Source organism: Acinetobacter sp. S54, from assembly GCF_016624945.1.
GTDB lineage: Bacteria > Pseudomonadota > Gammaproteobacteria > Pseudomonadales > Moraxellaceae > Acinetobacter.
The window spans coordinates 57672-142548 of record NZ_JACVUI010000007.1 but is presented as its reverse complement, the minus strand read 5'-3'; the positions used below and the strand labels follow the sequence as shown (position 1 = coordinate 142548).

Sequence of the window (84877 nt, the reverse complement as noted above, 5' to 3'; positions counted from 1 at the left end):
GTCAGTGCCAGCGATGCCGCGGGCAACGTGGGCGTGGTGACACAGGACAAAGTTTATACATTAGAAACAGTTGATGCTGTTAATGACACAGTTAATCTAGATATTGTCAGTCAGACTTCGATTACTTATGCACCAGTAGTGGATAGTGATACACAGGTCTTGGGGCTATTGGAATCAACTTATAACACAGACAATAGTGCATCAGTTACCGTTGCTCCTGATCAATCTGGTTCATTGAAAATTGAGATTAGTCAAACTGCCCTTGTTGCAGTAGCAGATGCATTTCGTCTAGATGTTATAGATAGTAATGGAAATATTGTTTATTCAGCTGTGACGCAAAACTCTTTGTTAGGGGATGTGGTTGGTCTCCCAGTATTGGGTCTAACAGGTGATAACACTTTAACCGCAACGATCGATGGTTTATTACCTGGTAGTTATTATGTTGTGGTAAGAAATGATTCTAGCACGTTAACTAATTTACTTGATGCCGATGAGAATGGAATATCCTTACAAGATTTAGGAAATTCTGGCGTAATCATTGGAGCCGATAATCAAACAGTTATTTTAAATGCTCTATCAAATGCATTGGGTCCTGTACTTGGTACACTTGCGGTCGATTTACTTACTCCTATTTTAGGTACACTTAATGGGCTTGGTGTTGATCAACTTGTAAATCCTATAGTCAATGTATTAAGCGCTGTAGGTTTTACGGGTTTAGCAGATACAATTATTTCAGATGTTGCTCAAGCCCTTTTAAGCAATACCTTGACGCTGCTTCAAACCACGACTATCACTACAACACTCACTGAAACTGACTTTGCGGTAGAAAGTGCTTCTGGCAATGTGATCACAAATGATGTACCAAATCAGGGCGATTTTGTGACTGCAATCCAAAATAGTGATGGGATTCAGCAATCGGTTCCATCCACTAACACAGATGTTACGATTGCTGGAAAATATGGCACATTAACTATAAAAGCGGATGGTACTTATACTTATAATGCCTATGGAGATGCAACATCTGTAGGAAAAACCGATGTATTTACCTATACGTTATCTAATGGTATTAGCTCAGATCAAGCAACTTTAACCATAAATATTGATGACAAAACTGCAGCTAGTCTAACTTTAAATCTAGCTACAGATACTGGAACGAGTAATACGGATCATATTACAAATAATGGAACTATAAATGTCAGCGGTTTAGAGCAAAATGCGACATGGGAATACCGTGTAAATGGTGGCAGTTGGCAACAGGGTACTGGTTCAAGCTTTACGCTAAATGAAGGTGTTTATGCTAGCGTAGAGGTTCGCCAAACTGATAGTGCAGGTAATACCAGCGCAATAACCAATTTAGGTGCAGTTACAGTAGATACAACCCCTCCTTTACTCAGTATCTTGGGTGCACAGGACAATGTAGGTGTGTCGCAAAGTAATTTATATTCTGGGGCAACTACAGATGACTCAACACCAACACTTTATGGGAAAGGAGAGCCTAATACCACGATTAGCATTGTTCAGGATGGTGGAACACCAGTAACAGTAAATGTTGACGCGAGCGGAAATTGGAGTTACACGCCAACAAACGCATTGACCTCATCTGCGACAGGTATTCAACATACTTGGGCAATTAGCGCGAGTGATGTTGCAGGAAATCAGACAAATTCAACATTTACGCTTAACGTAACAGGACAAGCGGCACCTATTGCTGTAGCAAACTCAAACGCACTGTTAGGTTTAGTGGGAGCAGATGTTACGGGGCTGATAGATTTAAATAAACAAGTTTTTGTCGCTGCAGATGTGAATGATGATTTGGTTAAAGTTAAAATTAGTCAAACCGTATTTGTTGGATTGGTGGCCTTAAAATTTGATTTTTCACAGGAGCTTGCCAATGAACTGGGTCTAAAAATTTCCCATGTTGATGGTAACAGTGTCTTGAATGCAGGATTGTTACAAACAAGTCCTTCAAGTATTACGATTGAATCAACTGAAGCTGGACAAGCTGTTGATAATCAGAGCATGTTGGAGTTTCTGGGTACAGTGCATCTAGCACCACAGAGTTCAGTAAATATTACTCAATTATTGTCCTCATTATTAAATATAAATGTACTAAATGGACTTCAAATAGAAGCTACTGATCAGAAAGGAAATACAGGGACAGATAGTTTAGGAAGTTTATTAAATGTAAGTATTCTGGATAATCTATTGGGAGGACAAAATTCAACTTATATTCATGAAGGTAGTTCAAGTGATGATATTTTGAATTTTAGTACATCCACATTATCTCAACATATTTATGGATATGCGGGCAATGATACATTAACTGGAGGGTCTGCTAACGACATCCTTCGAGGCGGCGCTGGAAACGATATTTTGAATGGAGGTGCAGGAAATGATTATCTCAATGGCGGTGCTGGACACAATACATTCACTGGTGGTTTAGGTTCAGATACGGTTTTCTATGATTTACTCACAAATAGTCAAAATGATTCGTTATCTAAAGCTAATTTAGGCGGCCATAGCGGGTTAGATACGTGGACAGATTTCCATGTTGGAAATGTCACTACGGATCAAAATGCGGATAAAATTAATGTCTCAGAGTTGTTGGATTCTTCTGCCAACGCTGGAAATGTCAATGATTATTTAAGTTTGGTTAAAGTGAGCGATACTTCTTATAAGCTCAATGTTGATCGAGATGGTACAGCTGGATCATATCAATCTGAAACCTTACTTACACTTACTTTTCAGACCAATGAAACGCATGCCAATCTAACCATTGATGATTTATTACATAATCAACAAATTATTTTCTAAGTTATAGAGCAATGCAATAAAAGCGGATCATATATCCGCTTTTATTATGATGAATAAATATTAACTACTAAGCCATAAAAAAAGAGTTTTTGTATCTTACAAAAACTCTTTTAAATAGAAACTCTAATTTAGATTCGATGTAATTTTTTTCAAAATATTTAGAATCACATCAAACTCACTTTGTAGCGGTGTACTTTTACGAGTAATCAGGGCCAGTATTCGACTAGGAGCATCCTGAAGTGGTTTAATCACTAACTCATCATTCCCTTTTAACATGTGCGTTTCAATCGCGATAGCAGGTAATAAGGTAAACCCTAAGTTTGAAGATACCATTTCAATCAAAGTAGGTAGTGAGCTGGCTTTGAGGCGATTGTCATTTTTACGCTCCCCAATTGGGCAGGCACTTAAGGCATGATCACGTAAACAATGGCCTTCTTCCAGAAGCATTAAACGTGATAAATCCAGATCATCCAAGGATTGAGCATTTAATGAATGTTTATCATGTTTATTACAGACAAGATATAAATCTTCTTTGACCACCTCAGAAACTTTTAAACCACGGGTATCAAAGGGTAGCGCCAATACCACCATATCCAGATTACCGTGTTCAAGACGTTCTACAATCTTTTCACTCTGTGCTTCATGTAAATGTAGCTGAATTTTAGGAAGCTGCTTATGCACTTCTTCAAGCAGTGGTGTCAAAATGAATGGCGCAATGGTGGGAATAATCCCCAAATGAAGATCCCCAGTGAGAGGCTCGCTCATTTCACGGCTTAAGCGCATTAAATCCTGAGCATCTGCCAATAAGACACGCGCTCGCGCAACCACCTGTTCACCAAGCGGAGTTAAACGTACATTTTGACGATCACGTTCAACCAATACGCCACCTAGCAAACGCTCAAGTTCCATAATCCCGCCCGACAAAGTCGATTGAGTGACGAAAGAACGGCGTGCTGCTTCTGTAAAATGCAACGTTTCCGACAGCGTAACTAAGTAAGATAGCTGTCTTAATGATGGTAATGCAGCCATAGTGTCCTAATGTGATGATCTAAAGTGGTTTGCAAATAAACCGCTAAGTTGAGGAATAAAGTGAGCGGGGATATCATGCCCCATTCCTTCAATTAATTCAAACTTAGCACCGGGAATTGCTTTTGCAACAGCCTTGCCATGGCTGGGTGGAAGTAATCGATCTCTAGAACCATGTACCACAAAAGTAGGTTGTGAGATCTGTTTATCCAGTTGTAACAATGAACCTGTACATAATATTGCTAAAAACTGTTGAAGTACACCCGCTGGGTGATAATTCCGTTGATACAGTTTACGCGCAGTTTGCATGGCTTCCATCTGATTGACATAGCCGGGTGAGCCAATAATGTCATAGAGTTTTAAACTATGACTAATAATACCATCTTCATCATTGGATTTGGGCTTACCAATCAGACTAAAGAGTTGTTTGGGAAATGGGGGAGGAAGCAATGCCTGATTATTACTGGTAAAGAGTAATCCTAATTTTTCTACTTTTTCAGGATATTTTGCAGCAACAATCTGAGCAATCATACCGCCCATAGAGGCGCCAATAACATAGACCTTACCAAGCCCCAATTCATCAATCAGCATTGAAACGTCTTCGGCCATATCATAGAGGGTATAAGGAGCCCCCTGATTACCTAGCCCTAGTGCAAACCGTCCCATAAGCTTAATAGTATTCAAGCGTTTGCCTTTATGACGAACTTTTGAAGAAAGACCAATATCTCGGTTATCAAAACGAACAACATGAAAGCCTTGATCAATCAGGGATTTACAAAAGAAATCAGGCCAGAACAGCATTTGTGCCCCCAAACCCATAATGAGAACAATAGTGGGGTGTTCAGGATTTCCACCTACTTCGACATGCAGTTCAAGCCCATTAGTTAGCTTGACTTTGGTTTCATGCATAAATGACGTGTAAGGTGAAACTTTAAATTCCAATGCGTTATTCATTTTTCTTTTCATTCCCCCAAAGGCATTTAAGGAAATAAATGCCTAGGATTATTTAAACCTTAAACTTGAGCTGGAATCAAGTCTGGAACGAGTTTTGTCAGAGTTAAACGCTGTTTTGCTGCGGTAGGGCCAAGCAAGACGAAACCTCTTAAGGTACCCTCGCCATCAGCTGCTTTGGCAAGCATACCATCTTCAAGCTCTTCTGTTTCCCAACTGACTTCAACATCTACAGGCGCAGAAAGTACGGTGAGTGGTGCAGCAGGCGTTTTAACTGCAACAGGCATAGCAGGATAATGTACATGGGTGGTTTGGCCACTCAATGTTTTGGCCAACGCACGGGCTTGCTGCATAATGGGCATGACATAAGGTAAAAGAGTTCCATTTACCTCTGCACAGTCTCCAATTGCAAAAACATCAGTTTGATTTGTTTCCAATAAACTGTTGGTAATCACACCTCGACTGGTTTGAATATCTGCGGTTTTGGCCAATGAAATATTAGGCTGCAAACCAATCGCTGAAAGGACAATATCTGCGACCAAGGTCTGACCATTGGCAAGTGTGACAGCATAGTCTTGTCCGTTATTAATCTTGGTGACTTTTTCAACTGTTGTAGAAAGTACAAAATGAATGCCACTTTCTTCAAGATTCTGTTGAAAAGCCTCAGCAACATGTGCTGGTAGTAACCGACCTAAAGGACGAGGAGATAGATCAATGACGGTCACTTCATGACCTGTATTTTGCAGATCATTTGCAAATTCACAACCGATGAGTCCCGCACCCAAAATCACGACACGTTTGTCATTACATTGTGCTAGATTTTCACGAAAAGCACGATAATCAATCAGTGAATTAACCACATGGATATCATCACTACCATCACCTGCAATAGCTAAGCGAATCGGATTTGCTCCAACAGCTAAAACTAATTTTGAATAAGGTTGAATGTGTTGGTGTCCATCCTTTTCTGTGACCAATTCATGTCGATCCGTATGGATTTCTTTGACCCAAGTAAAGCTTTGAATTTTCATATTGAGCTGGGTCGACATTTTCTCAGCATCACCTAATGGAATTTGCTCGGGCGCTTTATTGCCTACAAGTGCATTTGATAATGTGGGTTTGGCATAATTTACTGCATCGTCAGCACAAATCATGAGAAGTTCATGCTCTGGGTTTAATTTCCTAAACTCTCGAGCCAAAGTATAACCTGCCATGCCTGATCCGATGATGACGATAGGATGCATTGCGTATTCTCCATTCACAGTAAATTATAGTGGTGGTTTAAGTATAAAAAAGACCATGAATGTAGCATGGTCTTGGTAAAACATCTTAGATTTCGATCATTTCAAAATCAGCTTTTGAAACGCCACAATCAGGGCAAGTCCAATCATCTGGGATATCTTCCCATTTTGTCCCCGGTGCAATGCCGTCTTGTGGCCAGCCTTCTGACTCGTCATAGATCCATCCACATACGATGCATTGATATTTTTTCATTTGATTCTCCAACCCGATAAGTTCGCTTCAGCGGCCTGTCGTAAAACTGATCCATTCTTTGATATAGATTCTGATAATAAACACAAAGGAGTCTATTCAGTTTCTGATTTTTACGCAGTTCTACTTCTAAGTAAAGCAAATAAAGGAGTTTAATCATTCAGAATAAAAGCGGAATGGCAGCTTGGGACAAAAGTGGGGTTATTTGGGCAATGCTGCCAATCCGTAGAGATTAAAAAAATAGATAATAATATTTTTTACAAAGACTTAAAGTCTCTTTATATAAGTAGAAAAACTCATTCAATATCCAATTTTTTTGCTTTGTAGCTCCGACTGGTCTTAAATAAAGGGAGGGAGTAGAATAAATATACAATCTGCTATGAATAGTTATTTCCATGATTTCAAGCCAGACTTTATGGGCGCATATCCGCACCGTGCCCAATTTTCCTAAACAAGGCGTTTGTTTTTATGATTTGACGCCTTTATTTATGAAGGAACTCGATCTACTCACGGATGCTTTGATTCAGGCCATTCCAGATGAACAATTACGACAAGTGGAAAGCTTTGTGGCAGTTGAAGCACGTGGATTTGTCTTGGCAACCTTATTGGCGCAACGTTTACAAAGAGGTCTGATTTTGGTTCGTAAGGCTGGAAAATTGCCACCACCAGTCGAGAGTGTCGTTTATAGCTTGGAATATGGGACAGATCAATTGGAAATGTCAGCTCAAATTGAAGCGCAAAAAGTTATCTTGGTCGATGATGTTCTGGCGACGGGTGGAACTTTAAAAGCAGTCAATCAATTAAGTCAAAAATGTGGACATCAGGTATTAGGTGCTGTGATTTTACTGGATTTACCCGATTTACATGCAGATTTAGATTTACTCGTTTGGCATGTCCTGAATAATAAATTTGTAAATTCTCTGTGAAAGTTAAACCTTTAAAAAAGAGAATGGAAAATCTAAGCTTTTCTGATTCTCTTTGAGTCAAAGTTTGAACCTATTTAAAATACTGTTTCTGAATATGTTCAATCAAATGATTAATCTTTTCAGGCTGCTCTAAACGATGATGACCACCTTCAACAGCATCAATCAGCATATAGTTTTCTAGCTGTGATTGAACTTCACGCATATCAATCACTTCATCGCCCAACTCAAGATAAGCCAGTCTTGGAATATCATGATCCAGATCTTCAGGCAAAATGGGTGGATAGTCATCACGGAAATGAGGATTTAAACTCGGGTTGGCGACAATCGTTGCCAATTGATATTGACTGGAAAGTTTAAGTGCCCAGTATCCACCTAAACTATGTCCAATGAGGATATTGGGCTGAATACTCTGAATAATATTCTGATAGAAATTTGCAACAGTATCATAGTTTAAATTACGATAATCGACATCAATACAAAACTTGTTTGTACTTTGAATGGCATGAAACTTGGTTGATTCACGAGAAGAGTCCAAGCCATGCAAAAATAATATTTTCAATTGATTTTGCAACATTTTTTATTTAAACCAGTAGCAAGAATAAACTGGTCACTCCTTGTCCTCAGCTATTCATTTTAAAAGCACGTCAATGTTTAAATATTTTACTGTGAAGTATAGAGATTGAATCTTAGATTTTGGTCTAAGGCGGCTTATCCAAAATTTTAAAATAAAGGATTCACATGAATTTCAACGATACAGGAGAAGAAATCATACGAAAATGTGATGACATCTGCTAAACTATACGACTTCATTTTTTTACTTAATCGAGGCAGAGATGACGCAACAAAACGCTCAATCGACTTCTGAACCCATTATTTCCGAAAACGATTTAATTGCGCAGCGTCATGCCAAGTTAAAACAAATTCAGGACAATGCCAAGGAAAACGGCCAAAGCCCTTGGCCTAATACTTTCAAGCGTGAACATTACGCAGCTGATTTACAAGAACAATTTAAAGAGCTGGATAAAGCACAGATCGAAGCAGCTGAACATGTTTATGTTAAAATTGCTGGTCGTGTCATGCTTAATCGCGGATCGTTCATGGTGATTCAGGACATGACGGGTCGTATCCAGCTTTATGTTGACCGTAAAGGTTTACCAGCGGAAACGCTTGAAACTATTAAAAGTTTAGACCTTGGCGATATTATTGCGGCTGAAGGCTATATTGGTCGTTCAGGCAAAGGCGATTTGTATGTCCACCTCGAAGCTTTTGAGTTACTGACCAAATCTTTGCGTCCGTTACCAGACAAATTTCATGGTTTAACCGATACTGAAGCCAAATATCGTAAACGTTATTTGGACTTGATCGTGAATGAAGAGACACGTAAAACTTTTGAAATTCGTGCCAAAGTCGTTGCAGGTATTCGTGCATTTTTGACCAATGAACGTTTCATGGAAGTGGAAACCCCAATGATGCATATCATTCCAGGTGGTGCTTCTGCGCGTCCATTTGAAACTCATCATAATGCGTTGGATATGCCTTTATTTTTGCGTATCGCGCCTGAGCTTTATTTAAAGCGTTTGGTCGTGGGTGGTTTTGAGCGTGTATTTGAGATCAATCGTAACTTCCGTAATGAAGGTGTATCTACACGTCATAACCCAGAATTTACCATGATCGAATTTTATCAGGCCTATGCAGATTATAAAGACCTGATGCAATTGACTGAAAATATGCTGGAAAAATTGGCACTGGATATTTTGGGAACAACTGATGTTCCGTATCAAGAGGAAGTGTTTAGCTTTAAAGGGCCTTTTAAAAAGATTTCCATGTTCGACGCGATTTTAGAACATAACCCAGAATTTACCCCTGAAAATGTAAATGATCGTGAATTTTTGGCTAAATTCACACGAGATGTGTTGAAAGAGCAGGTAAAACCTGGTTTTGGTCTGGGCAAATTGCAAACGATTGTATTTGAAGAAACTGTTGAAACTAAGCTACGTCAGCCAACATTTATTACGGAATACCCAGCAGAAACGTCTCCACTTGCTCGTCGTAATGATGACAATCCACATATTACCGATCGTTTTGAATTTTTTATCGGTGGTCGTGAACTTGCCAATGGCTTCTCGGAGTTGAATGATCCGATTGATCAAGCTGAACGTTTTCAGGCTCAGGTTGCAGAAAAAGATGCAGGGGATGACGAAGCCATGCATTATGATGCCGACTTTGTTGAAGCTCTGGAATATGGCTTACCTCCAACCGCAGGTGAAGGCATCGGAATTGACCGTTTGGTCATGTTATTTGCTAATGCACCAAGCATTCGCGATGTGATTTTATTCCCGCATATGCGTCGTAAAGATTAATAAGATTGAGTAAATTCAAATAAAACCACTTTCGAGTGGTTTTATTTTGCCTGTTAATATGTATGCAACGTAAATGTTACGTTTAAAGATTGCAAACTTTTGATAAAAAATTTATGGTGTGGCAGAGAAATAAACTTGAGAAAGACACACTAATGTTTTCGAGAAAAACACTTTTAATGGCAATGCTGGCTGTAAGCTCTTCTTCTTTATTTGCACAAGGTCTTGTGCTCAATGACCAAAATTTAAGAACGGATCTTAACTGGTTGAATCAACAGGGTGTTATTCAAATTAGCACTTCGACTTGGCCGTTAAGTGGTGATGAAATTGAGCGAGCGCTTTCTCAAGCTCGAATTTCCAATACGACTCAGGAAAAAGTTATCAATTCAGTGAGAGCTGCTCTAAAAGCAGATAATCATCCTATTAAGGTTGGTTTATTTGCTGAAACTGATCAAAAAAATATTCCTCAGGCATTCGGCGATAAACAAAAATCCCAATATCAGGGATCACTTGAGTTTAATGCGGGTGGTGAAAACTGGGATGCCAAAATTCGTGTAAACGCTGAAAAAGATCAACAGATTGACAATGGACATGATGTCAACGTCGAAGGCTCGTATTTAGCTGGAAAAATCTGGAACCAATGGGTGGTTGCGGGTCAAATTCCAACATGGTGGGGACCGGGTCATGATGGCAGTCTGATTCGTGGAGACGCAAGTCGTCCTGTGTATGGTGTTACTATGCAGCGGGCAGAACAAAATGCTTTCGAAACTAAATGGCTATCATGGATTGGACCTTGGCAGTATCAGGCCTTTGCTGGTCAGCTAGATGATTATAAAGCAGTGCCTCATGCAAAATTACTTGGACTGCGTATAACTGCTCAACCATTGCCATATTTGGAATTAGGCGCATCTCGAACCTTACAATGGGGGGGAGAAGGGCGTTCTGAAAGTTGGGATTCTTTATGGAATGCCATTAAAGGTAATGATAATGTTTATGATGGAGATGATGATCGTTCAAATCAGATTGCTGGATTCGATGGCCGTTTAAATTTACAACCACTTTTAGATGTACCTGTAGGTATTTATGGACAATACGTGGGTGAAGATGAAGCAGGTAAATTGCCATCAAAAAAAATGTATTTAGCAGGTGTCGATTATTCTTCTATTTATAAAAATATGCCTTACCAACTTTATGCAGAATGGGCGGATACTCGCACCAATGGCGATGTAAAGGGTATTTCCTACAACCACTATATTTATACCGATGGTTACTATCAACATGGCTACCCTCTAGCACATGCGATGGGTGGTGATGGTCAAATGGTATCGGTCGGCGGTGATATTCGTGTCGATATCATGAATCGGATTAGTGGGCGTATTTTATTTGCAAAAGTGAACCAGTCAAATCTGGATATAAATCAGGCATTCCCTGAAAAAGACGAAATTAAGGCATTGGATTTAACATGGTCGCATTATTTGAAACCTGATATTCCATTGAAAATTAATGGCTGGGTGAGTGACTCGGATGTTCATGGAAATGATGCAGGCGCATCAGTTGGTATTGAGTTTCCACTGGATCGGAAAAGCCTTGGTTTTTAAATCTATAAAATTGAAATAAGCCTGCAATCGCAGGCTTATTTTTTGAGTTATCCTGTTATTTTTTTAGTGCTTGTGCATAACGTTCATTGACTTTATTCCAGTTCACCACACTCCAAAATGCCTTGATGTAGTCAGCACGGCGGTTTTGGTATTTTAAATAATAAGCATGTTCCCAAACATCTAGTGCTAATAAAGGCGCACCTTTGGTCTCAGCGATATCCATAAGTGGATTATCCTGATTTGGGGTTGAGGTAATCGCTAGTTTTCCATCTGGTGTTACTATTAGCCATGCCCAGCCTGAACCAAAGCGGCCTGATGCAGCTTCATTAAACTTTTGCTTAAATGCATCTAAAGAGCCAAAATCCTGATTGATTTTTTTTAACAAGGTTGAACTTGGCTGTCCAGTTTTACTGGTCGGTGCTAAGCTGTCCCAAAAAAAGGTATGGTTAAAATGGCCCCCGCCATTATTACGAACGGCTGTATTGTATTTGGAAATCTGTGTTTGTAACTGAAGTAGATCTGTTTTATCTAATTCGGGATAGGTTTTGATTTGTGCATTAAGATTATCCACATACGCTTTATGGTGCTTGCCGTAGTGGATTTCCATGGTTTGTTGGTCAATGGCAGGTTCCAGAGCATTGCTGGCATAAGGTAAAGGAGCCTGTTTGAATTCGGCCAGAACAGATAGACTGAACATGGATGTGGTCAGAAGAATGAGTGTGGTTTTGAATGCTCGTGTCATTATGTGGTCCTACATCTATAAAACTTTTTTAGAACGACATAGTAGCTGTTTTGTCAAAGATAATGATTCTTGGTTACATTTATATAATAAAGTTTGGTATGAGAACAGTAAAAATAAATTTCATTTTAAGAATTTACAGATTCCAATTTTAGCGTCATTTGAAAATACAATAAGTCTTTTCGTTGATGAATTTGATATTCTGAAAGGACTCTTAATCAACTCATGTACAATATTTTGGTGGGGTTTTAAAATTAAAAGATTTCTAAAATCTAAATATTAAGATGCATTTTGATGTATTTGAGTGTTTGATGAACAGATGATAAATAAAGGTGTTGACGCAAATCGTAGATCTATAGATAATGCGCACACAGTTTATGGCTATGTAGCTCAGTTGGTTAGAGCACCGCACTCATAATGCGGGGGTCACAGGTTCAAGTCCCGTCATAGCCACCATTTTTAAAGATCATGTACCTTACATGATCTTTTTTTTATTTATAAATCTTATTAATGGCGCATAGAAGAGATGAGTAGCAAAGAATAATTGATTTAAAACAAGGTTTGAGTCTTTTATTAAGTCAAATGTTTAGAAATCATAGTCAATGTTTCAGAACGTATGTAAAAAGGTTTCAGCAGGTTAAAGATTAAAGGCTCTAACAAATTTTGCTCATCCAAAGCTAGAATTGCTTTAGGGTAAAAACGCAAAGCTTCAGTTTGAATATCTTGTTCAGTTAATCCAATACCAAACAGTAAATCTTGTAAGCTTTCATTTTCATAAAATCGATAAAATACTTCGACTCCATGTAAAATCAGGTTTTGTATCAGCGGTGACTGACGTAATTCTTTCCAGTATTCATAAATTAAAACAAAAAATTCTTCAATATCAATAGGTTTTAATTGTGAAATGTATTGATAAATGGTTTTTTCTTTGACATCATCCCAGATATTACGAATTAAAATTTCAAGATCTTCATTGGTCAGGATGCTTAATTCAGCCAATTGTTGCTGAATAAATTCTGCTAGATAGACTTCCAGTTTTTGCTCAAGACGTTGTTGTTGAAGGTTGGAAAATTTCAGCAGTTTACGTTTCCATGCGGGTTCATCTTGTTCATGTGAAGAGCTGTTGAAAACCGAAGGCGTAAATAATATGGGAAGCTTATTTTGTAAAACGGTTGTGGCAATAAAATGGCACAATTGACGAATGGCAGGACTACTTTTTAAAAACTGATTTAAGTATATCCGTACATTATCCAGCTCTAAAAATTTAGATAGCCAGATTTCAAATTGTTGATCTGAAACGAGATCATTAACACTAGCTGTTGAAGACAGAGCATATAAATATATTTTTTGAGCAATTTCACCAATAAATTCAAGTAAGCCTGCACCCAACTGCATTTCCAGTGCATAACGCTGAACGACTGCCTGTAGTTGATCCAGATCGACTACCTGACCCAGTTTTAGAGATTGTGCATTATTAAAAATGAGATGCGTAATGTGCTGAAGATATTGGGAAGAATGTTCCCCAGTAAGCTGTTGTTTAAAATAACCAACTTGCTCAAGCAAAAGTGCTTGGGCAAGTTGTTCACTCGGCGATAATGTCTGATCCGTGACAATTTGATCCTTAGATGTCATCTGGTCTCCAACCATTTACAATAGGGTAGCGGCGTTCGCGGCTAAAGGCACGCGAACTGATGCGAGGCCCAATCGCTCCCTGACGACGTTTATATTCATTCCGGTCTACAAGACGGACAACTTTCTCTACAACTGCTTTATCAAAGCCTTTGGCAATAATATCTTCTTGGCTTTGATCCTCTTCGATATAAGCATACAAGATTGCATCGAGAATATCATACGCAGGCAATGAGTCCTGATCTTTTTGATCGGGGCGTAATTCTGCTGATGGCGGTCGAGTAATAACACGCTCAGGAATCACAGGGGTATCACTTAAGCTATTACGATATTTCGCTAATTCAAAAACGATGGTTTTATAGACATCTTTGAGGACTGCAAAGCCACCGACCATATCACCATATAAAGTGCAGTAACCCACTGCTAATTCAGATTTATTGCCTGTAGACAACACCAGATTACCAAATTTATTGGAAAGTCCCATTAATAATGTACCACGCGCACGAGCTTGCAAGTTTTCTTCGGTTGCATCGGCTGGGCTATTGCCAAAAAATGGATATAGTGTTTGCATAAAGCTATTCACAATATTGTGAATCTCAGCGATACCAAAAGTGACACCCATACGTCGTGCTTGTTCAGAAGCATCTTCAACACTGATTTGTGCAGTATAAGTATAAGGCATCATGACTGCCTGCACTTTATCCGGACCAAGTGCATCTACCGCAATTGCAAGAGTCAATGCTGAATCGATCCCCCCTGATAAGCCTAAAATAACTCCTGGAAACCCAGAGCGCTGGACATAATCACGGGTTGCCATGACGAGACCCTGATAGATTTCCGCAATCGCATCCAGATTCGGGGAAGGATCCGCAACATTAAACTTTTTGTCTTCAGGATTAAAATCGGTGAAATAAAGAGCCTCTTTAAAACTCGGGGCCTTTAGCGCAAGACTGCTGTCATGGTTGATAATAAAACTACTACCATCAAAAATCAGATCATCCTGTCCGCCCACCTGATTGACATAGATCAGATTGACATTGAATTGTTTAGACAACTCAGTCAGGGTTTGTACACGATGTTGTGGCTTACCCACTTCATAAGGCGAAGCATTTAAAATCAAAATACTGTCAACATTTAATTGTGCGACTTGTTTTACAGTATTGAGTGACCAGATATCTTCACAAATTAGTACGCCAAATTTATGGCCTAAATATTCAAAAACAAGATGTTGATGACCCTCATTGAAATAGCGCTTTTCATCAAACACGCCGTAATTTGGTAAATTATGTTTATTAAAAATTCCGAGGACTTGACCATTCTTCATCACGGCAGCTGAATTGTAACGCTGACCTTCTTCAGTCAAATGTACAAAACCGAATACCATGACGATATCTTTGACTTCAGCAAGTTTTTGAAAGGCTTTCTCGATACGTTTGGCGAGTGCTGGACGTAACAATAAATCTTCCGATGGATAACCGATCACTGAAAGTTCTGGGAAAATAATTAAATCAGCATTTTGTTTTTTTGCTTCAAGAGTCTGCTCAATCATTTTTTGAGCATTTGCATCTATATTGCCAATATGCGGTGAAAATTGGGCAAGGGCAATTTTAAAACTTTTCATCCAAACCTAATCCTAGATTAAATATATAGATATACACAACATGTTGATTTATCATTTTTTTTGTTCAACTCTGTGTATGAGGTAACAAATAAAGTTAACGTATAACGTAAAAGCGCAAGGTGGATAATATATACCAATCCAATGTTTTTCGGCGTAAAAAATGACAAGTTTTTGCATATTATTATGGAATACTTACAAATTGACATTTTCTATGCACTAGATCATAGCATTATATTAAAGCAATGATGATGTGTTTAGAAATAATATGATATACGGTTTAAATAGACATTTGATTGTAAAAAAACGATTTTTGACTCAAGCTGAAAAGCAATTAGCAATCAGTGTATTTGGTACATCTCTCCAATTTGAACACATTCAGATTATTGCACATCGACTGGTTTTGAAACATTTTGCAATTAGTCCGAATGGAAATATCTATTTTCATCCAGCCGACTGGACTGATGATTTTTCACAAGAAACAATTTTGAAGCAATCATGGTTTATTCATGAACTGGTTCATGTCTGGCAAGTTCAACAGGGAATCAAATTAATTCGTCAAGGATTGTTTGATCGTAAATATCGTTATGCACTCGAGCAAGGCAAGCAGTTTCTTCATTATGGTATTGAACAACAAGCGCAGATGGTTCAGGATTATTTTATTCGATTACATACAGGACAAAGTTGTCGTGATCTAGCCGAATGTATTCCCTTTATTCCTCGTTCGCCAAATCATAATGATTGATGTCATTCACTATATTCTAAGATAATTTTTTAGAAAATAATCAATTTAAAACAAGACAGAGGCTAAATCGCAGCAATGATTTAACCTCTGTGGCTCGGTTTAAACTGGGAAATCTAAACCTAAATAAATGCTGTTAAGAGAGACAGTCCGTCAATTTACTGAGCGGGCTGTGCAGGTTGACCCTGTCCTTGAGCTTCAGCTGCATTTTCAGAACCTGGTTGTGCTGAAGTTGGTTGGCCAGCAGCAGATTCAGGAGATGCAGTTGCAGGAGATTCCTGAGTAGATACGACGACCTTTTCCTGTTCATTCGCGTGGTCTGCTTTAGCAGCAAAAGTTGTTGCAGCAGCTAAAGTAAATGTTGAAGCAAGTAAGATTTTAACTAATTTCATTGGAGGCATCCTTTTATTTAATTAAATAACTGATGTTTTGCATCAGAAGCAAAGTTGAATCATCTAACGTAGACAATTGCTTGTTTGCTTGGTAGTCATCCTAGAAGCTCTATTCTTAGTCGGCAATGAATGAAACAATGCTTAACGTAGAAGGTTACATAAAAAACACAATGCTGCATGGAGTGTACTTTTATTGTAAAAATCACATGATTTCATTCTCTATAAACTGTATGGATTTATTTCTTAATGGTTGAAAAATGATCAAAAAAATTACTTAGCTTTACATAGGCAAGTTGATGCATTCTTCATGCTTATTGGATATTTCGTTGGTTAAGGTTTTTAATGATGTTTTTCCAGATTATGAGTGTGCTGTTTATCACAATAATGAGTGTAAAAAGATTATGCAAGCATACTGTGGATATTTAAAATCCATAATAAGATAGAGGCAGTTGCTAGATTTTATCTACTAAATTTTTATTTGTTCTCGCGATTGATAAGTTGAGTTTAACGTGAAAATCATTAATTCTAAAAGTGTCCCTACGCATATCATTTCAGGATTTTTGGGTGCGGGAAAAACCACCCTATTGCAGTATTTACTTCAACAAAAGCCTGAACATGAGGTTTGGGCAATATTAATGAATGAGTTTGGTCAAATTGGAATTGACCAGCAACTATTGCCTCAAGAGCAGGGCTTTGAAATAAAAGAGTTACTGGGTGGATGCATGTGTTGCAGTAGCCAATTACCCTTACATATCGCATTGGCACGTTTGCTTTCAGAGTCAAAACCCGACCGTTTATTTATAGAACCGACAGGGTTAGGGCATCCAGCACAATTGATAGAACAATTAACAGAACCTCACTGGCAAAGCAGTCTGGATATGCGGGCGTTGGTTACAGTCGTCGATGGCAGCCGCTTACACGAAACGGAGTGGGTTAAACACAATTTGTATGAAGATCAGATCAAGGCTGCGGAAATTATCGTCATTTCCCATATAGATGTAATGACGTTTGAAGACGATCAGGCACTATTGCAACTTCAGCAAGAATACGAGGTTTACCAGCAACATTGGCTAAAGGTTGCGCATGGTGAGCTTGAATTAAAACAGATTGATCTGGCACACGTCATGCATGAGCGTAAAATCCAGCCTTTATTGATACAACAAAGACAGCATTCGATTTCAGAAGAAAGATCAGAAATCAAAGAGCTACCTTATCATTATGTAGAGCATGCACAAGGTTATATTGTAGCGGGTTGGAAATTGCCACGTCGTTGGACATTTAATTTTGAACAATTGCTGGATGTCTTATGTGAACAGCAAAATTGGTTGCGTATAAAAGCTATTTTTCATACCAATCAGGGCTGGATGTATTTCAACTGCAATCCGCATCAATTTAATTATAAAACTGGTGAAGAAAATATTGATAATAGAATTGAAATGATTAGCCAGCACGAACACAACTGGCTCAAGCTTGAAACGGATTTGTTGGCGGCAAGGATAGAAACCTGATTGGGTTCCTATCTTGTTATTTTAAATTATTTTTGATCTAAAACAGTTTTAGCCTGTGCATGGTCAATATCTTTTTCCCAGTGTGCTATGACCACAGTGGCTACGCAGTTTCCAATCAGGTTAGTACAAGCACGTACAATTCCGATAAACCAGTCTACGGAAAGCAAAAGAACTAGCCCAATCGCAGGTAAACTTGGGATAACGGATAAAGTTGCTGCTAAAATTACTAAAGCAGAACCTGGAATTCCGTGTGCTCCTTTAGATGTGACCAATGAAACCAGCAAAATAGCAAGTAAGTCATGGATGGAAAGATCAATATTGCAGGCTTGTGCGATAAAAATAACGCCTAAGGTTAAATAAATGGAAAATCCATCCAGATTAAAAGAATAACCGGTTGGAATGACCAAACCTACCGTTGAGTCTTTAATCCCCAGTGCTTTCAGTTTTTTCATGATTTGTGGCAAAACCGAATCAGAAGAAGCCGTGCCTAAAACAATAGATAATTCATCTTTGAAATAGTTTAAAAATTTGAAGATATTTAAACTTGTCAATTTAAGAATAAAACCTAAAATTCCCACGACAAAGACTATACAGGTGAGGTAAAACAAAATTACCAGATAGCCCAGTTGTATCAGGGAGTCTAGTCCAAATTTTGCTGTGGTATACGCTACTGAACCTAAAACGCCCAAAGGTGCAAGTCGAATAATGAGCCCCATCATCTTAAAAAGCACTTCAGAAAAAGCTTCGATAGATTGACAGACCAGAGTTGAAAATTGTTTTGGAATAAGCAATAGACTGACTCCAAATAAAATTGCAATCAATAAAACTTGAAGGATATCTCCATCTGTAAATGCACCAAATAAGGTCTTAGGGATAATATGTAAAATAAAATCTGAACCAGAACTAATGGCATGAGCGCGTTCAGTATAGGTGCTGAGGTCTTTGCTATCGAGTTGGCCGATGTCAATATTCATTCCTGTACCTGGTTTGAATATATAGGCGACAGCGATTCCCAGAATCAGCGCTAGAGTGGTGACAATTTCAAAATAAAGAATCGTTTTTGCACCAACTTTCCCCATTTTCTTAATATCACTTGCCCCATAAATCCCCAGTACCACTACACAAAATACGATCGGTGCAATCAGCATTTTTATCAGGGAAATAAATCCATCACCTAAAGGTTTTAAATTTAAAGAGAAATCATGAAAACTGATGCCAATCAGGATACCTAAAATTAAGGCGATAATGACCTGAATAAAGAGACTGGATTTGATTTTTTGCCACATCTTACATGTTCATCATTGAGAAATCCCCCGAACCTTGCAAAAAGCTCGCCAGTTTTGAAAACAACAATAGAAATCATCTGAGTGATAGAGAGAATAAAATGATAAGAAATATGAATAGACAGATACGATGACTTCAATCTGATCTAGAAAATCAGGTATGCTAGCGCCCATTGAAAATGGACAGTTTTATTATGGCGCTCAAAGCAACGATTTATAAAGCAGACTTGAACATTGCAGATATGGATCAACATCAATATGGGGATTATCAACTCACTTTAGCTTTGCATCCTTCTGAAACTTTAGAGCGTTTAATGGTTCGTATAGTTGCGTTTGCTCGTTATGCAGATGAACGGCTTGAATTTACCAAAGATTTATTTGAAAGTGATGAGCCTGCTTTATGGAAAAAGGATTTAACAGGACAGCTTCAGCAATGGATTGAAATTGGCTTACCTTCAGAAGACAAAGTGAAAAAAGCAGCCGCACGTTGTAAACATGTTGCAGTAATTGCTTATGGCTCGCAAGTAAATGATTGGTGGAAAAGAAATAGCAAAATTAAAACCCTTGAAAATGTTGAAGTCTGGCAAATTTCTGCAGATAGTTCTGCGCAACTTGAACCGCTATGCCAACGGACTATGCAACTCCAACTTAATGTGATGGATGGTGAATGGACACTTATTGGTGATCAGGCACAAGTCGTGATTCAGTGGACACCGTTACAAACGCTATAATTTTAGCAAGCAAAACAAACCTATTTTATCTGGAGAATTTGTCATGACTAAAGAACTGGAAATTATTGATTTAAAAGTGGGTGAGGGTAAAGAAGCAGTTAAAGGCGCCTTAATTACTACACATTATACAGGCTGGCTTGAAGATGGAACCAAGTTTGACGCTTCAATGGATCGCGGAAACTATTTTGAATGTGTGATTGGAACCGGCCGTGTCATTAAGGGTTGGGATCAGGGCATCATAGGAATGAAAGTGGGCGGAAAACGTAAATTAATCGTTCCTTCTCATTTGGCTTATGGTGAACGTAAAATGGGTAAACTTATTCCTGCAAACTCAAATCTGATTTTCGAGATTGAATTGTTTGATGTGAAAACACGTGATGACTGAGTGCTCAAGTCATGCCTCAAAGTAACATATTGAATCTTCATGCAAAGAACGATTTGGTATGCTGCTTTGATGCATATTCCAACTGATGATTACTTAGTAGCTGTATTGAATAAAGCCTGAACTAATATTGGTAAAGTTATTACAATAAAAAGATTATTTTTTATTATTTTAGACCTCAATTTTTTGTAGTGATCAACTTATTTTCATCACAAATGTCAATCTTATTTGCAGTGATACATTTAGCTCTTTGTTTAAATTAAAAGGTTCTACCCTGTTGGGTACACTAAATATAAAAATAAATTTTTCATAATGTACTTCTAAGCAGGTTTGAAAAGGCGGATTGAATATTTCAATAAATTTACAACAAATTTATGTGATTTAATTGGCCTTTATTTGTGTAAAATTAGATTAATAGGCAAAAGCCCTATTTTGAAACTAAGTGTGCCGACTTAGGATCATTTTAATACCAAGATAAAAGCAACAATAAGAGATGACGACTATGAATGATTATTCTGACTTAACCGCCACAGAGCTTTTAAAAGAGTTACATCATTTTTTTATGATCGATACTAATCAAGAAGAGTATTCAGGATTATGGGTACAGGAAAAAGTCAATTTTGATAAACATTATTGGCTAGATGAGGATCGTAAAGTTGAATTGATTAAAGAGACATTATCCATGCATCCGCATCAATCTGCTAATTATCGTATTACGTTATTACAAGATGCTGAGCGGATTACACTCCTGGATTATGATGGTGTTAATAAAAAAATCAAAATCTTCCGCCGTGGACAGTGGATTAATCGCTTATATAAATATTTGTACCAAAAAGAGCGTTATTATTTGGAGCAAATGGCTGAAAATCCTAATTTTGCAATGATTGAATATTAATTCAGCTATAAACTTAGATCGTATTATTGAGCAAAGTTGAGTTTACTTATTAGACTTTAATGTAATTTACTTATAAAAAAGATGGCTTTTTTGCCATCTTTTTTATGCAAGACTTACAAAATAATTTATCTTATTTTGAGTGAATTTTGTACAAAAACAAATGTTTGAATATTTATTTTAAAAATAATTATATCTTGAAATATGACTGTAAAGTTAAGAAAAACCTACAAAAAATTTTAAGTTTCTTTTCAGATTTGATTAGTATAACGGACACTGTTAAAAGCCTGATGGATTTCTGTCAAAAAGCAATGGATTGTGGTCAGTAGAAAAGACATTTTCGACGAGACAAAGCCTTCAGAAAATAACCCGAATTGAAAGATGATATTTCTATGCAAACACGCTTTCCCTTGCAAACTTTAACTTTGAGCATTTCATTATTGTTCAGTTCTATTGGAATAAGTTATGCCCATGCAGAATCGGTAACCACTGATCTTCCTACAGCATCGGAAATACCAGCTGTGACTGATCCTCATACAGGTGAAGCACCAGAAGAAGAACCACAAATTGATGTGTCAACTTTAACAATTATTGGTTATCACGAAATTACATCTAAAGAAGCTGTTATTCCAGATTATGCTGTGACTCCACAGCGTTTTGAAATGCATTTGGATTGGCTGATTAAAAATGGTTATCACTTTATAAGTGTAGATCAATTAATTAAAGCCAATGAAGGTAAACTTAAATTACCTCCAAAACCTGTTTTATTGACTGTGGATGATGGTTATCAATCTTTCTATCAATATGCATACCCAATTTTAAAAGCTCGAAAAATCCCTGCGGTTTTGGCGGTGGTGGGTAAATGGCTTGAAGTTAAGCCGAATAAAATGGTGCAGTTTGGTGATGAAAAGCTGGACCGTAGCAAATTATTAAGCTGGAAAGAAATTAAAGAAATGCAGGATAGTGGCCTGATTGAAATTGGCAGCCACAGTTATGATCTTCATCATGGAGTAAATGGTAATCCTCAGGGTAATTCTGAACCCGCGGCTACAACGCGTATTTATGATGCAAAAACTAAAACTTATGAGTCGGATCGTGCTTATGAAAAACGCATTAGTGACGATTTAAAGAAAAATATTGAAATATTTAAGGCAAATGGCATTCGTGCGCCACGCGTTATGGTTTGGCCGTATGGTCGCTATAATATGGAAACCGTGCGTATTGCCAAAAAATTAGGCATGCCAATTACTATTACCCTGGATGACGGCCCTGATCACGTAAGCAAATCTTTAGGTCATTTAAGTCGTATTCTGGTGATGAAAGGTGAGAGTACCGATGATTTGGCACAGGATATTTTAACTCGCCAAATGAACCTGACGGATAATAATCGTCCGCAAAAAATTATGCATATCGATCTAGATTATATTTATGATCCTGATCCAGCTCAGATTGAGCGTAATCTAGGTCATGTTCTAGATCGAATTCGTGAATCTGGGGTAAATACCGTGTATTTGCAGGCTTTTTCTGATCCAGATGCCAATGGTTCTGCGGATATGGTGTATTTCCCAAATCGCTATATTCCAATGCGCGCCGATTTATTTAACCGTGTAGCTTGGCAGATTTCGACTCGCACTGGTGTAAATCGTGTTTATGCATGGATGCCACTCATGGCGTGGGAACTACCTAAAAATAATCCTGCCTCTAAAAAACTAGTGGTAACTCAGCAGCCGAAAAATAGCGATCATCTCAATATGGGCTACATTCGTTTAAGTCCATATTCACCAGAAGCACGTAAAGTGATTGAAGGTATTTATACAGACTTGGCAAAATATTCCACATTTGATGGTATACTATTCCATGATGATACAACATTATCTGATTATGAAGATGCCAGTCCCGATGCATTAAAGGCATATGCAAAAGCTGGTTTGCCAACGGATCTTGAAAAAATCCGTAACGATGATGCTTTGTTATCAAAATGGACGGATTTCAAAATCAAGACGATTGATAACTTTGCAATGAAGTTGGCTTCAGATGTGCGTTATTATCAGCCCTATTTAATGACTGCGCGCAATCTGTATGCGCAAGTTGCTTTATCTCCGTATGCAGAGAACTGGTATTCCCAATCTCTGGAGCAGTCACTAAAACGCTATGATTTTACTGCGATTATGGCCATGCCTTATATGGAGCAAGCAGACAATCCAACCAAGTTTTATCAGGATATTGTTAAACGTGTAAAACAATATCCGAATGGAATTAAGAAAACCGTATTTGAATTACAGGCTACTAACTGGCGCACCAATCAACCTGTGCCATCGCAGGAGCTTGTCGATACGATTCGTTCCCTGTACAGCCAGGGTGCTATGCACGTGGGATATTATCCTGATGATCCATTCAAAGATCATCCTGATACCCAGATGTTGCATGATGTATTTGCGACTAAACCTTCAAAGTTAGTCCCGTAGCAGGAATTGACCATGTCAACAACCTTACAGCATTTATGGCATTCAGCACTGAACTTTGTGTTCTATTATCCGCTGTTTATGTCATATTTGTGGATGATGGGGGCGCTGATCTTTTATTGGAAAGAGCGTAAAGAGCCCCCATATCAGCAACCTGCTGAATTAGACGTTTATCCAATGGTTGCTGTACTTATTCCTTGCTTTAATGAAGGGGATAATGCAGAAGAAACCATTAGCCATGCTTTAGGTCTGGATTATCCTAACTTTGAAGTCATTGCCATCAATGACGGAAGTTCGGATAACACAGCTGAAGTGCTTGATCGGTTGGCCGAACAGCATGAAAAATTACGTGTGGTTCATTTGGCACAAAATCAGGGTAAGGCTGTTGCATTGCAGGCAGGCAGCTTGTTGACTCAGGCTGAGTTTCTGATTGGAATTGATGGGGATGCTTTATTAGATCCTCATGCAGCTAAATGGATGATTCGTCATTTTTTGCAAGATCGAACTGTGGCTGCGGTGACAGGTAATCCTCGTATTCGTACTCGTTCAACGTTATTGGGACGGATTCAGGTGGGTGAGTTTTCCTCAATTGTGGGAATGATCAAACGTGCGCAACGTAGTTTCGGGCGTTTATTTACGGTATCGGGTGTCATTACAGCCTTTCGTAAAAGTGCCGTACATGAGGTCGGGTATTGGTCACCTAATATGTTGACTGAAGATATTGATATTACTTGGAAATTGCAACGTGCGGGCTGGGATATTCGTTTTGAACCGAATGCACTGGTCTGGATCTTAATGCCAGAAACCTTAAATGGTCTATGGAAACAGCGTTTACGCTGGGCAATGGGCGGCGCACAGGTTTTAGTCAAAAATCTGGATGTGTTTCTTAAGCCAAAACTGAATTTTTTATGGCCACTTATGTTTGAATTATGTCTGACATTGGTCTGGTCATATTTGATGTTAATTATGGCTATTCTCTGGTTACTGCATTTTATAGTGCCGCTTGGAGAATTGTCTGGAATCAGCTCGCCATTTTTACCTTATGGCAGTGGAATATTATTAGGTGCGACCTGTTTACTTCAATTTGCACTGAGCAAATGGATGGACAGCCGCTATGAACCTAATCTTGGTAAAAACTACTACTGGATGATTTGGTACCCGTTTGTGTTTTGGTTAATCACCATTACTGCTACAATCGTGGCCTTTCCTAAAGTCCTCCTTCGTGGTGACGAAAAACGCGCGCGCTGGGTCAGTCCTGACCGTGGCATGCGCATGTAGATATTAAGCATGTTTTCGAGAAAATTTCATGAAATCTAACAATTTGATTATCGACGTGCGCCATCAATTGCCATGGCACAGACGCTATGTATCAAATACCTCAACCATGATGATGTGGGGCGCGTGGTTACTTTTGTGGCGTCCATTTATTTTGGTCTGGGCTTTAATTGAGCTGGAAAAAAGTCATCTGATTCATCAGATTTTCCATGCCTTAAGTCTTGGACTGGAACATGGCATTACTTCCCTGATTGCTTGTGCAGTGGCACTTTTGCTATGGAGTAATTATATTCCTGCAAAAAGTGTTAAACGACTGCATGAAAAAGATGTGACGGATTATGCACGTTATTTTGAACTGGATGAAACCCAAATTCATCATGGACGTGCACAAAAAATTAGTGTGGTGCATCATGATGAGACTGGTCGGATCACACATATCGATTAAATGATTGGGTCAATTAGATTAAAATGACAAATGCCAGTTTGTTGTATAACAAGCTGGCATTTACATTGGTCGCATGTATTTACATGGATACTGTATAAGTCAGTCGTAGTGAAACATAAGCTGTGAGTGGTTTATTTATAATACGTCAAATATCAATGATGGCCGATCATTAGTCAGCCTACCTCATGAAATGGAATTTATCAGGATCATGCAACTCAAAGATGAAGATATCTCGTAATGGATAAGTTTACCAAACTTAATGCAGTTGAAAGCATTCGCGGGTTGGCTTGTCTGGCGGTGTTATTTTCGCATCTCAGCTTAAGTTTTTATCCTTATTTACATCATTTTGATGAACATGATGTTGCTCGTAATACGTTAGTGCATTTTATTCATCATTCGCCTTTTGCATTTTGGTATTCTGGCACTGCTGCGGTTTATGTATTTTTTGTTTTAAGCGGCTTTATTTTGTCTTATGTGGTTTGTAATAGCCGCAACATGCAATCAAAGTTAAAATCTATGATGGTCAAACGCTATCCACGGTTAGCGATTCCAGCTTTGGGTTCTTGTATTTTACTCTGGGCGGCTTTACAGTTTAGTGATATTGATGGTTCTCAGGTACAGTATTGGTTGAAGGTTTTAGCCAGCCAAAATATTAGCTTTTCTCAAGCGATCTATGAAGGCACTATTGGCTCTTTTTTATTTGCAGAATCCAGTCTGAACTGGGTGTTATGGACGATGCAGGTCGAGTTACTGGGTTCATTTTTATTATTTGGTCTGCTGTATATTTATAGTCTGGAAAAGCGCTTATTTTTACCCCTCATATTACTGTTTCCGACCACTACTATTTTCTTTCAAAGCCAAGAACTGTATTTGGGATTACTGTGTTTTTTAATTGGTTCACTGATATTTCTGTATGGTCGTATCATTCGTTCATCAATACTCGCCATTTCCATATTAGCACTGGGTCTTTATTTTGCTGGGGCACATAATACAAGTTCTGCTTATCACTGGATTTATGCTTTGGTTGGAGAAAAAACTTATGAGTATTGTAATTTTCTCGCAGGGATTTTGATTGTTTATAGCATTTTAATGAATCCAATGTTATCGAAAAAGCTAGATAATCGTGTCTGTGTTTATCTCGGCAAACTGTCATTTTCTATTTATTTACTTCATTTACTTTTAATGTATTGCGTATGTTTACCTGTATTTAATTGTTTTATGGCTTTAGGCTGGGGCTACGACTCAGCTGCAATTTGCTCAATTTTAATATTCTTTATTGCATTGATCCTTTTTGCTGATTTATATAGCCGCTATGTCGATGCCTTGGCAATTAATATAAGTAATCGTTTATCCGAATGGGTCTTAAAATAATCCGTTTAGCGAATAGAAATCATTTGCGTAGACTCAGAAACATTTCATAATAGTGCTTTCCATTTTTTGACGTAAAGAGCATGTCTCCACTTGAGATTGTTGCAGTGATTATCAGCGTGATTGGTGTGGCTTTAACCATTAAACGTAATATGTGGTGCTGGTGGTTCAATTTTTTAGCTTTCGTTTTGTATGCTTATTTATTTTTTACGTTTAAGTTGTATGGCGAAACCATTTTGCAGTTTTTCTTTATGGTGGTGAACTTTTACGGGTTTTATCATTGGTTGAAAGGTAAACAAGTCGATCATGACATTCGGATTGAAGCTATTTCTGTTAAATTGGTGATTTTTCAGATGTCACTTGCCACAGTGGCAGGGATTGTTTTCGGACTCACATTAAAGCATTTTACCGATGCCGCCGTACCAATGCTAGATTCTCAGCTGGCCGCGTTTAGTTTGTTAGCGACCTATTGGACTAGTCGTAAACACATTGCGACATGGATTTTGTGGGTTTTTGTCGACATTGTTTATGTGGGCATGTTTATTTATAAAGATTTATATCTTACTGCGGGCTTATATGCAGCATTTGTGGGGATGGCTGCTTTTGGCTGGTGGCAATGGGAACAAGTAAAACGTAAGCAGCAGATTCAATTATCGATATGACGATTATTATTCTGGAACAGCATAAACAGCAATGTTTTGACCAATTAGCCGAAAAAATTTGCCAAACACCTGAGCATTATCTGGATTTTGATTCTGTGTCCGATGTATACAAAGCAAAATGGTTAAATGATTTTCCACAAGGTACAACTTGGGCAGTCTCGGGGTTAGATGATGGTGCGGAAGAATTTTGTATTATAATTCAATACAAATTAAAAAAATTAAACATCGAAATATATCATGGGTATTACAAGATTAATATGAATGTATGAAATATCAATGCCAATTGCGAATTAAACTAGAGAAAGTTGAATCATAAAGGTGAGATGAGATGGCAGAGAAACTGGTAATCATGTTTCATGGGGTTGGGAGTAATGGGCGAGACTTATTGCCGATTGCACAATATTGGCAACGCCAGATCGAAGGTTTAAGCATTGCTTCTCCAAATGCTCCTTTTCCCTTTATGCAGAGTCATGAAGTTTTTCAATGGTTCAGTCTAACCGGCATTACAGAAGAAAATCGTTTTGAGCGCATCGAACAGGCACGCGAGTATTTTGATCAGACAGTCCAGCGAATTTTGGATGAACACGATTTTAAAGATAAAATCGATCAGGTTGTATTCTGTGGTTTCTCACAAGGAACCATTATGTCTCTGGATGCAGTCGCTTCGGGTCGCTGGCCAATTGCAGGCGTAATTGGCTTTTCGGGTCGTTTGGCTTCACCGATTGAAGCGAATGCTAATCAGTCTGCTAAAATTACGCTAATGCATGGTGAAGCGGATGAAGTTATTCCTGTTTATGAAAGTCAGGATGCGTTTAAAGCACTACGTGAAGCAGGTTTTAATGTTGAACTAGAAATTTATCAAGGCTTGGGACATTCAGTGAATGAACTAGAGCTTAAGCGTGGTTTGGAGTTTCTCAAATCACTTTAAAGAATCAAAGCTCGTGGTTATTCACGAGCTTTTTGATAGGTTTGAATGATGAGGGTTTACGGTTTTTGAAGGCTCAAATTTCTTTTTAAATATTACTGCCGTTAGGCAAGCCATGATTGCCAATGTAAAAATATAGTACATGGCACCGATCTTACTGTATTGGCTTAATATCTGAATAAAGGGGAGGGTTAATCCACCCACAATCGCATAAGACACATTATATGAAAATGAAATACCTGAAAAACGAATAGGTGCAGGGAACATTTTGACCATACTGCATGACACCATGCCCACCGTTCCTGAGCACAAACCAAGTAGCATATATAATATGAAAATGGTGGTGTGGTTAGCATGTCCAAGACTGTTATAAAAAACCGCCGCCATAATAGCCAAGGCAGTTGCTCCAGCCATCATGACTTTGGCGCAGCCAAAACGATCTGCCAATGTTCCAGCCAGAATACAGCCCATCATTTGCATGATAATAGCCGCACTTTGCATTTTAAACGCACTAGCACGATCAAAGCCAAAAACGGTGGTAAGCAAATTAGGCATTGCCAGAATGATCACGACGACACAAGCCGTTAAAAACCATGTAAATAACATGCCAATAACAACTGCTTCTTTATGATTGACCAAGACTTGTTTGACAGGCAATTCCTTGGACAATTGTTTACGGGCTTGCATGGCTTTAAATACAGGTGTTTCTTTCAAGTAACTGCGTAAATATAAGGCAAATAATCCAAAAACTCCCCCTGCGATAAAGGCAATTCGCCATGCCCACTCATGTATGACCGTTTCAGTAAACTGCAATGAAATCCATAAAGACATCAGTGCACCAAGTAATATTCCTAAAGACAAACCTGCGGTTAATAAACCATTTGCGAGTCCAATGCGCTGTTCATGAACATGTTCAGAGACGAATGTCCATGCAGCAGGAATTTCACCCCCAATAGCGATACCTTGTATTACACGCATAAACAATAATAAGACGGGCGCTAAATAACCGATTGTTTCAAATGTAGGCAGAATGCCGATCACTAATGTGGGGAGTGCCATTAACAAAATAGACAGGGAAAAAAGCCGTTTACGTCCAACCAGATCACCAAAATGTGCCATGACCACGCCGCCTAATGGGCGGAAAAAATAGCCTGCTGCAAAAATACCATAGGTATTTAACATCGCCCAAAAAGGACTTAGAGTACTTGGAAAAAATAAATCCGAAATGATCTTTGCATAAAATACATAAATGACAAAATCATAAAATTCTAGTGCGCCACCCAATGAGGAAAGTGCAAGTGTACGTTTATCCTGACGGGAAAGATGGGGAGTAGCATCCATGCTGGAATGATTCAATGAATAAAATAAGTGAATTGATATTACTTGAAATTTAAATGAAAAGTAAATCATTCACGATCTGTAAAAGTAACAAGAACTTGGAAACTAAATGTAGATGAACTATTGCCCGTTATAAACGTACAAAATACGGGATAATAGATAAGAGGATTCCCATGATACTCAGCAGTGTTATATTTTCAACGAAATAAGGAAAAATCATGAGCACCAAGCCACATACGAAAGGCACAATCACTTTTTGCTTTTTTCCATATAAAAAATAGCCTAAGCCAATACAGCTAAAGATGAGTCCTAACAAAAGTTGCGTGGTATTCATGGCTTGGATTTCTATGTATTTTTCTATCATCCAGCTTAGAAGTTAAAGCTGAATACAAGATTAAGTGAATACTAATTTTTTAAAAATAGCCCATAATAAATCTCACATGGCTCGTTTTGAGAAGTGAATATTTCAACTGATTTTGGGATATTTTAAAAACAATAAATTTTTAGACAGTGATATTGCACTTTACTTGCTATGGTGAAGTTTCAGTCGCAAAATATCAATCAAATAACCATAGGTCTGTGAGATGAACACCATTTTACCTGTTGCTCAACGTGGCGAAGCAGTCTTAACTATTCAGGCGGCATCTGTAGCTGACTCAGAATTTAATAGTGAATGGTTGATGCAGCTCGCTGCTGCCATGCATAATACTATGCTGCAACGAAATGGTGTCGGTATTGCTGCACCACAAGTGTATATTTCCAAAAGAATTATTATCGTGGCTTCGCGGCCGAATCTCCGTTATCCAGATGCGCCTGAAATGGATGCTGTGGTGATGGTGAATCCTGAAATTTTAGAATTTTCTCATGAAACGTGTCTGGGTGAAGAAGGCTGTCTCAGTGTGCCAAATGCTCGTGGAGAAGTAGAACGTGCTTATTCAGTCAAAGTGCGTTATCAGTCTTTACAGGGAGAATGGTACGAAACTAACTATGCGGGGTTTCCTGCGCGTATTGTGCAACATGAAGTGGATCATTTGAATGGCATCTTATTTGTAGAACGGGTGATTTAGTCGTTTACATTTTTAAAATTCTATGATGAATGGAAAGATCCTTAAATTGCTATATATGTATTTTAAGAGTTTCTGATTGAAAATCATTACAAAAGATATAATTTTAATATTATCAATACCCTGTACGATAAAAATTAAATAACAAATGAAGAATAGTGCAGGTTAATTGTTATGAAAACGCCTCTTCCAGATTATTTGGCCCACGTTTTAGATGCTTGCGATATAGATAACAGCGGACATTTGGCTGATTATATTCCAGAGTTAGCAAATGCTAATCCAGATCGATTGGCTTTAGCCATGTCCACTGTCGATGGCGAGATTTATTCTGTCGGAGATGATGAAATTGAATTTACCATTCAGTCAATGTCTAAACCGTTTACCTATGCCTATGTATTGCAACAAATGGGAATTGATGCAGTGTTGGAAAAAGTGGGTGTTGAACCTTCAGGAGAGGCATTTAATGAAATTTCACTGGGGAAAGATAGTCGTCCAAAAAACCCGATGATTAACTCTGGTGCAATTACTACGCATTCTCTGATTCCAGTTAAAGAGGGTCTGCCAAGTGCAGAAATTTTACGTGAGTTTATGAGTGAGTTAGCAGGGCGTAAATTAAGTTTTGATGATTCCGTTTATTGCTCTGAAATTAAAACAGCTTACCGTAATTTGTCGATCGGTTATATGCTAAGAACAGTTGGCATTCTGGAAGCAGATCCTGTTGATATTGTGAATGGTTATATTCGCCAATGTTCAATTCTGGTCACAGTCAAAGATCTTGTTCGGATGGGAAGTGTTTTTGCAAATGGCGGGGTTGATCCTAAAACTGGGAAGCGCCTATTAAACCGTTCAGTGGTACGCCAAGTCCTCAGTGTAATGATGAGTTGTGGTATGTATGATGCCGCAGGTGACTGGTTAACAACCGTGGGTATTCCAGCCAAAAGTGGAGTGGCTGGTGGCATATTGGGTGTATTACCAGGGCAGGTTAGTATCGCCGTTTTTTCACCAAAACTGGATGTACATGGCAATAGTATACGCGGGATTGATATGATGGAACGGTTATCACGTGATATGGGATTACATTTGATGGAAGGTACGCCTTCGGCACAAACCATAGTACAAAGTCATTATCGAACTGGAAAAAATGCATCGCTGAGTGTATATGTGCTGCGTGGTGTGTTGAAGTTTACCGAAGCTGAAATGTTATTACGTACTTTTCAACACGAGCCTGTAGATAAAAGCACAATTATCATTGATCTGACCCAAATTTCACTCATCCATGAGGTGGGTAAACGAATGTTTCTGGAAGGCATGGATCGGTTAATTGATGACGGTCATAGCTTACTTTTGGTTGATCCTGAACAGCGTCTTGATCATGCTCGAACTCATAAAGACCGAGTGTTACATGTTTATCAGGACATGGATGATTTAATGCAAAATCAGGAAGATTTTTCTGATTAAATGAGGTCGCTTTATCGTATCTCAGTTCTAAATTGTTGTGGGGTCTTGCCTAAATGGCGTTTGAACATGGCACTGAATGCACTGGCATTGGCATATCCTAAAGACTCAGAAATCTGACTTACAGATAATCCATCTGCAATTTTGCTTAAAGCCAATGCGATATGCATTTGTTGAATCCATGCACGATAAGAAAGCCCTGTTTCTTTCTGAAACATACGCATTAGCGTGCGTGAACTAGTGCCAATTTCATCGGCCCATGTATTTAAATCTTTTAATTGATTTGGCGATTGCAAAAGTGTTTCACAAATCTTAATCAGGCGTTTTTCTTTAGGCCACGGGATTTGTACGGCTAAAGAATTAGCTCTTTGAATTTCATTAAAAATAATAATTTGTAGAGCATGGGAAATTTCCTGTGAAATAGAAGGATCACTTTTTCGAAGCTGATCGAGTTCATTAAAACGAATGAGTAATTCATGTAATAAATTACTCACTCGAATTAAAAAACAATTTTTTCCCATAGCTTTAGCTGCATTTTCTTCCACCAAAGCGGTGTTTAATTGAACATGACTTAAGGAAATAACACTATGTTCAACACGTGGAGGAATCCATAATGCACACATGGGTGGCATAATCCAGACTTGATGGCCTGTAAAAACTTGAATTGCGCCCTTAGAGGCATACAGAAGCTGTGCCTGTAAATGTGCATGGGCGTATGTCACTTCTCGATAGCGATGTTCTGAGGAAAGCCCGATCATTAATTCAGAGGGTACAAGAGAAAGAGTCATATGAAAAAAAGAAAATGTCACTTATACAATGATTATTGGAAGATAGCTGTATAAGCGACACATTACAATAGCAACATTAGTTAAACAATGATTGGAGTTTCTTGGGATGACGTCTTCAATACCGTTGAAAGAAAATGTCGTGGAAAGTGTGGCTGTAAATACTCAGCCGCAAGTGATGATAATTAAAGTTGTAGGTGCTGTAGCCATTGCACATTTACTCAACGATTTGATTCAGGCAGTACTTCCTGCAATTTATCCAATGCTCAAAGCTAACTTTGCTTTGAGTTTTACCCAAGTTGGTCTGATTTCATTGGTTTATCAGGTAACTGCATCATTATTACAACCTTGGATTGGGCTTTATACCGATAAACATCCAAAACCTTATCTATTGCCACTGGGTATGTGTGTGACGTTTCTTGGCATTTTGTTGCTCGCATTTTCGCCAACTTTTACGATATTGTTGGTCGCATCAGCTTTGATAGGGGTCGGTTCATCGACCTTTCATCCTGAAGCCTCAAGAGTGGCACGTATGGCTTCGGGCGGACGTTTTGGTACAGCTCAATCTACGTTTCAGGTCGGTGGTAATACAGGCACTGCAATTGGGCCTTTATTGGCTGCCCTGATTATTGTGCCATTTGGCCAGCATGCTGTAGCTTGGTTAGTAATTTTTGCATTATTGGCAATCTGGATCCTGACTCGTGTTAGCCAATGGACGATACATCATGCCAAAACTCAAGCTGTTTCGCGTATTGTCAATGCCAGTAGTAAATTGCATGGCCGTCAATTAACGCTGGCTATTGGCACGATTTGTTTATTGATGTTTGCTAAATTTACTTATATTGCCAGTATTAGTAACTATTTTACTTTTTATCTTATTCATAAATTCCATGTGAGCTTGCAAACAGCACAACTCCATTTATTTGCCTTCTTGGCAGCTGTTGCAGTGGGAACATTTGCAGGCGGGCCTATTGGCGATAAAATTGGGCGTAAAGCTGTAATTTGGGTCTCTTTTGCTGGCATGGCACCATTTGCCTTGATGATGCCCTATGCCGATTTATTCTGGACGACGATTCTTTCGATTATTGCGGGGTTAGTATTGTCTTCGGCTTTTGCTGCGATGGTGGTATATGCTCAGGAAGCGGTTCCGGGACGTGTTGGAATGATTTCAGGATTAATGTTTGGTTTAATGTTTGGAGTGAGTGGGATTGCTGCGGCAGGACTTGGGCATTTAGCAGATGTAAACGGGATTGAATGGGTCTTCAAATTATGTTCGTATTTGCCATTACTTGGCTTGGCAACATTCTTTTTACCAAAGACTCATGTGAAATAGTTCTTTGGAAATCTTTTATGGATCTCTCAATCTCATCAGGTTGAGAGATTTTTTAATCATATTATTCATAAATAGTGCAAATCGGTTGTAGACTATCAGTGAGCAAGATTTGTGCTATTCCACTTTCTTGATAGAGATTAATATATAATAAAAAAATGTGTAATGTTATGGACCCTAGCTATGAAATCTGAATTCTATCAAGGTAAAGTTAAGCAATACGATGCAAAAAAAGGATTTGGATTTATTGGCGCATTAGACCAAGATATCTTTTTTCATATTTCTGACTTTCCGCTTGAAGACGGTGAGCCGAAGCGAAACGAGCGCGTAAAGTTCAAAGTGATCGAGAATAATGGCAAATACAGAGCAGTGAAAATCGAGAGAGTAATTGATCAGTCTACCAAAGCTAAAAAATCCAGAGCTGTGGAAAATAATCAATCGATTACGAATGCATTACTGGGTAGTTTTAGAAAATAATTTATATTTTTTAAAGCGTTGTATTTGATGGCGTTTTTGGGCTATTAGTTTGTTAGCATAACATTAGAAAATATTCTAAAACTTTATTCTGGATTTCAATAGCCCTTCCTTTATTTTAGTCCTGATATCGTGATGCCATTCTTAGTTAGCATTTTTATAAATAGAGAAATGTGTTTTTAGAACTTCATTAGAAAGGGAGTTTTTGCGTTCTTTTGTCTAAGATGAGCTGAGTAAACTAGAATCTTTAAAGTGTTAAATAACCAAATTCAGCTTAATCAAAACGATAAATATCCATACCCAAAGCGCCCATAGAAAAACTGCTATGCACAATTGAAAAACGATTACCCGCACCCATTGCAAAAAATAGGGGAGCAAAATGTTCGAGAGTAGGGTGGTTTCGTTCAATGTAGGGAATATCTGGCCAGTTCAGCACAGCCTCATAATCTTGATGGGTCAGTTTATTCACCACATAATTGCGAAATGAAGAAGCCCATTCTGGAATATGCTGGGCATTTCCATCCCATGATAATTCTGCCAAATTATGCGTGATGCTGCCTGATCCAATTAAAAGAATCTGGCGTTCACGTAATGGAGCAAGGACTTTACCAATTTGATAAATTTCATCTGCATTCATATTCATGGGTAATGAAATTTCAACAACAGCAATATCTGCATCTGGATACATATGTAACAATGGCATCCACACTCCATGATCACGTGGCCGAGTGCTATTGGCATGAGCAGGAATATGATGTTCAGCCAATATTTTCAGGATTTCTTCAGCCAGTTCTGGTTGCCCCGGAGCGGGATAATGAATTTGATATAATTCTTCGGGAAAGCCTCGAAAGTCATGCCATGTTTGTGGGCGGGTTGATGTACTAATTTCCAGTGACTGACTTTCCCAATGTGCAGACATGATTACAATAGCTTGGGGTTTGGGTAAATTAAAACTCAGACGATGCAAAGCAGGCCCAACTTGTTCAGGATCAAGCGCAAGCATGGGGGAACCATGAGAAATAAATAGCCCCGGAAGTGTTTGTAGATTCATGCTGCTAACCTCATGCATATCAATTTATCTTGCCAAAGAAATATCGCTTTGGTTTAATGATTTTGTTTCAAACTATTGGTCAAGCCCGATGATAGGGATGATTGTGATTGATACTCATAGCGCGATAAAGTTGCTCAATCAGCAAAATCCGAACCAAAGGGTGAGGCATTGTTAGTTTAGATAAAGACCAATGCCACGCAGCAGCTTGGCGCACTTGATCGGATAGTCCGTCGGGGCCGCCAATCGCCAAAGCCACATCGTTCCCTTCGAGCATCCATGATTTCATGGTATCAGCAAGTTTTTCGGTACTTAACTCACGCCCACCTACTTCTAGTGCAATCAAGGTTTCATTCGGTTTTAATGCATTGAGAATGCTTTCACCTTCGATTTGGCAATATTTTAAAATATCCGCTTCTGAATCATTCTTACCCCGTTTAGCCATTGCAAGCTCAATGACTTGGGTTTGAACAAAAGGCTGAATCCTTTTGAAATAATCTTCAAATCCTGTCAAGACCCATGCTGGCATTTTTTGACCTATAGTCAGAATTCGGATTTTCATAATATGGCTCAATGGTAAATGCGAACGGATATAAGTATAGCGGGGATATAATCCTGCTTCATGCGGATTATGATTTTACTCGATTGAATGTTTAAGGCTTAAGCAAATAGTTGACATTCAATAAAAATTAATAAAAAAACGCAGTCCTAGAAAGTGTGAAGGACTGCGATTAAAAGATCATCTGTCTGGAGAATCAGATGACCATACCAAAAATTCAATAAAAAATGAAAATCATGAACCCTTAATTTTATTATGGGTGTTATTGGTTAATTTTCAACCTAATTAATGTAAAAAAAGAGAGCCTAAACTCTCTTTTTCATGATTTCATAAGGAGATTAATGACGGGCAGCTTTTGACTCTTCTACAGGTTTAACAATTGGTGTTTTAGCCAATGGTTTAGGCTGCTCGGTTAAAGCAAGAGGTAGAATCTCATCGATACTTTTCACTGCTTTAATTTCCAGACCTTCTTTGACATTATCTGGAATCTCAGCCAAATCACGTACGTTATCCTGTGGGATAAATACTAATTTGATACCACCGCGGTGGGCTGCCAAAAGTTTCTCTTTCAATCCACCAATACGCAATGCATTACCACGTAAAGAGGTTTCACCTGTCATCGCAATATCAGCACGAATTGGAATCCCTGTAAATGCAGAAACCAACGCAGTCGTTAAGGCTAAACCAGCAGAAGGGCCATCTTTAGGGGTAGCACCTTCTGGCAAGTGAACGTGAACATCAGTTTCTTCAAAGCGAGATGCTTCAATACCAAGTTCATCTGCACGAGTACGTACTACAGTCATTGCCGCAGTAATGGATTCTTTCATTACATCACCGAGTGAACCAGTTGTAATGAATTTACCTTTACCTTTTACTGCTGCTACTTCAATAGTAAGTAGCTCACCGCCGACTGAAGTCCATGCCAAGCCATTAACGCGACCTATTTGAGCTTCATCTTCCGCCATGCCGTAGTCAAATTTATGCGCACCTAAATAATCTGGTAGATTTTCACCAGTTACATCAATGTGTAAGTTCTTCGACTTCTTACTCACAGCTTCTTTCACGACTTTACGTGCGATCTTCGATACTTCACGCTCTAAACTACGAACACCAGCTTCACGTGTGTAGCGACGAACGATATCTCGAATTGCTTCTTCATGAACAGTCAATTCACTGCTACGCAAGCCATTGTCTTTAATTGCTTTCGGTACAAGATAACGCTCAGCAATATTGACTTTTTCTTCCTCGGTATAACCCGGCAAGCGAATGACTTCCATACGATCAAGTAACGCTTCTGGAATATTCATACTGTTGGCAGTACAGATAAACATCACTTCTGACAAATCTAGATCAAGATCTAAGTAATGATCATTAAATTTGCCATTTTGTGATGGATCAAGTACTTCAAGCAATGCAGAAGCTGGATCACCACGATAATCCTGTGCCATTTTGTCAATTTCATCGAGTAGGAATAATGGATTCTTTACTCCAACTTTGGTCAATGACTGCACGATTTTACCTGGCATCGCACCAATATAAGTACGACGGTGACCACGAATTTCAGCTTCATCACGTACACCGCCTAAGGCCATACGCACAAACTCACGTCCTGTGGCCTTCGCGATAGACTCACCTAGTGAAGTTTTACCCACACCTGGAGGACCAACCAGACACAAAATCGGACCGCGAAGCTTTTTCACACGAGACTGAACTGCTAGATATTCCACAATACGGTCTTTTACATCGTCTAGACCATAGTGATCAGTATCCAGAATTTCCTGTGCTTTTTTCAGATTAATGCTGACTTTACTTGCAGTATTCCAAGGTGTATCCAGAATGACTTCAAGATAGTTACGCACCACAGCAGCTTCACTCGAAGCGGGTTGCATCGCTTTTAATTTACGAAATTCTGCCTCAGCTTTTTTGCGTACATGCTCTGGCAAATCAGCCTCGACAAGACGTTTTTCAATTTCAGCAACGTCGTCTTCAGCACCACCATTCATATCGGAAAGTTCACGTTGAATTACTTTCATTTTTTCATTTAGAAAGTATTCACGCTGATTTTTTTCCATTTGACGTTTAACGTTGTCATGCAATGTTTGCTCAATTTGCTGTTCAGCAGATTGTTGAGTTAAATATGTGGTTAACTCTTGCAAATGCGTTTCAAACTCGTCATTTTCCAGAAACTTTTGTTTCACATCGATATTTAATGGTACACGAGTTGCGACAAAGAACATCAGCTGTAGCAAGTCTTCGATTTTATTCGCAGCAGTCACCAGTTCACGGGCATTACGTAGTTTTGCTTCTGCATATTGAGCAAATAAAGTACGCAATTCCTGCAAACGAGTTTCCTGGTCATTTTTATCCATACTGACCGTCATTGGACTTAATTGATGTTCAGCAGTTAAATGACTATCTTCATCAATAATCTTGGTCAGTTTTGAACGATATAGACCTTCAATTAAAACCTTAATACAGTTTTCATCATTTTCGTGATTCACAACTTGCACAATCTTCGCGACAGTACCATATTGATAAAGGTTGTCGTGATCAATTTCTTCGGTAAGAGAATCTTTTTGTGCAACTACAAATACTAAATTGTCACTGTTACGAGCCACATCCACTGCATTGATCGATTTTTCACGACCCACGAATAGCGCAATTTGCATGTGTGGATAAACCACAACATCACGCAACGCTAAAAGCGGTAATACACTTGGAACCTGAGGCTCTAAGGTTTCTATATTCATAATATTTTCAGACATGGGCACTCCTAATGAGTGACAACAATGTTGCCATGTTTTTTATAGTGATGTGTATTTTGAAAATTACAAGGGCATAAGGATAGAAAATGCAAAAAAATAAGCAAATCAGTCGGAATTACTTAAATGAAAGGCTTTGCGATTAAAATGATAAACACGATCTGGTGTGAGTAAGGCATCTAAGGGTTGATCCCAAGGTTGGCGAATCAGGTTTTGATCGAGTAATTGAAAAGAATGCGCCAAACCTAACCGAAAAGGTTTATGCGGAGCGGAGGCCAACGTTCGGTCATAAAAGCCTCCTCCCATGCCGATACGGGTTCCTCTATAATCACAGGCAAGTAAAGGCATAACTAGCAAGTCAAGATAAGATACATGATGGGCTCGATTTGCCATCGGTTCCTTCATCCCTAGCGGATGATGTGAAAAACGTTTGTTTCGATATTGCGTGCGACTCACGTTTACCCACACCAGTTGATTGTTCATATTACAAATCATGGGGAAAAAAACATCTTTATTTAATCGATAACATTCTTCAATCAACAATTTAGTATGAACTTCACCGAAAGCATGTAAATACAGACCAATTTTTTGATATTTAAACGAGGTTAAAATTTTTCTAAATAAATGATGGCATGAGACGGATGATCGATATTGCTGAAATCGGGTGAGCTGTTTGCGCTGTTGTATTAAATTTTTACGATTTTTTTTCATATTTTTACAATATGCCAACTTGATAATAAATAAAACTACAAAATTAAGGAAAGATCTCACATGAATTTTATCAAAAAATTAATTAAATTAACTGAATAGATTCAATCTGAATACAATTTTTAATAAAAAACTCATCGTTAATATTAAGTTTTATTAATCAAAATCCTACCTAAACTCTTAAAACTTAATATTTAATGTGTAATTTTTCACACTTCAAGTAAAAATATTGATTGAGTTGTCAATATTTGGCCTATAGAATTTTATTTACAACAAAAAACTTTCTTGAAAATTAACGGCGGTAAAAAACGATGAATAAAGTTTACAAAGTTGTATGGAATGCTTCTTTAGGGGCATGGGTCGCGGTTTCTGAATTAGCCAAATCTAGAAGCAAATCAAAATCAGTAAAGAAAACAGCAGGTATTGTCATTGTAGCGACGACAATCGCATTTGCTGTATCAGCCCATGCACAGGATATCAATGAAGATTTAAATGTAACGGGTGATATAACAGCTACGGGGGAGATTACTGGTTCAGATGTGACCAGTACTAGTGGAGCATCTCTCAATGATTTGAATAATAAAGTAAATGATACTTCTACAGGCTTAGCAACGAAAGCCTCACAAACTGATTTAAATAACTTAACGAGTACAGTCAACACTAAAGCCTCACAAGCCGATTTAACCACTTTAAATAATCAAGTAAATAATGCCACTACAGGCTTAGCAACGAAAGCCTCACAAACTGATTTCAATACACTCAATAATCAGGTCAACAACGCGACAACAGGTTTAGCTACTAAGGCATCTAAAGCCGATGTAAATGCTGCAAAAACCGAAGTGGCTGCGGGTAATAATATTGAGGTTACTTCTTCCAATGGCAGTAATGGCCAAACGATTTATACAGTTAAAACAGCAAATGAAGTGACTTTTAATAAAGTCACTGTAGACGGCACAATTATTGATGATGGGCAAATTACAGTTGCAAAGGATGGAACCATTGCAGCAGGCTCACAACAGGTGATTACAGGTAATCAGTTTTATGAGCTAGAACAAAAACTATTTAATAGTGGAGCACAAGGGGTTAAGTATTTTCATGCGAACTCTACTCTGGATGACTCCGCTGCTTATGGTACAGACTCTGTCGCAGTAGGGCCGAATGCGATAACCAATAAATCCGCTACTGACTCTATCGCGATTGGTACAAATGCACTCGTAGGAACTGAAGACGATGGTACAACACCAGCTCCAACTGATGGCGTGGAATCTATTGCTATTGGTAAAGATACTCTCGCCTTAGGTAATAAAAACACGGTGATTGGTCAGGCTGCAACAGTCGATTCAAAATATGTTACAAGCTCTTTAGCTCTTGGTGATTCTGCAAAAGTCACAGGTGACAATAGTAATAATGCTTTGGCGATTGGATCTAATGCTACATCAAGTGCCGCAGGCGCAAGTGCAATAGGAAATGCAGCAGCAGCCAGTGGCTCAAATGCTACAGCAATAGGTTGAAATTCCAATGCTTCAGCAGCAAGCGCAACGGCTATTGGTAACAACTCAATTGCGGGTGCTGTGGCGGGTACGGCAATAGGAAGTAACTCTCAGGCAAATAGTAATAATGCGGTATCAATTGGTAGTAATGCTGGACAAGGGACAGCTAACTTACCGGGTAATGCCAATCAAAATCACATCGCAATCGGCACATCATCTGGTCAAAACATTACCGGGAATGAAAATATTGCAATTGGTTTGCAAGCCTCCAACAACACAACGGGTAGTTATAATATTGCGATTGGCTCCAAAGCAGGTCAGGGCGCTGCTGGAGAAGAAAGTGTAAGTATTGGTTATATATCCAATCAAAGTTCGACTGCAATCAATCATACCACAGCACTTGGAGCGAGAACTCAATCTGGGCAAGGTGCTGTGGCAGTGGGATATTCTGCAAATGCCAGTAATCAAGGTGCAGTTGCAGTAGGCGCATTATCAAAAGTTCAGGGCGTGGATGACGGCACAGGTAATATCACAAATGCAGATAATGGCGTTGCACTAGGGACAAATGCATGGTCACAGGATAATAGTATTGCACTTGGAACAAACTCTATTGCGTCGAGCACTACCTCGCAAACCCAAGCTGGATATATTACCTCTGCGTTAATTGGTGATGAGGGCGTAGTTTCAGTCGGTGCTGACTCCAATGGAGCAACTGCATCTTTTAACCGTCGAATCGTACATGTCGCTGACGGTGCTGGAGATTATGACGCAGTCAACGTCAATCAACTAAGAAAGGCACAAGAAAAAGTTGCAGATATTATTGGTGGTAATGTTACTGTGAATAGTCAAACTGGGGACTATTCTCAAATCACGTTAAAAGATACGAGTGGGAAAGAATATCAATATAATACAGTCGTTGAAGCGTTAGGTGCACTTAGTACAGGAGCAATCCAGCTTCCTGCTACAGAAAACGCAGTGACTTATACAGATGCCACATCTAAACAAATTAATCTTCGTCCGAATACAGTGATTAGTGGAGTTGCTGAAGGTAAGGTTGGTACAGACGCGGTCAATGTTGAGCAAATGCAACAAGCCGTTGAAGAAAGTCGCGCTAAATATATCAGTGTGAACTCAACTACCAAAGGTAATCGTGCCAACGAAGGAGCTACAGGTATTAATGCGGTGGCTATCGGTCCAGATGCTATAGCTGCAAACAATAACAGTACCGCCATTGGCTCAAAAGTTCAGTCTTTGGGTGATTATGCAACCGTTATCGGAACTGCTGATTCAGTTGTATACGATACGGCAGGTGTAGCAATAGGTAATCACGCGATTAGTCGTGGTGAAGGCAGTATTGTAATAGGTAAAGATGCTAAAGCAGCACCTCAAACATCACCAACTGGTAAAATTGACAATGCTATCGCTATTGGTACTCAAGCTTTAGTCACTAATGAAAAAGGGATTGCAATTGGTCAAAATACAATTGCTGAAGGCGCGGAAAGTATTGCTCAAGGTTATGATTCAAGATCAACTGGGAATGCCTCTACTGCGCTTGGTGTAAGTTCTCGTGCCAGTGCTGAAAATGCTTATGCATTGGGTACAAATGCTAATTCTTCGGCGACCAATGCACTTGCATTTGGTAATGCTGCTAAATCGGCTGCTACGGACTCAATTGCCACAGGAACGAATGCAACCACTTATGCGACCAATGCGGTTGCATTAGGTAAAGGTGCTGTTTCAGGCAAGGCCAACCCAACTAAAGAAGAAATAGATAATAATTCCAACTCGGATACGATAGCGATAGGAACCAATAGCTTTGCCCAAATTAAAAATGCGTTAGCAGTGGGTAATACTGCAAAAGCGACTGAAGAAAGTTCACTTGCTCTGGGTACAGAATCTCAAGCAACTGCAAAAGATGCGATTTCAGTTGGCCAAAAATCACAAGCTTCAGGTTTAAACAGTTTGGCACTGGGTAAAGAGGCACAGGCCAGTCAAGAAAGCGCAATCGCGCAAGGTTATGGTGCGAAAGCTTTAAATATTAATACCATTGCTCAGGGTGTGAATGCTCAGGCTTCTGCTGATTATGCAATTGCTACGGGTACAAATGCATTAGCAACGGGAAGCAATGCTATAGCTCAAGGGCAAAATGCAAAAGCTTTAAACACGAATAGTATTGCACAGGGTTTGAATGCACAGGCTACAGCAGCTAATGCAGTGGCTATTGGTGCAAATACAATTGTGACAAATGAAAATGCAGTAGCCTTGGGGAATGGTTCAGCATCTGGTAGTTATAATCAAACCACGAAAGGTACGATTAATGGCAAAGATTATAATTATGCAGGGAGTGGGGCTGGATTATCTACAGTGAGTGTAGGTTCTGTAAATAATGAACGTCAAATTATTAATGTTGCAGCAGGTCGTGTAACCTCCAGCAGCACTGATGCAATTAACGGCAGTCAACTCTACCAAACTAATCAGGCGATTCAGGATTTAGCAGATACGCCTTTAGCTTTTGCTGGGGATAGCGGTACTCAAGTAAACCGAAAATTGGGTCAACAACTCAAGGTCACAGGTGGCGCAACTGGGACGCTGACTGATGGAAATATTGGAGTAGTTGCTAATGGTTCTGATACCTTGCAATTAAAGTTGGCCAAAGATGTAAACCTCACCAATGCAGGTAGTGTGACGGTAGGTACATCCAGTGTTAAAAATAATGAAGTCAAAGTGGGTGCCAATACTCTTACCGATACAGGTTTAACTGTAGGTACTACGAGTGTGACTACAGGAAATGTTTCAGGTTTATCTAACACGACCTGGGATCCGGCCCAAACTTATACGGGTGGTCGTGCTGCGACGCAAGAACAATTAAAAAGCGTAAGCGATGTTGCTCAAACGGCAAATAAAGGCTGGAATTTAACCACCAACAAAGATACTGCCAATAAAACCAATGTCGCGCCAGATTCAACCGTGGACTTCTCTAATAGTGATAGCAATATTACAGTGAGTCATACAGGCACAAATGTGGATGTGAAACTGGCTAATGCCATTAAAGTCGGCCCGACGACTGGAGGAAGCCCTGTTACTATTAATGGTAATACTGGTGAAATCACAGGCCTTAGCAATAAAACAACCACTAATGCAGATTTTGCGACAGTCGGACGTGCAGCTACAGAAGAGCAGTTAAAAAGTATCCAGACCGGTTTAACGGATGCAGGCTTTGGACTTAAAGCGGGCGACGGCAACTCTGTCACGAAGAAACTTGGAGAGACTGTTGATATTGTAGGTGCTGATAGCAATATCACGACCAAAGTGGTAAATGGACAAGTCGCTGTTGAATTAGCCAAAGATGTAAACCTGAGCAAAGCCGGTAGTTTGACGGTGGGTAATAGTAAAGTTACAGATGGCAAAGTTGAACTGACAGATGGAACAAAATCCAATAGCAGTACTGTAGACGGTACGACTGTAACTGATGGTACTAATAGCAGTGCAATCGGAGCAGGTTCAATTAGCGTTAGTAATGGAACCAACCAGACCTCGATAGGGGCAACACAGATCGTAGTGGGTGGTGCATCTCCGGTGACACTAAATGGAGCCACAGGCAGGGTGAGTGGTTTAACCAATACCACCTGGGATGCCAATGGCACTTATAACCAGCAACAGGCAGCAACAGAAGAGCAATTGAAAGCAGTAAGTGATGTTGCTCAAACGGCAAATAAAGGCTGGAATTTAACGACCAACAAAGATACTGCCAATAAAACCAATGTCGCGCCAGATGCAACTGTGGATTTCTCTAATAGTGATAGCAATATTACAGTGAGTCATACAGGCACTAATGTGGATGTGAAACTGGCAGAGGTTGTTAATATTGGGGGGCAACCTGGCGGTTCTACTGTCACAGTTAATGGTAAAGATGGAACAATTACTGGCTTAACCAATAAAGTTTTCGACCCAAACAACTATACTATTGGACGAGCAGCTACAGAAGATCAACTGGCGACACCATTGACCTTTACAGGGGATAATGCGGGTGTAAATGTACAACGTAAATTGGGCCAACAACTCAGTATAGTAGGTGGAGAATCTGTAGAAACGAATTTAACGGATAATAACATTGGTGTCGTTGCAGACAGCACGGATAACAAGCTAACCGTAAAACTTGCCAAAGATATTAAGGTAGAGAGTGTCAATGCCGCAGGAACTGTGATCGATAGCAAAGGACTAAGTTTTGTTAATTCTAGTGGCGGAGCCGTTCCAAACTCGCCAAGTATAAGTGCAACTGGCATTAATGCTGGAACTAATAAAATTACCAATGTTGGTGCTGGAGCGATTACAGATACCTCTATGGATGCAGTGAATGGTAGCCAGATCAAAGGTATTATCGATCAAGGCTTCACGGTGAGCTCAAATGGAAATACAGCCTCCAAAGATACCATTGCCTTGGGTGAAAATGTTGATTTCAGTGCAACAGACACGAATATCAAAGTCACCAATACAGGGAATAACCAAATAACCTTCGGTCTTGAACCTGTCATTAAAGTTGGCCCGACGATTGGAGGAAGCCCTATTACTATTAATGGTAATACTGGTGAAATCACAGGCCTTAGCAATAAAACAACCAGTAATGCAGATTTTGCGACAGTCGGACGTGCAGCCACAGAAGAGCAGTTAAAAAGTATCCAGACTGGCTTAACGGATGCAGGCTTTGGACTTAAAGCGGGCGATGGCAACTCTGTCACGAAGAAACTTGGAGAGACTGTTGATATCGTAGGTGCTGATAGCAATATCACGACCAAAGTAGTAAATGGACAAGTCGCTGTTGAATTGGCCAAAGATGTAAACCTGAGCAAAGCCGGTAGTTTGACGGTGGGTAATAGTAAAGTTACAGATGGCAAAGTTGAACTGACAGATGGAACAAAATCCAATAGCAGTACTGTAGACGGTACGACTGTAACTGATGGTACTAATAGCAGTGCAATCGGAGCAGGTTCAATTAGTGTTAGTAATGGAACCAACCAGACTTCAATAGGGGCAACACAGATCGTAGTGGGTGGCGCATCTCCGGTGACACTAAATGGAGCCACAGGAAGGGTGAGTGGTTTAACCAATACCACCTGGGATGCCAATGGCACTTATAACCAGCAACAGGCAGCAACAGAAGAGCAATTGAAAGCAGTAAGCGATGTTGCTCAAACGGCAAATAAAGGCTGGAATATAAAGTCCGATTCGACACTGGCTTCTACGCAAGTCAAACCTGAAGATACTGTAGATATCGGTCTTGCTGCAGGAGAAACCAATCTTAAGGCTGCTGCAACGAATGCTAATGGAACCACAACAATTGACTTTAGTTTGAGTAAAGACTTACTCCTTGACAGCGTTAATGCAGGCGGGACGATTATTAACAATAGTGGCTTAAGCTTTGTTGACCCAATAACGGGTTTACCATTGAGCAACTCACCTTCTATCTCTTTTGCGGGAATAAATGCGGGGAATCAAAAGATTACCAATGTTCAGGATGGAGAGGTTAGCTCCACCTCAAAAGATGCTGTTAATGGTAGTCAGTTACAGGCGGTAAGTGATGTTGCCAATAAAGGCTGGAAATTAACCACAGATCAAACGGGCACGGGTACCGTAACAGGAAGCTCAGTTAGCAAGGTCGCTCCTGATGATACCGTGACTTTTGTTGCAGGAAATAATATTGCGGTGCAACAGTCAGGCAACCAGATTACCGTTGCTACGACCCCTGAGGTAAGTTTTGATAAAGTGACAGTGGGTAATGTAGTCATTGATAAAACTACCAATAAAATCACAGGGGTGGAAGCAGGCACAGTTGCGCAAGATTCAAAAGACGCAATTAACGGCGGTCAGCTTTATAACATAGCCACTAAAATCAGAAATATTATTGGGGGAAATACCACCTATGATCCAGGTACAGGAACATACGTAAATAATAATATTGGTGATACTGGAAAAGATAATATCAATGATGCGATTAAATCCATCAATGAAACCGCTCAAAATGCCAACAAAGGTTGGACTGTTTCTACAAATGGTCAAAATGCGAGTCAGGTAAAACCGACGGATACTGTTGATTTTGCGAATAAAGACGGCAATATCAGTATTAATAACACAGGCAATAACATTACCGTTGATTTAGCCAAAGATATTACCGTGGAGAGTGTGACAGCGGGTGATACAACGGTGAACGATAATGGTTTAACAATTGATGGTGGGCCAAGTGTAACCAAAAATGGTATTGATGCAGCGGGTAATAAAGTGACAGGCGTTGCAGAAGGCAGCATTGCCCAGAACAGCAAAGATGCAGTCAACGGTAGCCAGATCCATGACATTATTGGTGATGGCGCATTCCAGGGAGGAGATGGAAATACCATTACTAATATTGGGGGTACAGGTGCAACCAATATTAACGATGCGATTAGCTCGATTAACAAAACAGCGGGTCAGCACACCACGGTTGAAGCAGGTCAAAATATTACCGTTAAGGAAAGTACTAACAGCAATGGCGGTAAAGAATATACGGTTGCGACTGCGGATGATGTGAAGTTTAATTCTGTCACATCCAATACGGTGACTGCCAATACTGTGAAAGTAGGCGATGTTAATATCGATCAAAATGGTATTAATGCGGGTAACCATAAAATCACAAATGTTGCGCCGGGTGAAATTTCCAGTACGTCTAAAGATGCAGTGAATGGATCACAGCTCAATACGTCCAACCAATATGTTGTTGATTCATTGGGGGGTGGGGCGAAATATGAAAATGGTCAATTCACTGCACCTACCTATAATGTGAATAACGGAAGTTATAACAATGTCGGGGATGCATTAGGAGCCTTGAATCAGGCAGATGTCGATTTAGGTAATCGAATTACCAATTTGGGTGATCGTCTTGAGCAGGTATTCTACAACGTCAATAGTCGGATTGATGATGTCGAGAAAAAGGCCAATGCGGGTATTGCCTCTGCGATGGCGTTGGAAGGAGCACCTTTTGTAGCAGGTAAATTTACTTACGCTGTTGGCGCCGCGTACCATGGTGGAGAAAATGCAGTGGGCGCTACATTACGAAAAACTGCGGATAATGGCCGCTGGTCAATCACTGGGGGGGTTGCAGCTGCTTCACAAGGTGATCCAAGTGTCCGTGTTGGTATCAGTGGTGTGATTGATTAATTTCATGAATGCTCAATAGGAGGTTGGGTGGCCAGCTTCCTTTTTTAAAAAATATTAAAGAGAACAAAAGCTATGCAAATGAAAAAAACTTTTATGTTCGCTGCAATGTTGGGCTTTATGATGTCTGCAACCGCAGCTGAACCAACGGCAACTACAGAGCAAATTACGTTTCCTGATGTCAGTAAAAGCTATTTAAAACAAGTATTGCGCTATGAGGTGACTGATGTCGCCCGTTTAGATGTGGGCTTGAATAAAGATCAAGTTCGGCATTTATTGGGCAATCCACAATTTAATGAAGGAATTTTTGGTTCAAAAGTCTGGAATTATGTGTTGGATATTCGGGTGCCGAATAGCAATGACTATAAACGTTGCCAACTTCGTATTGATTTTGATCAGAAAAATAAAGCTGAACGACTGTCATGGAAAGGACAGGACTGCGAAGCATTAATCCATCCAACTAGCCCAGCAGCTCCTATTTTAGTCCCAGCTCCAGTGCCAGCCACTCCAGCGCCTGTTAGGTCAAAAGACATCTTATTTGCATTTGATCGTTCAGATGTCGCAGGAATCACTACTGGCGTCGATTCAGTAAGAGACATCGCGGAACGTATTAAAGGGTCACCAGATCAAAATGCTGTGATTGTTGCTGGTTATACAGATCGGTTAGGCTCTTATGCATATAATCAAAAACTCTCAGCAAAACGTGCTCAAACGGTTGCCTCTTTACTGACTCAATATGGCGTTGATTCAAACCGTATTAAAGTAGAAGCAAAAAATCAAACCACTGCATATCAACAATGTAGTGATTCGGAAAAATCACAATTAGTTGAGTGTCTGGAACCTAATCGCCGTGTAAATGTTAATTGGTAGATGTACAAGCTGATAAAAAAGTACGCTTAGGCGTGCTTTTTTATGATTTATGGGTTGTATTTTTTGGCTTTATTACCAAGCGATAATACGCAATCAATAGAAAAATACCTGTTGCACAGCTCAAAAATATGAGTTTAGGTAAAACGAGACCCGTCTGGGTTCCCATCTGATTCAGCTGTATAAATAACTGAACTGCATGTGTGGATGGCAGAAGCCAAGTGAAACCCTGTATCCATAAAGGCATAGATTGAATAGGCCATGCAATACCTGTTAATAAAAACAATGGAATAGACGTAAAAACTAGAAAATGTCCAGCTCGTTCAGACATGTCCAATAACGAACCAAATACCAACCCTAATGCGGCGACACAACTGACAAATATCGGGACAGCCAAAAGCATTCCCCAAAAATTGCCACCATGCGGATAGTCATTTAGCCAGAAAATAAAACCAAATAAATAGAAACAGCCTAGACAACCGATGGTTACAAAGCAGGCAAAAATTCCCCAAAACTCAGTCGTTGTAGGATGCCAGTTTTTTTCTCTAAACCCCCCAATTAACATTCCCAAACCTAAGATAATAGTTTGATGAATAATAACAGGCGCGACAGCGGGGAAAATATAACTACCATAGCCAGATAGAGTATTAAATAGCGGAATTTGATGGATCGAAAGTTCTGGTTTGAAATGTGAAATATCACCAAAGCGAGCGGCTTGCTCATGAATTGCATTTTCAATTGCTGTGGCTAGTCCTAAACCAATATCTTTGGTTTTTAAAAAGTACGCTGTGCTGATATAAAGTCCAATTCCTCCCATTTCTCCGCGTCGAATACTATTTGAAAGGTTATCTGGCAAATACAAAATGCCATCAGCTTTTTGGTTACGAACCATTTGCTCTGCTTCAAGAAAATTACCTGTTACCGCCTTAATTTTAACATTTGGACTATTTGAGACTTGCGCAATGATGGTAGAGGTCACCGCACTTTGTTCTTCATCAACAATAACAATTGGCAATGAATCAGCATGTTCGGCTTTATAAGCGATGGGATAAAAAAAGCTATAAAAAAATACAGATAAAATGACTGTTGTCAAAATCGAGGAATTTTTTGCAATATTTTTAAATGTTTCAACGTAATAGTAAAAGAACTTATGCATGAGGTTGCTCCTTCACTAACTTCTTCATGAGCAGAGCACTGACAGCAAAATAGAATAGGCAATAACCCAGTAAAATTAAAAAAGGCCAGATCGAAATTCCCATATCACTTCCTACCACCCATTGTTCAGTTTGTAGACGAGCATAAGGGGTGTAAGGAATAATCATTGACCAGAACTGGGTAAAAACAGGCGCATTGTTTAAAGGTAGTGTGACACCCGCAAAGCTTAAAGAAGAACCGCCATAAACTGCAATAAATCCAAAGGTTCTACCTAAATTTTGACTCGCAAGAACCACCGTAGAACTAATAAAAGCGTAAGCAAAGTATAATAAAAGTTGCCCTGACAGTATCAAAAGCAGGCTACCTGCCACAAACCAACCTCTAATCACAACAAGCCATAGCATCCAGATCCAAGTCCATACTGTAAAAATGACCACATAAACTAAGATTTTGGCAAATAAAGCGCCGATGTAATCATTAGGATTGGCCCAGCTTGTAACGGTTTTTCTTTTTAATTCCTGTCCAATTGCAAAAGCCACACAACAGCAGAGCAATAAATGTAAAATAGCAGGAATAACAAAGGGTTCTAAATAGAATTCATAACTTAGATTTGGATTGTACAGTGTCGAAATTTTGACATTTGGTGTTGGCATACTTAAATAGGGGAGTAGATTGCTCAAATAACTTTCGCCAGCAAAATCAGCCATGCCACTTAATGTGCCTAAAAGCATTGCAGAAGAAATAGTATTTCCAACACTAAAAAAAGATTGATTAAAGGCAATGCTAATTTGGGCATCCTGCGCACTCACTAAGCGTTGTTCTGCGCCTGCAGGAATATGCACGTACCCCCAGATTTTAGTCTGATTCAGTAAATGCTCGACTTCGGTTGGATTTTGAGTTCGATATTTCACATCGAGCGTATGATTGAGTGATAAGTAACGGTCAATATTACGGCTGAGTTCGCTCTGATCCTGATCGATAATCGCGATAGGTAAATGATCTGGTTTACCTTGATAAAACATACTGCTAAATAGCAAAATAATGAACAATGGGGCAATCACCACCATTGCCAGATCCCACTTATTTTTTAGTAGGTAACGTAGTTCCCGTAATATACAGGCAAGCATATTAGTTTGCCTCAGTCACTTTAAACAAGACACTCATGCCAACTTTCAAGTCTTGTACAGGCCGTTCAGGAACTAAATGTAGTTTAAAGCTACGGATATCATACCCCCCCGTTTGTCGAGTCGTCTTAATAGTCGCAAACTCACCTTCGGCCTCAATGTTTTTAATTTTAAACTCAACTTTTTGATCCAGTGCAGGAATATATCCTTGCATAATTTTCGCTTTATAAACGGAGCGATATTGATCTTCACGGACATTCAAGCTGACCCAAAGTTCATCATCTTCCAAAATACTCACGACAGGAACAGCAGTTGCAACTAACTCAGATACTTTTCCATAGGTTTTGGAAACTGTGCCATCGACTGGGGAATAAAGTTTAGTTTCAGCTTCAAGCGCATTGGCTTCTGCGACTGCGGCCTGAGCGATTTCAACTTGTGCATCTGCCATTGATTTTTGTTGCGGTGTACTTCCGCGTTTAGCCCGTGCGTATTGCTGATAGGCTGCTTCAGTGAGCTCTTTGGCAGATTGTTGTGCTGCATACATTTCATCACGACGCTGCCGTGAAATGACACCTTCTTTATACAGTATCGCTCCACGCTGATAGGTCTTGCTGGCGAGTTCAGCCTGAGCCTGTACGCTTTTCCAGTTTGCATATAGAGTGTCGATATTTTCTTCCTGCGAACCCCGTTCAGTGGTGGATTGCAGGGCTTGTGCAGATTGTAATGCGGCCTGTGCCTGCTGTTTTTTTGCCTGAATTTCTGGGCTAATCAAAAGAACAAGCTCTTGTCCTTTTTTAACTTTTTGCCCTTCGGATACATAAACTTGTTCGATTCTGCTTGGTACTTTGGTGCTGACATGTAAGGTTTCAGCTTCAACACGTCCTTGTAATTCAACCTGTTTGGGCTGATAGGCTTTCCATAGTCCATAAGCAATTAAGCCAAGCAACACGACTACAATCATTGCAACAATGACTTTAATCAGCCCTTTCTTTTTAGATCCCTCGGATTTGTTTTGTGGCTGCTTAATAGGGGGCTGATCAGTTCCATGATCGTTTGTTTTTTCATTGTCAGCAATAGAAGAGGAATCTGGATGTTGAGCATCGGACGGTGGTTGATCTTGATTCATCATGTCCTCTCCTTTAACGAATAAAATCGGTATTAGGTTGATTTAAATAAGCTTTGAAATTTGAAATTGAGCCATGGCTTTGTAATAAAGTCGCCAACGATAAAATATATTTATATGCGTTCAGTGCCATTTCAGTATTTAAGGCATTCAGGGCATTTTGGGCATCAATAACTTGAGTGGCTGTGCCCATATCCTCTTTAAAAGAAAGTTCCTGAATACGTAAATTTTCCTGGGCTGCTTTTTGGTTTTGTAGGAGCAAAGCATGGCTTTGTTGCGCTGAATTCAGCTCGCTATAGGATTTATTCATTACATTTTCAATTTCTTGTTTAGTTCTTGCAGTAAGTAACTCGGTTGCATAGCGTTTAAGCTCTGCAGAATGAATACTTTTGGTTTTATCCAGTCCTGAAAATAAGTTATAACGCGCAGCAATTCCAATAATCCAATTTTCTTTATCATCCAGACTATATTCACCAAATGCAAATAAATTAGGTTTCTTTGCAGCTTGTTGCGCACGGACATTTTCATTGGCAATTTGTGTATCCATTTGCATTTTACGCACTAAACTAGACTGTTCTGGATAGGTTGCCATTAAATTATCTAAAGACTGAGTCTGAGCTTTATTTACAAATAAGGGTGTAGTAAGTTGGCTCACTTGATTGGTTCGTAATAGATTATTCAGTTGGAACTGACTGCTTTGTAGATTAGCTTGTGCATTTTGTAGTAAGCGCTGTGCATTATTTCGCGCCACTTCAAATTGCATCCTTTGCCCTTTACTTAAAAATCCTTGTTGCTCAAGTTTGAGAGCATTATCAAGATGACGTTGCATTGCATTGAAATTAAAGTGACTGGATTTAACGAGTTGCTGTTGTAATTGCACATTGAAATAAGATTGAATCATTTCAAAACGTTGTACATCTTGTTGCTGTTCAGTATTAAGTTCAGAACGTTGCGATTGAATTGCTGCAATTTGTTTGGTCGATTTAAGCAAACCGCCAGTATAAAGTGGCATCACCATGGAAATAGAAGAACGAATTTGTTCATCTTGCAAAGTTAAATTGGCATAATTAGGTACTATATTGACACCATCATGAATAATGCCACTCACTCCATTTTCAATATCGCCAATAATATTGGGTGGTATGACATTTTCCCACTCATTCAATTGGTTATCGAGTTTGTCATTCAAGGCATTTTCTATTCCTTGTTTAAAGGAGTTGAGAGGGACATCGACTTCACTGTGAAATTTGTAAGCACGAACATTAAAATCAATACGTGGCAGTCCTAAACCTTTTACCGCTTCTGCATCCAGTTTTGCTGAACTCTGGAGAGCTTCATTGGCCTGAGACGTATACGAGTTCTCCAGCACTTGCTGTTCCGCTTGCGCATAACTAAAAGTTTGAGCCTGCGTTTGGGCGCATAACCCTGAAAAACTTAAACCAACCGCCATGATCTTTAATAAAGTCTGCGTCAAGAAGGTTGGTTTTGTTGTATAAACCTGACGTCTAAATTTCATAGAAAACAACTTTTAATATTTTTAGCTAGTGTAGTGGATTATTTATAAAAGTAAGTTATTGAATTGTTTACAATACATTTGTATAACAGATTCAAACTCGGCCTCAATTTTAAGTTAGGCGTTATTTCTGATCGAGCATGAGGCTGTTGATTTAATATTAGCCTAAATTGAAATGATGCATAGATTAAATAACTCTACTTGGCAGTTTATATTGAAATATTTATAGGTTCAAATACTGCACGAAATCCCAAGATGTGGTTAAATGCCACAATTTAGTTTTGTTTCACTTAGACAAAGGAAAAATCATGCGCGCGTACAATTTCTGTGCTGGTCCTGCTGCATTACCGACTGCCGTTTTAGAAAAAGCTCAAGCTGAGTTGTTAGACTGGCACGGTAAGGGCCTTTCCATCATGGAAATGAGTCATCGTAGTAAAGATTATGTCGCGGTTGCAGAAAAAGCGGAAGCTGATTTACGCAAATTGATGAATATTCCAGAAAACTATCAGGTTTTATTTTTGCAAGGTGGAGCATCGTTACAATTTTCAGCGATACCATTGAATCTATTGGGAAAAAACCCAAAAGCCGATTATATTCATACTGGAATCTGGTCAGAAAAAGCGTTGAAAGAAGCACAGCGTTATGGCGAGATTAATAGTGTAGAAGCAGGTACTACTGTAAATGGCAAACTTGCCATTAAGAACCAAAGCGAATGGAATTTGTCTCAAAATGCTGCCTATGTTCACTATGCTGACAATGAAACTATTGGTGGTTTGCAGTTCGATGGTATTCCAGAGGTTGATGCACCATTAGTATCCGACCTCTCTTCAAGCATTTTGTCTGCGCCAATAGATGTATCAAAATTTGGTCTTATCTATGCAGGTGCGCAAAAAAATATCGGTCCAGCGGGTTTAACGATTGTTATCGTACGTGATGACTTGCTTGATCAAGCGCGTTCAGATATCCCAAGCATTTTGAAATATTCAGCTCAGGCAAAAAATGGTTCAATGGTGAATACACCAGCGACCTATTCATGGTATTTGTCAGGTTTGGTGTTTGAATGGTTACTTGAGCAGGGTGGGGTAGATGCGATCCACAAGGTAAATCTGGAAAAAGCCAAATTGCTTTATGGGTACATTGATGCCAGTGATTTTTATAATAATCCGATTGTAGAAGCGAATCGTTCCATCATGAATGTGCCATTTACATTGGCAGACGAGGCATTGGAAAAATTATTTCTTAAAGAAGCAGAAGAGAATCATTTGCTAAATCTCGCGGGTCATCGTTCAGTTGGCGGTATGCGTGCAAGTATTTACAATGCTGTACCGCTTGAAGGCGTACAAGCCTTGGTTAATTTTATGGATGACTTTGCTAAACGCAATGGCTGATAATGAAAAAGCCCTCAAATCTTGAGGGCTTTTTTTGAATACTTAAAGCATCAAACTAAATTAAACAGCTAATAATCCAAAATGATAAAAAATCATGGCTGCAAGAAACATTCCTAGAACAAAAAAACAGAAAGCACCTTTGTCCAACTTAATACGTTGGCCACTAAATTGGACTAGACTGTAGCTTTGTTGTTCTCGAATAATTTTCATTAATGAGCCTAATAATTAAATTATTGTGAAAATATATTAATTATTAATAGTTTTAGCATAAATATTCGCCTGAATCCATAGATTTCCACGAATATACTGTCCAATTTCAAAGTTTTTATACAAATCATCTTTAGTTGCAATACGAATTAATGTTGCAGGTAGATTATCTTCTAAAACCAAAGTGACATCATACAGCGTATATTCTTGTTCCATAAATGTCATGGAAGTCTTACCAACGATATTGCCCTGAAACCACGCTTCATCTTCCTGACCAATAGTTTCTCCATATAAATAAGCCACCATTTTAGAAAAATCAACGGTAACGGGCTCTTTGTCTTCTGGTATTTTCGGTTCCCAAGCATTAATGAGTTGCTGCAAATTTTCAGGCGCGACACCATTATGTGCTGCCAAAATATCATTTAAGGCACGATGATGTTTAATTGAAGCGGGGTCATCTACAATAATCGTTTCATTGGCTGCTACAGGTTCGAGTTCATAAGCCCATGCATTTAGTTGAACTTGATAACTTTGATCTTTTTGATATTGACCATGGTTGACGCTATATAAATTATCAAAGGCATAAATAATAGTATTGGCATTTACTTTTAATTGCAAAACCGCCTGAGTAGCTGATTCAGACGTAATAATACGATCAATAGTGGCACTAAATTTATAAGGACTCTCAAATGTAGGAAATGCAGTTTTTAATGCTTTGGGTTTGTTATCTTCTACTGCAATAATTTGATTCAATTGAACTGGCGATTTTGCTGGCCCCTGAATGAGCCAGAACGCTTGATCCATATCAGTTTCACATTCACAGATTCCCATCGGCATAATGGGGCTATCCAACGCAAGTCCCAGCCACTTTGGTATATCTTGCGCAGGTTCTGGAGAAAGTAAATTCCAGTGCTGTGCATGACTGCCAAAATTATTTTCTTCGATAGTGACGATTTCAGGACTGTTTTGATTTTTCATATAAGCTGAGAATAAAAAATGGATAACTTAGTGTATTAAATCGAGGATATCTTAGTTTTTTCAAGTCCATCAATGTAATTATATAAAAAATCATCAGGTTTTTTTAATGGAATAAGTGCCCATGACGAAAAGCGAATCTGTTAAACTTAAGTTTATTTTTTCCAAGAGTCATTCAGTTGTTACCATTCAAGCTCTGGGTGGATGCAGATGCATTACCTAAAATTTTGCGGGAAGTGATTTTACGTGCATCTGATCGTTATCAACTCGAAGTGACGTTCGTCGCCAATCAGAATGTCGGGATCACGCCATCGGTCAGAATCAAATCGATTCAGGTGATGAGCGGTGCAGATCAGGCGGATAAAGAAATTGTAGACCGTATGCAGGAACATGACATTGTCATTACGCAAGATATTCCACTTGCAGCGCAGGTCATTGAAAAAGGTGGTATCGCGATTCATCCCCGTGGGGAAATCTATACTACAGCTAATGTTAAAGCGCGTTTACATCTTCGTGATTTTATGGATACCTTACGGGGCGCTGGGGTGCAAACGGGCGGGCCGCCCCCTATTTCTGAGCGTGACAAGCGAGAATTTTCCAGCGCTTTGGATCAAACAATTTTAAAGCAAAAACGTAAAACTGCATGAGAACCCAAGATGCAATCTAAAAATAACATTGTCATAACCTATGTTGTGCTGGTGTTTATCTGGGCGACCACACCGCTTGCAATCGTTTGGAGCGTATCTGACATTTATATTCTTTGGGCGATGGCATTACGTTTTTTTATTGCCTTGCCGATTGCAGCGCTCTTGTTATTATTACTGAAAGTTAAATTTCCTCTAGATAAAATAGCCTTGCATAGCTACGTCGCGGGTTCATTTAGTCTAATCGGCTCTCAAATTTTTACCTATATTGCGACACAATATTTAAGTTCAGGAATTCTTGCACTTATGTTCGGGCTAGCTCCGATTATTGCAGGACTTATGGCACATTTTGCTCTTGGTCAGCATTTAAATAGATTACAGTGGCTCGGAATGTTTGTGGCGATTTGTGGACTGGCCCTGATTTGTTTTGGTGGATCAACTCAAAATATTCATCCTATTGGTATTGCTTTGATGCTGATCAGTGTGTTCATGTACTGTTTATCTATCTTTTGGGTCAAAAAAGTTAATGCTGAGGTGGAGCCTATGGCACAGGCAACAGGATCAATTTTGGTCTCTGCTCTGGGGGCCATCTGTTTAATGCCGTGGATCTGGCAATATGCACCTACGCATTTACCAGAAGCAAAATCATTATTCGCCTTGATGTATACCGTGATTATGGCGTCTTTAATTGCAATGTTTTGCTATTTTAAACTGGTGCGTAGTATCAAAGCCACTACATTGTCCTTGACCAATGTTATGACACCTTTATTGGCCATGTTTATTGGTGTTTTGATTAATCATGAAAAGCTTTCAATTCTGGGAGTAGTGGGAACCGTGATTATTCTTACAGGCCTTTTTTTATATTTTTACAAAGACCTACAGGCCAGTCGTCGATTGCAGTCCCATTTAAAGCACCAACATTCTGAACATTAATCTCAAATCGGATAATAGCGTTTATAGATCTAATCGTTATCCGATATTTGTTCGGAGATAGATTCTGCGAGTTTAACCCGATCATGCGGATGTAAGGTGATAAAATAAACCCCCGTTCTAAATCTATTATCCTCTTCTGCGTGGCTATAAACCACTTGGGCAGTAACGGCGATATGAAAATAATTATCTGGGTGGCTCAAGGTAATATGAATATAGGACCCTTGCTTTAAAGGTTCCGAGGTATAAAAACTGAGTCCTGTTTCAGACACATTCACCTGTTCGGTGCTTGGCAATATGGATTGAACGATAGAGTCGTAAAGAGAACCCGTAATTAAATTCAACTTTTGGTTGAATAGGGATAAGATACGAGCAATTTGTTGATCTTTTTGATTTAATTGTTCTAATTCGTAGCTAAATGCATGATCAATTTGATCTAATTCAGCAAGTAGTAGAAAATAGCGCGGCAATACAAAACTTGGATCGTAAGGATCGTTAAGTGCAACCGCATCGGAAATAACCTGATAGTTGATTCTTAACGCAGCATCTATGCGAGACATGACACGGCGTTCAGTTGTACCACTCGAATGCTGTGAACTTTCCATAATGAAATTACCTCGGATTAGATGGTATGTTTAAACCAATCTCGTTATATATCGGGTTGAGATATACTCGCGCAAGGCGCAGTAATCACTTTATTTCTTTTATTGCATTGGTTTCCATGATTGGTCTCACCTTAGGTGTTGCCGTACTCATTACCGTGCTATCGGTCATGAATGGTTTTGACCGTGAGTTGAAAAACCGTGTCTTAGGCATGATACCTCAAGCTACTGTTTCTTCAACACAAATTTTAACAGATTGGCCAGAACTTGCAAAAAAAATTGAAGGGCATCCACATGTTACTGGTGTTGCGCCTTTTACTCAATTGCAGGGGATGCTTACTGCTCATGGTCAGGTCGCAGGAATTATGGTGACTGGGATCGACCCCAAATATGAGCCGAAAGTTTCAATTATTCAAAACCATATGGTTGAAGGAAATATTAATAGCTTACAAAAAGGTGAGTTTGGCATTGTGCTGGGCAAACAAATGGCAGATGCATTAGGGCTTGGACTCAATGATAATGTCACTTTGGTTCTGCCAGAGGCAACGCCATCGCCAGCGGGCGTAGTTCCACGCTTTAAGCGTTTTAAAATTGTTGGGATTTTTAGTATTGGAGCAGAAGTTGATTCTATGATGGGTTATATCGCCCTGAATGATGCTTCAACTTTATTACGTTTGCCAGATGGCGCACAAGGTATTCGACTTAAATTAGACAATATCTTTCAGGCACCTCAGGTGGCAAATGATATTGTAAAAACCCTTCCACCAAACTTTTATGCATCTGACTGGACCTATACCCATGGTAATTTATTCAGCGCGATCCAGATGGAAAAAGCCATGGTCAGCTTGTTGTTATTTCTGATTGTGTTGGTCGCTGCATTTAATATTGTGTCATCGTTAGTGATGGTGGTGACTGATAAAAAATCAGACATTGCGATATTGAGAACATTAGGCGCTTCACCAGCAACCATTACCAAAATTTTTATGGTACAGGGTACGGTGATTGGCGTGATTGGAACAGTGGCAGGTGCCATTTTGGGAATCATTCTAGCTACTAGCATTAGTAACGTGATTGATTGGTTAAATACAGCCTTTGGCTGGCATTTGTTTGATGCTTATTTTATTAACTATTTACCTTCTTATTTAAGATGGCAAGATGTGGTCTTGATCGTTTCTGTGTCTTTGATCTTAAGCTTCTTAGCGACAATTTACCCCGCTTTACGCGCTGCAAAAATCCAACCTGCGGAGGCTTTACGTTATGAGTAAAATTGTTCTGGAAGCCAAAGATATTTATAAAAGCTTTACTGATGGTAAATCCAACGTTGAAGTTATTAAAGGTTTGTCTTTACAAGTTAAAGCAGGCGAGTTTGTTTCGATTGTTGGAGCGAGTGGTTCAGGTAAAAGTACGTTATTGCATGTGTTGGGCGGACTGGATCAACCGACACAAGGTCAAGTTTTTTTAAACGGTCAACGGTTTGATAATTTAGGTGAAGCGGAACGTGGCTTCAAACGGAATGAATATCTAGGTTTTGTTTATCAATTCCATCATTTATTACCTGAATTTACTGCTCTGGAAAATGTGGCAATGCCTCTCATGTTACGTAGTAGCAGTAACTTTAAAGAGGTGAAACAACGTGCCGAATATTTGCTGGAGCGTGTAGGATTGTCACATCGTCTGGAACATAAGCCAGGTGAGTTATCTGGAGGTGAAAGGCAGCGTGTTGCTTTGGCCCGTGCTTTAGTCACTCGACCCGCTTTAATGCTGGCAGATGAACCAACAGGAAATCTTGATCGTAAAACTGCCATGACTATTTTTCAGTTACTGATGGATCTGAAAAAAGAGTTTGATATGGCGATGCTCATCGTGACTCATGATGAACAATTGGCTCAATCTGGTGATTCTATTTTACATATGCAAGATGGACTTTGGGTCGATTCAATTCAGTAATTAAAATTTTTTAAATAATCCTTTCCAAAGCCCATGAAAATGGGCTTTAATTTTGTCCGAAAAAGACACTATATAAAATTACATGTTAAAAATTATTTTATTGGGATGGATTATTGGCATTGCCATGATGGGATATTCATTTCAAAACCTGACTCCCATTATCTATTATTTTATTCCATTTGTTTTGATGTTATGGGGAATTTATTTTCTAAAAAAAGCAACATGGAGTGAAAATATAAGTGCTAAAACAATTTTAACAATCAGTTCGACATTTTTAATGTGGCTACTGGGTTATTTATATGCAGATTATGCATTACTTGAGCGTTTAAAACAGAAAGAAATCACCTCAACTGCATCGTCGGAAGTGATTTATATTCGAGAAATGGGACAAAGCACAGACCACGGAATCAAACAGCCTGTCGAAATTTTATCTCAAGGTAGACCTTCTGTAGTGTGGCTAGTCTATATTGATGATCGTCTTTTAGAAAGCATCGCCATTAAAAATAATAGTTTAGAACTTGGTCAGTATTATCAGGTGAAAGGTATTATTAAGCCTGTGCATGGTTATGCTAATGCAGGAGGCTTTGATCAGGAAAAATGGTTTATTCAGCAAAACTGGATGTCAGGCTTTCATGTTCAACAGATTCAATCACTTTCTACCCAAGACGTTTATCGTTTAGGATTTCAGCAACATCTAAAACAAAAACAAGCACTGTGGCGAAGGTTTTGTTTAAATATTGAACAATTAAGGTTGGATTTTCGGGGTCAACTGCACCAGCAACCCTTTAAATATAAAGCATTGATGCTGGCGCTCTTAACTGGGGATCGGAGTTTACTGGATAAAAATACTGAAATTTTATTTCAGCGTTTTGGCATTTCACATTTATTGGCGATATCTGGCCCACATGTTTTGATTTTGGCTGCATTATTTACATGGCTTATGAGTTGTGTAATTCATAAGCTTAAGCCAACACTGTATTTAAAGTATCCTCGTCAGATTTTGATGATCATACCATTTTGTAGTTGTGTATTTATTTATACAGCATTTGTGGGTTTTGAGATTCCCGCATTACGCACATTATTACTGACAATTATTGCAAGTTTATTTCTACTCGTTAAACATGAAATTCGAGCTTTTAGCTTGTTAATATATACTGCAAGTTTGAGCTTATTGATCGATCCTTTCAGCATTTTATCTGCTGCATTCTGGTTGTCTTATGGCGCCTGTTTTATTTTATTGAATATTTATCAGTCCATGCACTTTCCTACCACTTCAGTGCTGACTTTAATGCAAAAAATCTGGAAGAATATTCAATTATTAATTCAGTCTCAATGGAAAATTTTTATTGCCTTATTACCTTTAGTTCTCATATTTTTTAAGCAGGTTTCTTGGATTTCCCCCATCGCTAATCTGATTGTTATTCCGCTTCTAGGAGGGGTAATTGTACCATTGGGCATTATTGCGGCTTGCGTCTGGTTAATAATTCCAACAATCGGGCATCTACTTTTTCAGATTAATGATCTATTGATTGGCATTTTATTTTTTATTTTAAATGGGTTGGACCATCTTTTTAATCCAGTATTGTATACATTTGCTTTAACACCCTGGATTTTGCTGAGTATTGGTTTAGGTATTTTGATGTTATTTTTACCTAAAGGAAGTATTCCTAAGTCATGGGCACTGTTATGTATTTGTCCAATATTTCTACTGACGTGGGTGAAACGTGATACTCAAATTTCAGTGATTGATGTCGGTCAGGGACAGTCCATTTTTATACAAGATTCATCACAACGCCTTCTAATTGATACAGGGGGTTACTATGATGAAACTAAATTTAGTATCGGTCAAAATGTCGTAGTGCCTTACTTGAAGCAACAAGGCGTTGCTCAACTTGATCGTATTTTACTTTCTCATTTAGATCAAGATCATAGTGGGGCATTAGAGGCAATTTTGAAGCAAGTCAAAGTAACTCACTTCATGGCAAATGAAACGCTGCCACAGCAAAATTCGATGTCTTTTTCTAAATGTTATACAGGCCAAACATGGCAAACCCCAGATATCCGTTTGCACATTTTGTCTCCTGAACCGATCGATGATCAGTTGGTTCAGTCTAACCGCAATGAACATTCTTGTGTCGTTTATCTTGAATTGTTAAAGGCAAAGGGTTTACGTCGATTTTTAATTATGGGCGATGCTGGATGGGAGACTGAATATCAAATTTTGCAAAAATATCCTGATTTAAAAGTTGATGTTTTAGTTTTGGGGCATCATGGCAGTAAACATAGTTCATCTTATGATTTTTTAAGGCACTATCAACCACAACTTACAGTCGCTTCAGTGGGTTATAGTAACCGTTATGGGCATCCGAGTACGCAAACGTTATCACGATTAGATGCTTTAAATATTCCACTTTATACCACGATAGCGTCGGGAACCATTACATTTCGTGTTCAGAATAATCAAGTGCAAGTTGAACAATATCGAAAAATATTTAAGTGGTTGAATCGGGATGAACCATAATGAGTTTTTGGGCTTGTTCACGCACCTGTTCCACCTTTTCTAAGGCAGTTTTTTCATCAAGTTTATACACATTATCCAGTTCGGGATTCGCTTTAAAACGTTTATAACTCCAGTGATAATGCTGAGGATATCTACGAATCAGATTTTCAATAGCATGATGGATGACCAAGGTTCCATGCACATCAGAGCCTTCATAAATAGCAGGATCCATTGGCTCAATAAACATATCAAAGCCATCGCTTTCATTGCGTATTGCATACAGAAGTAAAGCTTTGGCTTTGGTTTTCTGAATCAGTTTCGAACTTAGATTACTTGAAGCTAACGGAATGCCAAAATAATTGACCATTTCACCCCCAACGTGCGGTGAGTGATCAGGTAAAATGACGGTGGTTCCACCTTTTTTAAGGGCTTTAAAAATCTGGCGTACGCCACTTTCATCTGTAGGAACCAGATTAGCTTGTTCTCGGCTACGTGCTGCACGTACGAAAGCATCCGCATCTGCATTTTTAACGGGTTTATACAAAATGGTCATGGCGGTAAACTGAGCGCACCAGGCATTCATAACTTCCCATGTACCAAAATGTGGAACAATTAGAACCAGTCCTTTATTTTCGGCTAAAGCTTCATGAAAATAATGTTCACCGGTAATATTTTGAATACGTGAGATATTCTTTTGATTAGATGCACCCCAGACACTAAAGAACTCAAAATAAGAAGTAAGTTCATTGCGAATAGCTTGTTGTGTGATCTGGTGGCGTTCATCTTCAGTTAAATAGGGCAAGGTAATTTGTAAGTTTAACTGGATCGTTTTGGATGTTTTGCTAATTTTTAAAGAGTTGACTAAGCCTGCGAGCATACGCGCAATAAAACGTGAGAACTGAATAGGCTGTCGGCTAACAAACCTTAAAAGACGGTAATTGAAGCTATGAGTATCAGGTGTGGTCATTATTAAAAAAGATGTAAAAAAGTAAGAAAGGAAGCATCAGGCAAAAAATATTATAAGTTAAATTATACCGATTAAATAGTTTTTACCGATTCAGTGTATATAATGGCAGAGATTTTAACTTTTTGGGTTGTTTTTTATGTCCGATTGGCCACCAAAACCACAAAATGAACCATCGAATAGCAATAATAAGGCTGGACAGGAATGGCAAATTTTGGAAAAAGCTGTTCTTGCGTCTGTAGAAGAACAACGTCGTGCCAGACGCTGGGGTATTTTTTTTAAACTACTGACTTTTGCTTATCTGATTTTTATCTTTATTCTTTTAGGGCGTGGCTGTTCAACTGTAGATACCAATACTACAAGCTCAACTTCAACTGCACATCTGGCGATTGTCAATATTATTGGCACCATTGATTCTGGTAATCAATCGGTCAATAGTGAAGATACTAATAAAGCTTTAAAGCGAGCATTTGATGCAAAATCAAGTAAAGCAGTTGTTTTAAATATTAACTCGCCTGGTGGTTCGCCTGTTCAATCAGATGAAATTTGGCAACAAATTCGCTATTTAAAACAGCAGCATACAGATAAAAAAGTTTATGCTGTGATTGGCGATATGGGAGCGTCGGGTGCTTATTATATTGCTTCTGCGGCAGATGAAATTATTGTGAATCCATCAAGTCTAGTGGGTTCCATTGGGGTCATTATGCCAAATTATGGTATTAACGGACTTGCTCAAAAACTGGGGATTGAAGACCGTACCATGACGTCTGGTTCTAATAAAGATATTCTTAGCATGACCAAACCAATCAATCCTCAGCAACGTGAACATATTCAGGCTTTATTGGATAATGTACATCAGCATTTTATTGATGCGGTAAAACAAGGTCGTGGTAAACGTCTGCAATCAGATGATCCTGCAATTTTCTCAGGTTTATTCTGGACAGGTGAACAAGCGATTAAGTTAGGTGTTGCTGACCGTACAGGTAACATTGATAGTTTGATGCGCGAGCTAAAACTTGATACTAAAGTAAACTATACGATTGAACGCAGTCCATTTGAGTCTTTGGTTGGGCGTATGGGTTCACAAATAGGTCAGGGAATTAGCCAGTCGATTTCTCAGCAATTGCAGACGGAACAACAGGCGCAATTCAAGTAATTGAGTTCGTAACTATGATATCTGATAAACCATTAATCCACTTTGCGCACGCCAACGGCGTGCCTTCTAAAGTCTATCAAAAACTCTTTGATGCACTCAAAGATGATTATGACATCATTTATGTGCCTCTGATTGGGCCGGATAAACGTTATCCGATTACCAATCACTGGCCAAATTTAGTAGATCAAATCGTCGACAGCATTGTGCAACAGGCTCAGGGACGCAAAGTAATTGGTTTGGGACATTCTCTTGGCTCAGTTTTGACGTTAATGGCATCTTATCAACGTCCTGAGCTCTTCTCGCAAGTAATTATGTTGGATCCGCCGTTGATTTTGGGCAAATATTCATTTGCTTTTCATCTGGCAAAATTGGTCAGTCCGAAGTATGTAGATAAAATGACACCCGCGGGTTTGTCTGCGCGTCGACGAGATCATTGGGCATCTAAAGAACAAGCAGCTGAACTATTACGACCAAAAGGCTTTTATCAGCATTTTGACGCAGATTGTTTTCAGGCCTATATCGATTATGGGCTCAGTTCAGATCCTGCACGTGGTGGCGTAACTCTTACGATTCCTAAAGCAGATGAAGTCGAAATCTTTCGTCAAAATCCATCTTGGTGGTGGTTAACTCCACGGCATGCTCCCCATGTACCTGTACATTTGGTGGTTGGAGAAACCAGTAACTTTCTAGAGCGTGGTTTTCCACAAAAAGCCAGAAAAACTTTAGGCATTCCTTATACTGTAGTCAGTGGTGGACATATGTTCCCATTGGAGCATCCATTATCGACTTCGGATCAGATCAAAAAACTGATTGCAGCACAAGCTCAACAAAAAAGCGCGTAATTAACGCGCTTTTTCTAACCAGAATTTAGTCTGCTTAAATCTGACAAAACTGTACTGGCTTTAAAAGAGGCTGACCTTTATACACGGCCTGACCTGCTCGATATTGAATCGTTTGTGTACAAATCCATTCTACTACTTGCGGATAAATCGTATGCTCGAGTTCATGTACACGGTTTGCTAAAGTCTTGGAGTTATCATGCTGGCTAACTCTAAGTATACCTTGCAACAGAGCAGGGCCTGCATCGAGTTCTGCTGTAACATAATGAACCGTACAGCCATGAAACATATCACCTGTATTTAAAACTCGCTGATGGGTATGCATGCCTTTATAAAGAGGTAACAGGGAAGGATGAATATTAATCATTTTCCCTTCCCAAGCCCGTACAAACTTTTCACTTAAGATACGCATAAAGCCCGCGAGTACCACAAGGTCTATATCCCATGCTAGAAGTTGTTGATGCATCGCATCATCAAAAACTTCGCGGTTGGGATAGGCCTTATGCTCAATCACACAGGTTTCGATCGCCGCTTTTTTAGCTCGTTCCAATGCATACGCATCTGATTTATTGGAAATAACGCCGATAATTTTCCCTGATAATTGTTTGCCCAGTTGGGCATCAATCAAAGCTTGTAAATTACTGCCATTTCCTGAAACAAGTACCGCAATTTTCATCATGCAAAAATCACACGAATTTTTTCGTCAGCACCTTCAACAGATTCCGCATTGTCCTGAATATGACCAATTTTCCATGCTTTTTCACCAAGTAAGTTAAGCACTTGAATAGTTTTTTCAGCTTCAGCAGCATCTACCGCAATTACCATGCCTACACCACAGTTGAACGTGCGATACATTTCAAAACGTTCTACATTGCCTTCACGCTGCAGGAGTTTAAACAGTTCTGGCCATTCCCATGATGCTTCATCAATCACCGCTTGAGCGCCGTTTGGAAGTACACGTGGTAAATTACCTGGTAAACCACCGCCAGTAATATGCGCCATTGCATGAACATCAACTTGTTTGCAGAGTTCGAGCACAGGTTTAACGTAGATTCGAGTAGGTTCCATTGCTACATCAGCCAATGAGCGACCATCAATTTGTTGAGTCAAATCAACATTTTTAACATCAAGAATTTTACGCAGCAGTGAGTAACCATTTGAATGTGCACCGCTTGAAGCGATACCAATCAAAATATCTCCCGCTTTTACTTTGGAACCATCAATAATTTTACTGTGCTCAACTACACCCACTGCAAAACCAGCTAGATCGTAGTCCTCACCTTCATACATACCTGGCATTTCAGCAGTTTCACCACCGACAAGCGCGCAACCTGCAAGTTCACAGCCTTGACCAATACCTGTGACAACATCCGCTGCAACATCAACATTTAAATGGCCTGTTGCATAATAGTCGAGGAAGAATAATGGTTCTGCACCACAGACCAATAGATCATTGACACACATGGCAACCAGATCTTGGCCAATGGTGTCATGACGATTGAGGTTAAGTGCTAAACGTAATTTTGTACCTACGCCATCTGTACCAGAGACTAAAACTGGTTCTTCATAGCCTTTAGGAATTTTGCAAAGTGCGCCAAAGCCGCCAAGACCGCCCATGACTTCAGGACGAGTGGTGCGTTTTGCGACTGATTTGATACGATCGACCAGTGCGTCGCCCGCTTCAATGTCGACGCCCGCATCTTTATAGCTTAAACCAGTATTTGGGGTAGAAGTTGAGTTGCTCATAGTGAAGTCTCCGCATTGGCGGCAGATTATAACCTGAATATACGAAACTCTTATGTTATTTATGCTTGAAAATGCTATCTTTAACGAAATATTTTTGCATCTATAATGAATACATTAAAAAAAGGCTAGATTTTATGCAAGATCGTACGCTTCGCCGTATCTTCATCCTAGCAGGTATCGCATTTTTACTTTGGGTACTTTATTTACTTAAACCCGTTGTGATTCCATTTATTGGCGCTTTTTTAATTGCGTACCTGTTTAGTCCATTGGTGGAGAAACTATCAAGAATCGGTTTACCACGCTGGTTATCTATTAGTATCGTTTTTATCGGTATTGGTGTTTTACTTACCTTGGCAATCTGGTACGTGGTTCCACTGGTATGGCAACAATTGATCTATGCCCGTGACAGTATTCCTGCCGGGATTCATTGGGTCAATGCGACTTTCTTACCTTGGGTTTCACATACTTTTAATGTTGAACGTATGGAGATCGACACGGATCAAATCTCAACAGTAGTGATGGAATATATTCAGACCAATTATAGTGCTGATAGTATTCAAACTATGGCCTTGAGACTCGCACAGTCTGGTTTAAATTTTATTCAGATCGGCGGCACAATTGTGCTGATTCCTGTTATTGCATTCTATTTCCTATTGGATTGGGAGAGGATGTTAAGTAGCTTACATCGACTTATTCCAAAACCGTATGAACAAAGTACCATGCGTATTGTCAGGGAATGTCATAGTGTTTTAGGTGCTTTCGTCAAAGGCCAGTTTTTAGTGATGTTGCTATTAGGAATCGTCTATGCGGTTGGCTTGCAACTTATTGGTCTCGAAGTCGGTCTTATTATTGGTATGGTCGCTGGACTTGCCAGTATTATTCCTTATTTGGGTTTTGCGGTGGGTATAATTGCTGCAATCATCGCGACACTATTTCAGTTTGGTGTCGATTGGATGCAACTTGTTCTGGTCGGTATTGTATTTATGATTGGTCAGGCGGTTGAAGGTTATATCCTACAACCTTTTCTGTTGGGTGATAAAATTGGACTGTCACCTGTTGCTGTTGTTTTTGCTGTTTTGGCGGGGGCACAGTTGGCAGGCTTTTTAGGTATGTTGATTGCATTACCCGTCGCTGCTGTCATTGTAGTTTTACTACGCCATGTACGCGAAGCTTATGAACATAGTCAATTGTATGGTGATCAAGCTATTCTGGTACAACATGGTGGTGCTGAACATATTAGTGTAGAAACTGAAAGCGTTGATCTTGATATTGAAATCAAAAAACCGCAAGATACTGATGTGCCAAATGATTCTCCACCTAAATAGCCATGAGGTTGCTCACGAGGTTTATGACATAGTATGCGTCAACTACAGTTGAATATTGAACCTCAACTCGATGCTCGGATTAGTGATTTTTCTGGGCCAGGTTGGGGACATGTTGTTGATGCCGTCCGTCAGTTACATGCAGGATTAGTTAACCGCTTTTATATTTATGGCGGTGCTGGTTCTGGAAAAAGTCACCTACTTTCTGCAATTTGCGATTCTTATCTGGAAATAGGGAAATCTGCAATAAAAGTTTCTTTACTTGAGCTTCTGGATGCACCGATTGAAGCCATTACTTCACTTGAGCGTTATGATTTGGTTGCTTTGGATGACATTGAGGCGATTAGTGGTGTGCCACATTGGCAACGAGCAGTTTTCCATCTCATTAATTATAATAATGAAGTTGGCGGTCAACTGGTATTTTCATCGCGTGTTGCTCCAATTGAACTTAAACTTGAACTTCCAGATTTACAATCACGATTAACTCAGGCGGTCAGTGTTAAAGTACCCAATGGTAGTCTTTACGCAGACCGTGAAGCATTGGTTTTATCTACTGTGGCGCGTCGCGGTTTGCATTTTGATCCGCAAATAATTGAATATTTGCTATTGCATGGACCCCATCAAGCCTCTTTACTATTACAAACATTGGCACAGCTTGAAAAATTGCTTAAGGGTGAGAAAACTAAGCTTTCGAATGCCACCTTAAAGCAAATATATGCCTTGATTGACGAGTATCGTTAGTCACGTGAAAAATCTTGAGTAATTACTCAAGCTATGCGAAAGTACGCAAATTAACTCAAAAGTTGCTAGGAATTGGTGACTTTAAAAAAATAATGAAAATGGAAATAAAGGAGAAAGGTATGCTCAAGCGGGGTATAGGCGTTGGGCTGTTGTTCGTTGCTGGTCATGCATATAGTGCAGGCGAAATTATAGTCAACACAACAGCAGACGAAGTTAAGAACGACAATCTCTGTTCTTTGCGCGAAGCAATTGAGTATATCAATCAGGGAATGCCAGAAGCAGGATATAATGGATGTGGCGGTGAAGACTCCACTGCTGTTGTTTTGCTGGAAAAACAAAAAACCTATGAATTAAATAGTCAAATCAAGATACAAAAAGCCCTTCAGCTTAAAACAACCTACGATACCGATGTTTCAAATAATCAGTATGGAAAGAATAATGCCACCATTAAAATGGTCGGTAATGATCGAATCTTTTATGTTTATGATGATAATAGTGAGTCCGCTCAGTATAGCGTTTCATTGATTGAAGTAAATCTGGACGGTAACCCAGAAAGTACAGTGAATAATGGTGGTTTGATTTTTAACCGTGAAACTTTAAATCTGCAATACGTTAAACTGACAAATGGTCATGCCAGTGTCAATGGTGGGGCGATTTATAATGAAGGAGTTTCTACGGATACTAATGTAGGTTATGTGACTGCTTCAAATGTAATTTTTCAAAATAATACCGCACCTCAGGGAGCAGTGATCTATAGTGAATTACCTTATTTTAATATTTATCAAACAGTCATTCGTGACAACAAAGCAACTTCATCTACTTTGCCCACATTAATTTACTCAGCAATAGCATTTGATGATGATTCAACGAGTGCAAATGCTAGTTCTCGTTATTTTGGGCTTAAAAACAGTACTATTTTTAGTAATACTGGCTATATCACCAATGTACGTGATGGAATGATTGTAAACAATATTACTATGATACGTAATAGCATGGGATTGTATTTACAGGGGCCAAAAGGTGATGCCTATGTTTCTAACAGTATCATTGTTGAAAATGGTTCAAAAAACTGTGTCTTTGCAGCGGATGATAAAACGAATCTCATTAACAATCTGACCAATACCAGTATGGCTGATTGTGGTAGTGGTACCGCGACTGATCCAAATGTCAATGTGGCGAACAATAAGTTGTTGGCAGGTGAACTGGAAGGTAAATGTGATGCTGCACCAGCAGATGGTTTACTGTGCCCATATTACACCCCTGAAAATCAATTTCTAGGTTTTTTCAAGCCACGACTTTTAATGTCTTATAAAACACTGGCTGATTCTCTAATTGTCAATCGTGGCCGTGTTCTCAGTAACGGGACAAATATCACTAGTCTTTCAAGCTGTGAAGCGAGTGATCAACGTGGTAAGACACGTAGTACCAAAGAACTGTGTGATATTGGTGCGATTGAATTGGTGATTGATGCGGATTCTATTTCTCCTGTCGGGCAGGATATTCTCTATGGAGAAACTGCTAAGTTTTCAATTGCAGATCAGTTAGCGGATGGCGAACTTCTTCCTGCAAGTGAATGTGAAGGTTTATTAGGTAAAAGAGACGATGGTAAAGCATGGCAGGCAGGTTGTTTGCAAATTGTACAGACCAATACTCCATCTAAAGGCACATTAACACTGGATCAAGAAGGGAATATAACTTATGTGCCAAACGGAAACTGGCATGGTTCTGATGAATTTAAACTTCGCATCATGACCACGATTACACGATTCAGTGATTCGGTAGGAAGTCAATATATCGATATTCCTGCAAAAATTGTGCAGGATCCACCTAATGATTTTGAAAGTAAAAAAGTGAAAACCAGTGGTGGTAGCTTTGGATATGGGATGTTAATTGCTCTATTAGGACTGGTAGGGTTAAGACGTTTTAAAAAGTAAGGATAGGGAAAAGTCATGAAAAATTATAAAAAAGGACTACTTACATTGATGGTATTGTCTGCTATGTCATTAATGGCGGCAGAAGATAAGACTATTTATGTAAATACTTTTGATGATATTGATGATCAAAGCAGCAGTAAATGTTCGCTTCGGATGGCAATGAAAGCTGCTGAACTGAATCGGTCTTATGGTGGATGTAGTGCAGGTAATACTGCGGCCTCAGCGATGGATTATATCCAACTTGAGGAGGGAGTCTATAAGCTAAATTCGGAGTTAGTTCCAGCTTCATCTATTTCTATTGTGGGGAAAATTCCACAAGATTATAGTAAGGTGGATGTCATCACCAATGATTATCCAGCCAAAACAGTTCTTAAAAGCATTATAGATGGTGAAAGTAAAACGCGTTTAATTAATACCAGCAACAGCAAAGTTTCTATTTCTATTAGTAATGTTCAGTTTCAAAACGGTAAAAATGCAGATCGAGGCGGTGCACTATATTTGGGTGCTGCAACAACATTGACGGGCGTATCTGTCCTAAACTCAACTGCAAGTCAAGGAGGAGCGATTTACCTTGAAGGAAATAACGCTGCCCTCACCATGACCAGTGGTATATATCAGAACAATAAAGCTGTTACTGGTTCTGTTCTAGCAATGAGTTGTAAAGATAATCTGGATTATAATAAACGTACATTTACGTTAACTAATAATAGTTTTATTCAAAATGGATCAAATGAAAGTAAAAGTACACTGGAGTTTTGTGGCGAGCCAACAGCAACTTTAACTGCTAATACAATTGCTCAAAACACTGCAAATGCGGCAAATGGTAGCATTATAAAATTTACAAGTGATCGATTGAATATCGAAGATGATGGCAAACTGAGTACTTCAAGTAGTCTGGTTTTAAATAGTAATACCATTGTCGAGAATACTGCTTTTAGTACTTTTTTATATGACAAGATTGGGACGAAAATATTAACTTTTAATGTTCTCGCATTTAACAGTAACCGTTCATGCCGCTATTTGCTTGGTGAAGCCAAGGACGAAAAGGATACGGGAGTTGGTCTGGCTTATAATGCGTTAAATTTAGTGGCGGGGGGTAACAGCCAGTGTGATGTTGCCAGTGAGGTATTACCAGAAGAACAGACCAATATTAATGTGGGTAATAACAATATTTCTACAGTATTAAGCCCATTACAAACTGCTTCTGAGTATACGAGTTTTCTTCCTGTTTACTTCCCTAAAGATAATCACACTGCAACAGATTTGGTTGATGTGGGTGCTGATGGATGCAGTACTCAAGATCAGCGAGGAATCAATCGTATTACCGATGGAACTTTAATTTTAAATCCAGCAGGAAGAAATAGTTGTGATATCGGCTCGACTGAAATCATGCGTTTGACGGCTGGAGATATTAATGGAATCGTAAATACCTCTCTTGTTGACCTACTTGCTAACTATCAAACTCAACTTGATCTTTTCAAGGGTTTAGTTGCAGATACAACAACTAATCCCGATTTTCTGCCTTATTATAATAAGCGGGTTAAAGAGTATGAAGATTTAATTAATTATACGAAAGCAAATGAAAAGTATCGTGCAGTGTATGTCGATCCATTTGCATTTAGCTTACCAGATGAAACTGAGCTAGCAGATGGCAGTCGCCAAATCCAGCACCTAACAACTGATACTTATGCGGTAAGTGTAACGCCAGTGGGCGTAGGTATGATCACAGGAAGTGGGGATACGGCTAAACTAGAATCTAAACCTGATGAAAATCTGAAATGTGAATGGAATGCTGACTTAAAACGAATCATGGTTTATCGTCTGGATGATGGTATTACGCAGGCAGGTGAATACAATTTCTGTGAATATACATTGACTATGAAAAATGCAGATGGTTCACTCAATACGAATAGAACGTCATCAGGATTAATGCAGGTTAATTTTGTCAATATTGCGCCGATCGCGACCGCTGATGAATATACTATTCAATATGGAACGGATCAGAAGATAAATGTAAATTTACTTGCCAACGATTCCGATGATGGTGACGGCCCTGTTTCTGCTATGACTATTAAGCCAAATAAGCCGGCTTTCTACCATAATTCTGAAGGTATCGAATTACCAATTCGTGTAACTACTGTTCCTTCTGGAGTTAGTATTACGCCTGAACGCAGTGGTCCTTGTCCATATCCTGACGAAAAAGAAACCTGTTATGGCGGTAATTTAACTATTCAGGTTAAGAATAATTTCAACGTATTTGACTATAAATTTAGTTATTTGATTTATGATGCGGATGAAACTAAGTCATCGGAAACAACGGTGACGCTGAAAAATACTGCATCTACCACAAACAATCAAAGTGGTAGTGGTGGTGGAAGTCTAGGTATCTTTACTGTACTAGGACTGGTTGGATTGGTGCTTTATCGTCGTCGATCTTAATTTATAATAAAAAAGAGAGGTTCAATTGAACCTCTCTTTTTTTATCAGCTCATTGAGTTATTCAAGAAGCTTTATTGTTTAAAAACAAAATTATTTTTTGGTTTCCAATTGTGGGACTGCTGAACCTTGACCAATAGATAACAAGCCAGTATTGGTATAAATACCTAATTTTGCACGTGTATCCGTGATATCTAGATTACGCATTGTCAATTGGCCAATACGATCCATAGGTGTAAACGTTGAATCACCTTTCTCCATAGTTAAACGCTCTGCTTCATAAGTGAGGTTTGGAGATTCAGTATTCATGATCGTGTAATCATTACCACGACGAAGCTCAAGTGTCACAGTACCAGTAATTGCCTTTGCTACCCAGCGTTGAGCAGTTTCACGTAACATAAGCGCTTGTGAGTCAAACCAGCGACCTTGATAAAGTAGACGTCCTAAACGTAATCCGTTGATGCGATATTGTTCAATGGTATCTTCATTATGAATACCAGTGACTAAACGCTCATACGCAATATGTAAAAGAGCCATACCTGGTGCTTCATAAATACCGCGAGATTTGGCTTCAATAATACGGTTTTCAATTTGATCCGACATCCCTAAACCATGGCGACCACCAATACGGTTGGCTTCAAGAATGAATTCAACAGGATCTTCAATGCGTTGGCCGTTTAAAGCGACTGGCATCCCTTCTTCAAAAGTTATAGAAACTGATTCTGGTTGAATTTCAACATCATCTTTCCAGAAAGCAACGCCCATAATTGGATCAACGATTTTGATGCCTGCATTCAGATATTCAAGGTCTTTGGCTTCATGTGTTGCACCCAGCATATTTGAATCAGTTGAATATGCTTTTTCTTTTGACATTTTATAGTCAAAGCCATTATCAATCAGGAACTGTGACATTTCAGCACGGCCACCCAATTCATCAATAAACTGTTGGTCTAACCACGGTTTATAGATTTTTAAGCTTGGATTAGTCAGCAAACCATAACGATAGAAACGTTCAATATCATTGCCTTTATAAGTAGAGCCATCGCCCCAGATATTGACATCATCTTCTTTCATAGCCGTGACTAACATGGTTCCTGTCACAGCACGACCTAATGGAGTCGTGTTGAAGTAGGGAACACCACCAGTACTGATATGAAATGCGCCACATTGAATCGCTGCGATTCCTTCTAAAGCAAGTTGTAAACGGCAGTCGATCAAACGAGCTTTTACTGCACCATACTGTTCAGCTTTCTTTGGAATAGCGTCATAGTCATCTTCATCAGGCTGGCCCAGATTTGCAGTATATGCATAAGGTTCTGCGCCTTTTTGTTTCATCCACAATAAAGCTGCTGAAGTATCCAGACCACCAGAGAAGGCAATCCCCACTTTTTTGCCTACTGGTACATGCTGCAAAATGGTTGCGTTATCAGTCATTGCTAATCCTAACTAACATTTGTAAAAAGACCCAAACCGACGGTCTTGAGAATTCAGAATGGCAGATATTGTAGCACTTTTTTATTTTATTTTTTCGGATCGTTCAATATCCATCCTGAAAAATACAAAATCTATATCGATATCTTGATACATCTAAATTTTTCAATTCAGCTGTTAGGCGACCCTAACCTGAGTGAACGTCTGAGTATTTTGCAGAGAATCATTTAATCCAATAAATTGCTTTTCAATTGGAGTAAATACATGATCACTTCGAGCGATCAAATATAAGCCAATATCGCGATATTGCTCAGGTGTTTCCCGATAATATTGAATCTTAAATTTTTCAATCAATGATTTGGCCAGCATGGAGATTCCCATGCCTAACTGGGTAAAATGAATCAAAGCTTCATGATCATAAATATGAGTCAGTTCACCCTTACTTAAACCATAGTCTGCATAAATTTTATCGAGCGTTGTTGCATAACAACATTCTTCAGAAGCCAGTAAAATATTTTGATGATTCAAACAATCTTCAAGACTTTCATGATTGATTATATTTTTGCCGATGATTACCAATTGATCCTCAGCTTTTTGAATATACTGAAGATTTTTTTGTTTAGGATGACCAAGCACATACGCAATATCGAGGTTTCCCGCTAATATTTCTTCCTCAATATACCCTGTCGCTCCTGTTTTCATGGTAATGGACAGGTCAGGGTAGGCTTGATAAAGCTGATTAAATGATGGATAGAAACGCATTCCACCTAAACTGGTATTGGTTCCAAAGCGTAAATTATTGTCTTGTTGATAAATTTTATGTTCGGTTTCTTCCCAAGTAAAAATCATTTTTTTATACTGGTTATATAAATTTAATCCTGACTCGGTCAACTCAACCCCTTTGGGTTTACGAATAAAAAGTTGTCGTTTGTAATGATTTTCAATTTTTTTGATTTTGGCAGTCATGTTGGACTGTAAATAATTGAGCTTATGCGCTGCGGCAGTAATACTTTTTAACTCGGCAACCGTGACAAATGACCTGATATCGCTAATGTCAATATTCATAAATAAGCCTCAATCGTTAAAAAAATCCAATTTTAAAAAGAAATGGGTATTCCTCTTTAAAAAAGACATTAAAAAAAATGATGTATCTATTAAAACATAGCATTATTCATGATGTCATTTGTTTTATACACTATCATTCTATTCTTTGATTTGTTGAGAGAAGCTCGTGAATATTCGGGTCATCAGTGCTATCGCATTGTTATGTCTGGTTTGGGGGTCTTTATGGGGACTCGTTAAACATAGCTTACAGGTTTTTCCACCCTTTCTCTTTATCTCTACACGATTGATTTTAGCGGCTTTGACTCTAATTTTGGTGCAGTTTGTTCTCAAAAAATCAATTTTGCCTATGCGTGGTGAGTGGAAACCTTTGATCATTTTAAGTGCACTGGTATGTTTGGGTTTTTATGCAACACAAACTTTTGCCATGCAATTTGTAGACTCAGGTCTATCTGCTGTTTTGGTTTTTACCATGCCGATTTTCATTGGGGTATTAGCACATTACTTTCTAAACGAGCGATTAAACAAACAGAAAGTTTTGGGTCTTATTTTAGGTACGTTTGGGCTGATTGCGATTTTGTGGCCACAATTGTGGCATTTGAGTCTTAATTTATCTTTGATTGGACAAGGGTTTCTCATCGGATCTGGTTTTTTCTGGGCAATGGCAACTGTTTATATCAAAAGAAATTTTGCGACTTATGACAAAATTAAGCTGACGATCTGGCAGCTTTTAATGGGTGGAATTGCTATTTTTATTGGGGCTTTAGCATTTGAATCAGTGGATTTAGGGGTTTGGAAAAATCCTTTAAATGAATCCCTATTGTTTTACATCGCCGTGGTGGGAACAGGATTTGCTTTTGTACTATGGAACTGGATTGTGAGTCAGGTTGATACCTTTATCGCTTCAATTTCAATTATGTGCATTCCTGTTCTGAGTCTGTTGTCTGGCGCTTTAGTTTGGCATGAGCCATTGACTGTTAATATCTTAATCGGTGCTGCATTGATCTGTTTAGGAATTGTCATGAGTTCTTTAAAGCGAAGGTCAAAAAAAGCACATTTGGCCTATTCTCCTAAACATTTTCAATGAGAAACATGATTCCGACTGACTTAATTTGGATGAATGCTTTAATATTTTTTAAACATGATCAGCCATATTTAATATGGCTTTTTTTGTATTTTTTATGCGTAAATAAAGTTCAATAAAAACATTCAAGACCTCTTGTGTACACCAGAATAATAACTCTGTGAGCCAAGTTGAAATGTATTTGATGATTTGTACCTGAGTTTTAATTTGGTCATCATTTGATGAGAAAAATAAGCTATGCTTTATGCCTAATTGACAATTTCAACACCTAAAAAAAGACAACAGGCCATCCCAACCTGACAAAAAAGTATTAAAGTATTATGCAACAAGTTGCACCGCCAAATTCAACAAGGATTTCCTATGACTAGCTATGCACATATTCTAAAACCTTTACATTTGGGTTTTACCACAATTAAAAATCGTGTTGTGATGGGGTCTATGCATACGGGGTTAGAAGACCGTTTCTATAATTATCCAAAATTAGCTGCTTATTTTGGGGAAAGGGCAAAAGGTGGTGTGGGCTTAATTATCACTGGAGGGATTTCACCAAACCGTCAGGGATGGTTATTACCTGCGGGTGGAACTATGAATTCACTGGCAGACATTCCGCATCATCGACTTGTGACTCATGCGGTGCATAAACATGGCGGCAAGATTTTGATGCAAATTTTGCATGCGGGTCGTTATGGATATCAGCCCTTTGTTGTATCTGCAAGTGCGATTAAGTCACCTATTTCTCCATTTAAACCTCGTCAGATGTCGGAAAAGAACATCCTTGAAACTATTGAAGATTATGCACGTTGTGCCAACCTTTCAAAAAAGGCAGGTTATGATGGGGTTGAAATCATGGGATCTGAAGGTTATTTGCTGAATCAGTTTTTGAGTTGCCATGTGAACCAGCGTACTGACCGTTGGGGTGGCTCAGTCGAAAACCGCATGCGCTTTGCAATTGAGATTGTTAAGGCTATTCGAGAAAAAGTTGGTGAAAAATTTATCATTAGCTTTCGATTATCCATGCTTGATTTAGTGCATGACGGTAACACTATGCAGGAAGTGATTAGGATTGCTCAGGCGTTAGAAAAAGTAGGGGTTACAGTTCTAAATACGGGGATTGGCTGGCATGAAGCACGTGTACCCACGATCGTAACTTCAGTGCCACGCGCAGCCTTTGTTGATTACACAGCTTATGTCAAACAACATGTTTCGATTCCTGTGATTGCATCCAATCGTATAAATATGCCTGACACCGCCGAAGAAATTTTGGCAACAGGTAAAGCGGATATGGTGCAAATGGCGCGACCATTATTAGCTGATGCTTTTTGGGTCACCAAAGTAGCAACCAATCGTGTAGATGAAATTAATACCTGTATTGCGTGTAATCAGGCTTGTCTGGATCATACTTTTAAAAATAAAAGAGCAACTTGTTTAGTTAATCCACGTGCCGCCTATGAAACAGAATTGGTATATGTAAAAACTAAACAACCCAAAAAAATAGCAGTGGTAGGCGGTGGTGTTGCAGGCATGTCTGCTGCTACAGTCGCAGCGAGTCGCGGTCATGAAGTCACTTTGTTTGAAGCTGCTTCGGAGATAGGCGGTCAATTTAATTTAGCTAAAGTTGTACCTGGGAAAGAAGAATTCCACGAAACGATTCGTTATTTTAAAATTCAAATTGAAAAAACAGGGGTGGATTTACGCTTAAATACCCGAGTAAACCGTGAGCAATTGGAACGCGAAGGCTTTGATGAGGTGATTGTGGCTACAGGTGTGATTCCTCGGCAGCTAAAAATTGAAGGAAGCCATTTACCTCAAGTATTGTCATACGCAGAAGTGCTTAAAGGTGCTCCAGTAGGCGATAGAGTTGCAGTGATTGGTGCTGGAGGAATAGGTTTTGATGTTTCTGAATTTTTATTAAAGCCACCTCATCAGCCTCAGCCACAACCCTTATCTGATTGGCAACGTGAATGGGGAATAGATCCTCAGCCAGATTATATGACAGAAGGGGGATTACAACCCGCGCAAGTTGAGCCACCTGTTCGTCAAATTTATTTATTACAACGTAAAACCACGCCACTGGGTATTGGGCTGGGTAAAACCTCTGGATGGGTTCATCGTGCACAATTGAAAAAACATGCTGTTCGTATGATGCGAGGTGTACAGTATAAAGCAGTCACGGACGAAGGTTTGTGGGTAGAGCTGAATGGTCATGATCAACTATTACGTGTAGATACTATTGTGGTATGTGCTGGCCAAGAGTCAATTAAAGATCTAATGCCAAACGAAAGGGAAATTACGCTTGCAAAGTATCATATTATTGGTGGTGCAAAGTTAGCAGCCGAACTTGATGCTAAACGCGCGATTAGAGAGGGTGCAGAACTAGCTGCCCAGCTTTAATTTTTGATGAAACAATATCCAATTGAATATAAACATTAAAATTTATCTTGAATAAAATGAAGTGTCTTTGTATTCTTACGCACATGGAAGCGTGGCAGAGCGGTTTAATGCACCGGTCTTGAAAACCGACGAGGGTGTGAGTCCTCCGTGAGTTCGAATCTCACCGCTTCCGCCAAATATCTAAATAAGCCCTTGTTTTTTACAAGGGCTTATTTTTTAACTTCGTATTTCCCCCTCAACTTACCCTCGTCAAAATTTGAATTAAGCTATACAAGTTCAGACTATTTTAGAAAATTGAATACGTGTTGTTTTTTAGCTTAAATGATAGGGCTGTGAGTAGGAAGGATTGTAATCTAAAGAATATTAGGTATATGTCAGTACAATAATGGACGATATTGAGCTAAAAGAGTGGGGGTCCACTCTTCGCAAGTAAGATGCTGCCAACAGTTGGCATGAACTCAATGTCTACACTCTTTCTCTAGTCAAAGGAACCTTATTTGCTGAAAAGGTTATACCCACTGGATGTGATTGATTATTTTCCTATAGTCAAAGGGCGGATGGACTTTGGTGTATATAACCTTTGGGGAAGCCAATATCAAACAGTATTTGCTCAACAGTTGGCTGTAACAAATGCGAATCCATTATTGGCTATTCCTGCACAAGGGAGAATATTTGCATTGAGCTATACAATTAATTAAGAGTGGGACTTATATTTTTAATAAAAAATTAAGTTAAAATAAGCCTTTATATGACTAATAAGGGCTTATTTTAACTTCTTGTTTTACTGCGTATGAAACCAAAATGTGCATTCAAAAAAGTCAGCAAAATAATGTCATTACAAATACAACGTATAAAACAGTTAGAGATGAAAAGAGAAAAGTTGCTTAGTCATTAAATTTTAAACTGTATAGCGTTTGCTTAATCCCCAATCAGCCAAAATGCGACGATAAGTTGTAGAAGAACGATCTGCTTCAAAATGTGCTTCCATGGTTAAATCAAGTGGTAACTCTTCAGGTTTTTGCGCTTCAACCATTTCTTGATCCTCTGCAAAAATTTGTGCATTAAAGTCATACACAGCCTGTAAATCTCCAGTCGTATCAAAATTACGAGTCAGAGGAACAAACAAGCGGGTTTTATTATGTGAAACTGGGCAGCATGCGTTTAAAATTTTTAGAATTCCGTCATGAGGAAAATGCACAGTTAATATTGCAGAAAATGGTGGATATACATCAAACACACGTTTCCATAAGAAATCTTGGGGTGCTAAATGTTGCAATCCATGAGGATAATTACTTACATCACTGACATATTCAGTATGTAAACCATACTCTGTTTTTAGGGTTGAATATTTTGGAACGACAGGATTTTCACGACTGGCGAAGGCTTCATTATGCACCCATGCAAAATGTGCAACATCAATAAATCCTTCAAGTTGGCGTCCACTTGAACCTGCGATATCCACAAATGGCGGTAAAATGGCTTGATGTGTTTCATCTTCCCATGTATCGAGATGCGGAAAATTAGCCAATTCGACATTACGATTTTGAATACTGGTCCAGATCAAACCATATTTTTGTACCACTGGAAATTTGGTCAGTCGGAAACGATCTGAAATTTTAGTAAGTTCTGGTTGTGCAGGAATTTTTGTACATTTCCCTTCCGCGTTATAACGCAGGCCATGATAAGGACAAACAATTTCTTCACCTTCAACCCAGCCTTTCGTCAATGGCACACCACGATGTGGACAAATATCCCGCACCAGATGAATCTCACCTGACTCGGTTTTATAGAGAGCCATTTTAACGTCCAGCAAAGTGACTTGCTGTGGTTGAATAGCGACATCTTCAATTCGAGCAACAGGATACCAATGTTGGGAAAGGATCTCCCAATCCTGATCTTCAAATTGGCTATAACAAGGTTTGTTGATCAGATTAATGACTGGGATTGCATTCATGGCTGCGCCTCGTACTTTATTTTGGGAATGATCGAATTAAATGCAGTATTGAATGTATGGTGTATATTGTCTATTAGAATGATTTGTATAATATGTTCTAAAAAACAGAATGCTTCTAATTTTTTGTATTTTCTATATAGGTAATGGCGGTGATGAATGTTCCTTTTTCTCGATTTGCTGAATATTTTCTAGTGGTTGCTGAAACTGAAAATTTGCATAAAGCGGCGGAACAACTGTTTATTTCTGTTTCCGCAGTACATCGACAAATCACGCTTGCTGAGGAACAACTTGGCATAGCACTTTTCGAGCGTTTACCCAATGGACTTAAACTGACGCTCGCTGGTGAATTACTTTATTCAGATCTTTTACGCTGGAAAAAAGAGTTTATACAAACACGTATACGTTTTGATGAGATACAAGGCTTAAAACGTGGATCCATTGAAATGGGGCTAATTTCAGCATTAAGTGAAGGTTTTGTGATTGAAACTTTGGCTGAATTACAACAACAATATCCATGGATTACATTCAATATTCATACGCATGAAAGTAAGGCAATTATCCAAAAACTGATCAATACAGAAATCGATTTTGGTCTGATTCTCGACCCTTTGGTACATGCTCAACTTGAAGTTTTATCGTTTATCGAAATCCCAATCGGCTTTGTTATGAGTCCGCAACATATTCTTGCGACTCAACCTAAACTTACGCTTGCAGATACCTATGAAAGCCGTCATATCATTGCAGATGCGCCTTTAATGATCCATGAAAGAGTCATGGCGATGTATAAAAAACAGCACATTGTTCCTGTACATCAAACACTGACGAATGATATTCGACTTATGATTTCAATGTTAAAAAGAAATATGGGAATCGCAATTCTTAGCTATCTGGATGTTTATACAGCCGTTGAAAATAAAGAGCTAATTTTTATTCCTCTTCAAGAGCGCGCTATTCAGCCGTTAACCCTAGCACTTTGCGCAGGACAGCGCCGTCAGTTATCCAGAATCTCTCAAATCTTGATACAACAATTAAGCAGAAATATGGAAGAATTAAAAATTTACCCTAGCGACAAAAGTAGCCTGTAAGAACATTTGATATATTCAAACCATAATCTATGTAAAAGGATTGAGATGGATCGAAATAAAAAATATTAAGTTATAGTTATCTGATGACTTTGCTTAATTGCCTCCAAACCAGCTAAAGAAAAGGTCATAAGATGCTGAAGCAGACGTTGTGAATCCATACGTGAAATGCTCTGTATGGGAGTCGGAACATTGGTACTGGCAATAATCAGCATCATACAGGGCGCAACAACACTCAGTACACAAGGCAAAAGTGCTGGATGATTTTCGTCTAGACCTGAAACCTGACTTATAATTTGACGAATATATTGAAATTTTCTTGTTCCATCGTGAGCCATGAACTGTTCTAGATAAGGGGTAGGAGAAAATAGTTCACGAATAAAAACCTGACTATGCCAGACATCTTTTTCAACCAGTTTACTAATCAGTGTCTCAAAGAAAATTTCAAGTTTTCTGGTTGGAGAGAATGGACTTTTTACTAGCTCAGATAATTGTTGCTCATCAATATAATGGGCATGGGCTTCAGCCAAAACCGCTTTGTATAAACCTTCACGACCTTCAAAATGATAATTAATTGCTGCTAGATCCACTTGAGCTAACTGGGCAATCGCTTTATTGGTTGTTTGCGCAAAACCCTCTTGAGCAATTAATTGACCTGCTGCTTCAATAATTTTGGCTTTCGTTAAATCACCATCACGGCGACGTGATCTGGACATTGTGTAACCTGAATCAAATTTTGCTTTTTAAGTATATATTTTTTTGCCGAGTTGATGTAGTTTAAATTTAAATTGAATTTAAACTATAATAATTTCATTCAAGGCGACTAACATGAAAAAAGGTGTTGTTGCGACTTTGCTGGTCGTTCTTATCCTTGCGCTAGCGTTTGCTGCATACTGGTATTGGAATAAAGATAAACCTTCGGAACACGAATTGACGCTGTATGGAAATGTTGATATTCGTCAGGTTTCACTGGCGTTTGAACAGGCAGGACGGATTCAGCGTTTAAATGTTCAGGAGGGAGATAAAGTACAACAGGGTCAAGTACTTGCAGAACTAAATACCGATGCCTTAAAAATACAGGCACAACAAGCCAAAGCTCAACTAAATGTACAAAAACAGGCTGTCATTGCACAGGATGTGGGTACCCGCCCAGAACAGATTACTCAAGCCAAAGCTCAATTAACTTCTGCACAGGCACAGCTTGAAAAAGCCAGTAAGGATTTTCAGCGATTACAACTTTTGAATAATAGCACCGCAGGCCAAGCTATCAGTAAACAGGAACTTGATCTTGCTCGGACCAGTCAAGCGACTGCTGCTGCTACAGTTAAAGAACAGCAGGCTAATCTTGT

The 84877-nt window shown here is 39.0% G+C and carries 70 protein-coding genes, 2 tRNA genes and 1 pseudogene (1 of these 73 running past the window's edge); 42 read left to right on the top strand and 31 right to left on the bottom strand.

Annotated features, from left to right (window positions below; translation table 11 throughout):
- Nucleotides 1-2814, top strand: a 2814-nt coding sequence (locus IAE20_RS11725) for an Ig-like domain-containing protein (protein WP_200529622.1), incomplete at its 5' end; no start/stop codon positions are given.
- A 123-nt stretch (nucleotides 2815-2937) separates the two neighbouring features.
- Here the strand turns inward: IAE20_RS11725 and oxyR are convergent.
- The 4 genes from oxyR to rubA all read right to left on the bottom strand — a co-directional run bounded on the left by oxyR (nucleotide 2938) and on the right by rubA (nucleotide 6285).
- Nucleotides 2938-3843, bottom strand: coding sequence for a LysR family transcriptional regulator OxyR (oxyR, locus tag IAE20_RS11720; RefSeq protein ID WP_200461411.1), 906 nt, complete (start codon nucleotides 3841-3843; stop codon nucleotides 2938-2940).
- A 6-nt stretch (nucleotides 3844-3849) separates the two neighbouring features.
- A complete protein-coding gene (estB, locus tag IAE20_RS11715) occupies nucleotides 3850-4794 on the bottom strand; it encodes an esterase EstB (protein WP_200461410.1) in 945 nt (314 codons plus the stop codon).
- 59 nt (nucleotides 4795-4853) lie between these two features.
- Nucleotides 4854-6035 carry a rubredoxin reductase RubB gene (rubB, locus tag IAE20_RS11710; protein WP_200461409.1) on the bottom strand — a complete coding sequence of 394 codons (1182 nt, stop codon included), beginning with the start codon at nucleotides 6033-6035 and terminating at the stop codon, nucleotides 4854-4856.
- Nucleotides 6036-6120: 85 nt separating this feature from the next.
- On the bottom strand, nucleotides 6121-6285 hold the full coding sequence (rubA, locus tag IAE20_RS11705) for a rubredoxin RubA (protein ID WP_200461408.1): 165 nt from the start codon (nucleotides 6283-6285) through the stop codon (nucleotides 6121-6123).
- 392 nt (nucleotides 6286-6677) lie between these two features.
- On the opposite strand from rubA, the gene IAE20_RS11700 reads away from it, so the two are divergent.
- Nucleotides 6678-7208 carry an adenine phosphoribosyltransferase gene (locus IAE20_RS11700; RefSeq protein ID WP_227610944.1) on the top strand — a complete coding sequence of 177 codons (531 nt, stop codon included), beginning with the start codon at nucleotides 6678-6680 and terminating at the stop codon, nucleotides 7206-7208.
- Between the two features lie 70 nt (nucleotides 7209-7278).
- Here IAE20_RS11700 and IAE20_RS11695 read toward each other — a convergent pair whose 3' ends face one another.
- Nucleotides 7279-7782: a YqiA/YcfP family alpha/beta fold hydrolase gene (locus tag IAE20_RS11695; protein WP_200461407.1), complete on the bottom strand. Its 504-nt coding sequence runs from the start codon at nucleotides 7780-7782 to the stop codon at nucleotides 7279-7281.
- A 259-nt stretch (nucleotides 7783-8041) separates the two neighbouring features.
- Here IAE20_RS11695 and lysS point away from each other — a divergent pair, with 259 nt between their 5' ends.
- Nucleotides 8042-9568, top strand: coding sequence for a lysine--tRNA ligase (lysS, locus tag IAE20_RS11690; RefSeq protein ID WP_200461406.1), 1527 nt, complete (start codon nucleotides 8042-8044; stop codon nucleotides 9566-9568).
- A gap of 152 nt (nucleotides 9569-9720) precedes the next feature.
- Nucleotides 9721-11163, top strand: a complete 1443-nt coding sequence (locus IAE20_RS11685) for a capsule assembly Wzi family protein (RefSeq protein ID WP_200482101.1) — start codon at nucleotides 9721-9723, stop codon at nucleotides 11161-11163.
- Nucleotides 11164-11218: 55 nt separating this feature from the next.
- On the opposite strand, the gene IAE20_RS11680 is transcribed toward IAE20_RS11685, so the two are convergent.
- Nucleotides 11219-11905 (bottom strand): superoxide dismutase, encoded by a 687-nt coding sequence (locus IAE20_RS11680; protein WP_200461404.1) that lies wholly within the window; start codon nucleotides 11903-11905, stop codon nucleotides 11219-11221.
- Between the two features lie 376 nt (nucleotides 11906-12281).
- Between IAE20_RS11680 and IAE20_RS11675 the strand changes: the two genes are divergently transcribed.
- Nucleotides 12282-12358: transfer RNA gene (locus tag IAE20_RS11675), tRNA-Met, on the top strand.
- Nucleotides 12359-12475: 117 nt separating this feature from the next.
- Here IAE20_RS11675 and IAE20_RS11670 read toward each other — a convergent pair.
- Both IAE20_RS11670 and IAE20_RS11665 read right to left on the bottom strand, forming a co-directional pair.
- The gene (locus tag IAE20_RS11670) at nucleotides 12476-13534 is read right to left on the bottom strand and encodes a hypothetical protein (protein WP_200461403.1); all 1059 of its coding nucleotides are present in this window, start codon (nucleotides 13532-13534) and stop codon (nucleotides 12476-12478) included.
- Entirely contained in the window at nucleotides 13524-15152 is a 1629-nt protein-coding gene (locus tag IAE20_RS11665) for an NAD+ synthase (RefSeq protein ID WP_200482100.1), read from the bottom strand. The genes IAE20_RS11670 and IAE20_RS11665 overlap by 11 nt, the downstream gene beginning before the upstream one ends.
- 265 nt (nucleotides 15153-15417) lie before the next feature.
- On the opposite strand from IAE20_RS11665, the gene IAE20_RS11660 reads away from it, so the two are divergent.
- The gene (locus tag IAE20_RS11660; protein WP_200461401.1) at nucleotides 15418-15894 is read left to right on the top strand and encodes a type IV secretion protein Rhs; all 477 of its coding nucleotides are present in this window, start codon (nucleotides 15418-15420) and stop codon (nucleotides 15892-15894) included.
- A gap of 155 nt (nucleotides 15895-16049) precedes the next feature.
- On the opposite strand, the gene IAE20_RS11655 is transcribed toward IAE20_RS11660, so the two are convergent.
- On the bottom strand, nucleotides 16050-16283 hold the full coding sequence (locus IAE20_RS11655; RefSeq protein ID WP_200461400.1) for a hypothetical protein: 234 nt from the start codon (nucleotides 16281-16283) through the stop codon (nucleotides 16050-16052).
- 509 nt (nucleotides 16284-16792) lie between these two features.
- Between IAE20_RS11655 and IAE20_RS11650 the strand changes: the two genes are divergently transcribed.
- Nucleotides 16793-17791, top strand: coding sequence for a CobW family GTP-binding protein (locus IAE20_RS11650; protein WP_200461399.1), 999 nt, complete (start codon nucleotides 16793-16795; stop codon nucleotides 17789-17791).
- A gap of 26 nt (nucleotides 17792-17817) precedes the next feature.
- Here IAE20_RS11650 and dctA read toward each other — a convergent pair whose 3' ends face one another.
- Nucleotides 17818-19077, bottom strand: a complete 1260-nt coding sequence (gene dctA, locus IAE20_RS11645; protein ID WP_200461398.1) for a C4-dicarboxylate transporter DctA — start codon at nucleotides 19075-19077, stop codon at nucleotides 17818-17820.
- A gap of 191 nt (nucleotides 19078-19268) precedes the next feature.
- On the opposite strand from dctA, the gene IAE20_RS11640 reads away from it, so the two are divergent.
- The 10 genes from IAE20_RS11640 to IAE20_RS11595 all read left to right on the top strand — a co-directional run bounded on the left by IAE20_RS11640 (nucleotide 19269) and on the right by IAE20_RS11595 (nucleotide 28219).
- Nucleotides 19269-19805 (top strand): YaeQ family protein, encoded by a 537-nt coding sequence (locus tag IAE20_RS11640; RefSeq protein WP_200461397.1) that lies wholly within the window; start codon nucleotides 19269-19271, stop codon nucleotides 19803-19805.
- Nucleotides 19806-19848: 43 nt separating this feature from the next.
- On the top strand, nucleotides 19849-20190 hold the full coding sequence (locus IAE20_RS11635; protein ID WP_200461396.1) for an FKBP-type peptidyl-prolyl cis-trans isomerase: 342 nt from the start codon (nucleotides 19849-19851) through the stop codon (nucleotides 20188-20190).
- Nucleotides 20191-20689: 499 nt separating this feature from the next.
- Entirely contained in the window at nucleotides 20690-21082 is a 393-nt protein-coding gene (locus tag IAE20_RS11630) for a hypothetical protein (protein ID WP_200461395.1), read from the top strand.
- Between the two features lie 389 nt (nucleotides 21083-21471).
- Nucleotides 21472-23544 (top strand): poly-beta-1,6-N-acetyl-D-glucosamine N-deacetylase PgaB, encoded by a 2073-nt coding sequence (gene pgaB, locus IAE20_RS11625; protein WP_200461394.1) that lies wholly within the window; start codon nucleotides 21472-21474, stop codon nucleotides 23542-23544.
- Nucleotides 23545-23556: 12 nt separating this feature from the next.
- Nucleotides 23557-24819, top strand: a complete 1263-nt coding sequence (gene pgaC / locus IAE20_RS11620; protein WP_200461393.1) for a poly-beta-1,6-N-acetyl-D-glucosamine synthase — start codon at nucleotides 23557-23559, stop codon at nucleotides 24817-24819.
- Between the two features lie 28 nt (nucleotides 24820-24847).
- Nucleotides 24848-25261 (top strand): poly-beta-1,6-N-acetyl-D-glucosamine biosynthesis protein PgaD, encoded by a 414-nt coding sequence (gene pgaD / locus IAE20_RS11615; protein WP_200461392.1) that lies wholly within the window; start codon nucleotides 24848-24850, stop codon nucleotides 25259-25261.
- A gap of 237 nt (nucleotides 25262-25498) precedes the next feature.
- A complete protein-coding gene (locus IAE20_RS11610) occupies nucleotides 25499-26632 on the top strand; it encodes an acyltransferase family protein (protein ID WP_200482099.1) in 1134 nt (377 codons plus the stop codon).
- A gap of 80 nt (nucleotides 26633-26712) precedes the next feature.
- Nucleotides 26713-27291 (top strand): nicotinamide riboside transporter PnuC, encoded by a 579-nt coding sequence (gene pnuC / locus IAE20_RS11605; RefSeq protein WP_200482098.1) that lies wholly within the window; start codon nucleotides 26713-26715, stop codon nucleotides 27289-27291.
- Nucleotides 27288-27560, top strand: a complete 273-nt coding sequence (locus tag IAE20_RS11600) for a hypothetical protein (protein WP_200461389.1) — start codon at nucleotides 27288-27290, stop codon at nucleotides 27558-27560. The genes pnuC and IAE20_RS11600 overlap by 4 nt, the downstream gene beginning before the upstream one ends.
- 59 nt (nucleotides 27561-27619) lie before the next feature.
- A complete protein-coding gene (locus IAE20_RS11595; RefSeq protein WP_200461388.1) occupies nucleotides 27620-28219 on the top strand; it encodes an alpha/beta hydrolase in 600 nt (199 codons plus the stop codon).
- 21 nt (nucleotides 28220-28240) lie between these two features.
- Here the strand turns inward: IAE20_RS11595 and IAE20_RS11590 are convergent, their stop codons facing one another.
- Both IAE20_RS11590 and IAE20_RS16785 read right to left on the bottom strand, forming a co-directional pair.
- Nucleotides 28241-29557, bottom strand: coding sequence for an MFS transporter (locus IAE20_RS11590; protein WP_200461387.1), 1317 nt, complete (start codon nucleotides 29555-29557; stop codon nucleotides 28241-28243).
- 127 nt (nucleotides 29558-29684) lie between these two features.
- Complete coding sequence (locus tag IAE20_RS16785; RefSeq protein ID WP_227610941.1) at nucleotides 29685-29888, bottom strand: amino acid transport protein; 204 nt, start codon at nucleotides 29886-29888, stop codon at nucleotides 29685-29687.
- Nucleotides 29889-30138: 250 nt separating this feature from the next.
- On the opposite strand from IAE20_RS16785, the gene def reads away from it, so the two are divergent.
- Complete coding sequence (gene def / locus IAE20_RS11585) at nucleotides 30139-30621, top strand: peptide deformylase (protein WP_200461386.1); 483 nt, start codon at nucleotides 30139-30141, stop codon at nucleotides 30619-30621.
- A gap of 171 nt (nucleotides 30622-30792) precedes the next feature.
- Complete coding sequence (locus tag IAE20_RS11580) at nucleotides 30793-32076, top strand: glutaminase (protein WP_200461385.1); 1284 nt, start codon at nucleotides 30793-30795, stop codon at nucleotides 32074-32076.
- Between the two features lie 11 nt (nucleotides 32077-32087).
- On the opposite strand, the gene IAE20_RS11575 is transcribed toward IAE20_RS11580, so the two are convergent.
- Nucleotides 32088-32861 carry an AraC family transcriptional regulator gene (locus IAE20_RS11575; RefSeq protein WP_200461415.1) on the bottom strand — a complete coding sequence of 258 codons (774 nt, stop codon included), beginning with the start codon at nucleotides 32859-32861 and terminating at the stop codon, nucleotides 32088-32090.
- A gap of 106 nt (nucleotides 32862-32967) precedes the next feature.
- On the opposite strand from IAE20_RS11575, the gene IAE20_RS11570 reads away from it, so the two are divergent.
- Nucleotides 32968-34191 carry an MFS transporter gene (locus tag IAE20_RS11570; RefSeq protein ID WP_200461384.1) on the top strand — a complete coding sequence of 408 codons (1224 nt, stop codon included), beginning with the start codon at nucleotides 32968-32970 and terminating at the stop codon, nucleotides 34189-34191.
- 180 nt (nucleotides 34192-34371) lie between these two features.
- Nucleotides 34372-34665 (top strand): cold shock domain-containing protein, encoded by a 294-nt coding sequence (locus IAE20_RS11565; protein WP_200461383.1) that lies wholly within the window; start codon nucleotides 34372-34374, stop codon nucleotides 34663-34665.
- Between the two features lie 271 nt (nucleotides 34666-34936).
- Here the strand turns inward: IAE20_RS11565 and IAE20_RS11560 are convergent, their stop codons facing one another.
- The 4 genes from IAE20_RS11560 to IAE20_RS11545 all read right to left on the bottom strand — a co-directional run bounded on the left by IAE20_RS11560 (nucleotide 34937) and on the right by IAE20_RS11545 (nucleotide 39742).
- Complete coding sequence (locus IAE20_RS11560; protein WP_200482097.1) at nucleotides 34937-35713, bottom strand: dioxygenase; 777 nt, start codon at nucleotides 35711-35713, stop codon at nucleotides 34937-34939.
- A 79-nt stretch (nucleotides 35714-35792) separates the two neighbouring features.
- Nucleotides 35793-36272, bottom strand: coding sequence for a 23S rRNA (pseudouridine(1915)-N(3))-methyltransferase RlmH (gene rlmH / locus IAE20_RS11555; RefSeq protein ID WP_200461381.1), 480 nt, complete (start codon nucleotides 36270-36272; stop codon nucleotides 35793-35795).
- Between the two features lie 335 nt (nucleotides 36273-36607).
- Nucleotides 36608-39034: an endopeptidase La gene (lon, locus tag IAE20_RS11550; protein WP_200482096.1), complete on the bottom strand. Its 2427-nt coding sequence runs from the start codon at nucleotides 39032-39034 to the stop codon at nucleotides 36608-36610.
- Between the two features lie 105 nt (nucleotides 39035-39139).
- Nucleotides 39140-39742 carry a 5-formyltetrahydrofolate cyclo-ligase gene (locus IAE20_RS11545; protein WP_200461379.1) on the bottom strand — a complete coding sequence of 201 codons (603 nt, stop codon included), beginning with the start codon at nucleotides 39740-39742 and terminating at the stop codon, nucleotides 39140-39142.
- A 308-nt stretch (nucleotides 39743-40050) separates the two neighbouring features.
- Between IAE20_RS11545 and IAE20_RS11540 the strand changes: the two genes are divergently transcribed.
- The 3 genes from IAE20_RS11540 to tpgA all read left to right on the top strand — a co-directional run bounded on the left by IAE20_RS11540 (nucleotide 40051) and on the right by tpgA (nucleotide 49281).
- Entirely contained in the window at nucleotides 40051-41250 is a 1200-nt protein-coding gene (locus IAE20_RS11540; protein ID WP_200482105.1) for an ESPR domain-containing protein, read from the top strand.
- Between the two features lie 60 nt (nucleotides 41251-41310).
- A complete protein-coding gene (locus tag IAE20_RS11535) occupies nucleotides 41311-48414 on the top strand; it encodes a YadA-like family protein (protein ID WP_200482095.1) in 7104 nt (2367 codons plus the stop codon).
- A gap of 72 nt (nucleotides 48415-48486) precedes the next feature.
- Nucleotides 48487-49281: a trimeric autotransporter adhesin/peptidogylcan-associated protein TpgA gene (tpgA, locus tag IAE20_RS11530; RefSeq protein ID WP_413784497.1), complete on the top strand. Its 795-nt coding sequence runs from the start codon at nucleotides 48487-48489 to the stop codon at nucleotides 49279-49281.
- A gap of 40 nt (nucleotides 49282-49321) precedes the next feature.
- Here tpgA and IAE20_RS11525 read toward each other — a convergent pair whose 3' ends face one another.
- Genes IAE20_RS11525 through IAE20_RS11510 form a run of 4 tightly spaced genes read right to left on the bottom strand, consistent with a single transcriptional unit; the run spans nucleotide 49322 to nucleotide 54196 of the window.
- Nucleotides 49322-50434 (bottom strand): ABC transporter permease, encoded by a 1113-nt coding sequence (locus tag IAE20_RS11525; protein ID WP_200461376.1) that lies wholly within the window; start codon nucleotides 50432-50434, stop codon nucleotides 49322-49324.
- Nucleotides 50427-51560, bottom strand: a complete 1134-nt coding sequence (locus IAE20_RS11520) for an ABC transporter permease (protein WP_200461375.1) — start codon at nucleotides 51558-51560, stop codon at nucleotides 50427-50429. Before IAE20_RS11520 ends, IAE20_RS11525 begins: the two co-directional genes overlap by 8 nt.
- 1 nt (nucleotide 51561) lies before the next feature.
- A complete protein-coding gene (locus IAE20_RS11515) occupies nucleotides 51562-52683 on the bottom strand; it encodes an efflux RND transporter periplasmic adaptor subunit (protein ID WP_200461414.1) in 1122 nt (373 codons plus the stop codon).
- Between the two features lie 13 nt (nucleotides 52684-52696).
- The gene (locus IAE20_RS11510) at nucleotides 52697-54196 is read right to left on the bottom strand and encodes a TolC family protein (protein ID WP_200461374.1); all 1500 of its coding nucleotides are present in this window, start codon (nucleotides 54194-54196) and stop codon (nucleotides 52697-52699) included.
- A gap of 305 nt (nucleotides 54197-54501) precedes the next feature.
- Here IAE20_RS11510 and serC point away from each other — a divergent pair, with 305 nt between their 5' ends.
- On the top strand, nucleotides 54502-55581 hold the full coding sequence (gene serC / locus IAE20_RS11505) for a 3-phosphoserine/phosphohydroxythreonine transaminase (protein WP_200461373.1): 1080 nt from the start codon (nucleotides 54502-54504) through the stop codon (nucleotides 55579-55581).
- 60 nt (nucleotides 55582-55641) lie between these two features.
- On the opposite strand, the gene IAE20_RS11500 is transcribed toward serC, so the two are convergent.
- Entirely contained in the window at nucleotides 55642-55791 is a 150-nt protein-coding gene (locus tag IAE20_RS11500) for a hypothetical protein (protein WP_200461372.1), read from the bottom strand.
- A gap of 36 nt (nucleotides 55792-55827) precedes the next feature.
- Nucleotides 55828-56766, bottom strand: coding sequence for a hypothetical protein (locus tag IAE20_RS11495; RefSeq protein WP_200482094.1), 939 nt, complete (start codon nucleotides 56764-56766; stop codon nucleotides 55828-55830).
- 176 nt (nucleotides 56767-56942) lie between these two features.
- Between IAE20_RS11495 and IAE20_RS11490 the strand changes: the two genes are divergently transcribed.
- Both IAE20_RS11490 and IAE20_RS11485 read left to right on the top strand, forming a co-directional pair.
- The gene (locus IAE20_RS11490) at nucleotides 56943-57410 is read left to right on the top strand and encodes a YaiI/YqxD family protein (RefSeq protein WP_200482093.1); all 468 of its coding nucleotides are present in this window, start codon (nucleotides 56943-56945) and stop codon (nucleotides 57408-57410) included.
- 9 nt (nucleotides 57411-57419) lie between these two features.
- A complete protein-coding gene (locus IAE20_RS11485) occupies nucleotides 57420-58340 on the top strand; it encodes a DMT family transporter (RefSeq protein WP_200461369.1) in 921 nt (306 codons plus the stop codon).
- 29 nt (nucleotides 58341-58369) lie between these two features.
- On the opposite strand, the gene IAE20_RS11480 is transcribed toward IAE20_RS11485, so the two are convergent.
- On the bottom strand, nucleotides 58370-58942 hold the full coding sequence (locus IAE20_RS11480; RefSeq protein ID WP_200482092.1) for a PilZ domain-containing protein: 573 nt from the start codon (nucleotides 58940-58942) through the stop codon (nucleotides 58370-58372).
- A 26-nt stretch (nucleotides 58943-58968) separates the two neighbouring features.
- On the opposite strand from IAE20_RS11480, the gene IAE20_RS11475 reads away from it, so the two are divergent.
- The 3 genes from IAE20_RS11475 (at nucleotide 58969) to IAE20_RS11465 (ending at nucleotide 63407) form a co-directional block, all read left to right on the top strand.
- A complete protein-coding gene (locus IAE20_RS11475) occupies nucleotides 58969-60204 on the top strand; it encodes a lipoprotein-releasing ABC transporter permease subunit (protein ID WP_200461367.1) in 1236 nt (411 codons plus the stop codon).
- Nucleotides 60197-60886, top strand: a complete 690-nt coding sequence (gene lolD, locus IAE20_RS11470; protein ID WP_200461366.1) for a lipoprotein-releasing ABC transporter ATP-binding protein LolD — start codon at nucleotides 60197-60199, stop codon at nucleotides 60884-60886. The genes IAE20_RS11475 and lolD overlap by 8 nt, the downstream gene beginning before the upstream one ends.
- 82 nt (nucleotides 60887-60968) lie before the next feature.
- Nucleotides 60969-63407, top strand: coding sequence for a DNA internalization-related competence protein ComEC/Rec2 (locus IAE20_RS11465; protein WP_200482091.1), 2439 nt, complete (start codon nucleotides 60969-60971; stop codon nucleotides 63405-63407).
- Here the strand turns inward: IAE20_RS11465 and IAE20_RS11460 are convergent.
- A complete protein-coding gene (locus IAE20_RS11460; protein ID WP_200461364.1) occupies nucleotides 63379-64353 on the bottom strand; it encodes a lysophospholipid acyltransferase family protein in 975 nt (324 codons plus the stop codon). The genes IAE20_RS11465 and IAE20_RS11460 overlap by 29 nt on opposite strands.
- Nucleotides 64354-64489: 136 nt before the next feature.
- On the opposite strand from IAE20_RS11460, the gene sppA reads away from it, so the two are divergent.
- Nucleotides 64490-65506 (top strand): signal peptide peptidase SppA, encoded by a 1017-nt coding sequence (gene sppA / locus IAE20_RS11455; RefSeq protein WP_200461363.1) that lies wholly within the window; start codon nucleotides 64490-64492, stop codon nucleotides 65504-65506.
- A 17-nt stretch (nucleotides 65507-65523) separates the two neighbouring features.
- A complete protein-coding gene (locus IAE20_RS11450; protein WP_200461413.1) occupies nucleotides 65524-66348 on the top strand; it encodes an alpha/beta fold hydrolase in 825 nt (274 codons plus the stop codon).
- Between the two features lie 34 nt (nucleotides 66349-66382).
- Here the strand turns inward: IAE20_RS11450 and purN are convergent, their stop codons facing one another.
- Nucleotides 66383-67024, bottom strand: a complete 642-nt coding sequence (gene purN / locus IAE20_RS11445; RefSeq protein ID WP_200461362.1) for a phosphoribosylglycinamide formyltransferase — start codon at nucleotides 67022-67024, stop codon at nucleotides 66383-66385.
- Nucleotides 67021-68091, bottom strand: a complete 1071-nt coding sequence (gene purM / locus IAE20_RS11440; RefSeq protein WP_200482090.1) for a phosphoribosylformylglycinamidine cyclo-ligase — start codon at nucleotides 68089-68091, stop codon at nucleotides 67021-67023. The genes purN and purM overlap by 4 nt, the downstream gene beginning before the upstream one ends.
- 134 nt (nucleotides 68092-68225) lie before the next feature.
- Here purM and cxpE point away from each other — a divergent pair, with 134 nt between their 5' ends.
- The 4 genes from cxpE (at nucleotide 68226) to IAE20_RS11420 (ending at nucleotide 74527) form a co-directional block, all read left to right on the top strand.
- Entirely contained in the window at nucleotides 68226-69416 is a 1191-nt protein-coding gene (gene cxpE / locus IAE20_RS11435; RefSeq protein ID WP_200461360.1) for a chloramphenicol efflux transporter CxpE, read from the top strand.
- A gap of 33 nt (nucleotides 69417-69449) precedes the next feature.
- Nucleotides 69450-70154, top strand: a complete 705-nt coding sequence (hda, locus tag IAE20_RS11430) for a DnaA regulatory inactivator Hda (RefSeq protein WP_200461359.1) — start codon at nucleotides 69450-69452, stop codon at nucleotides 70152-70154.
- Between the two features lie 119 nt (nucleotides 70155-70273).
- Nucleotides 70274-72088: a rhombotarget A gene (rbtA, locus tag IAE20_RS11425; RefSeq protein ID WP_200461358.1), complete on the top strand. Its 1815-nt coding sequence runs from the start codon at nucleotides 70274-70276 to the stop codon at nucleotides 72086-72088.
- A gap of 15 nt (nucleotides 72089-72103) precedes the next feature.
- Nucleotides 72104-74527 carry a CSLREA domain-containing protein gene (locus IAE20_RS11420; protein WP_200482089.1) on the top strand — a complete coding sequence of 808 codons (2424 nt, stop codon included), beginning with the start codon at nucleotides 72104-72106 and terminating at the stop codon, nucleotides 74525-74527.
- 90 nt (nucleotides 74528-74617) lie between these two features.
- Here IAE20_RS11420 and argG read toward each other — a convergent pair whose 3' ends face one another.
- Both argG and IAE20_RS11410 read right to left on the bottom strand, forming a co-directional pair.
- A complete protein-coding gene (gene argG, locus IAE20_RS11415) occupies nucleotides 74618-75958 on the bottom strand; it encodes an argininosuccinate synthase (RefSeq protein ID WP_200482088.1) in 1341 nt (446 codons plus the stop codon).
- Between the two features lie 174 nt (nucleotides 75959-76132).
- Nucleotides 76133-77020, bottom strand: coding sequence for a LysR family transcriptional regulator (locus IAE20_RS11410; RefSeq protein WP_200482087.1), 888 nt, complete (start codon nucleotides 77018-77020; stop codon nucleotides 76133-76135).
- 166 nt (nucleotides 77021-77186) lie between these two features.
- Between IAE20_RS11410 and IAE20_RS11405 the strand changes: the two genes are divergently transcribed.
- The 4 genes and pseudogenes from IAE20_RS11405 to IAE20_RS11390 form a co-directional block, all read left to right on the top strand.
- Complete coding sequence (locus IAE20_RS11405) at nucleotides 77187-78104, top strand: DMT family transporter (protein ID WP_200482086.1); 918 nt, start codon at nucleotides 77187-77189, stop codon at nucleotides 78102-78104.
- Between the two features lie 357 nt (nucleotides 78105-78461).
- Nucleotides 78462-80492, top strand: coding sequence for an NADPH-dependent 2,4-dienoyl-CoA reductase (locus IAE20_RS11400; protein WP_200482085.1), 2031 nt, complete (start codon nucleotides 78462-78464; stop codon nucleotides 80490-80492).
- 85 nt (nucleotides 80493-80577) lie between these two features.
- A tRNA-Ser gene (locus tag IAE20_RS11395) sits at nucleotides 80578-80667 on the top strand.
- Between the two features lie 258 nt (nucleotides 80668-80925).
- Nucleotides 80926-81190 (top strand): annotated as a pseudogene (locus tag IAE20_RS11390) (TonB-dependent receptor); the annotation flags it as partial.
- Between the two features lie 200 nt (nucleotides 81191-81390).
- Here the strand turns inward: IAE20_RS11390 and IAE20_RS11385 are convergent.
- Complete coding sequence (locus IAE20_RS11385) at nucleotides 81391-82446, bottom strand: aromatic ring-hydroxylating oxygenase subunit alpha (RefSeq protein WP_200482084.1); 1056 nt, start codon at nucleotides 82444-82446, stop codon at nucleotides 81391-81393.
- Between the two features lie 152 nt (nucleotides 82447-82598).
- Between IAE20_RS11385 and IAE20_RS11380 the strand changes: the two genes are divergently transcribed.
- Nucleotides 82599-83531, top strand: a complete 933-nt coding sequence (locus tag IAE20_RS11380; RefSeq protein ID WP_200482083.1) for a LysR family transcriptional regulator — start codon at nucleotides 82599-82601, stop codon at nucleotides 83529-83531.
- A gap of 65 nt (nucleotides 83532-83596) precedes the next feature.
- Here the strand turns inward: IAE20_RS11380 and IAE20_RS11375 are convergent, their stop codons facing one another.
- Nucleotides 83597-84244 carry a TetR/AcrR family transcriptional regulator gene (locus IAE20_RS11375; RefSeq protein WP_200482082.1) on the bottom strand — a complete coding sequence of 216 codons (648 nt, stop codon included), beginning with the start codon at nucleotides 84242-84244 and terminating at the stop codon, nucleotides 83597-83599.
- 112 nt (nucleotides 84245-84356) lie between these two features.
- Here IAE20_RS11375 and IAE20_RS11370 point away from each other — a divergent pair, with 112 nt between their 5' ends.
- Nucleotides 84357-84877 carry the 5' portion of an HlyD family efflux transporter periplasmic adaptor subunit gene (locus IAE20_RS11370; RefSeq protein ID WP_200460868.1) on the top strand. The gene runs 481 nt beyond the window's last position, so only the first 521 of its 1002 coding nucleotides appear in the window; its start codon is at nucleotides 84357-84359; its stop codon lies off the right edge, out of view.

Coding starts and splice junctions, on each gene's coding strand:
- rubB (WP_200461409.1), bottom strand. CDS start 6,035: ATGCATCCTATCGTCATCATCGGATCAGGCATGGCAGGTTATACTTTG.
- dctA (WP_200461398.1), bottom strand. CDS start 19,077: ATGTGGCAAAAAATCAAATCCAGTCTCTTTATTCAGGTCATTATCGCC.
- pgaD (WP_200461392.1), top strand. CDS start 24,848: ATGAAATCTAACAATTTGATTATCGACGTGCGCCATCAATTGCCATGG.
- IAE20_RS11475 (WP_200461367.1), top strand. CDS start 58,969: ATGTTTAAACCAATCTCGTTATATATCGGGTTGAGATATACTCGCGCA.
- IAE20_RS11420 (WP_200482089.1), top strand. CDS start 72,104: ATGAAAAATTATAAAAAAGGACTACTTACATTGATGGTATTGTCTGCT.
- IAE20_RS11380 (WP_200482083.1), top strand. CDS start 82,599: ATGAATGTTCCTTTTTCTCGATTTGCTGAATATTTTCTAGTGGTTGCT.
- purN (WP_200461362.1), bottom strand. CDS start 67,024: ATGATGAAAATTGCGGTACTTGTTTCAGGAAATGGCAGTAATTTACAA.
- IAE20_RS11485 (WP_200461369.1), top strand. CDS start 57,420: ATGCAATCTAAAAATAACATTGTCATAACCTATGTTGTGCTGGTGTTT.
- def (WP_200461386.1), top strand. CDS start 30,139: ATGAACACCATTTTACCTGTTGCTCAACGTGGCGAAGCAGTCTTAACT.
- IAE20_RS11580 (WP_200461385.1), top strand. CDS start 30,793: ATGAAAACGCCTCTTCCAGATTATTTGGCCCACGTTTTAGATGCTTGC.
- IAE20_RS11570 (WP_200461384.1), top strand. CDS start 32,968: ATGACGTCTTCAATACCGTTGAAAGAAAATGTCGTGGAAAGTGTGGCT.
- IAE20_RS11665 (WP_200482100.1), bottom strand. CDS start 15,152: ATGAAAAGTTTTAAAATTGCCCTTGCCCAATTTTCACCGCATATTGGC.
- IAE20_RS11500 (WP_200461372.1), bottom strand. CDS start 55,791: ATGAAAATTATTCGAGAACAACAAAGCTACAGTCTAGTCCAATTTAGT.
- IAE20_RS11495 (WP_200482094.1), bottom strand. CDS start 56,766: ATGAAAAATCAAAACAGTCCTGAAATCGTCACTATCGAAGAAAATAAT.
- estB (WP_200461410.1), bottom strand. CDS start 4,794: ATGAATAACGCATTGGAATTTAAAGTTTCACCTTACACGTCATTTATG.
- IAE20_RS11610 (WP_200482099.1), top strand. CDS start 25,499: ATGGATAAGTTTACCAAACTTAATGCAGTTGAAAGCATTCGCGGGTTG.
- sppA (WP_200461363.1), top strand. CDS start 64,490: ATGTCCGATTGGCCACCAAAACCACAAAATGAACCATCGAATAGCAAT.
- pgaB (WP_200461394.1), top strand. CDS start 21,472: ATGCAAACACGCTTTCCCTTGCAAACTTTAACTTTGAGCATTTCATTA.
- IAE20_RS11680 (WP_200461404.1), bottom strand. CDS start 11,905: ATGACACGAGCATTCAAAACCACACTCATTCTTCTGACCACATCCATG.
- IAE20_RS11595 (WP_200461388.1), top strand. CDS start 27,620: ATGGCAGAGAAACTGGTAATCATGTTTCATGGGGTTGGGAGTAATGGG.
- tpgA (WP_413784497.1), top strand. CDS start 48,487: ATGCAAATGAAAAAAACTTTTATGTTCGCTGCAATGTTGGGCTTTATG.
- IAE20_RS11655 (WP_200461400.1), bottom strand. CDS start 16,283: ATGAAATTAGTTAAAATCTTACTTGCTTCAACATTTACTTTAGCTGCT.
- purM (WP_200482090.1), bottom strand. CDS start 68,091: ATGAGCAACTCAACTTCTACCCCAAATACTGGTTTAAGCTATAAAGAT.
- lon (WP_200482096.1), bottom strand. CDS start 39,034: ATGTCTGAAAATATTATGAATATAGAAACCTTAGAGCCTCAGGTTCCA.
- IAE20_RS11700 (WP_227610944.1), top strand. CDS start 6,678: ATGATTTCAAGCCAGACTTTATGGGCGCATATCCGCACCGTGCCCAAT.
- IAE20_RS11565 (WP_200461383.1), top strand. CDS start 34,372: ATGAAATCTGAATTCTATCAAGGTAAAGTTAAGCAATACGATGCAAAA.
- IAE20_RS11480 (WP_200482092.1), bottom strand. CDS start 58,942: ATGGAAAGTTCACAGCATTCGAGTGGTACAACTGAACGCCGTGTCATG.
- pnuC (WP_200482098.1), top strand. CDS start 26,713: ATGTCTCCACTTGAGATTGTTGCAGTGATTATCAGCGTGATTGGTGTG.
- argG (WP_200482088.1), bottom strand. CDS start 75,958: ATGACTGATAACGCAACCATTTTGCAGCATGTACCAGTAGGCAAAAAA.
- IAE20_RS11640 (WP_200461397.1), top strand. CDS start 19,269: ATGGCGCTCAAAGCAACGATTTATAAAGCAGACTTGAACATTGCAGAT.
- IAE20_RS11525 (WP_200461376.1), bottom strand. CDS start 50,434: ATGCATAAGTTCTTTTACTATTACGTTGAAACATTTAAAAATATTGCA.
- IAE20_RS11670 (WP_200461403.1), bottom strand. CDS start 13,534: ATGACATCTAAGGATCAAATTGTCACGGATCAGACATTATCGCCGAGT.
- lysS (WP_200461406.1), top strand. CDS start 8,042: ATGACGCAACAAAACGCTCAATCGACTTCTGAACCCATTATTTCCGAA.
- IAE20_RS11545 (WP_200461379.1), bottom strand. CDS start 39,742: ATGAAAAAAAATCGTAAAAATTTAATACAACAGCGCAAACAGCTCACC.
- hda (WP_200461359.1), top strand. CDS start 69,450: ATGCGTCAACTACAGTTGAATATTGAACCTCAACTCGATGCTCGGATT.
- IAE20_RS11560 (WP_200482097.1), bottom strand. CDS start 35,713: ATGAATCTACAAACACTTCCGGGGCTATTTATTTCTCATGGTTCCCCC.
- serC (WP_200461373.1), top strand. CDS start 54,502: ATGCGCGCGTACAATTTCTGTGCTGGTCCTGCTGCATTACCGACTGCC.
- IAE20_RS11510 (WP_200461374.1), bottom strand. CDS start 54,196: ATGAAATTTAGACGTCAGGTTTATACAACAAAACCAACCTTCTTGACG.
- IAE20_RS11590 (WP_200461387.1), bottom strand. CDS start 29,557: ATGGATGCTACTCCCCATCTTTCCCGTCAGGATAAACGTACACTTGCA.
- IAE20_RS11600 (WP_200461389.1), top strand. CDS start 27,288: ATGACGATTATTATTCTGGAACAGCATAAACAGCAATGTTTTGACCAA.
- IAE20_RS11410 (WP_200482087.1), bottom strand. CDS start 77,020: ATGAATATTGACATTAGCGATATCAGGTCATTTGTCACGGTTGCCGAG.
- IAE20_RS11575 (WP_200461415.1), bottom strand. CDS start 32,861: ATGACTCTTTCTCTTGTACCCTCTGAATTAATGATCGGGCTTTCCTCA.
- IAE20_RS11515 (WP_200461414.1), bottom strand. CDS start 52,683: ATGAATCAAGATCAACCACCGTCCGATGCTCAACATCCAGATTCCTCT.
- IAE20_RS11695 (WP_200461407.1), bottom strand. CDS start 7,782: ATGTTGCAAAATCAATTGAAAATATTATTTTTGCATGGCTTGGACTCT.
- IAE20_RS11400 (WP_200482085.1), top strand. CDS start 78,462: ATGACTAGCTATGCACATATTCTAAAACCTTTACATTTGGGTTTTACC.
- lolD (WP_200461366.1), top strand. CDS start 60,197: ATGAGTAAAATTGTTCTGGAAGCCAAAGATATTTATAAAAGCTTTACT.
- rlmH (WP_200461381.1), bottom strand. CDS start 36,272: ATGAAAATCCGAATTCTGACTATAGGTCAAAAAATGCCAGCATGGGTC.
- IAE20_RS11685 (WP_200482101.1), top strand. CDS start 9,721: ATGTTTTCGAGAAAAACACTTTTAATGGCAATGCTGGCTGTAAGCTCT.
- IAE20_RS16785 (WP_227610941.1), bottom strand. CDS start 29,888: ATGAATACCACGCAACTTTTGTTAGGACTCATCTTTAGCTGTATTGGC.
- cxpE (WP_200461360.1), top strand. CDS start 68,226: ATGCAAGATCGTACGCTTCGCCGTATCTTCATCCTAGCAGGTATCGCA.
- pgaC (WP_200461393.1), top strand. CDS start 23,557: ATGTCAACAACCTTACAGCATTTATGGCATTCAGCACTGAACTTTGTG.
- IAE20_RS11630 (WP_200461395.1), top strand. CDS start 20,690: ATGAATGATTATTCTGACTTAACCGCCACAGAGCTTTTAAAAGAGTTA.
- IAE20_RS11520 (WP_200461375.1), bottom strand. CDS start 51,560: ATGCTTGCCTGTATATTACGGGAACTACGTTACCTACTAAAAAATAAG.
- oxyR (WP_200461411.1), bottom strand. CDS start 3,843: ATGGCTGCATTACCATCATTAAGACAGCTATCTTACTTAGTTACGCTG.
- IAE20_RS11385 (WP_200482084.1), bottom strand. CDS start 82,446: ATGAATGCAATCCCAGTCATTAATCTGATCAACAAACCTTGTTATAGC.
- IAE20_RS11375 (WP_200482082.1), bottom strand. CDS start 84,244: ATGTCCAGATCACGTCGCCGTGATGGTGATTTAACGAAAGCCAAAATT.
- IAE20_RS11460 (WP_200461364.1), bottom strand. CDS start 64,353: ATGACCACACCTGATACTCATAGCTTCAATTACCGTCTTTTAAGGTTT.
- IAE20_RS11465 (WP_200482091.1), top strand. CDS start 60,969: ATGTTAAAAATTATTTTATTGGGATGGATTATTGGCATTGCCATGATG.
- rubA (WP_200461408.1), bottom strand. CDS start 6,285: ATGAAAAAATATCAATGCATCGTATGTGGATGGATCTATGACGAGTCA.
- IAE20_RS11540 (WP_200482105.1), top strand. CDS start 40,051: ATGAATAAAGTTTACAAAGTTGTATGGAATGCTTCTTTAGGGGCATGG.
- IAE20_RS11635 (WP_200461396.1), top strand. CDS start 19,849: ATGACTAAAGAACTGGAAATTATTGATTTAAAAGTGGGTGAGGGTAAA.
- IAE20_RS11660 (WP_200461401.1), top strand. CDS start 15,418: ATGATATACGGTTTAAATAGACATTTGATTGTAAAAAAACGATTTTTG.
- rbtA (WP_200461358.1), top strand. CDS start 70,274: ATGCTCAAGCGGGGTATAGGCGTTGGGCTGTTGTTCGTTGCTGGTCAT.